100 protein-coding genes, 2 rRNA genes, 2 pseudogenes and 2 riboswitches (1 of these 106 cut by a window edge) are annotated in these 113125 nt (G+C 74.0%); of the genes and pseudogenes, 57 read left to right on the forward strand and 47 right to left on the reverse strand.

All coding sequences use genetic code 11. The features are described from left to right. Window positions 1-32 precede the first annotated feature (32 nt). The 12 genes from Sdia_RS14325 (at window position 33) to Sdia_RS14380 (ending at window position 13472) form a co-directional block, all read left to right on the forward strand. Window positions 33-3154 (forward strand): 23S ribosomal RNA (locus Sdia_RS14325). A gap of 96 nt (window positions 3155-3250) precedes the next feature. Beyond that, window positions 3251-3367, forward strand: a 5S ribosomal RNA gene (rrf, locus tag Sdia_RS14330). Between the two features lie 169 nt (window positions 3368-3536). Then, complete coding sequence (clsA, locus tag Sdia_RS14335; protein WP_100455504.1) at window positions 3537-4145, forward strand: cardiolipin synthase ClsA; 609 nt, start codon at window positions 3537-3539, stop codon at window positions 4143-4145. Window positions 4146-4259: 114 nt separating this feature from the next. Beyond that, a complete protein-coding gene (locus Sdia_RS14340; RefSeq protein WP_100455505.1) occupies window positions 4260-6755 on the forward strand; it encodes a mannose-1-phosphate guanyltransferase in 2496 nt (831 codons plus the stop codon). An 89-nt stretch (window positions 6756-6844) separates the two neighbouring features. Next, on the forward strand, window positions 6845-7744 hold the full coding sequence (locus Sdia_RS14345) for a DUF881 domain-containing protein (protein WP_189500293.1): 900 nt from the start codon (window positions 6845-6847) through the stop codon (window positions 7742-7744). After that, window positions 7741-8073 (forward strand): small basic family protein, encoded by a 333-nt coding sequence (locus Sdia_RS14350; RefSeq protein WP_003946928.1) that lies wholly within the window; start codon window positions 7741-7743, stop codon window positions 8071-8073. Before Sdia_RS14345 ends, Sdia_RS14350 begins: the two co-directional genes overlap by 4 nt. Window positions 8074-8078: 5 nt before the next feature. Further along, window positions 8079-8945, forward strand: a complete 867-nt coding sequence (locus Sdia_RS14355) for a DUF881 domain-containing protein (RefSeq protein ID WP_100455507.1) — start codon at window positions 8079-8081, stop codon at window positions 8943-8945. 82 nt (window positions 8946-9027) lie between these two features. After that, a complete protein-coding gene (locus Sdia_RS30120; protein WP_100455508.1) occupies window positions 9028-9948 on the forward strand; it encodes a double zinc ribbon and FHA domain-containing protein in 921 nt (306 codons plus the stop codon). 15 nt (window positions 9949-9963) lie between these two features. Next, entirely contained in the window at window positions 9964-10695 is a 732-nt protein-coding gene (gene ftsR, locus Sdia_RS14365; RefSeq protein ID WP_100455509.1) for a transcriptional regulator FtsR, read from the forward strand. 63 nt (window positions 10696-10758) lie between these two features. Further along, on the forward strand, window positions 10759-11235 hold the full coding sequence (locus Sdia_RS14370) for a bifunctional nuclease family protein (RefSeq protein WP_026171779.1): 477 nt from the start codon (window positions 10759-10761) through the stop codon (window positions 11233-11235). A 163-nt stretch (window positions 11236-11398) separates the two neighbouring features. Beyond that, window positions 11399-12034 carry a MerR family transcriptional regulator gene (locus tag Sdia_RS14375; protein WP_124288506.1) on the forward strand — a complete coding sequence of 212 codons (636 nt, stop codon included), beginning with the start codon at window positions 11399-11401 and terminating at the stop codon, window positions 12032-12034. 58 nt (window positions 12035-12092) lie between these two features. After that, window positions 12093-13472 carry a DNA polymerase IV gene (locus tag Sdia_RS14380; RefSeq protein WP_189500294.1) on the forward strand — a complete coding sequence of 460 codons (1380 nt, stop codon included), beginning with the start codon at window positions 12093-12095 and terminating at the stop codon, window positions 13470-13472. A gap of 78 nt (window positions 13473-13550) precedes the next feature. On the opposite strand, the gene Sdia_RS14385 is transcribed toward Sdia_RS14380, so the two are convergent. Beyond that, entirely contained in the window at window positions 13551-13922 is a 372-nt protein-coding gene (locus Sdia_RS14385; RefSeq protein WP_164378714.1) for a PRC-barrel domain-containing protein, read from the reverse strand. Window positions 13923-14038: 116 nt separating this feature from the next. Continuing rightward, window positions 14039-14136: riboswitch (glycine riboswitch) on the forward strand. Window positions 14137-14313: 177 nt separating this feature from the next. Between Sdia_RS14385 and gcvP the strand changes: the two genes are divergently transcribed. Beyond that, window positions 14314-17199, forward strand: coding sequence for an aminomethyl-transferring glycine dehydrogenase (gene gcvP / locus Sdia_RS14390; RefSeq protein ID WP_189500295.1), 2886 nt, complete (start codon window positions 14314-14316; stop codon window positions 17197-17199). Window positions 17200-17305: 106 nt separating this feature from the next. On the opposite strand, the gene Sdia_RS14395 is transcribed toward gcvP, so the two are convergent. Together Sdia_RS14395 and Sdia_RS14400 are read right to left on the reverse strand one after the other, a co-directional pair. Further along, window positions 17306-17512 (reverse strand): DUF5999 family protein, encoded by a 207-nt coding sequence (locus Sdia_RS14395; protein ID WP_100455513.1) that lies wholly within the window; start codon window positions 17510-17512, stop codon window positions 17306-17308. A 315-nt stretch (window positions 17513-17827) separates the two neighbouring features. Further along, on the reverse strand, window positions 17828-18418 hold the full coding sequence (locus Sdia_RS14400) for a hypothetical protein (protein WP_100455514.1): 591 nt from the start codon (window positions 18416-18418) through the stop codon (window positions 17828-17830). Between the two features lie 593 nt (window positions 18419-19011). Here Sdia_RS14400 and Sdia_RS14405 point away from each other — a divergent pair. Then, window positions 19012-20532: a glutamate-cysteine ligase family protein gene (locus Sdia_RS14405; RefSeq protein WP_100455515.1), complete on the forward strand. Its 1521-nt coding sequence runs from the start codon at window positions 19012-19014 to the stop codon at window positions 20530-20532. A gap of 42 nt (window positions 20533-20574) precedes the next feature. On the opposite strand, the gene Sdia_RS14410 is transcribed toward Sdia_RS14405, so the two are convergent. Next, window positions 20575-22341: a substrate-binding and VWA domain-containing protein gene (locus tag Sdia_RS14410; protein WP_185392818.1), complete on the reverse strand. Its 1767-nt coding sequence runs from the start codon at window positions 22339-22341 to the stop codon at window positions 20575-20577. Between the two features lie 165 nt (window positions 22342-22506). Between Sdia_RS14410 and Sdia_RS14415 the strand changes: the two genes are divergently transcribed. After that, the gene (locus tag Sdia_RS14415) at window positions 22507-23307 is read left to right on the forward strand and encodes a CPBP family intramembrane glutamic endopeptidase (RefSeq protein WP_115068412.1); all 801 of its coding nucleotides are present in this window, start codon (window positions 22507-22509) and stop codon (window positions 23305-23307) included. 27 nt (window positions 23308-23334) lie between these two features. On the opposite strand, the gene Sdia_RS14420 is transcribed toward Sdia_RS14415, so the two are convergent. Next, window positions 23335-24150 carry a PhzF family phenazine biosynthesis protein gene (locus Sdia_RS14420; RefSeq protein WP_189500296.1) on the reverse strand — a complete coding sequence of 272 codons (816 nt, stop codon included), beginning with the start codon at window positions 24148-24150 and terminating at the stop codon, window positions 23335-23337. 817 nt (window positions 24151-24967) lie between these two features. Between Sdia_RS14420 and Sdia_RS14425 the strand changes: the two genes are divergently transcribed. The 4 genes from Sdia_RS14425 to Sdia_RS14440 all read left to right on the forward strand — a co-directional run bounded on the left by Sdia_RS14425 (window position 24968) and on the right by Sdia_RS14440 (window position 28857). Next, the gene (locus tag Sdia_RS14425; protein WP_100455519.1) at window positions 24968-25627 is read left to right on the forward strand and encodes a PadR family transcriptional regulator; all 660 of its coding nucleotides are present in this window, start codon (window positions 24968-24970) and stop codon (window positions 25625-25627) included. Window positions 25628-25794: 167 nt separating this feature from the next. Then, complete coding sequence (locus Sdia_RS14430; RefSeq protein ID WP_189500297.1) at window positions 25795-26502, forward strand: Clp protease N-terminal domain-containing protein; 708 nt, start codon at window positions 25795-25797, stop codon at window positions 26500-26502. A 195-nt stretch (window positions 26503-26697) separates the two neighbouring features. Then, window positions 26698-27747 carry an EamA family transporter gene (locus Sdia_RS14435; protein WP_189500298.1) on the forward strand — a complete coding sequence of 350 codons (1050 nt, stop codon included), beginning with the start codon at window positions 26698-26700 and terminating at the stop codon, window positions 27745-27747. A gap of 147 nt (window positions 27748-27894) precedes the next feature. After that, window positions 27895-28857, forward strand: coding sequence for a DMT family transporter (locus Sdia_RS14440; RefSeq protein ID WP_100455522.1), 963 nt, complete (start codon window positions 27895-27897; stop codon window positions 28855-28857). A gap of 46 nt (window positions 28858-28903) precedes the next feature. Here Sdia_RS14440 and Sdia_RS14445 read toward each other — a convergent pair whose 3' ends face one another. Continuing rightward, window positions 28904-29641: a pyridoxamine 5'-phosphate oxidase family protein gene (locus Sdia_RS14445; RefSeq protein WP_371874249.1), complete on the reverse strand. Its 738-nt coding sequence runs from the start codon at window positions 29639-29641 to the stop codon at window positions 28904-28906. Window positions 29642-29665: 24 nt separating this feature from the next. Here Sdia_RS14445 and Sdia_RS14450 point away from each other — a divergent pair, with 24 nt between their 5' ends. After that, window positions 29666-30997, forward strand: a complete 1332-nt coding sequence (locus Sdia_RS14450; RefSeq protein WP_115068408.1) for an aminotransferase class I/II-fold pyridoxal phosphate-dependent enzyme — start codon at window positions 29666-29668, stop codon at window positions 30995-30997. Here Sdia_RS14450 and Sdia_RS14455 read toward each other — a convergent pair. Next, window positions 30988-31980, reverse strand: coding sequence for a DMT family transporter (locus Sdia_RS14455; protein WP_124288511.1), 993 nt, complete (start codon window positions 31978-31980; stop codon window positions 30988-30990). The genes Sdia_RS14450 and Sdia_RS14455 overlap by 10 nt on opposite strands. Window positions 31981-32053: 73 nt before the next feature. Between Sdia_RS14455 and Sdia_RS14460 the strand changes: the two genes are divergently transcribed. Then, complete coding sequence (locus tag Sdia_RS14460) at window positions 32054-32956, forward strand: LysR family transcriptional regulator (protein WP_100455526.1); 903 nt, start codon at window positions 32054-32056, stop codon at window positions 32954-32956. A 365-nt stretch (window positions 32957-33321) separates the two neighbouring features. Here Sdia_RS14460 and Sdia_RS14465 read toward each other — a convergent pair whose 3' ends face one another. Continuing rightward, entirely contained in the window at window positions 33322-33978 is a 657-nt protein-coding gene (locus Sdia_RS14465) for a TetR/AcrR family transcriptional regulator (RefSeq protein ID WP_189401388.1), read from the reverse strand. A 136-nt stretch (window positions 33979-34114) separates the two neighbouring features. Here Sdia_RS14465 and Sdia_RS14470 point away from each other — a divergent pair, with 136 nt between their 5' ends. Continuing rightward, the gene (locus tag Sdia_RS14470; protein WP_189500299.1) at window positions 34115-35593 is read left to right on the forward strand and encodes an amidase; all 1479 of its coding nucleotides are present in this window, start codon (window positions 34115-34117) and stop codon (window positions 35591-35593) included. A gap of 19 nt (window positions 35594-35612) precedes the next feature. On the opposite strand, the gene Sdia_RS14475 is transcribed toward Sdia_RS14470, so the two are convergent. Beyond that, window positions 35613-36944, reverse strand: coding sequence for a flavin monoamine oxidase family protein (locus Sdia_RS14475; protein ID WP_100455529.1), 1332 nt, complete (start codon window positions 36942-36944; stop codon window positions 35613-35615). 214 nt (window positions 36945-37158) lie between these two features. Between Sdia_RS14475 and Sdia_RS14480 the strand changes: the two genes are divergently transcribed. The 7 genes from Sdia_RS14480 (at window position 37159) to Sdia_RS14510 (ending at window position 43357) form a co-directional block, all read left to right on the forward strand. Continuing rightward, window positions 37159-37995, forward strand: a complete 837-nt coding sequence (locus Sdia_RS14480) for a HipA family kinase (protein WP_100455530.1) — start codon at window positions 37159-37161, stop codon at window positions 37993-37995. Then, the gene (locus tag Sdia_RS14485) at window positions 37992-38378 is read left to right on the forward strand and encodes a DUF3037 domain-containing protein (protein ID WP_115068404.1); all 387 of its coding nucleotides are present in this window, start codon (window positions 37992-37994) and stop codon (window positions 38376-38378) included. The genes Sdia_RS14480 and Sdia_RS14485 overlap by 4 nt, the downstream gene beginning before the upstream one ends. Before the next feature lie 167 nt (window positions 38379-38545). Beyond that, window positions 38546-39307: a 3-oxoacyl-ACP reductase FabG gene (gene fabG / locus Sdia_RS14490; RefSeq protein ID WP_100455532.1), complete on the forward strand. Its 762-nt coding sequence runs from the start codon at window positions 38546-38548 to the stop codon at window positions 39305-39307. Window positions 39308-39336: 29 nt separating this feature from the next. Continuing rightward, the gene (locus Sdia_RS14495; RefSeq protein WP_100455533.1) at window positions 39337-40092 is read left to right on the forward strand and encodes an SDR family oxidoreductase; all 756 of its coding nucleotides are present in this window, start codon (window positions 39337-39339) and stop codon (window positions 40090-40092) included. A 124-nt stretch (window positions 40093-40216) separates the two neighbouring features. After that, on the forward strand, window positions 40217-41797 hold the full coding sequence (locus Sdia_RS14500; RefSeq protein WP_100455534.1) for an ABC transporter substrate-binding protein: 1581 nt from the start codon (window positions 40217-40219) through the stop codon (window positions 41795-41797). 125 nt (window positions 41798-41922) lie between these two features. Next, on the forward strand, window positions 41923-42609 hold the full coding sequence (gene ung / locus Sdia_RS14505) for a uracil-DNA glycosylase (protein ID WP_185392815.1): 687 nt from the start codon (window positions 41923-41925) through the stop codon (window positions 42607-42609). A 196-nt stretch (window positions 42610-42805) separates the two neighbouring features. Then, complete coding sequence (locus Sdia_RS14510) at window positions 42806-43357, forward strand: tetratricopeptide repeat protein (protein ID WP_115068401.1); 552 nt, start codon at window positions 42806-42808, stop codon at window positions 43355-43357. Between the two features lie 47 nt (window positions 43358-43404). Here Sdia_RS14510 and Sdia_RS14515 read toward each other — a convergent pair whose 3' ends face one another. After that, window positions 43405-43860, reverse strand: a complete 456-nt coding sequence (locus Sdia_RS14515; RefSeq protein WP_307498761.1) for a hypothetical protein — start codon at window positions 43858-43860, stop codon at window positions 43405-43407. Window positions 43861-44003: 143 nt separating this feature from the next. Beyond that, window positions 44004-44648 (reverse strand): TetR/AcrR family transcriptional regulator, encoded by a 645-nt coding sequence (locus Sdia_RS14520; RefSeq protein ID WP_100455538.1) that lies wholly within the window; start codon window positions 44646-44648, stop codon window positions 44004-44006. Between the two features lie 124 nt (window positions 44649-44772). Between Sdia_RS14520 and Sdia_RS14525 the strand changes: the two genes are divergently transcribed. Continuing rightward, window positions 44773-46071: an FAD-dependent monooxygenase gene (locus Sdia_RS14525; RefSeq protein WP_189500300.1), complete on the forward strand. Its 1299-nt coding sequence runs from the start codon at window positions 44773-44775 to the stop codon at window positions 46069-46071. After that, complete coding sequence (locus tag Sdia_RS14530) at window positions 46068-46979, forward strand: Gfo/Idh/MocA family protein (protein ID WP_115068398.1); 912 nt, start codon at window positions 46068-46070, stop codon at window positions 46977-46979. Before Sdia_RS14525 ends, Sdia_RS14530 begins: the two co-directional genes overlap by 4 nt. A 619-nt stretch (window positions 46980-47598) precedes the next feature. Here Sdia_RS14530 and Sdia_RS14535 read toward each other — a convergent pair. Further along, window positions 47599-48054, reverse strand: a complete 456-nt coding sequence (locus Sdia_RS14535) for a nuclear transport factor 2 family protein (RefSeq protein WP_115068397.1) — start codon at window positions 48052-48054, stop codon at window positions 47599-47601. Between the two features lie 202 nt (window positions 48055-48256). Here Sdia_RS14535 and Sdia_RS14540 point away from each other — a divergent pair, with 202 nt between their 5' ends. Beyond that, on the forward strand, window positions 48257-48466 hold the full coding sequence (locus Sdia_RS14540) for a hypothetical protein (RefSeq protein WP_100455541.1): 210 nt from the start codon (window positions 48257-48259) through the stop codon (window positions 48464-48466). A 70-nt stretch (window positions 48467-48536) separates the two neighbouring features. On the opposite strand, the gene Sdia_RS14545 is transcribed toward Sdia_RS14540, so the two are convergent. Further along, on the reverse strand, window positions 48537-49721 hold the full coding sequence (locus Sdia_RS14545; protein ID WP_100455542.1) for an alcohol dehydrogenase catalytic domain-containing protein: 1185 nt from the start codon (window positions 49719-49721) through the stop codon (window positions 48537-48539). A 220-nt stretch (window positions 49722-49941) separates the two neighbouring features. On the opposite strand from Sdia_RS14545, the gene Sdia_RS30550 reads away from it, so the two are divergent. Further along, window positions 49942-51405: an aminotransferase class I/II-fold pyridoxal phosphate-dependent enzyme gene (locus tag Sdia_RS30550; protein WP_115068396.1), complete on the forward strand. Its 1464-nt coding sequence runs from the start codon at window positions 49942-49944 to the stop codon at window positions 51403-51405. Between the two features lie 48 nt (window positions 51406-51453). On the opposite strand, the gene Sdia_RS14555 is transcribed toward Sdia_RS30550, so the two are convergent. The 5 genes from Sdia_RS14555 to Sdia_RS14575 form a co-directional block, all read right to left on the reverse strand. Continuing rightward, window positions 51454-52248 carry a VOC family protein gene (locus Sdia_RS14555; protein ID WP_100455544.1) on the reverse strand — a complete coding sequence of 265 codons (795 nt, stop codon included), beginning with the start codon at window positions 52246-52248 and terminating at the stop codon, window positions 51454-51456. Between the two features lie 258 nt (window positions 52249-52506). Beyond that, a complete protein-coding gene (locus Sdia_RS14560; protein WP_100455545.1) occupies window positions 52507-53394 on the reverse strand; it encodes an undecaprenyl-diphosphate phosphatase in 888 nt (295 codons plus the stop codon). Between the two features lie 349 nt (window positions 53395-53743). Continuing rightward, window positions 53744-54493: a DUF4230 domain-containing protein gene (locus Sdia_RS14565; RefSeq protein ID WP_100455546.1), complete on the reverse strand. Its 750-nt coding sequence runs from the start codon at window positions 54491-54493 to the stop codon at window positions 53744-53746. A gap of 81 nt (window positions 54494-54574) precedes the next feature. Next, window positions 54575-55468 carry a class I SAM-dependent methyltransferase gene (locus Sdia_RS14570; protein ID WP_100455791.1) on the reverse strand — a complete coding sequence of 298 codons (894 nt, stop codon included), beginning with the start codon at window positions 55466-55468 and terminating at the stop codon, window positions 54575-54577. After that, window positions 55461-56264 (reverse strand): TVP38/TMEM64 family protein, encoded by an 804-nt coding sequence (locus tag Sdia_RS14575; protein WP_229831388.1) that lies wholly within the window; start codon window positions 56262-56264, stop codon window positions 55461-55463. Before Sdia_RS14575 ends, Sdia_RS14570 begins: the two co-directional genes overlap by 8 nt. 376 nt (window positions 56265-56640) lie before the next feature. Between Sdia_RS14575 and tuf the strand changes: the two genes are divergently transcribed. Next, window positions 56641-57813 carry an elongation factor Tu gene (gene tuf, locus Sdia_RS14580; RefSeq protein WP_100455547.1) on the forward strand — a complete coding sequence of 391 codons (1173 nt, stop codon included), beginning with the start codon at window positions 56641-56643 and terminating at the stop codon, window positions 57811-57813. 148 nt (window positions 57814-57961) lie between these two features. On the opposite strand, the gene Sdia_RS14585 is transcribed toward tuf, so the two are convergent. After that, window positions 57962-58588, reverse strand: a complete 627-nt coding sequence (locus Sdia_RS14585; RefSeq protein WP_100455548.1) for a LysE/ArgO family amino acid transporter — start codon at window positions 58586-58588, stop codon at window positions 57962-57964. 258 nt (window positions 58589-58846) lie between these two features. Here Sdia_RS14585 and Sdia_RS14590 point away from each other — a divergent pair, with 258 nt between their 5' ends. Both Sdia_RS14590 and Sdia_RS14595 read left to right on the forward strand, forming a co-directional pair. Then, window positions 58847-59758, forward strand: a complete 912-nt coding sequence (locus Sdia_RS14590; protein WP_115068395.1) for a LysR family transcriptional regulator ArgP — start codon at window positions 58847-58849, stop codon at window positions 59756-59758. A gap of 137 nt (window positions 59759-59895) precedes the next feature. After that, entirely contained in the window at window positions 59896-60744 is an 849-nt protein-coding gene (locus Sdia_RS14595) for a spermidine synthase (RefSeq protein WP_115068394.1), read from the forward strand. On the opposite strand, the gene Sdia_RS14600 is transcribed toward Sdia_RS14595, so the two are convergent. Continuing rightward, window positions 60700-62157, reverse strand: coding sequence for an MFS transporter (locus Sdia_RS14600; RefSeq protein ID WP_189401400.1), 1458 nt, complete (start codon window positions 62155-62157; stop codon window positions 60700-60702). The two genes, Sdia_RS14595 and Sdia_RS14600, sit on opposite strands and share 45 nt — an antisense overlap. Window positions 62158-62265: 108 nt before the next feature. After that, entirely contained in the window at window positions 62266-63366 is a 1101-nt protein-coding gene (locus Sdia_RS14605; protein WP_115068392.1) for a DUF8017 domain-containing protein, read from the reverse strand. Window positions 63367-63552: 186 nt separating this feature from the next. Here Sdia_RS14605 and Sdia_RS14610 point away from each other — a divergent pair, with 186 nt between their 5' ends. The 4 genes from Sdia_RS14610 (at window position 63553) to Sdia_RS14625 (ending at window position 66318) form a co-directional block, all read left to right on the forward strand. Next, the gene (locus Sdia_RS14610; protein ID WP_124288556.1) at window positions 63553-63990 is read left to right on the forward strand and encodes a DUF4442 domain-containing protein; all 438 of its coding nucleotides are present in this window, start codon (window positions 63553-63555) and stop codon (window positions 63988-63990) included. Window positions 63991-64159: 169 nt separating this feature from the next. Then, complete coding sequence (locus Sdia_RS14615; protein ID WP_124288519.1) at window positions 64160-64801, forward strand: DedA family protein; 642 nt, start codon at window positions 64160-64162, stop codon at window positions 64799-64801. A gap of 143 nt (window positions 64802-64944) precedes the next feature. After that, window positions 64945-65478 (forward strand): gamma carbonic anhydrase family protein, encoded by a 534-nt coding sequence (locus Sdia_RS14620; RefSeq protein ID WP_124288520.1) that lies wholly within the window; start codon window positions 64945-64947, stop codon window positions 65476-65478. 87 nt (window positions 65479-65565) lie between these two features. Continuing rightward, a complete protein-coding gene (locus tag Sdia_RS14625) occupies window positions 65566-66318 on the forward strand; it encodes an acyltransferase (RefSeq protein ID WP_189500301.1) in 753 nt (250 codons plus the stop codon). A gap of 122 nt (window positions 66319-66440) precedes the next feature. Here Sdia_RS14625 and Sdia_RS14630 read toward each other — a convergent pair whose 3' ends face one another. Beyond that, complete coding sequence (locus Sdia_RS14630; RefSeq protein WP_189500302.1) at window positions 66441-66857, reverse strand: CoA-binding protein; 417 nt, start codon at window positions 66855-66857, stop codon at window positions 66441-66443. Window positions 66858-66978: 121 nt separating this feature from the next. On the opposite strand from Sdia_RS14630, the gene Sdia_RS14635 reads away from it, so the two are divergent. After that, window positions 66979-67605: a YigZ family protein gene (locus Sdia_RS14635; RefSeq protein WP_100455558.1), complete on the forward strand. Its 627-nt coding sequence runs from the start codon at window positions 66979-66981 to the stop codon at window positions 67603-67605. Between the two features lie 14 nt (window positions 67606-67619). Here the strand turns inward: Sdia_RS14635 and Sdia_RS14640 are convergent, their stop codons facing one another. Together Sdia_RS14640 and Sdia_RS14645 are read right to left on the reverse strand one after the other, a co-directional pair. Continuing rightward, a complete protein-coding gene (locus Sdia_RS14640) occupies window positions 67620-68219 on the reverse strand; it encodes a DsbA family protein (protein WP_189500303.1) in 600 nt (199 codons plus the stop codon). Window positions 68220-68728: 509 nt separating this feature from the next. Further along, window positions 68729-69481 (reverse strand): annotated as a pseudogene (locus Sdia_RS14645) (AraC family transcriptional regulator); the annotation flags it as partial. 94 nt (window positions 69482-69575) lie between these two features. Here Sdia_RS14645 and Sdia_RS14650 point away from each other — a divergent pair. The 3 genes from Sdia_RS14650 to Sdia_RS14660 all read left to right on the forward strand — a co-directional run bounded on the left by Sdia_RS14650 (window position 69576) and on the right by Sdia_RS14660 (window position 74826). Further along, window positions 69576-70382: a TSUP family transporter gene (locus Sdia_RS14650; RefSeq protein ID WP_223121925.1), complete on the forward strand. Its 807-nt coding sequence runs from the start codon at window positions 69576-69578 to the stop codon at window positions 70380-70382. A gap of 281 nt (window positions 70383-70663) precedes the next feature. Next, entirely contained in the window at window positions 70664-71830 is a 1167-nt protein-coding gene (locus tag Sdia_RS14655) for an exonuclease SbcCD subunit D (RefSeq protein WP_100455560.1), read from the forward strand. After that, window positions 71827-74826, forward strand: a complete 3000-nt coding sequence (locus Sdia_RS14660; RefSeq protein ID WP_189500304.1) for an AAA family ATPase — start codon at window positions 71827-71829, stop codon at window positions 74824-74826. Before Sdia_RS14655 ends, Sdia_RS14660 begins: the two co-directional genes overlap by 4 nt. A 572-nt stretch (window positions 74827-75398) precedes the next feature. Here the strand turns inward: Sdia_RS14660 and Sdia_RS14665 are convergent. Further along, complete coding sequence (locus Sdia_RS14665; RefSeq protein WP_100455562.1) at window positions 75399-75848, reverse strand: Lrp/AsnC family transcriptional regulator; 450 nt, start codon at window positions 75846-75848, stop codon at window positions 75399-75401. Window positions 75849-76515: 667 nt separating this feature from the next. Here Sdia_RS14665 and Sdia_RS14670 point away from each other — a divergent pair. Continuing rightward, the gene (locus tag Sdia_RS14670) at window positions 76516-77361 is read left to right on the forward strand and encodes an SDR family oxidoreductase (RefSeq protein ID WP_100455792.1); all 846 of its coding nucleotides are present in this window, start codon (window positions 76516-76518) and stop codon (window positions 77359-77361) included. 52 nt (window positions 77362-77413) lie between these two features. Here Sdia_RS14670 and Sdia_RS14675 read toward each other — a convergent pair whose 3' ends face one another. Both Sdia_RS14675 and Sdia_RS14680 read right to left on the reverse strand, forming a co-directional pair. Further along, a complete protein-coding gene (locus tag Sdia_RS14675; protein ID WP_189500305.1) occupies window positions 77414-79102 on the reverse strand; it encodes a DUF885 domain-containing protein in 1689 nt (562 codons plus the stop codon). Window positions 79103-79134: 32 nt separating this feature from the next. After that, on the reverse strand, window positions 79135-79638 hold the full coding sequence (locus tag Sdia_RS14680; RefSeq protein ID WP_100455565.1) for an Lrp/AsnC family transcriptional regulator: 504 nt from the start codon (window positions 79636-79638) through the stop codon (window positions 79135-79137). A 59-nt stretch (window positions 79639-79697) separates the two neighbouring features. Between Sdia_RS14680 and Sdia_RS14685 the strand changes: the two genes are divergently transcribed. Then, window positions 79698-80954, forward strand: a complete 1257-nt coding sequence (locus Sdia_RS14685) for a trans-sulfuration enzyme family protein (protein WP_229831390.1) — start codon at window positions 79698-79700, stop codon at window positions 80952-80954. Here the strand turns inward: Sdia_RS14685 and Sdia_RS14690 are convergent. From Sdia_RS14690 to Sdia_RS14700, 3 genes are all read right to left on the reverse strand, one after another. Continuing rightward, window positions 80890-82371, reverse strand: coding sequence for a GNAT family N-acetyltransferase (locus tag Sdia_RS14690; protein WP_189500306.1), 1482 nt, complete (start codon window positions 82369-82371; stop codon window positions 80890-80892). The two genes, Sdia_RS14685 and Sdia_RS14690, sit on opposite strands and share 65 nt — an antisense overlap. 109 nt (window positions 82372-82480) lie before the next feature. After that, window positions 82481-84100 (reverse strand): alkaline phosphatase D family protein, encoded by a 1620-nt coding sequence (locus tag Sdia_RS14695; RefSeq protein WP_115068389.1) that lies wholly within the window; start codon window positions 84098-84100, stop codon window positions 82481-82483. A gap of 205 nt (window positions 84101-84305) precedes the next feature. Further along, window positions 84306-85136, reverse strand: coding sequence for an alpha/beta fold hydrolase (locus tag Sdia_RS14700; protein ID WP_115068388.1), 831 nt, complete (start codon window positions 85134-85136; stop codon window positions 84306-84308). A 339-nt stretch (window positions 85137-85475) separates the two neighbouring features. On the opposite strand from Sdia_RS14700, the gene Sdia_RS14705 reads away from it, so the two are divergent. Further along, entirely contained in the window at window positions 85476-86234 is a 759-nt protein-coding gene (locus Sdia_RS14705; protein ID WP_100455568.1) for a GntR family transcriptional regulator, read from the forward strand. Window positions 86235-86309: 75 nt separating this feature from the next. Here the strand turns inward: Sdia_RS14705 and Sdia_RS14710 are convergent, their stop codons facing one another. After that, window positions 86310-87467, reverse strand: coding sequence for an ROK family protein (locus Sdia_RS14710; RefSeq protein WP_124288525.1), 1158 nt, complete (start codon window positions 87465-87467; stop codon window positions 86310-86312). Window positions 87468-87689: 222 nt separating this feature from the next. Here Sdia_RS14710 and Sdia_RS14715 point away from each other — a divergent pair, with 222 nt between their 5' ends. Next, window positions 87690-88139 carry a hypothetical protein gene (locus tag Sdia_RS14715; protein ID WP_185392804.1) on the forward strand — a complete coding sequence of 150 codons (450 nt, stop codon included), beginning with the start codon at window positions 87690-87692 and terminating at the stop codon, window positions 88137-88139. A gap of 348 nt (window positions 88140-88487) precedes the next feature. Here the strand turns inward: Sdia_RS14715 and mug are convergent, their stop codons facing one another. The 7 genes from mug to Sdia_RS14750 form a co-directional block, all read right to left on the reverse strand. Then, window positions 88488-89081 (reverse strand): G/U mismatch-specific DNA glycosylase, encoded by a 594-nt coding sequence (gene mug / locus Sdia_RS14720; RefSeq protein ID WP_100455571.1) that lies wholly within the window; start codon window positions 89079-89081, stop codon window positions 88488-88490. Further along, window positions 89078-90520, reverse strand: a complete 1443-nt coding sequence (gene purB / locus Sdia_RS14725) for an adenylosuccinate lyase (RefSeq protein WP_100455572.1) — start codon at window positions 90518-90520, stop codon at window positions 89078-89080. The genes mug and purB overlap by 4 nt, the downstream gene beginning before the upstream one ends. Window positions 90521-90628: 108 nt before the next feature. Further along, window positions 90629-91483 (reverse strand): SGNH/GDSL hydrolase family protein, encoded by an 855-nt coding sequence (locus Sdia_RS14730; protein ID WP_100455573.1) that lies wholly within the window; start codon window positions 91481-91483, stop codon window positions 90629-90631. A gap of 122 nt (window positions 91484-91605) precedes the next feature. After that, window positions 91606-92622 carry a hemolysin family protein gene (locus tag Sdia_RS14735; protein ID WP_100455574.1) on the reverse strand — a complete coding sequence of 339 codons (1017 nt, stop codon included), beginning with the start codon at window positions 92620-92622 and terminating at the stop codon, window positions 91606-91608. Then, entirely contained in the window at window positions 92619-93953 is a 1335-nt protein-coding gene (locus Sdia_RS14740) for a hemolysin family protein (protein WP_100455575.1), read from the reverse strand. The genes Sdia_RS14735 and Sdia_RS14740 overlap by 4 nt, the downstream gene beginning before the upstream one ends. A 261-nt stretch (window positions 93954-94214) precedes the next feature. Continuing rightward, window positions 94215-96272 (reverse strand): M48 family metalloprotease, encoded by a 2058-nt coding sequence (locus Sdia_RS14745; protein WP_189500307.1) that lies wholly within the window; start codon window positions 96270-96272, stop codon window positions 94215-94217. 4 nt (window positions 96273-96276) lie between these two features. After that, a complete protein-coding gene (locus Sdia_RS14750) occupies window positions 96277-96825 on the reverse strand; it encodes a hypothetical protein (protein WP_189500308.1) in 549 nt (182 codons plus the stop codon). A gap of 213 nt (window positions 96826-97038) precedes the next feature. Here Sdia_RS14750 and Sdia_RS14755 point away from each other — a divergent pair, with 213 nt between their 5' ends. The 4 genes and pseudogenes from Sdia_RS14755 (at window position 97039) to Sdia_RS14770 (ending at window position 100626) form a co-directional block, all read left to right on the forward strand. Next, window positions 97039-97455 (forward strand): GNAT family N-acetyltransferase, encoded by a 417-nt coding sequence (locus Sdia_RS14755; RefSeq protein ID WP_100455578.1) that lies wholly within the window; start codon window positions 97039-97041, stop codon window positions 97453-97455. Between the two features lie 297 nt (window positions 97456-97752). Next, window positions 97753-99387, forward strand: coding sequence for an ABC-F family ATP-binding cassette domain-containing protein (locus Sdia_RS14760; protein WP_189500309.1), 1635 nt, complete (start codon window positions 97753-97755; stop codon window positions 99385-99387). 110 nt (window positions 99388-99497) lie between these two features. Next, a pseudogene (locus tag Sdia_RS30735) lies at window positions 99498-99803 on the forward strand (ATP-binding cassette domain-containing protein); the annotation flags it as partial. A gap of 211 nt (window positions 99804-100014) precedes the next feature. Continuing rightward, window positions 100015-100626, forward strand: a complete 612-nt coding sequence (locus Sdia_RS14770; protein WP_185392800.1) for a nucleotidyltransferase domain-containing protein — start codon at window positions 100015-100017, stop codon at window positions 100624-100626. 27 nt (window positions 100627-100653) lie between these two features. On the opposite strand, the gene bioD is transcribed toward Sdia_RS14770, so the two are convergent. The 3 genes from bioD to bioB all read right to left on the reverse strand — a co-directional run bounded on the left by bioD (window position 100654) and on the right by bioB (window position 104011). Beyond that, window positions 100654-101373, reverse strand: coding sequence for a dethiobiotin synthase (bioD, locus tag Sdia_RS14775; protein ID WP_100455581.1), 720 nt, complete (start codon window positions 101371-101373; stop codon window positions 100654-100656). Between the two features lie 81 nt (window positions 101374-101454). Next, a complete protein-coding gene (locus Sdia_RS14780; protein WP_100455582.1) occupies window positions 101455-102795 on the reverse strand; it encodes an adenosylmethionine--8-amino-7-oxononanoate transaminase in 1341 nt (446 codons plus the stop codon). After that, on the reverse strand, window positions 102788-104011 hold the full coding sequence (gene bioB / locus Sdia_RS14785) for a biotin synthase BioB (protein ID WP_189500310.1): 1224 nt from the start codon (window positions 104009-104011) through the stop codon (window positions 102788-102790). The genes Sdia_RS14780 and bioB overlap by 8 nt, the downstream gene beginning before the upstream one ends. A 174-nt stretch (window positions 104012-104185) precedes the next feature. Here bioB and Sdia_RS14790 point away from each other — a divergent pair, with 174 nt between their 5' ends. Next, window positions 104186-105418: an 8-amino-7-oxononanoate synthase gene (locus Sdia_RS14790; RefSeq protein WP_189500311.1), complete on the forward strand. Its 1233-nt coding sequence runs from the start codon at window positions 104186-104188 to the stop codon at window positions 105416-105418. Here the strand turns inward: Sdia_RS14790 and Sdia_RS14795 are convergent. Continuing rightward, complete coding sequence (locus Sdia_RS14795; protein ID WP_100455585.1) at window positions 105387-105626, reverse strand: DUF397 domain-containing protein; 240 nt, start codon at window positions 105624-105626, stop codon at window positions 105387-105389. The genes Sdia_RS14790 and Sdia_RS14795 overlap by 32 nt on opposite strands. Window positions 105627-105635: 9 nt before the next feature. After that, the gene (locus Sdia_RS14800) at window positions 105636-106499 is read right to left on the reverse strand and encodes a helix-turn-helix domain-containing protein (protein WP_100455586.1); all 864 of its coding nucleotides are present in this window, start codon (window positions 106497-106499) and stop codon (window positions 105636-105638) included. A 251-nt stretch (window positions 106500-106750) separates the two neighbouring features. On the opposite strand from Sdia_RS14800, the gene Sdia_RS14805 reads away from it, so the two are divergent. Then, window positions 106751-107179 (forward strand): ATP-binding protein, encoded by a 429-nt coding sequence (locus Sdia_RS14805; protein WP_100455587.1) that lies wholly within the window; start codon window positions 106751-106753, stop codon window positions 107177-107179. A gap of 47 nt (window positions 107180-107226) precedes the next feature. On the opposite strand, the gene Sdia_RS14810 is transcribed toward Sdia_RS14805, so the two are convergent. The 4 genes from Sdia_RS14810 to Sdia_RS14825 form a co-directional block, all read right to left on the reverse strand. After that, on the reverse strand, window positions 107227-107700 hold the full coding sequence (locus tag Sdia_RS14810) for a C40 family peptidase (protein WP_100455588.1): 474 nt from the start codon (window positions 107698-107700) through the stop codon (window positions 107227-107229). A gap of 3 nt (window positions 107701-107703) precedes the next feature. Further along, a riboswitch (cyclic di-AMP (ydaO/yuaA leader) is annotated at window positions 107704-107874 on the reverse strand. 760 nt (window positions 107875-108634) lie between these two features. Then, entirely contained in the window at window positions 108635-109849 is a 1215-nt protein-coding gene (locus tag Sdia_RS14815; RefSeq protein WP_100455589.1) for a GNAT family N-acetyltransferase, read from the reverse strand. 104 nt (window positions 109850-109953) lie between these two features. Further along, on the reverse strand, window positions 109954-110685 hold the full coding sequence (locus Sdia_RS14820) for a lysophospholipid acyltransferase family protein (RefSeq protein WP_100455590.1): 732 nt from the start codon (window positions 110683-110685) through the stop codon (window positions 109954-109956). Window positions 110686-110806: 121 nt separating this feature from the next. Further along, window positions 110807-111775, reverse strand: coding sequence for a Rieske (2Fe-2S) protein (locus Sdia_RS14825; protein ID WP_100455591.1), 969 nt, complete (start codon window positions 111773-111775; stop codon window positions 110807-110809). A 233-nt stretch (window positions 111776-112008) separates the two neighbouring features. Here Sdia_RS14825 and Sdia_RS14830 point away from each other — a divergent pair, with 233 nt between their 5' ends. The 3 genes from Sdia_RS14830 to Sdia_RS14840 form a co-directional block, all read left to right on the forward strand. After that, entirely contained in the window at window positions 112009-112239 is a 231-nt protein-coding gene (locus Sdia_RS14830) for a DUF6480 family protein (protein WP_100455592.1), read from the forward strand. Window positions 112240-112377: 138 nt separating this feature from the next. After that, window positions 112378-112962, forward strand: coding sequence for a cysteine hydrolase family protein (locus tag Sdia_RS14835; RefSeq protein ID WP_100455593.1), 585 nt, complete (start codon window positions 112378-112380; stop codon window positions 112960-112962). Next, window positions 112959-113125, forward strand: partial view of a GlxA family transcriptional regulator gene (locus Sdia_RS14840; RefSeq protein ID WP_100455594.1) — the beginning only. It continues 757 nt past the right edge of the window; 167 of the gene's 924 nt are visible here — the first part of the coding sequence; the start codon lies at window positions 112959-112961; its stop codon lies beyond the right edge, outside the window. The genes Sdia_RS14835 and Sdia_RS14840 overlap by 4 nt, the downstream gene beginning before the upstream one ends.

The following is a 113125-nucleotide window of genomic DNA, read 5'->3' on the forward strand; positions in this document are numbered from 1 at the left end:
TTGAGAACTGCACAGTGGACGCGAGCATCTGTGGCCAAGTTTTTAAGGGCGCACGGTGGATGCCTTGGCACCAGGAACCGATGAAGGACGTGGGAGGCCACGATAGTCCCCGGGGAGTCGTCAACCAGGCTTTGATCCGGGGGTTTCCGAATGGGGAAACCCGGCAGTCGTCATGGGCTGTCACCCGCTGCTGAACTCATAGGCAGTGTGGAGGGAACGCGGGGAAGTGAAACATCTCAGTACCCGCAGGAAGAGAAAACAACCGTGATTCCGGGAGTAGTGGCGAGCGAAACTGGATGAGGCTAAACCGTATGTGTGTGAGACCCGGCAGGGGTTGCGCATGCGGGGTTGTGGGATCTCTCTTCCACGGTCTGCCGGCCGTGGGACGAGTCATAAACCGTTGATGTAGGCGAAGGACATGCGAAAGGTCCGGCGTAGAGGGTAAGACCCCCGTAGTCGAAACGTCAGCGGCTCGTTTGAGAGACACCCAAGTAGCACGGGGCCCGAGAAATCCCGTGTGAATCTGGCGGGACCACCCGCTAAGCCTAAATATTCCCTGGTGACCGATAGCGGATAGTACCGTGAGGGAATGGTGAAAAGTACCGCGGGAGCGGAGTGAAATAGTACCTGAAACCGTGTGCCTACAAGCCGTGGGAGCGTCGCGCATCGAGTTTGCTCGGTGCGTCGTGACTGCGTGCCTTTTGAAGAATGAGCCTGCGAGTTAGCGGTGTGTAGCGAGGTTAACCCGTGTGGGGAAGCCGTAGCGAAAGCGAGTCCTAAGAGGGCGTTTGAGTTGCACGCTCTAGACCCGAAGCGGAGTGATCTAGCCATGGGCAGGTTGAAGCGGCTGTAAGAGGTCGTGGAGGACCGAACCCACCAGGGTTGAAAACCTGGGGGATGACCTGTGGTTAGGGGTGAAAGGCCAATCAAACTCCGTGATAGCTGGTTCTCCCCGAAATGCATTTAGGTGCAGCGTCGTGTGTTTCTTGCCGGAGGTAGAGCACTGGATAGGCGATGGGCCCTACCGGGTTACTGACCTTAGCCAAACTCCGAATGCCGGTAAGTGAGAGCGCGGCAGTGAGACTGTGGGGGATAAGCTCCATGGTCGAGAGGGAAACAGCCCAGAGCATCGACTAAGGCCCCTAAGCGTACGCTAAGTGGGAAAGGATGTGGAGTCGCAGAGACAACCAGGAGGTTGGCTTAGAAGCAGCCACCCTTGAAAGAGTGCGTAATAGCTCACTGGTCTAGTGATTCCGCGCCGACAATGTAGCGGGGCTCAAGCGTACCGCCGAAGTCGTGTCATTGCAGCAATACTCCCAACGGAGGCTGTGATGGGTAGGGGAGCGTCGTGTGCCGGGTGAAGCAGCCGTGGAAACGAGTTGTGGACGGTTCACGAGTGAGAATGCAGGCATGAGTAGCGATTCACACGTGAGAAACGTGTGCGCCGATTGACTAAGGGTTCCTGGGTCAAGCTGATCTGCCCAGGGTAAGTCGGGACCTAAGGCGAGGCCGACAGGCGTAGTCGATGGATAACCGGTTGATATTCCGGTACCCGCTGTGAAGCGTCAAACATTGAATCCAGTGATGCTAAGCCCGTGAAGCCGTTCCGGACCCTTCGGGGAATGGAAAGTGGTGGAGCCGGTGACCCGAGCTGGTAGTAGGTGAGTGATGGGGTGACGCAGGAAGGTAGTCCATCCCGGGCGGTGGTTGTCCCGGGGTAAGGGTGTAGGACGTCAGGTAGGTAAATCCGCCTGGCAATAGTCTGAGACCTGATGCCGAGCCGATTGTGGTGAAGTGGATGATCCTATGCTGTCGAGAAAAGCCTCTAGCGAGTTTCATGGCGGCCCGTACCCTAAACCGACTCAGGTGGTCAGGTAGAGAATACCGAGGCGTTCGGGTGAACTATGGTTAAGGAACTCGGCAAAATGCCCCCGTAACTTCGGGAGAAGGGGGGCCATGTCTGGTGATGAGTCTTGCACTCTGAGCTGGGTGTGGCCGCAGAGACCAGCGAGAAGCGACTGTTTACTAAAAACACAGGTCCGTGCGAAGCCGTAAGGCGATGTATACGGACTGACGCCTGCCCGGTGCTGGAACGTTAAGGGGACCGGTTAGTCACATTTCGGTGTGGCGAAGCTGAGAACTTAAGCGCCAGTAAACGGCGGTGGTAACTATAACCATCCTAAGGTAGCGAAATTCCTTGTCGGGTAAGTTCCGACCTGCACGAATGGCGTAACGACTTCTCGACTGTCTCAACCATAGGCCCGGTGAAATTGCATTACGAGTAAAGATGCTCGTTTCGCGCAGCAGGACGGAAAGACCCCGGGACCTTTACTACAGTTTGATATTGGTGTTCGGTTCGGCTTGTGTAGGATAGGTGGGAGACTGTGAAGCATGCACGCCAGTGTGTGTGGAGTCGTCGTTGAAATACCACTCTGGTCGTGCTGGATGTCTAACCTGGGTCCGTGATCCGGATCAGGGACAGTGTCTGATGGGTAGTTTAACTGGGGCGGTTGCCTCCTAAAGTGTAACGGAGGCGCCCAAAGGTTCCCTCAGCCTGGTTGGTAATCAGGTGTTGAGTGTAAGTGCACAAGGGAGCTTGACTGTGAGACCGACGGGTCGAGCAGGGACGAAAGTCGGGACTAGTGATCCGGCGGTGGCTTGTGGAAGCGCCGTCGCTCAACGGATAAAAGGTACCCCGGGGATAACAGGCTGATCTTCCCCAAGAGTCCATATCGACGGGATGGTTTGGCACCTCGATGTCGGCTCGTCGCATCCTGGGGCTGGAGTCGGTCCCAAGGGTTGGGCTGTTCGCCCATTAAAGCGGTACGCGAGCTGGGTTTAGAACGTCGTGAGACAGTTCGGTCCCTATCCGCTGTGCGCGTAGGAATATTGAGAAGGGCTGTCCCTAGTACGAGAGGACCGGGACGGACGAACCTCTGGTGTGCCAGTTGTTCTGCCAAGGGCATGGCTGGTTGGCTACGTTCGGGAGGGATAACCGCTGAAAGCATCTAAGCGGGAAGCCTGCTTCGAGATGAGTGTTCCCACCTCCTTGAGAGGGTAAGGCTCCCAGTAGACGACTGGGTTGATAGGCCGGATATGGAAGCCCTGTAAGGGGTGGAGTTGACCGGTACTAATAGGCCGAGGGCTTGTCCTCAGTTGCTCGCGTCCACTGTGTTGGTTCTGAAACCACGAACACCAACCGCACACTCATCTTCTGGTGGGTTGTGGTTGCTGGTGTGTTTCGTAGTGTTTCGGTGGTCATAGCGTGAGGGAAACGCCCGGTTACATTCCGAACCCGGAAGCTAAGCCTTACAGCGCCGATGGTACTGCAGGGGGGACCCTGTGGGAGAGTAGGTCGCCGCCGAACTCTTTGTGGCCTCGGGCCCGGAAAACCTGATCAAAGGTTTTCCGGGCCCGAGGCATTTCTGCGTCCAGGAGCGCTCAAGGCGACTTGTGCCCCCTCTGTGAAGGGGCGGTGGTGCGAGGGGTAAGGTCAGGGGGCAACATTGGCGCGTTACACCACAGGAGGCCCCCGGGTGGAGGTCCAGGAGACTCGGGTCCAGACGGACCGGGTCCTCACCATCCCCAACGTCCTCAGCATGGCCCGGCTGGTCGGCGTACCGCTGTTCCTGTGGCTCATCCTCCGGCCTGTCTTCGGCGGCCCGAACAGCGACGGCTGGGCGCTGCTGGTGCTCGCGCTGAGCGGGGTCAGTGACTACCTGGACGGCAAGCTGGCCAGACGGTGGAACCAGGTCAGCCGCCTCGGCCGGCTGCTGGACCCGGCCGCGGACCGGCTGTACATCCTCTCGACGCTCGTCGGACTCACCTGGCGCGAGATCCTCCCATGGTGGCTCACCGGGCTCCTCCTCGCCCGGGAACTGATGCTGCTGGTCATGGTCGGCATCCTCCGGCGCCACGGTTATCCGCCTCCCCAGGTGAACTTTCTGGGGAAGGCGGCTACCTTCAACTTGATGTACGCGTTTCCGTTGCTGCTCCTCAGTGAGGGCGGCAGCTGGCTCGCGTCGCTCGCAGCAGTTTTCGGATGGGCGTTCGCAGGATGGGGTACAACCCTCTACTGGTGGGCAGGGATTCTTTACGTGGTCCAGGTCCGCCGGCTTGTCAGAGCGGACGCCACGGCCGATTGAGCCCCGCCGTTGGGCGGCCGTAAGGCTGATGGTCCGCGCCACACCCAGTCGCGGACCGGACCGGCCGGGCGCAGTCGGCAAGACCGTCGTCTCTTCAAGGAGGACGCTTCCGACATGAAGGCCGTCGTTATGGCCGGAGGCGAAGGCACGCGCCTTCGCCCCATGACCTCAAGCATGCCCAAGCCGCTCCTGCCGGTGGTCAACCGGCCGATCATGGAGCATGTGCTGAGGCTGCTCAAACGGCATGGGCTCTCCGAGACCGTGGTCACCGTGCAGTTCCTGGCGTCGCTCGTCAGGAACTACTTCGGTGACGGCGAGGAACTCGGGATGGAACTCACCTATGCCAACGAGGAGAAGCCACTCGGGACAGCCGGCAGCGTCAAGAACGCGGAGGAAGCCCTCAAGGACGACGCCTTCCTCGTCATTTCCGGCGACGCGCTCACCGATTTCGACCTCACCGACCTCATCGCCTTCCACAAGGAGAAGGGCGCCCTGGTCACGGTCTGCCTGACCCGTGTCCCCAATCCCCTGGAATTCGGCATCACCATCGTCGACGACGACGGCAAGGTGGAACGTTTCCTGGAGAAGCCGACCTGGGGCCAGGTCTTCTCCGACACCGTGAACACGGGTATCTACGTCATGGAGCCCGAGGTCTTCGACTACGTCGAGGCCGACACCTCCGTCGACTGGTCCGGCGACGTCTTCCCGCAGCTGATGAAGGAGGGCAAGCCCGTCTACGGCTACATCGCCGAGGGCTACTGGGAGGACGTGGGAACCCACGAGAGCTATGTCAAGGCGCAGGCCGACGTCCTGGAGGGCAAGGTCGACGTCGAACTCGACGGATTCGAGATCTCGCCCGGTGTCTGGGTCGCCGAGGGCGCCGACGTCCACCCCGAAGCGGTACTGCGCGGCCCGGTCTACATCGGCGACTACGCCAAGGTCGAGGCGGGCGCCGAGATCCGCGAGGACACCGTCATCGGCTCCAACGTCGTCGTCAAGAGCGGATCGTTTCTGCACAAGACGGTCGTCCACGACAACGTCTACATCGGGCAGCAGAGCAACCTGCGTGGCTGCGTGATCGGCAAGAACACCGACGTGATGCGGGCCGCCCGGATCGAGGACGGCGCCGTCATCGGCGACGAGTGCTTCATCGGGGAAGAGTCGATCATCCAGGGCAACGTCCGGGTGTACCCCTTCAAGACCATCGAGGCCGGCGCCTTCGTCAACACCTCGGTGATCTGGGAGTCCCGCGGCCAGGCGCACCTCTTCGGGGCGCGCGGTGTCTCCGGCATCCTCAACGTGGAGATCACGCCCGAACTGGCCGTCCGCCTCGCGGGCGCCTACGCCACCACGCTCAAGAAGGGCTCGACGGTCACCACCGCGCGCGACCATTCGCGCGGTGCCCGCGCGCTGAAACGCGCGGTGATCTCGGCCCTCCAGGCCAGCGCCATCGACGTACGGGACCTGGAGAACGTCCCCTTGCCCGTCGCCCGTCAGCAGACGGCGCGCGGCAGTGCCGGCGGCATCATGATCCGCACCACCCAGGGTGTCCCCGACTCCGTCGACATCATGTTCTTCGACGGGCGCGGTGGTGACCTCTCCCAGGCGAGCCAGCGCAAGCTGGACAGGGTCTACGCCCGCCAGGAGTACCGGCGGGCGTTCCCCGGGGAGATCGGCGACCTGCACTTCCCGTCCAGCGTCTTCGACTCGTACACCGGGTCGCTGCTGCGCAACGTCGACACGACCGGCATCGCCGACTCCGGTCTCAAGGTCGTCGTCGACGCCTCCAACGGCAGTGCCGGGCTGGTCCTGCCCAGCCTGCTGGGGCGGCTCGGTGTCGACGCCCTCACCATCAACCCGGGACTCGACGAGTCGCGGCCGACCGAGACCGCGGAGAGCCGCCGGGCCGGACTGGTGCGGCTCGGTGAGATGGTGGCCTCCTCGCGGGCCGCGTTCGGCGTCCGGTTCGACCCGGTCGGCGAGCGGCTCTCGCTCGTGGACGAGAAGGGCCGGATCGTGGAGGACGACCGGGCGCTGCTGGTCATGCTCGACCTGGTCGCGGCCGACCGGCGCAGCGGACGGGTGGCGCTGCCCGTCACCACCACGCGGATCGCCGAACAGGTCGCCGCCTACCACGGGACGCAGGTCGAGTGGACGACGACCTCACCGGACGACCTCACCCGGGTCGGGCGGGACGAGGCGACGATCTTCGGCGGTGACGGACGGGGCGGCTTCATCGTCCCCGAGTTCAGCAGCGTCTTCGACGGGACCGCCGCGTTCGTCCGGCTCATCGGGCTGGTGGCGAGGACGCAGCTCACCCTCAGCCAGATCGACGCCCGCATCCCGCGTGCCCACGTCCTCAAGCGTGACCTGGCCACCCCGTGGGCGGTCAAGGGCCTGGTGATGCGGCGGGTGGTCGAGGAGGCCGGCGACCGGTTCGTCGACACCACGGACGGGGTCCGCGTGGTCGAGGCCGACGGCCGCTGGGTGATGGTCCTGCCCGACCGGGCCGAGGCCGTCACCCACCTGTGGGCCGAAGGACCGGACGACGAGTCGGCCGAGGCGCTGCTGGACGAGTGGGCGGCCGTGGTGGACAGCGCCGGGCGCTGACCGCCGGACACCCCGCCACCGGGCGGCCGCGGGCACCGCGCCCGCGGCCGCCCAAGCGCATTCGGAGGTGGGGCCCCGGCCGTGCGACGATGTGCGGCATGTCGCAGCAGCCCCCCGGACGGAGCAACGTCCCGCGCCGCCCGCGCCCCGACGCCTCCATGTCGCTGCTCACCAACGTGATGGACCACAGCCTTGACGACGGCTACGCCGAGGCCGCCGCACGCCGGGCCGCCGACGGGACCGCCGGAGTCCCACGCACCCTCAAGGCGAAACTGGGGCTGGCGGCCGGACTGGTCCTCGCCGCGCTCGTCGTCACCGTGGGCGCGGCCCAGGCCCGTGAGGACGCGCCGGTCGTCGCCAAGGAGCGCGAGGAACTCATCGACCGCATCGAGAGCGGTTCGGCCGCCGCCGACGGCCTGGAGGAGGACGTCGAGACGCTCCGGTCCGAGGTGGGCAGACGCCAGCGCGAGGCGCTCCAGAAGCACGGCGGGGACCAGGGCGCGCTCGTCGGCCTGCTCTCCGGGGCCACCGCCGTCCACGGACCGGGCCTCACGCTGGTGGTGGACGACGCCAAGGGGTCCGACACCGGGGGCGGTGGGCCGCGGGAGAGCGCCGGATTCTCCGACACCGGGCGGCTGCGCGACCGCGACATGCAGCGCATCGTCAACGGGCTCTGGCAGTCGGGCGCCGAGGCCGTGTCGATCAACGGGCAGCGCCTGACCGCCCTCTCGGCGATCAGGGCCGCCGGGGACGCCATACTGGTCGACAACAAGCCGCTGGGCCCGCCGTACACGGTGCTCGCGGTGGGCGACGGGCAGCGCCTCGCCGACCGCTTCCAAGGCAGCTCGGACGGGCAGTACCTCGCAGCCCTGCGGGAGAACTTCGGCATCCGCACGAAGATCACCGCGGAGGACGAGGTCAGCCTGCCCGCCGCACCGAGCGTGAGCGTACGAATCGCGGAGCCGACCGCGGGAAAGGGCACATCTTGATCGCCGTACTGGGGCTCCTCGTGGGAGTCGTGGCCGGACTGCTGGTCCGGCCCGAGGTACCCGCCGTCGTCGAGCCTTATCTGCCGATCGCCGTGGTGGCGGCGCTCGACGCCGTCTTCGGCGGGCTGCGTGCCATGCTCGACGGCATCTTCGACGACAAGGTGTTCGTCGTGTCGTTCCTGTCGAACGTCGTGGTCGCCGCTCTCATCGTCTTCCTCGGCGACCAGCTCGGGGTGGGCGCCCAGCTCTCCACCGGGGTCGTCGTGGTTCTCGGCATCCGCATCTTCTCCAACGCCGCCGCCATCCGCCGGCACGTGTTCAGGGCGTGAGGCCGATGCGTGACGACGAGCCCGGCGCCCGGGGTCCTGAGGCGGGGGAGGAACCCCGCCCGACGGGCCCGCCCCGGCGCCAGCCCCTGCCCGAAGCGGCTCCCGCACCCGCCCCCGAGCCCCGCCCGGAGGCCGAGCCGGCGCCGGCGGAGCTGACCGGGCGCCAGCGCCTGGTGAAGGGCCTGTGGCCGCCGCGCGTGACCCGCGCGCAGCTCACCGTGGCCCTGCTGCTCTTCGTGCTCGGCCTCGGTCTGGCCATCCAGGTGCGTTCCACCAACGACACCGGGGCGCTGCGCGGCGCCCGCCAGGACGATCTCGTCCGCATCCTCGATGAACTCGACGACCGCACCGAGCGTCTGGAAGACGAGAAGCAGCGTCTGGAGGACCAGCGGACCGAGCTGGAGAACAGCTCGGACCAGGCCGAGGAGGCGCGCCGCCAGACCGTCGAGAAGGAGCGTCAGTTGGGCATCCTCGCGGGGAACGTCGCGGCGACGGGCCCGGGCATCACCCTCACCGTCCAGGACCCCGCCGGCACCGTCCGCGCCGACATGCTCCTGGACGCCGTCCAGGAGCTGCGGGCGGCGGGCGCGGAGGCGATCCAGGTGAACGACGTGCGGGTGGTCGCGGGCACGTATCTGAGTGACGGCTCGGGCGGCGTCAACGTCGACGGGAACAAGATCACCCGTCCTTACCGTTTCAAGGTCATCGGTAATCCGCAGGATCTCGAACCGGCCCTCAACATCCCTGGTGGGGTGGTCCAGACGCTGGAGAAGGAGCAGGCCACGGTGGTGGTGACACGTGAGGAGAAGATCGTGGTGGACGCCTTGCGACCGGCGGAGCAGCCTGACTACGCTCGGTCGTCGAACGAGTGAGGCGCGAGTGTATGCGCCGTGTCCCGGCGGGGCATGAGGTTGCGGGGGGTCGGCGCACAGTGGAGGCGGCGCGTGGTGGAAACTGTGCGGTGGAGACGGACGCGGTGAAGGCGTCCGGATCGGCCGTCGTGTGCAATCAGGGTTCGTCCTGCCCCACGGGCGGGTCTGTTTCGGTCAAGGGGAATCGCCCGTGAAGTTGTTTGCGAAGTTGTTCGGCAAGAGTGGGCGCGAGGACGGCGGCAAGGCCGCCCGGCACCGCGCACCGAACCAGGGAGTGGAGGAGCAGGGAGAGCGTCCCCTGTTCCGTGACGAGGTGGCCGGCGGTGACAATTCGGGCGCGTCGTCCGTTGACCGCTCCGGTGCCGGCGGCATAGGTTTCGGTGAACCATCAACCTCAAGTACGGGTGGAGACTTCGGTCCCGGCCCGTACGGAACCGATGCCCCCGCAGGGCAGCCGCGGCAGGAGGGCCCGTCCATGGTGTGCAGCAGGTGCGGGCACCGCAACGCCGAGGCCGGCCGCTTCTGTTCCAACTGCGGAGCGCCCCTGACCGCCCAGGCGGCCCAGGAGCGTCCGTCGGAGACCACCTCGACGATCTCGATCTCGGGGCTGGAGGCGTACGAGGCGGAGGTGACCGGGCAGAACCCGGCGCCCACGCTCTCCCAGGAGGCCCAGGCCGCCGTGGACGCCCTCCCGGCCGGATCGGCGCTGCTGGTGGTGCGCCGCGGGCCCAACGCCGGCAGCCGGTTCCTGCTCGACGGGGACCTCACGACGGCGGGGCGCCACCCGCAGGGTGACATCTTCCTGGACGACGTGACGGTCTCCCGCCGCCACGTCGAGTTCCGCCGCCAGGAGGACGGGGCCTTCACCGTCGCCGACGTGGGCAGCCTCAACGGCACCTACGTCAACCGCGAGCGCATCGACGCCGTCGCGCTCGCCAACGGCGACGAGGTGCAGATCGGCAAGTACCGGCTGGTCTTCTACGCCAGCCAGCGGGGCATCTGACCGTCAGGAAGGTCTATGCGTCAATCAGCGAGGGGCGGTGCCGGCAACGGCACCGCCGCCGCCGACAGTCGGCCGGTGAGTATCGGCACGGTGCTCAGCACGCTCCGTGACGAGTTCCCCGAAGTGACCATCTCCAAGATCCGTTTCCTGGAGTCCGAGGGGCTCATCGAGCCGCAACGGACCCCCTCGGGCTACCGCAAGTTCAGCCCGCAGGACATCGAGCGGCTCGCGCAGGTGCTCCGCATGCAGCGCGACCACTACCTCCCGCTCAAGGTCATCAAGGAGCACCTGGACGCCGTCGAGCGCGGTGAGGAACACCCGCTCCCCGCCGTCGGCCGGCAGCGCGAGGCCGGGGACCCGGAGCCCGGCACCCCCACCGTCCGCCGGATCGGCCGGGCGGAGCTCCTGACCGCCGCCGGGGTCGGCGAGGAGGAACTCGCCGAGTGGGAGTCGTACGGGCTGATCGGTCCGCTGCCCGAGGGGGACTACGACGCCCAGGCGGTGCGTGTCGCCGCTCTGGTGGCCGAACTGGGCCGCTCGGGAATCGAGCCCCGGCATCTGCGGGCCATGAAGGCCGCCGCGGACCGGGAGGCATCCCTGGTCGAGCAGATCGTCGCACCCCTGCGCCTGCACCGGAATCCGCAGACCAGAGCCCATGCCCAGGAGCGCACCAGGGAACTGGCCGAGCTCACCACGAGCCTCCATTCGGTGTTCTTCCAGGCCGCCCTCGGCGTGCGTCCGTCCTGATCCGGCGTGATCCGGGGGGAGCCCGACTACCCAAACCCGCCGGGCACGTCCTAGGGTTGCTGTGTGAACGAGCTCGACGTCGTAGGTGTCCGGGTCGAAATGCCCTCCAACCAGCCGATCGTGCTCCTGCGCGAAGTGGGAGGCGACCGCTACCTCCCCATCTGGATCGGACCGGGTGAGGCGACCGCCATCGCGTTTGCCCAGCAGGGCATGGCCCCTGCCAGGCCGCTGACGCACGACCTCTTCAAGGACGTCCTGGAGGCCGTGGGGCAGGAGCTGACCGAAGTGCGCATCACCGACCTGCGGGAAGGCGTCTTCTACGCGGAACTGGTCTTCGCCGGCGGGGTCGAGGTGAGTGCCCGCCCGTCCGACGCCATAGCGCTCGCGCTGCGCACCGGCACGCCGATCTACGGCAGTGACGGGGTCCTCGACGACGCGGGTATCGCCATCCCGGACGAGCAGGAGGACGAGGTCGAGAAGTTCCGCGAGTTCCTCGACCAGATCTCGCCCGAGGACTTCGGCACCAACAACAGCCAGTAGCGAGAGTCACCCCCGCCGGCCATTCGGCGCCCCTTTCCCGGAAGCGGGACACGGTAAACCACTCTTGGGGGGAATATCACCCGGCGTGGCGAGTGTGGCGATCGTTGACGCACCCCGGGTGACTGCCTACCGTCGACAAGCAGGTCAAGGACGGAGGGTCGGCGTGAGCATCAGCGGCGACGGTACGACGGGGGGTGCTCCGGGGCTCAGCCCCCGCGAGCGCGGTCCGTACCCGCTTCACGGCAGGTCGGCGGCACGGCAGGGGCGGCCGGTCGAGGCCGTCGCGGACGGCATGGAGAGGGCCGGGGACGACATCGGATACCGGGGGCCCACCGCCTGCGCCGCGGCCGGGATCACCTACCGCCAACTGGACTACTGGGCTCGTACGGGACTGGTCGAGCCGAGCGTGAGGCCGCCGCACGGAGGCGGTGCGCAACGGCTCTACGGCTTCTGTGACGTGGTCGTCCTCAAGATCGTCAAGCGGCTCCTGGACACCGGCGTGTCCTTGCAGAACATCCGCACCACCGTCCAGCACCTGCGTGACGGAGGTTTCCGCGACCTGGAACGGATGACGCTGATGAGTGACGGCGCCACCGTCTACGAGTGCACCTCGCCCGACGAGGTGGTCGGCCTCCTCCAGGGCGGTCAGGGCGTCTTCGGCATCGCCGTGGGCGTGGTCTGCCAGGACGTGGAGAGTGCCCTCGCGCAGCTTCACGGCGAGCGGGTGGAGACCGGCGAGACGGTGATCCGCCACCACCCCGCCGACGAACTCGCCCGGCGGCGCAACCGCGCGGTCTGAACCGCGCCCCCGAGCCGCACGGCCACCGTTGTCGGTGGCATGGGGCAGCATCGAAGACGTGAGATCCACGCCGACCATCCTCCACCTGGACATGGACGCCTTCTACGCCTCGGCGGAGCAGGCCGCCAAGCCGAGCCTGCGTGGCAAGGCGGTGGTGGTCGGCGGGCTGGGGCCGCGCGGTGTGGTCGCGACCGCCTCGTACGAGGCACGGCGGTTCGGGGTGCACTCGGCGATGCCCACCGCGCAGGCGCGCCGGCTGGCGCCGCACGCCGCCTATCTCACGCCTCGCTTCACCCTCTACCGCGACATCAGCAACCAGGTCATGGGGCTGCTGCGGGCGCTCTCCCCGCTGGTGGAGCCGCTCAGCCTCGACGAGGCCTTCGTCGACCTGGAAGCGGGTGGGGCCGCCTGGGACAGCGCCTCGGCCCAGGAGACGGCCCGCCGGCTGCGGGCGGACATCCGGCGGGTCACCGGGCTGAGCGGATCGGTCGGGCTCGCCGTGTCGAAGATGCTCGCCAAGATCGGCTCCGAGCGGGCCAAACCCGACGGCCTGCTCCTGATCGAGCCGGGTACCGAGCGGGATCTGTTGGCACCGCTTCCGGTCCGGGTGCTGCCGGGCGTCGGCCCGGCCACCGGAGACCACCTGCGCCGCGCGGGCATCACCACCGTCGAGGAGATCGCCGAGGCGGGCCAGGACGAACTGGTCCGGCTGCTCGGCAAGGCGCACGGCGCGGGGCTGTACGCCATGGCCCTCGCCCTCGACGAGCGGCCCGTCGTCTCGGAGCGCGAGGGCAAGTCCGTCTCCGTGGAGGACACCTACGACCTCGACATCCACGACCGGGTCCGGGTGCGCGGCGAGGTCGCGCGGCTGGCGGAGCGGTGCACCGGGCGGCTGCGCGAGGCGGGCCGTTCAGGGCGCACGGTGGTCCTCAAGGTCCGCCGGTACGACTTCTCGACCCTGACGCGTTCGGAGACGCTGCGCGGCCCCACCGACGACCCCGCCGTCGTCCGGGAGTCGGCCGCCCGGCTCCTGGAGGGCGTGGACACCACTGGTGGTGTCCGGCTCCTGGGCGTGGGCGTGAGCGGCCTCGCCGACTACACACAGGAGGACCTGTTCGCCCAGGCCGCGGGGGAGCGGGCGGTCGCCGGGAAGACCGGGCGGGAGCCGGAGGCCCCCGAGGGGATTGAGGCCGAGGCCGTGGACACCGTGGCGCCGGCGGCGCCGGAGGAACGGCGCTGGCCCGCCGGCCATGACGTCGTCCACGAAGTCCACGGCCACGGCTGGATCCAGGGGAGCGGCGTGGGGCGGGTGACGGTCCGCTTCGAGACACCGACCTCGGCGCCGGGCCGGGTGCGCACCTTCCGCACGGAGGACCCGGAGCTCAGCCTGACCGCGCCGCTGCCGCTGGTGGTGGAGAGCGGACACGGGGAGGGGTGACCGGCGGGCGGGGCCCGCGCGGCCTCCGGGGTCCGGCCGTGTTCCCGGCGCTCCCGCCCGCTCTCCCCCGGCCCTGGGTCAGGTCTCCTCGGTGCCCGCGACGTGGCCGAAGTCGCGGTCCGCGGGCGGCTCCGGGGCGGCGAGGTCCAGGCCGTAGTGATGGTAGAGCTGGAGTTCCTGCTCCGGGGAGAGGTGGCGGCCCACACCGAAGTCCGGGGCGTCGCGGATGAGGGCGCGCGCGAACGGTATACGCAGTCCTCCGTCGGTCAGCTCGCTCGGTTCGAGGGGGACGAAGGCGTCGCGGCTGAAGAGGCCGGTGCGGACGGCGGCCCACTCGGGGACGCCGGTCGCGTCGTCCAGATAGACCTCGTCGACCGTGCCCACCTTGGTGCCGTCGCGGTCGAACGCCTTGCGTCCGATCAGGCTGCGGGGATCGATATCGCTCTGCACGGAACCCTCCCAGGGCATCGCAGCACATCCGTCCCTCCTACGAAAGAGCACTTCCTGCCGCTCGGCCACTCGAACGGACCCTGCGTGGTCCCCGCTGATAGGCTGGCTGTGGCTGTCGACCCCGTGCGGGAGAGTCCTCCGGCGATCACCGCGGAGGCGCCGAAGGAGCAACTCCTCCCCGGAATCTCTCAGGCCCCCGTACCGCACGGACGAGGTCACTCTGGAAAGCAGGGCGGGTGGCGGACGGTCCGTGCGCACCTCGGCCTCACCGACGGTGAAAACCGGTGCCCGCGCCGGTGAAGCTCTCAGGTCCGGATGACAGAGGGGGAGGCCGTACGGGCACCCGCGGCGGGTGCCCCTCGCAGGTCGCGTCGACCAGGAGGCCTCCGCAATGACCGCCAACCGCATCCCGCTCTCCCGCCTGGAACAGGGCGTCCCGTTCGAACAGCGGCACATCGGGCCCGACGCCGGTGACCGCGCCAAGATGCTGGCCCAGGTGGGCTACGGCTCGCTGGACGAACTCACCGCCGCCGCCGTCCCCGACGTGATCAAGAGCGCCGACGCCCTGGACCTGCCCGAGGGCCGCTCGGAGGCCGAGGTCCTCGCCGAACTGCGCGGTCTCGCCGACCGCAACCAGGTCGTCGACTCCATGATCGGCCTCGGCTACTACGGCACCTTCACCCCGCCGGTCATCCTGCGCAACGTCATGGAGAACCCGGCCTGGTACACGGCGTACACGCCCTACCAGCCGGAGATCTCGCAGGGCCGGCTGGAGGCGCTGCTGAACTTCCAGACCGCCGTGGCCGACCTCACCGGCCTGCCCACCTCCGGCGCCTCGCTGCTGGACGAAGGCACCGCCGCGGCCGAGGCGATGGCGCTGTCGCGCCGGGTCGGCAAGGTCAAGGAGGGCGTCTTCCTCATCGACGCCGACGCCTTCCCGCAGACCGTCGCGGTGATCGAGACGCGCGCCGAGCCGACCGGTGTCGAGGTGGTCGTCGCCGACCTCGGCGAGGGCATCCCCGCCGAGGTGGCCGAGCGGGGCGTCTTCGGCGTCCTCCTCCAGTACCCCGGCGCCTCCGGCGCCGTCCGCGACCTCAAGCCGGTGATCGACGCGGCGCACGAGCTGGGCGCCGTCGTCACCGTCGCCGCCGACCTGCTCGCCCTGACCCTGCTGACCCCGCCCGGACAGCTCGGCGCGGACATCGCCGTCGGCACCACCCAGCGCTTCGGTGTCCCGATGGGCTTCGGCGGCCCCCACGCCGGATACATGGCGGTCCGCGAGAAGTTCGCCCGCAGCCTGCCCGGCCGCCTGGTCGGCGTCTCGGTGGACGCCGACGGCGACCGCGCGTACCGGCTCGCCCTCCAGACGCGCGAGCAGCACATCCGCCGTGAGAAGGCCACCAGCAACATCTGCACCGCGCAGGTACTGCTCGCCGTGATGGCCGGCATGTACGCCGTCTACCACGGGCCCGAGGGACTGCGCGCCATCGCCGGACGCACCCACCGTTTCGCGGCGCTCCTCGCCGCCGGTCTCCGCCAGGGCGGTGTCGAGGTCACCGAGGAGTCCTTCTTCGACACCGTGACGGCGCGGGTTCCCGGCCGGGCCGCCGAGGTCGCCTCCGCCGCCCGCGAGCGGGGAGTCAACCTGCGGCTGGTCGACACCGACCACGTCTCCGTCGCCTGCGACGAGACCACCACCCGCGCCCACCTCACCGCCGTCTGGGAGTCCTTCGGTGTCGGCGCCGACGTGGACCAGCTGGACGGGGCCGCGCCGGACGCGCTGCCCGGGACGCTGCTCCGCGAGGACGCGTACCTGACCCACCCGGTCTTCCACCAGTACCGCTCCGAGACGGCCATGCTCCGCTACCTGCGCCGGCTGGCCGACCGGGACTACGCGCTGGACCGGGGCATGATCCCGCTCGGCTCGTGCACGATGAAGCTGAACGCCACCACCGAGATGGAGCCGGTCACCTGGCCGGAGTTCGGCGCCCTGCACCCCTTCGCCCCCGCCGGCCAGGCGCAGGGCTACCTCACGCTCATCCGCGAGCTGGAGGAGCGCCTCGCCGAGGTCACCGGCTACGACAAGGTCTCCCTCCAGCCCAACGCCGGTTCGCAGGGCGAACTGGCCGGGCTGCTCGCCGTACGCGGTTACCACCGGGCCAACGGCGACCTGGACCGTACCGTCTGCCTGATCCCCTCCTCGGCCCACGGCACCAACGCCGCCAGCGCCGTCATGGCCGGTATGAAGGTCGTCGTCGTGAAGACCTCCGACGACGGCGAGATCGAGATCGGGGACCTGCGGGCCAAGATCGAGCAGTACCGCGACCAGCTCGCCGTGCTCATGATCACCTACCCGTCGACCCACGGTGTCTTCGAGGCGCACGTCGCCGACATCTGCGCCGCCGTCCACGACGCGGGCGGCCAGGTGTACGTCGACGGCGCCAACCTCAACGCGCTGGTCGGCCTCGCCAAGCCCGGCCGGTTCGGCGGTGACGTCTCCCACCTCAACCTGCACAAGACCTTCTGCATCCCGCACGGCGGCGGCGGCCCCGGCGTCGGTCCGGTCGGCGTCCGCGCGCACCTGGCGCCCTACCTGCCCAACCACCCGCTCCAGCCCGCCGCCGGACCCGCCACCGGTGTCGGCCCCGTCTCGGCCGCCCCGTGGGGTTCGGCGGGCATACTCCCGATCTCCTGGTCGTACGTCCGGCTGATGGGCGGCGAGGGGCTCAAGCGCGCCACCCAGGTCGCGGTCCTCGGCGCCAACTACATCGCCAAGCGGCTGGAGCCGCACTTCCCGGTGCTCTACACCGGTCCCGGCGGTCTCGTCGCCCACGAGTGCATCATCGACCTGCGTCCGCTCACCAAGGCCACCGGTGTCAGCGTCGACGACGTCGCCAAGAGGCTGGTCGACTACGGCTTCCACGCGCCGACCATGTCCTTCCCGGTCGCCGGCACGCTGATGATCGAGCCGACCGAGAGCGAGAACCTCGCCGAGCTGGACCGCTTCTGCGAGGCGATGATCGCCATCCGCGCCGAGATCGAGCAGGTGGCCACCGGCGCCTGGCCGGCCGAGGACAACCCGCTGCGCAACGCCCCGCACACCGCCCGCACCCTCACCGGCGAGTGGGACCACCCGTACACCCGCGAGCAGGCCGTCTTCCCGTCGGGTGTGCACGCGGCCGACAAGTACTGGCCGCCGGTCCGCCGGATCGACCAGGCCTACGGCGACCGCAACCTGGTCTGTTCCTGCCCGCCGCTGGACGCCTACGAGGACTGAGTCGCGGCTCCGGGAGGGGCACACACGTGAGGGCCGGTTCGGACATGTCTCCGAGCCGGCCCCGCCGTTTCTCCTCGCACGGTGCGTGGCGACCGCGCTTCCTCGCTCACGCCGCCCTGGTCACCCGTCCCGGGGTCAGCGGCCGGTGCGGGGGGACGATCTGCCCGTCGGGCAGCAGCTCCCCGGTGTCCTCGAAGATGACGACTCCGTTGCACAGCAGGCTCCACCCTTGTTCCGGGCGGTGCGCCCGGAGGCGGGCGGCCTCCCGGTCGGCGGAGTCGGCGGTGGGGCAGAGAGGCTGGTGCTGGCACATGGGTGGGTTCTCTCCCTGCGATGTGGTTGCTGTCCTGCGGCTCGACGTCGTGGTCATGACCGTCCCCCGGTCTGCTCGGTCCGTCCCAGTGTTGCCTCGTGGCGCTGAATCCGCAGCCGTTTCGCGGCAGCGCTCCTCGTGCGGGGAGGACGCGTCACCCGTGCGGGCGGTTCGTGCCAACTGCCCTGTCAGTTCGGGTGGTTGGAAGTGGCCACATCGGGCTAGCCCAGAAGGGTGGGTGCCCCGGGGCGCGAGGAGGGCGTGGTGTTTCCCCGCGCCCCGGGGCGGACGGCGGACCGTCGCCGGCCCGGACGGTCAGGCCGGCAGCAGCGGCCCCGGCAACTGGCCGGGCGAGAGGCGGCGGGTCAGCACCGGCAGCAGCTCGGCCGCCGGATAGGGCCGGTGGGCGGCGATGCCGGGCGGGGCCGGGGCGATCGGGACGAGAAGGTCGGTGGGGAGGGGGCCGCCCCGGCCGGCGTCGGCCGCCGGGTCGCCGTGCAGCCAGAGCGTCAGCATGTACAGCCCCGGGACCGACAGCAGGCGCGGCTGGTGCGGCTCGGCGAGGCCGTCGGCCTTGCGCAGGGCCGCCTCGGTGGCGGTGGCGTACGGACCTTCGAAGAAGTGGGAGAAGGCCCAGCCGTCCGGGGTGAGGCGGGTGTCGGCGGCGGCCACGGCCCGGTCGCCGCTGCGGATGAGGAACCGCCAGCCGGCCAGCCGGGTCGGCGATTCGCTCTCCAGGGTGGCGCGGTCCATGACGTGGACGGGCAGCGGGAGTTCCGGGCGGGTGGGACCGGTCGCCGCGCGGAGCGCGGAGGTGCGGGCCTCGCGGACGGCCGTCGGGGAGCCGAGGGCGGCGAGGACGCTGCGCTCGGCGGGCGCGGGAGCCGGGAAGAAGTGCAGCGGCATGGTGGGTCGCCTCTCGTCGGGCAGGCAGGGGACATCAGGGCAGGGCGCGGACGACACTGTCAGCTCGGAGCGAAGGGGCGGGGCAGGGACCGGGGCCCCCTCCGGTAGAACGGTGCGCGAGGCCGCGATGATCCGCCGGACAGGTCCTGGCGGTCGCCAATTCACTGCCTCGTTCGCGGAGTTTATACGACATGTGTTCCATCGGCGCTTCGCCTACCGGTGCTCGGAAATGCGGGCAAGGCGGTATTCGGTCGCCATAATGAGGGGTTCATCCGCGTTTTCCCGGTGCGGCACGCCTGTGACCTGGATATTCATCCCGCAGGCGGTCGGCCTGTTCCTGTCGGCGATTTCGCCACCCACTCGTCAGCCTCCGCGGGACGAGTGAGCGACGGACGAGGGCCGAACAGGTGCCGGGGTGCGGGAGGCCATTCGCCCGCGGCTTGCCGCGTGAATGTGCCCAGTGCCTCGGTCGCGATCGAGCCTAGCGCGCGGCGGGCTGTCGCGGGGCGTTATGGATCGCATTGCCTGGGCATCATGTTCCGTGGACCAGCCCTGGGCGGCAGCCGGGGACCAGTACCCCGGGGAGGGCATCGATGGGTGAGAAGGTCGAGGCGGGATCCTTCGATCTGGCGGATCGGCATGCGTTCCGCCGCAAACTTCAGCAGTGCCGGCGGGCGCTGGAGCGGATGCTGGACGAGAAGCGCTTCGACCGCCCGAAGAACCTCCTGGGCCTGGAGATCGAACTCAATCTCGCGGGCTCCGACGGCCTGCCGCGAATGATGAACCAGCAAGTGCTGGAGCGGATCGCCAGCCGCGATTTCCAGACCGAGCTCGGAATGTTCAATCTGGAAGTGAATATCGCCCCCCATCGATTGGGCGACCGCGTCCTGGACCGGCTGGCCGAGGAGTTGCGGATCGGCCTCGGGTATGCCGACCGCAAAGCGGGCGAGCTGGACGCCGGGATCGTCATGATCGGAATTCTTCCGACGCTCACCCGCGACGACCTCGTCTCCGCCAATCTCACCGACGTCGACCGCTACCGCCTTCTCAACGACGAGATCGTCGCGGCCCGGGGCGAGGAATTCCCGCTCGACATCGAGGGCGTCGAGCGGCTGCGCTACACCGCCTCCTCGATCGCCCCCGAGGCCGCCTGCACCTCCGTGCAGCTCCACCTCCAGGTGACCCCCGACCGCTTCGCCGACGTGTGGAACGCCGCGCAGGCCGTCGCCGCCGTGCAGATCGCCGTCGGCGCCAACTCGCCCTTCCTCTTCGGCAAGGAGCTGTGGCGCGAGTCCCGGGTGCCGCTCTTCCTCCAGTCGATCGACACCCGTCCGGTGGAACTCCAGGCCCAGGGGGTGCGCCCGCGCACCTGGTTCGGCGAGCGGTGGATCTCCAGCGCCCTGGAACTCTTCGAGGAGAACCTGCGCTACTTCCCCGGCCTGCTGCCGATCTGCGACGACGAGGACCCCGAGGCGGTGGTGGCGGCGGGCGAGGCCCCCGGACTCGCCGAGATGGTGCTGCACAACGGCACCGTCTACCGCTGGAACCGTCCGGTCTACGGCGTCGCCGACGGCGTGCCCCACCTCCGCGTGGAGAACCGCGTCCTGCCCGCCGGCCCCACCGTCGTCGACGTGGTCGCCAACGCCGCCTTCTACTACGGTCTGGTCCGCGCCCTCGCCGAGAGCCGCACCCCGGTCTGGACGAAGCTTCCCTTCGAGGCGGCCGAGGCCAACTTCGACGCCGCCTGCCGGTACGGGATCGACGCCCGGCTGAGCTGGCCGCGGCGCGGCAGGTACGCCGGCACCACGGAGACCGACGCGGCCACCCTCGTCCTGGAGGAACTGCTGCCGCTGGCCTCCGCCGGGCTGGACGCCTGGGGCGTCGACCCGGCAGACCGGGACCGCTACCTCGGCGTCATCGAGGCCCGCTGCCGCCGCCGGACCAACGGTGCGGCCTGGCAGGCGGCCACCTACCACCGGGCCCGGGAGAGCGGGATGGAGCGGCGCCCGGCACTCGCCGCCATGGTGCGCCGCTACAGCGACCTCATGCACGCCGGGGAACCGGTGCACACCTGGCCGGTCGGGGTCACCGACGCGACCGCCCGGCCGGTCTGAGCCCGGCCGGGCGGAGGGCGCGTACGGCTTCGCGGGTGCTCGTCAGACGGTGCTGCCCGCCTCCATGATCGCTTTGAGGATCACCGCGTGGATCTGCGCCGGGTCGCTGACCTGGTGGCCGGAGCCGCCGGTGGCCTCGGCGATCTCCTTGACCTCCTCCTTGTCGGCGGCCGGACCGACCGCGATGGCGATCACCGGGACCGGCCGGTCCGTGTCGCGCAGCCCCTCCAACTCGGCGACGAGGGAGCTGCGGGAGATCGATCCGGGGTCCTCGTTGACCCCGTCGGTGAGGATCACCAGGGCGTTGAACTTCCCGCTGACGTAGCTCTCCTGCGCCGCCCGGTAGGCGGCGAGCGTGGTGTCGTACAAGCCCGTCGCGCCGTCCGGGACCGGGGTGAGGTCGCCGAAGGCGGCGGTGAGCCGGTCGCGGTGGGCCTTGCCCTTCCCGTCCCGGTCGCCGAGGCGGCGGGTCTCGACCAGCTTGCGGTAGTCCTTGTCGCCGTCGAGGTGGGTGGCGAACTCCCACAGGCCGATCTCGTCGTCCGGGGTGAACTGGGAGAGCGCCTGGATCAGCGAGGCCTTGGTGACGTCCATCCGCGACTGGCCGCGGCCCGGCACCGGCTGTCCCATCGAGCCCGAGGCGTCGACCACCGTGGTCAGCCGGGCGCTCTGCACCGTGATGGTCCACATGCCGAGCGTCTCCTGCACGGCCTCGGGTGCCGGCGGTTCGAACCCGTCCTGGTCGTAGGGCTGCGGCGTACGGCCGCCCGCCGCGGTGACCACTGATTCGTCGGGGTCGCCGGATTCCGGGCGGAAGCCGTGCCGGGCCAGGAGACGGCGGCCCTCCGGCTCGCCGAAGAAGGTCATGAGGCGCACCGCCGCCCGGCTCTCGTCGGTGCTCTGGCCGCGCTCGTCGACGAGGGCGAAGGGATAGTCGAGCAGCGGTGCGCCGTCCTTCGGATAGAAGAGCCCGAGGTCCTCCTCCCCGGCGCCGGCGTTGTGCCGGTGCGCCGCCTGCTCGGTGAGGATCACCGCCTGGTTGCGGCGCGGGTTGCCCTGCTCGGTGCCGGAGGCGTCGCGCGCCAGGGTGTCCAGGACCTGGCCGTCGCTGTCCGACATGCGGGAGGCGAGGATCTTGGCGGCCGCGGCCACCTGGGTGTCGTCGTCGTCCCCCGCGGCGGAGGCGGAGGCCCCGATCATGGTGAGGGCGAGCAGGCCGGGGGCGCTGCGGGCCGGGTCGGCGGTGCCCAGGCGCAGCTTGTCGCCCTCGGTGGCGGTCGCGGCCAACTCGGCCCAGCTGTACGTCTTCGACGGCCACCCCAGTGAACGGGCGGCGCTCGGCAGCATGGCGACGCCCACCGGCGTGGCGGCGAGATTGCCGGTGGGCGTGACGGAGGTGCTGTCGGTGTCGGAGACCGCTCTGTCCAGCCAGAGGGCGGAGTCGGGGACCCACACCTCGTAGTCGCCGCCCTTGCCCGCCCGCAGTGCGTCGGCGACCCGGTAGGCGTCCCGTGCGGTGACCCGGACGTCCATGCAGTGGCCGTCCGAGGTCACCTCCTGCTCGCGTATGTGGGTCGCCGCCTGTCTGAGCGCCGGGGCGATGTCCGGGGCGGCCACCACGTCGACGCGGACGGCCTCGTCCGCGCAGGAGCCGCCGAGCGGCAGCAGACCGGTGCGTCCGGCCACCGCGGTGCCCGCGGCGGCCGTGAGGACGAGCACGGTGGCGATGGCGACGGTGCGGCCCCGGGCCCGGGGGCGACGGTCGGGCGCAGCGGCCCCGTACTCATCGGGCAAGCTGTGACGTCCCATTGCGGTGGTGCCCCTCCTTGAGCGATGAAGCAAGGAGAGGGGGACCGGTGCGCCCTCGACGGCGCCCGTCCCCCTCGGCCTGTCGCGCACGATCTTCGGATCTGTTTTCGAGACCCTAGCGGGGTGCGCGGGCGGATGGGACGGGATTGCACAACTGGAGGCAGAGTGCGGACGGAGGCAGGGCGCGTGGCTGGTTCTCTACGGCTGGAAGACCCCTCACGACGGGTGTTCCGGGACGAAACGCTGATCGTGCTGGCGCTGTCGCTGGGGGCGAGCGCCGTCTCCTCCCTGATCAGTTTCGTCGGCTCGGTGACCCGGCCGGGCGGGCTCAAGGACCAGGCGGCCAATCTCAACTCCTCGGCGGCGCCCGGACGTCCGTGGCTGGATCTGGCCTGGCAGCTCTTCGGCGTCGCGACCTCCCTGGTGCCGGTGCTGCTCGTGCTCCACCTGCTGACGCGGGAGGGCGCGGGGCCGCGGGCGATCGGCTTCGACCTCACGCGGCCCCGCTTCGACCTGACCCGGGGCACCCTCCTGGCCGCCTGCATCGGCAGCGCCGGGCTCGCCTTCTACCTGGTCTCCCGCGCCGCCGGGATGAACCTCACCGTCGTCCCGGAGTCGCTGCCGGGGGAGTGGTGGAAGTTCCCCGTGCTGATCCTCTCGGCGGCCGAGAACTCGGTCCTGGAGGAGGTGATCGTGGTCGGTTACCTGCTGCGGCGGCTGGAGCAACTGGGCTGGACGCCGGTCGCCGCCCTGCTGGCCAGTTCGGTGCTGCGCGGCTCGTACCACCTCTACCAGGGCGTCGGCGGCTTCATCGGCAACCTGGTGATGGGCGTCGTCTTCGCCTTCCTCTACCAGCGGTGGCGCCGGGTCGGGCCCCTGGTCGTCGCCCACACCCTCCTGGACATCGGCGCCTTCGTCGGGTACGCGCTGCTGGCCGGGAAGGTCGGGTGGCTGCCGACCGCCTGACCGGCCGGACGCTCCGAGCCGCGCCGCTCACGCCAGGATCGCGCCGTCGAACACGGTGACCGCGTCCCCCGTCAGGAGCGTGCGGTCGCCGCGCAGTTCGGTCCGGACGATCCCGGTGCGCGCTCCGCCCTGGAGCCCGGTCAACCGGTCGCGTCCGAGGCGGGCCGACCAGAACGGGGCGAGGGCGGTGTGGGCGCTGCCCGTGACGGGGTCCTCGTCGATGCCGACCCGCGGGAAGAAGCCGCGGGAGACGAAGTCGTAGCCCGCGGCGGGATCGTCGGCCCGGGCGGTGACGACGACGCCGCGCCGGCTGTGGCGGACGAGGCCCCGGTGGTCGGGCGCCAGCTCGCGGACGGCCTTCTCGCCGGGCAGCTCCAGCAGCAGGTCGCCGCAGTGCGGGCCGGTGTCGTGGACGCTCAGCGGCACGGTGCCCAGGGCCTCGGCGAGCCCCGCCGGGAGCTCCTCCTCGGCCAGCGGCGCCGTCGGGAGGTCCAGGGTGTGCCCGCCGCCGTTCGGTGCCGCCGTCAGGACACCGCTGCGGGTGGCGAAACGCAGCGGGGCGCCGTCGGCCCGCGCCCTCCCGTCGGCGGTGAGGGCGTGAGCGGTGGCGAGGGTGGCGTGGCCGCACAGGTCCACCTCGCACCGCGGGGTGAACCAGCGCAGTGCCCAGTCGGCCTCGCCACCCGGCGGCAGCGGGTGGGCGAAGGCGGTCTCGGAGAGGTTCACCTCGGCGGCGATCAGCTGGAGTCGCGCGTCCTCCGGAAAGGCGTCGAGGAGGACGACCCCGGCCGGATTCCCGGCGAAGGGCCGGTCGGTGAAGGCATCGATGATTCGCAGGCGCATGGGGCGAGCGTGCCGCCTTGCGGTGAGGGGCGGCAAAGGCCAATCGCGGACGGGTGGACCCGGTTCAGGCGGCCGGGGGACACCGCTCCCCGGGGGCCTTCGCACTCCAGGGCCGCCGCTTCCTGGGGGCGTCGCTCCCAGGCTCACCCTTGTCCGCGGGCACCGTCCGGCGGGCCGGCCGGCCGTACCTCCGCGGAGGCCGGCGCACAGCTTCGTGGTCGCGCCACTGTCCGTCGACCGCCTGGAAGCCGGGCGAGTGCCCCTCGCGCCGGTAGCCCGGACGCCTGACCGAGCGCGCGTGAGCGGGCGTGGCCGGAGTGGACGGCCGCCTCCAGCCGGTGCGGTCCCGGCGTGCCGGACCACCAGGTCCAGCCCTTCCGCCAGGCGGCCCCGGACGGTCGTTGGCGCATACGCGGCGAAGCCGGGCGTGCCGCACTGCCCGACTGCCGCGGAGACCGTCGTCGCCGTCGGGCCCGTCGACGATCGCGCCGGACCCGCGCAGGCGGATCACGCGCCCCTCGTGGGGCGGCGGCCCGAACCGCTCCAGACGCCTCTCGGACGCCTCGGCTGTCGGCTCGTGACCGCCCAGCCGGCGCCGGCGCGGGCTCGAAGCTCTCGCGGGTGGGTGCGGTGTTCTCTCCGTGGTCCGGCGGGGACGGCGGAGGTCTGCTCGCGCGCCGTGTCCTCGGGTGCGAGGTGATCGTCATCGACTGGGCCCACGTGCCGGCGCGACTTTCGGGGAGGAGGCTTGCCGTCAGAACAGTCCCGATATATCGTTGAGGCATCGCGACCGATTACAAAAGGAAGGAGTGCTGCGATGCGCGTCCACGGACACGAGCACGAGCATGAGCACGGACGGGGGCACGGGCGGCAGTTCGGTCCCGACCGGCGAGGACCCGGTTCCGAGTGGGCCGAGTGGTGGGGAGGGGGCAGGCGAGGGCCCGACGGCGACGACCGGCGCCGCGCGGCCTTCGGGCCGTTCGGTCCCGGCTTCGGGCCCGGTGGCCCCTGGGGCGGGCGCGGCGGCGGGCGGGGGAGGGCGCGGCGCGGTGACGTGCGCGCCTCGATCCTCGCGCTGCTGGCCGACCGGCCGATGCACGGCTACGAGATGATCCAGGAGATCGCCGAGCGCAGCGGCGGCGCCTGGAAGCCCAGCCCCGGATCGGTGTACCCGACGCTCCAGCTCCTGGAGGACGAGGGTCTCATCGCCAGTGAGAGCGGTGGCGGCAAGAAGCTGTTCGCGCTCACCGAGGAGGGCCGGTCCGCCGCCGAGGCGGGGCCGGAAGCCCCCTGGGAGGAGGTCGGCCGCGGCGTCGACTGGGAGAGCGTCAACGAGATCCGCCAGGCCGGTGCCGGGCTGATGGAGGCGTTCGGCCAGGTCTGGAAGACCGGCACCAAGGAGCAGCGGGAGAAGGCGCTGGCCGTCGTCAACGACGCCCGCAAGCGGCTCTACCTGATCCTCGCCGACCAGGACTGACCGCGCCGCAGGGGCGCGCGGGATGATCCGTGCGCCTCTCGCCCGCGCCCATCCGCCCCTCCTCCGCAGGGAGGAGGGACGGCTCCGCCGTGCCCACCCTGTGTCGGATGCCCGAATGCGTCCCCTCGGGGATGTGGACGAAGCGCCCGAATGGTGAGGTGGTGGGTGTGCACCGCCCTATCTCCCCGTCGGACCCCGAACCCGCGCCGGCCGACGGTTCCCCGCGGCCCGAGCTGGCCAACGCCCTGGCGGGCGCCCGCCGCCGCGCCCAGCGGGACGGCGACGGGCAGACCGACACCGCGCACCTGCTGCACGCCCTGCTCGAACACGATCCCGCCAGCCGCGAGGCCGTCGACGCCGGTGAGCAGGGCGGCGAACAACTCGTCAAGCTCCTCGGCCTGCTCGTCCAGCGCAACATCGGCTACGGGCTCAAGTGGCACGGCTCCGTCGAGGATTCCGGCGCGCTGCCGGTGGCCCGCTCCGACGGCTGGTCGCCCGCGGCGGCCGAGGCACTCGACATCGCCCGGCGGCGGGCCGGGCGCCGAGGTGGCGGCCCGGCCGGCCCGGACCTGCTGGCCGGCCTCGTCGCCGACCCCGAGTGCCGTGCCGTGCAGGTCATGGAGCGGGCCGGGGTCGACCGGGAACTCCTGCGCCGCCGCCTCGGCGCGCTCGCTCCCGGACGGCCTGGGACACCCGCCGGACACTCCGGCGCCGAGGAGCGGGCCACCGGGACCGAGGGGCCGCCCCGGTACGTGGGCGAACAGGCCGGCCCCATAGACGTGTCGGCTCTGCGCCGTGAGTTCACGCCCCCGCGCGGCCGCCACCCGGAGCGGGACGGCCGAGGCCCGGGCGAGGGACCTGCCGCGGGCCGATGAGCCCCGGGAACAGCCGCCTTCCTCGGCGAGCCTCGCCCGCTCCGAGGCAGTCCGGTCGCCGACAGGTGCTCCGGCGAAGGGGAAGCGGGCCGCCCGGCGCCACGGCAAGGAGCGTCGGCAAGGACCGCCGGCAAGGAATGCCGGTAAGGACCGCCGCGGGGTGACGCCCCTGAACGCGGCTGTCATGATGTGCCCGTGTCACGCTCCTCCGCTTCCCACGCGCCCGCCGTCCCGGCCGCACCGCCCTCCCGCCGGTTCGGCGGCCGGGGTGCGGGACTCGGCCTCGCGCTCGTCTCCGCGCTCGCCTTCGGCGGTTCCGGGGTCGCCGCCAAACCGCTCATCGAGGCCGGACTCGACCCGCTCCACGTCGTGTGGCTGCGGGTGGCCGGGGCCGCCCTGGTCATGCTGCCGCTCGCGTGGGTCCACCGCGATCTGCCGAAGAGGCGCCCGGCGCTGCTGCTCGGCTTCGGCCTGCTGGCGGTGGCGGGCGTACAGGCCTGCTACTTCGCCGCGATCTCCCGCATCCCGGTCGGCGTCGCGCTGCTCGTCGAGTACCTGGCGCCCGCGCTCGTCCTCGGCTGGGTGCGCTTCGTGCAGCGGCGTCCGGTGACCCGGGCGGCGGCCTTCGGCGTGGTCCTCGCCGTCGGCGGACTCGCCTGCGTGGTGGAGGTCTGGGCCGGACTCCGCTTCGACCTGGTCGGGCTCCTGCTGGCGCTCGGCGCCGCCTGCTGCCAGGTCGGCTACTTCGTCCTCTCCGACCAGGGCGGCGACGCCGGTGACCAGGCGCCGCACCCGCTCGGCGTCATCGCGTACGGCCTGATCGTCGGCACCGTGGTGCTCACCGCGATCGCCCGGCCCTGGTCGATGGAGTGGGGGGTGCTGGCCGGGACGGCCCTGATGGACGGGACGCCGGTCGCGGCCCTGCTGCTGCTCTGCTGGATCGTGCTGCTCGCCACCGTCCTCGCCTATGTGACCGGGGTGCTGTCGGTGCGCAGGCTGTCGCCGGCGGTAGCCGGGGTGGTGGCGTGCCTGGAGGCCGTGGTCGCCACCGTCCTCGCCTGGGTGCTGCTCGGCGAACACCTCTCGCTGCCGCAGATCGCGGGGGGCGTCGTGGTGCTGCTCGGCGCGTTCATCGCCCAGTCCTCGACCCCGGCCGCTCCGCCGTCCGGGCCGGTCGCGGCGTCCCCGCGGACCGGAGAACAGGAGGCGGGTGAACAGTTGTCGGCCGCCCGCGACCGTGCCTAGAGTGCGGTCCATGCCCCATGCACTCGTCCTTCCGCCGCCTGCGGCCTGAGGCGGGCCCCCGCACGCCGTAGCCCGGCCGGTCGCCGGGGCGGCGAGTGCTGCCCGCAGACGTGAACCGATCGCTTCACACCACCTGCGGAGAACACCATGTCCCTCCCCTCCGCCGTCGGCCTGCCCGTGGGCCGCGGCCTCTTCTACCTGATCGTCGCCGGGGCGGCCTGGGGCACGGCGGGCGCCGCCGCCTCCCTGCTCTACCGCGTCAGCGACATCGGCCCCGTCACCCTCTCCTTCTGGCGCTACGTCGGCGGCCTCGCGCTGCTCGTCGGCGTGCACGCCCTGCGGCGCGGCCGACGGACGCCGCGGCCGGCCGAACCGGTCGGGCGCAAGGTCCGCCGGGTCCTCGCCACGGGGGTCGGCCTGACGGTCTTCCAGACGGCGTACTTCGCCGCGGTGCAGGAGACCGGGCTCGCCGTCGGCACCGTGGTGAGCCTCGGCTCGGGCCCCGTACTCATCGCGCTCGGCGCGCGGCTGCTGCTGGGGGAGCGGCTCGGTCGCGGCGGCCTCCTGGCGGTCGGCGGCGCCCTGCTCGGTCTGGCGGTACTCGTCCTCGGCGGTGAGGGCGTGGCCGTCCGCCCGTCGGGGATCGCGCTCGGCGTGCTCGCGGCCGCCGGGTACGCCTCCGTCACGCTCATGACCCGCTTCTGGGGCCGGGACGGCGACGGCGACCCGCTCTCCACCACCACCTGGGCGTTCGCCGTCGGCGCCCTGCTCCTGCTGCCGTTCGGCCTGCTGGAGGGAGTCGTGCCGCAGAGCACCGACCCGGTGCGCGTGATCGGGCTCCTGGTGTACGTCGCCGCCGTGCCGAGCGCCCTCGCCTACGCCCTGTACTTCGCCGGGGCCGCCGTGGTCCGGTCGGCGACCGTCTCGGTGATCATGCTGCTGGAACCGGTCAGCGCCGCCGCCATCGCGGTGCTGCTGCTCGGCGAGGAGCTGACCGCGCCGACGGTGCTGGGGACGCTTCTGATGCTGGTGGCGGTCGTCGGCCTGGCGGTGGCCGAGACGCGCGGCGCGTCCGCCGCCCGGCGGGTGGCCGCCGGGGCCGCCCGCTGACACCGCCGGGGGCGGCGCCGGACCGCGCGCCGCCCCCGGCGCGCGGTCAGCCTGCGGGCGTGAGGTAGCCGGGTACCGGCACGTCGGCGCCGAGGCCGGCGGCCGGCGCCGCGGCGCCGTACCGCGTCTCGACCGGGACCAGTCCGGCCCAGTACGGCAGCGACAGGTCCTCCGGGTCGTCGTCGGGCTCGCCCGTGCGCGACTTGGCGGAGACCTCGGCCAGTTCGAGGCGGAGGACGGCGGTGGCGGCCAGCTCCTTGGCGTCGGCGGGGCGGCAGTCGGCCGACCGGCCCGGCACGACCTGGTCGACCAGCGCGTCGAGGACGGCGGCCTTCTCGGCGGGGTCGGTCACCTGGTGGGCGGTGCCGTGGGCCACCACCGAGCGGTAGTTGAGGGAGTGGTGGAAGGCGGACCTGGCCAGGACCAGCGCGTCGACGTGGGTGACGGTCACGCAGACCGGCAGCCCGGTGCCGTCCCCCGCGGAACGCAGCGGGCGGGATCCGGTGGAGCCGTGGACGTAGAGGTGATCGCCGATCCGGGTGTACAGGGTCGGCAGGACGACCGGGGCGCCGTCGCGGACGAACCCCAGGTGGCAGACGCTCCCCTCGTCGAGGATCGCGTGCACCGCCGCCCGGTCGTAGGAGGCGCGGTCGCGGGAGCGGGTCGGGACGGTGCGCGGGGTCGGGACGTAGGCGCCCTCGGCCGGGGCGGCGGCGTCCGCGGTGCTCCCGCTGCCCTCGTCGCGGGTGTGCGGGGATTCCGGCGTGACCATGGCGAACTCCATTTGCACTAGTGCATAATGTGGTTTGTGCTAGGAGAGTATCGGATCACCGGGCGGCGTGCCGCAGAGATTTCCGCCAGCGTGGAGCGGGGCGTGGCCACCGGCGCGCTCCCACCGGGCCACGCCCTGCCGCCCCTGCGGGAGTTGGCCGACCACCTCGGGGTCAACCCGAACACCGTGGCGGCCGCCTACCGCCTGCTGCGGGAGCGCGGGGTCATCGAGACGGCCGGCAGGCGCGGCAGCCGCGTCCGGGCCCGGCCGGTCTCCACCCCGCGCGACCAGATCCGCGTCGAGGTGCCGCCGGGCGCCCGCGATCTGTCGACCGGCGACCCCGATCCGCGGCTGCTGCCCGCTCTCGCGCCCGCTTTCGCCGAGGCCGCCCGCACCGCCGACGAACAGCCGGTCCTCTACGGGCAGGAGCCGCTGGACGACGGGTTCGCCCGGCTCGCGCGGGCCGCGTTCGAGGCCGACGGGGTGCCCTCGGGCCCGCTCGCCGTCACCTCCGGCTCGCTCGACGCCGTCGAGCGGGTCCTCGCCGCGCACCTGCGCCCCGGGGACGCCCTCGCGGTGGAGGACCCCGGCTGGGGCAGCCTCCTCGACCTCGTGCCGGCCCTCGGGCTGCGGCCGATCCCGGTCGCCGTCGACGACGAGGGGCCGCTGCCGCGAGAGGTCCGGCGGGCGCTGGCGGAGGGCGCGCGGGCCGTGGTGCTCACCTGCCGGGCCCAGAATCCGACCGGCGCGGCCGTCTCCGCCGCGCGGGCCCGGCAGCTGCGTGACGTGCTCGCCGCCCACCCCGAGGTGCTGCTGGTCGAGGACGACCACGGCCACGGCATCGTCGCCCCGCCCCCGCACCCGCTGGCGGGCACCACCACCCACTGGGCGTTCGTCCGCTCGGTCGCCAAGGCGTACGGCCCGGATCTGCGGGTCGCCGCGGTGACCGGGGACCCCGTCACCCTCGACCGGCTCCGGGGCCGCCAGCGGCTCGGGCCCGGCTGGGTGAGTCTGCTGCTCCAGCGCGCCGTGGCGCAGTTGTGGCGGTCCGGCGCCCCCGACCTCGCCGAGGTCGCCCGCTCCTACGACGAGCGCCGCGAGGCGCTGATCCGGGCGCTGGCGGCGCGCGGGGTCGAGGCGCGCGGCACCGGCGGCCTCAACGTCTGGGTACCCGTCCCCGACGAGACCCGCGCGGTGGTCTCCCTGCTCCACGCGGGCTGGGGCGCGGCTCCGGGTGCCCGCTTCCGCCTCGGGGCCCCGCCCGGCGTCCGGATCACCGTGTCCCCCCTGTCCCCGGACGACCTCGGTCCGCTGGCGGACGCCGTGGCCGAGGCCGTGCGGCCGCCCCGGGGAGTGCGTTACGGCTGAGGCGCGGGGGTGCGGGCCGGCTCGGTGCGGCTCTGGGCCAGGGCCGCACCGGCCAGCACCACCAGGGCGCCGGCCGGTGTCGGCCAGGCCAGGGGCTCGCCCAGCAGGGCGACACCCGCGGCGGTGGCGATGACCGGGACCAGGTAGGTGACCATCTGGCCGATCGTGGGGCCGACCTCGGCCACCAGCCCGTACTGGAGGAGCAGGGCGAGGCCGGTGCCGAGGGCGCCGAGGGCGACCACGGCCAGCAGCGGGCCGACCGGGAAGGTGGCCGGTACGGAGGTGAAGAGGGGGGTGACTGCGGCCAGTTGCACGGTGGCCAGCAGCAACTGGCCGGTCATCACGGAGAGGTGGGAGGCGTCCGCGCCCGCCAGTGTCCGGCGCACGTAGATCCAGCCGACCGGGTAGCAGAGCGAGGCGAGCAGGGCCAGCGCCGTGCCCCGGACGTCCAGTCCGCTGAACCCCTCCCAGACACCCAGCACCGTCAGCACGCCGAGGAAGCCGAGGCCGAGCCCGGCGACCCGGCGGCGGGTCGGCCGGTCCTCCGAGAGGGCGACCAGCGACAGCGCCATGCCCCACAGCGGCGAGGTCGCGTTGCAGATCCCGGCCAGGGTGGAGGGGATGGTCAGCTCGGCGTAGGCGAAGAGCGAGAACGGCACCGCGTTGAGCAGGAACGCCGCCACCGTCAGATGTCCCCAGACCCGGGCGCCGCGCGGCAGCCGGTCGCGGCGGACGGCGAGGGCGGTGGCCAGCAGCAGCGTGCCGAAGACCAGGCGGCCGAGGGTCACCTGGAGCGGTGCGTACGCCTCCGTGCCGACCTTGATCAGCAGGAAGCTGAACCCCCAGATCAGTGACAGCACGGCGAACCGGACGCGCCAGCCGACCCGGTGGGCGCGGGGCGGTGTCGCCGGAACAGGCGGGGCGGGCGCGGAGGCCGGGGCGGAGGCGGCGGGAGCCCCGGGCTCCGGGGGAGCGGTGGTCATGACGCCACTCTGCGGCGGTCCCCGCTTAAGGACAAGCGACTATTCGTGCGAGGAACCGCGTAGCATCGCTTACATGTTGAACCTGGAGCGCCTCCGCACCCTCGACGCCCTCGCCCGCCACGGCTCGGTCGTGGCGGCCTCCGCGGCCCTGCACGTCACCACCTCCGCCGTCTCCCAGCAACTCGGCAAGCTGGAACGCGAGACCGGCAGGCAGCTCATCGCCCGGCAGGGGCGAGGGGTCCGGCTCACCGACGCGGGGCGGCTGCTGGCCGACCACGCGGCGCGCATCCTGTCCCAGGTGGAGCAGGCCGAGGTGGACCTGGAGGCTCAGCGCGGCGCCGTCGTCGGCGAGTTGCGGCTCAGCGCCTTCCCGACCGCCGCCCGGGGTCTGCTGCCCGCCACCCTCGCGGCGCTGCGCGCCGCCCATCCCGCGCTGCGTGTCGGCTCCCGCGAACTGGAGGCGGGCGAGGGGGTGCGCGCGGTGGTGCGCGGCGACCTCGACCTCGCGGTGGTCCTCGACTGGTACAACAAGCCGCTCCCGCTGCCCGCCGGGCTGGTCAAGGCCTCACTGCTGGACGACCCGGCGGACGTGGCCGTCCCCGTCGGCCATCCGCTCGCCGGACGGGATTCGGTCGAGCTGGCGGAGCTGGCCGAGGACGACTGGATCACCTGGGCGGACGGTGAGTTCTGCCACGAGTGGCTGATGTTCACACTGCGCGCCCAGGGCATCGAACCGCGTACCACCCACCGCGCGGAGGAAGGTCACACCCAACTCGCGCTGGTCGCCGCCGGCCTGGGAGTCTGCGTCGCCCCCCGGCTCGGCCGGGACCCGCTGCCCGAGGGCATCCGCACACTGCCGGTGCGCAACGGCATCCGCCGTCACGTCTACGCCCTCTGGCGCGCCGACGCCGACCGCCGGCCCTCGATCAGGGCCGCCGTCGCCGCCCTGGAGCGGGCGGCGACGGCCCTGGCGTGAGCCGCCGCGCCCTCGCCTTCTAGAGAGGCCCACGTGGAACGGGGGGCTCGCTTCGGGACTGTCGGTCCCCGGCGGTGACCGCTCGCCCGAGGCCGCCTCCGGACCCGCTGGAGACGCCCGAGCCGAGGGTGGCGAGGGGCTCGGAAGGCGGGCCTGGTCCGCCGGCGCGAGCAGACCCGCCAGGACGGTCCACGCGGTCGGGGCCGGCGGTGGCGGTGGCGGGCCAAGTCGTGTCCGGCCTGTGGTGGCGGGGCGAGGAGCCCGCCGGCCGAGGAGGGCCGGAGCCCGCTGCCGTTGCCGGTGCGGGGCGGCCGAGCCCGGCCGCCGTGTGCCGCACCCGGGCGGGGGCGTGCGTCCCCCGTCGCTCACTTCGCGTCAGGCGGCGCCGCCCGGCCCGTACCGCCGCCGGGTTCCCGGCGCAGCGCGGCGAGCGTCGCCCGCAAGCCCTCGATCAGCGCGGCGAGTCCGGTTTCGAAGGCCAGTTCGCGATGGTGGGGCGGGGCGCAGCGGAGCGGGCCGAGGCCCGCCGGGAGGTGCTCACCGTGCAGCCCGTCCTCGGGGTGGGCGTCGAGGTCCAGGGCGGAACCGATCAGGAAGTACTCGACGGAGCGGACCACGGGCAGCAGCCGCTCCTCGGGCCAGCCCGCCGCGCGCAGCGCGTCGAACGCCCTGGCGTACGCCTCCAGGGCGGCGGGGACGCGGACCGGGCGGGAGGCGATCAGGGGGACCGCGCGGGGGTGGGCGGCGAAGGCGGCACGGTAGGAGCGGGCCCAGAGGTCGATCACCCCGGTCCACGGGCCGGTGGCGTCGGCCAGTTCCATCTCGGCGACGATCAGCGCGTGGAGGCCGTCCACGATCTCGTCCCGCCCCGACACGTAGGCGTAGAGCGAGGGCCCCTTGACGCCCAGCCGCTTCGCCACCCGGGAGGCCGACAGGGCGTCCGGCCCCTCCTCGTCGACCAGTGCGAGGGCGGCCCGCATGATGCCCTCGCGGGTCACCAGCCGTCGTGGCGGTCTGCCCATCCCGGTACTCCTCGTGCCCACGACGCCCCTCGGAGGCCGCTCCCGCGGTACCGGACGTCCTCTTGTCGGTGACCGGGCAGCAGTGTACGTTCCGGGCGTATAAAACTACGGTCCATAGTTTTACGGAGGTCGGGGCATGGAGTACGCGGAGTACCGGGCGCGGGACGCGGTGGGGCTCGCCGCCCTGGTGGCGGACGGCGAGGTCTCGGCGGCCGAACTGCTGGAGGTGGCCCTGGCGCGGGCGGAGGCCGTCGACGGCAAGCTCAACGCCATCGTCCGGCCCATGCACGACCTCGCCCGCGAGCGCGCCAGGACCCCGCTGACCGGGCCCTTCGCCGGAGTCCCCTTCCTCATCAAGGACCTCTCGCAGGACTACGCCGGACTGCCCACCGGGAGCGGGACCCGCTCGCTCGCCCACCTGCCCGCCGAACGGCACAGCGCGGTGGTCGAACGCTGGCTGGAGGCGGGGCTGGTGATCTTCGGCAAGACCAACACCCCCGAGTTCGGGGCGAAGGGCATCACCGAACCGGAGGTGAACGGGCCCACCCGCAACCCCTGGGACCTCACCCGCACCCCGGGCGGCTCCTCCGGCGGGTCGGCGGCCGCCGTGGCCGCCGGGGTCGTGCCGATGGCCGGGGCCAACGACGGCGGCGGCTCCATCCGCATCCCCGCCGCCTGCTGCGGCCTCTTCGGCCTGAAGCCGGGACGCGGCCTGGTCCCGGCCGGTCCCGCCGCCGCCGAGGACCTGCACGGCGCCGCGACCAACGGCGCCGTCTCGCGCACCGTCCGCGACAGCGCCGCCATCCTCGACGTCCTCACCGCCCGCCCCGACCCCGGCGGCCCCTACCTCGCCGCCCGCCCGGAGTTGCCGTACGCCGAACTCGCCCGCCGTCCACGCAAGCTGCGGATCGGGTTCACCACCCGCTCGCCGATCGGCACCGAGGTCGACCCGCACGCGGTCGCCGCCGTCGACGAGACGGCGAAGCTCCTCGCCCACCTGGGACACGAGGTCGAACCGGCCGAACCGGAGATCGACCACCGGCAGCTCGCGCTCGACTTCCTCGCCATGTGGACCACCCAACTCGCCCAGACCGTCGACGAGATACGCCGCACCACCGGCGCCGGACCGGGCGACTTCGAACTCGACACCCACCTGCTGGCCGCCGCCGGCCGCTCCCTCCCCGCACCCCGCTACTTCGCCGCCCACCAGCGCTGGAACACCTACAGCCGGCAGCTCGCCGCCTTCCACGACCGCTACGACCTGCTGCTCACCCCCACCCTCGCCCGCCCGCCCGTGCGCCTCGGCGAGCTGGACACCCCCGCACCGGTCCGCACCCTCGCCCGCGGGCTGATGAAGGTCGGGCTGCTCGGCACGCTGGCCGGGACCAAGGCGTGGGAACGCGCGGTCATCGCCAACCTGGCGGCGACGCCGTACACCCAGCTCGCCAACATCACCGGGCGGCCCGCGATGAGCGTGCCCACCTACCGCACCCCCGAGGGGCTGCCGCTGGGCACCCAGTTCGTGGGGCCGCTGGGCGGGGAGGGGACGCTGCTCGCCCTCGCCGCGCAGATCGAGGCCGAGCGGCCCTGGGCCCATCTGGAGCCGGCGTTGTGACCGTGTGTCCGGCCGGGGCTCACAGCGAGCGGCGTACCTCCTCGGCGGCCCGGTAGCCGGACTCCACGGCCCCTTCGAAGTAGCCGTTCCAGCGGACGGCCGTCTCGGTCCCGGCCCAGTGCAGGGGGCCGACCGGCTCGCGCAGCGACGGGCCGAAGGTGGTCCACGCACCGGGCACCAGGTGGCCCGAGAAGCAGCCCCGCGTCCACTCCTCGGCCAGCCAGTCGAACTCGACGAAGTCGTCCGGGGCGCCGGCCTCCTCCCCGAAGAGGGCGGTGAGATGGTCCAGGACGGCACGGCGGCGGGTCGCGGGCGCCTGGCGGCGCAACAGGACGGCCTCGGCGCCGTAGGCGAAGCCCGTCAGCACCGCCCGGGGCGCGTCGGGCGGCGTGTTGTCCACGGTCTCCGTCAGCACGCCCTCGGCCGACTGGGAGACGCCCGAGAGGCCGGCGGCCCGCCAGAACGGCGCGGTGTACACCGCGTGTGTCTTCAGCGCCGTGCCCGCGGGCATCCGCTGGAGCAGGCCGGCCCGCAGCGGGGGCAGCGCGGGGGAGTAGCGGACGCGGCCCGCCAGCACCGGCGGGACCGCGAGCACCACCCGTGCCGCGTCCCACGCCCCGCCCGGGGTGTGCACGCGGGCGGAGCGCGGGGTGTACTCGACCGCCTCGACCGGCTGTCCCAGTCGCAGGGTCCCTTCGGGAAGCCCCGCGGCCATGCGCTCGGCGAGGTGCTGGGCGCCGCCGGCGAAGCGGGTCTCCTGCGCGCCGCCCTCGTAGCCGAGCAACGGCTCGGTGCCGCCCCCGCTCGCCACGTAGAAGAGCGTCTCCAGGAGCGAGGTCTCGGTCGGCCCGGCCGACAGGAGGCCGCCGGAGACCAGCCTGCCGACCAGGTCGCGGGCGGCGGGCGGGGCGCCGGTCGCCGCCAGCCAGGAGGCGAAGGTGCGGCCGTCCTGGCCGGCCGCCCCGGGAGCCGACCACGGCCGGTCGGGCGGCACCGCGCGGGCCAGCCTGTCGAGGGCGGCCAGCACCTCGGCGGCCTCGGCGGGCAACTCCTCCACGCGCCGCCCGCCGTACTCGATCAGAGCCGCCCCCCGGGACGGCGTGGGGTACGTCCGTACGGCGTGCCGGTGCACCAGGTCCGCCATGTGCCGCTGGGCCGGCCCGATCCACTGGCCGCCGAGGTCGAGCTGGGTGCCGTCGGGGAGGAAGCGGGTCAGGGCCCGGCCGCCGACGCGGGGCCGGGCCTCCACCACCCGTACCGTCAGGCCCTCCCGGACCAGCGCGTCGGCGGCGCTCAGTCCCGCGAACCCGGCTCCCGCCACCACCACGTCGCACTCGCCGAACCGCGCCATCACGCCGCCTTCCGTGCCGCAGACCGTGCCTGACGCAAGCCTCGCCCCGGACACGACGGGCCGCATCCCGGCCGCCCGTGACCCGCGACGCGCTCAGGCCGGCCGGGCCGAGCGCCAGGGGCCCCGGACCACCCTCGGGCACCGGGCCTCGCGGCGGTGGGCCGCCGCCCCACGGCCCGCCGGGACCGCCCCGGCCCGCACGTAGTGTGGGCGCATGCTCACCGAAGTCACCACGACCCGCTACATCACGCCGCTGCGGGAGGGCGGGTCCCTCCCCGGTCTGGTCGAGGCGGAACGGGACGGCGTCCGCGCCCCCTACGTCCTGAAGTTCAGCGGCGCCGGACAGGGCCGCAAGACCCTGGTCGCCGAGGTCGTCTGCGGGCAGCTCGCCCGCGCCCTCGGCCTGCGCGTCCCCGAACTGGTGGCGCTCCGGCTCGATCCGGTGCTCGGCCTCGGCGAGCCGGACGAGGAGGTGCAGGCGCTGCTCAAGTCCAGTGGCGGCCTCAACCTCGGCATGGCCTACCTCAGCGGCGCCCTCGGCCACGACCCGCTCGCCTACACCGTGCGGCCCGACGAGGCGGCCCGCGTCCTGTGGTTCGACGCGCTGGTGGGCAACGTCGACCGCTCCTGGCGCAACCCCAACCTGCTGGTCCGCCACGGCGACCTCTGGCTCATCGACCACGGCGCCACGATGATCTGGCACCACAACTGGCCCACCGCCCAGAAGTCCGCGCTGCGTCCCTACGACGGGGGCGGCCACGTCCTCGCCCCCTGCACCTCCGCGCCCGAGGTCGCCGCCGCCGACGCCGAGCTGCGCCCGCTCCTCACCCCGGAGCTGCTCGCCGCGGTCACCGCCGACGTCCCGGACGTCTGGCTGGCCGACGAGCCCGGCTTCGATACGCCGGACGCCGTCCGCCACGCCTACGCCGAGATCCTGCTGACCCGCGCCGAGGGCCTGCTCGGCCGTCTCACCCTTCCCTCCGGCCTCGCCCCGGCCGGCCCGCCCTACGGCTGGCGTGTCCCCGCCGCCGGTGAGGAGTTCCGCCCGTGACCACCGGCCCGCACGTCTACGAGTACGCGACCCTGCGCGTCGTCCCCCGCGTCGAGCGCGGTGAGCTGATCAACGCCGGAGTGGTCGTCTACTGCCGCGCCCGGGGCGTGGTCGCCGCCCGCACCCACCTCGACGAGGCCCGCCTCGCCGCCCTGGACCCGGCCGCCGACACCATCGGTGTCCGGGCCGCCCTCGCCGCCGTCGTGCGCATCTGCGCGGGCGGCGAGGCGGCGGGCCAGGCCGCGGGCGACGACGCCGGGCGGCGCTTCCGCTGGGTCATCGCGCCGCGCTCCACCGTCGTACAGCCCGGGCCCGTCCACACCGGCCTCACCGACGACCCGGAGGCGGAGGCCGACCGCCTGCTCGAACAGCTCGTGCTGTGATCCTCGTCCGGCCCTCCGTGTGCCGTTGACACCGGGTGCCGGTGCTTCTAGCGTCACGACGGGAGAAGGTACTAAGCGGTCGCTCACCCGTGAGGCCAGGCCGCCGCCCGGGGCCGCACCCACGGCTTCCCAGAGGTTCCAGGATTTCCAGGACGAGGAGAACCAGCATGTCCACCACCGAGCAGCGTGTCGCCGTCGTGACCGGGGCCGCCCGCGGCATCGGCGCCGCCACCGCCGTGCGGCTGGCCGCCGAGGGCCGCGCCGTCGCCGTCATCGACCTCGACGAGGCAGCCTGCAAGGACACCGTCGAGCAGATCACCGCCGCCGGGGGCCGCGCCCTCGCCGTCGGCTGCGACGTCTCCGACGAGGCCCAGGTCCAGGCGGCGGTCGACCGCGTCGCCGCCGAGCTCGGCGCGCCCACCATCCTGGTCAACAACGCCGGTGTCCTCCGCGACAACCTCCTCTTCAAGATGAGCGCCGCCGACTGGGACACCGTCATGAACGTGCACCTGCGGGGTGCCTTCCTGATGAGCCGCGCCGTGCAGAAGCACATGGTCGACGCCGCGTTCGGCCGGATCGTCAACCTCTCCAGCTCCTCCGCCCTCGGCAACCGCGGCCAGGTCAACTACTCCGCCGCCAAGGCCGGGCTCCAGGGCCTGACGAAGACCCTCGCCAAGGAACTGGGCAAGTTCGGCGTCACCGCCAACTCCGTGGCCCCCGGCTTCATCGCCACCGACATGACCGCGGCCACCGCCGAGCGCGTCGGCATGGGCTTCGAGGACTTCCAGGCGGCCGCCGCCACCCAGATCCCCGTCCAGCGCGTCGGCACCCCCGACGACATCGCCAACGCCATCGCCTTCTTCACGGGCGACGCGGCCGGCTTCGTCTCCGGCCAGGTCTTGTACGTGGCCGGCGGCCCGCTCAACTGACCCCCCGCCGCGAAGAACGGACGACGAACATGACTGCCAACGACAGCGGCAAGGTCGCGCTCATCACCGGCGCCAGCCGGGGCATCGGCTACGGCGTGGCCGAAGCCCTGGTGGCCCGCGGGGACCGGGTCTGCATCACCGGCCGCAACGAGGACGCCCTCAAGGAAGCCGTGGAGCGCCTCGGCGCGGACCGGGTCATCGGGGTGGCGGGCAAGGCCCACGACACCGACCACCAGGCCGTCGCCGTGGCCCGGACGATGGAGGCCTTCGGACGGGTCGACTTCCTGGTCAACAACGCCGGCACCAACCCGGTCTTCGGCCCCATCGCCGACCTCGACCTGAACGTGGCGCGCAAGGTCTTCGAGACCAACGTGATCTCCGCGCTCGGATTCGCCCAGCAGACCTTCAAGGCCTGGCAGGCCGAGAACGGCGGCGCCATCGTCAACATCGCCTCGGTCGCCGGGGTGTCGGCCTCGCCCTTCATCGGCGCGTACGGCATGAGCAAGGCCGCCATGGTCAACCTCAGCCTCCAGCTCGCGCACGAGTTCGCGCCCAAGGTGCGGGTCAACTCCATCGCCCCGGCCGTGGTCAAGACCAAGTTCGCCCAGGCCCTCTACGAAGGGCGCGAGGAGGAGGCCGCGGCCGCCTACCCGCTGGGCCGGCTCGGGGTGCCCTCCGACATCGGCGGGGCCGCCGCCTTCCTCACCTCCGAGCAGTCCGCGTGGGTCACCGGCCAGACACTCGTGGTCGACGGAGGCATCTTCCTGAATGCGGGCGTCGGCTGACGAAGCCCCGCGCAGGGGACGTTTGACGCATCAAGTTCCCCGTCGGTCCAGGCACTTGGACCGGCGGGGAGCTGCGGTAAGGTGCGCCAACCCCCCTTGGCATGGCCGATCGAGGAGCGAGCGCGTGTTCAACCGGAAGCGACGTCTGCGTGTGGTGGCGGCCCTTGCGTCCACATCCCTGCTGGCGGGTTGCGGCCTGATGTCGTCCGACAGCACGGATGAGGAGCAGGAGATCGTGGTCGGCACCATGAGTGCCCCCACCACCCTTGATCCGGCCGCCGCGTGGGACGGCTCCTGGGAGCTGTACCGGAACATCTTCCAGACCCTCGTGAACTTGCCGCCGGGGGCCACCGAGCCCGAGCCCGACGCCGCCGAGAGCTGCCGCTTCGTCGACACGCAGAACAAGGCGTACGAGTGCACGCTCCGCGAGGGCCTCGCCTTCTCCGACGGTGCGAAGCTGGACGCCGACGCGGTCAAGCACTCCGTGGAGCGCATCCTCACCATCGACGACAAGCGCGGCCCGGCCGGCCTGCTCGGCAGCCTCGACCGGGTCGAGACGAAGGACGAGCGCACCGTCACGTTCTACCTGAACAAGCCGGACGCCACCTTCCCGTTCGTGCTCTCCGCCCCCGCCTTCTCGATCGTCTCCCCGGACGCCTACCCGGCCGGCAAGCTGCGCGAGAGTGCCGACGCGGTCGGCTCGGGGCCGTACACGCTGGAGGACTACAAGGCCGAGGACCACGCCGACCTGGTCAGGAACGCCACGTACAAGGGCCCGGCGAAGCTCGGCAACGACGCGGTCTCCATCCGGTACTTCAAGGAGTCCGGAGCCATGGTGGAGGCGCTGAAGAAGGAGGAGATCGACGTCACCTTCCGCGGCCTCGCCGCCGAGGACGTCGTCGCCCTCAACGGGGAGAACCGCAAGGCGGGCATCCAGCTGGTCGAGGTGGCCGGCACCGAGATCCGCTACCTCGTCTTCAACCCGAAGGACCAGTGGGCCAAGAACCCGGCCGTCCGCAAGGCCGTCGCGCAGGTCGTCGACCGCGGCGCGATAGCCCACAAGGTCTACCGGGACACCGTGGAGCCGCTCTACTCGATGGTGCCCCGCGGCCTCACCGGCCACGCCACCAGCTACTTCGACCGGTTCGGCAAGCCCGACAAGGCCAAGGCCGCGCAGATCCTCTCGGACGCCGGGATCAACGAGACCGTCCCGCTGACGCTCTGGTACACCACCGACCGGTACGGCTCGGCCACCGAGAAGGAGTTCCAGGAGCTGAAACGGCAGCTCGACGGCTCCGGGCTGTTCGACGTGACCATCAAGGGCCGGCCGTGGAATACCTTCGAGCCGGGCTACCGCAAGGGGGAGTACCCCGTCTTCGGCCGCGGCTGGTTCCCCGACTTCCCCGACGCGGACAACTTCATCGCCCCGTTCGTCGGCGAGAACAACGCGCTGAGCACGCCGTACGTCGCCAAGGAGATCACCGACGACCTGCTGCCGCAGTCGCGCCGGGAGAGTGACCGGGGTGCGGTCGCCGCCCAGTTCGAGAAGGCCCAGTCGATCATGCTGGAGGACGCCCGGCTGCTGCCGCTGTGGCAGGGCAAGCAGTACATCGCCGCCAGTGAGGAGATCGCCGGGGCCGAACGCGCCCTCGACCCCTCGGCGATCATGATGATGTGGGAACTGAGCCGCAAGCAGAGCTGGTAGCAGCCCACGGCCCCTCGCCGCGCGGTGCGCGGACGAGGGGCCGCCGGGGGCGGCCGGCCGCCCTGTCGGTGGGCGCCGGTAGGTTCTCCTGCGATACGTGACCGCACCACCGGAGGGTTGTCCACGTGACCGACACCGCCCAGCTGCCCGAGTCCTGGCGCGAGGTCCTCGGCGAGGAGCCGCGGCAGCCGTACTTCCAGCAGCTGATGGAGTTCGTGGCCGAGGAGCGCGCCGGCGGGCCCGTCTACCCGCCGAGCGACCAGGTCTTCGCCGCCCTGGAGGCCACGCCCTTCGACCGGGTCAAGGTCCTCGTCCTCGGCCAGGACCCGTACCACGGCGAGGGCCAGGGCCACGGCCTGTGCTTCTCGGTGCGTCCGGGCGTGAGGACCCCGCCCTCCCTGCGCAACATCTACAAGGAACTGCACGCCGAGCTGGGCCACCCCGTCCCGGACAACGGCTACCTGATGCCCTGGGCCCGTCAGGGCGTCCTGCTGCTCAACGCGGTGCTCACCGTCCGCGCGGGCGAGGCCAACTCCCACAAGGGCAAGGGCTGGGAGAAGTTCACCGACGCGGTGATCCGCGCCGTCTCGGACCGCCCCGACCCGGCCGTCTTCGTCCTCTGGGGGAACTACGCCCAGAAGAAACTGCCGCTGATCGACACCGAGCGGCACGCCGTGGTCAAGGGTGCCCATCCCTCCCCGCTGTCGGCGAAGAAGTTCTTCGGCTCGCAGCCCTTCACCCAGATCGACAAGGCCGTCGCCGAGCAGGGCCACGAGCCGATCGACTGGCGCATCCCGGACCTCGGGCTCTGACCCGGGGGCACAGCCGGCGGCGGTGGGGGGCGCCACCCGCTCCGCCCCGCCGCCCGTCCACCCGGGCGGTGCGCCCGACACCGCTGTGCGGCCGAGCGCGCCCGGTGGCACACCGGGAATGTCGGTGTCGGCCGCTAGCGTCGCAGGCGGCCCCCGCGGTGTTCCGGTGGCCGCCCGACGACACGACGGAGGACCGGTGGCGGAACAGCAGGGGCAGGCGGCCGAGGACGCGGTGATGACCCGGATCGGGCAGATCGCCATGTTGCAGCACGCGGGGGACCAGGAAGAGGCCCGGGAGCGGTTCGCCGCCCTCTGGGAGGAGATCGGCCCCGACGGCGACCCCCTCCACCGCTGCACCCTCGCCCACTACATGGCCGACACCCAGCGGGACCCGGCCGAGGAACTGCGCTGGGACCTGCTGGCGCTGGAGGCCGCCGACAGCCTCACCGACGACCGGGTCGCCGCCCACCACGCCTCGCTGGCGGTGCGCGGCTTCTACCCCTCCCTCCATCTCAACCTCGCCGCCGACTACGCCAGACTGGGCCGCCCCGACACCGCCCGCGACCACCTTCGCCAGGCCCGCGCCCGGGTCGGCGCCCTCGCGGACGACGGGTACGGGCGGCTGGTGCTCCGCGGTATCGAGCGGCTGGAGCGGGAACTGGCGGTGGAGGCGGACGACGGGGCGGCCGACAGTGCCCAGGGGACCGTGGGGCGGCCCCGGGCCGAAGGCGAAGCGGGGGGAGCCTGACGGTCCGGCGGGCGCCGGTCGCCTCGGCGCACCGACGGCCGGCCGGTTCAGCCGCCGTAGGTGTCGTCGCAGATCCGCTCCGGAGTGCTGCCCGGTGCCCACTCGCCGTACTGCCGTCCCAGGGCGCAGACATCCGCGTGCGACGGGGGGTCCGCCGCCCCGGGCCCGGCCCGGGGAAGGGGCGGCGCGGCGGGTGCCGGGTCCGGCCGCCTCGGTGCGGGGGGCGGAGCCGCGGGCCGGGCGCGGGGCGCCGCCTGCGAGGCACGGGGGCGCGGCGGCGGGGTCGTCCCGGCGGAGGGCTCCTCGCCCGTCCGGCGCAGGGCCTCGCGGGGCGGGGGCTGCACGATCTGCGGCTCGGCGCGCTCCTCGGGGGCGGCGGGCGTGGCCGCGGGGGAGCGGTCGGAGGACGGGCCGGGCGCGGGGTGGTCCACGGTGACGCAGCCGGCGAGGGCCGTGACCGCCGCGGTGGCGAGGAGCGCGGCGGCGGTTCTGGGTCGATGCACGTGCGCCACTCTGGCCCATCGCGGCGGCCCTCGGCGGCTGCCGGCCGCAGGATGGCCCGCACGGGTGATCACCGGGGCGCCGTGGTGCCGTGCGGAGGGAGTCCGCCGTACCGGGCGGCGGACGGCACCCGCCTCTGTCCGCGTCACGTCCCCGTGAACCCCTCCAGCCCCATCCCGGCGAACAACTCCGCTACGCCCCGACGGAGTTCGTCCGTCGACGGGACCGAGGCGTGGTACGAACCGGCGATGCAGGAGAACATCAGCCCGTCACACCAGGCGACCAGGGAGAGGGCGTGGCGCTCCGGTTCGGGAGATCCGAGCCTCCGCATCAGCGCGACCAGGGGGTCGCGGAAGCCCCGCCCGGCCTCGTCGTAGATCTCCCGCAGCTCCGGGCGGCGGGTGGCTTCCAGGGCCAGTTCGTACCGGGCCACCAGAAGGGGCCGATGCCCGGTCAGGTACTGGTGGAGGGCGTGGGCCAGGGCCTCGACCAGGTCCTCGGGCCGGAGCGCGGCCGTGTCCGGCCCGGCCGGCGGGGCGAGCAGCGGGGACTCGCGCTCGGCCTGGCGGCGGACCACGGTCCGCAGCAGGGCGAGGCGGGTCCTGGCGTGGTTGGAGGTCGACCCCTGGGGGAGCCCGGCCGCCTCGTCCACCGCCCGGTGGGTCAGTCCGCGCAGACCGCGTTCGGCGAGGAGGGACAGGGCGGCGTCGGCGATCCGGTCGGCCCGTGTGCCGTCGGGGGCCTTCCTGGGGGCCGGGGCGGTGCCGCCGCCGGGGGAGCGAGTGGGCATGGCCGCATCCTACCGACATCACTACGGATGTAGTACGGTCGCGGAGTGGGTACTACAGACGTAGTGGCGGGGTCCCGGACACCCGCTCCGCGCCCGCACCGCCCCATCGCGAAAGGCGAGCGTCATGGAGAACGGCAACGGAACCGCACCCGTCCACGACCCGGCGTCCGCTCCCGGCGAGCCGGGGCGACGCGCCCTCGTCGTCGGCGCCGGGATCGGCGGCCTCACCGTGGCGGCGGGCCTCGCCGACCGGGGCTGGCACGTCACCGTCCTGGAGCGGTCGGCCTCCCTCGAACCGGTCGGTGCCGCCATCTCCCTGGCCCCCAACGGCCAGCGCGCCCTCGACCGGGTCGGCGTGGGCAACGCCGTCCGCGCCCTGGCCGCCTGGCAGGGCTCGGGGGGCCTGCGCGCCCCCGACGGCCGCTGGCTGGCCCGCACCACCAGCGAGGAGGCGGGGGAGCGGTACGGAGACAGCCTCGTCCTGCTCCACCGCGCCACCCTGATCGACCTGCTCCGCGCCCGGCTCCCCGAGGACGCGGTGCGGACCGGATCGGCCGCCGAGGTGGTCGACCCCGGCGCCGCCGACGATCCCCGCCGCCCGGCCCGCGTGCGCACCGCCACGGGCGAACTCGCCGCCGACCTGGTCGTCGCCGCCGACGGCATCGGCTCCGCCACCCGCCGCCGGCTCTTCCCCGGACACCCGGGCCCCGTCTACGCCGGGTTCACCACCTGGCGGCTCATGGTCCCCGCCCCCGCCGAACCGTTCCCGCCGCACGAGACCTGGGGGCGCGGCACCCTCTGGGGCAGCCAACCGCTCCACGACGGCACCGTCTACGCGTACGCGGCCGCCGCCGTCCCCGAAGGCGGGCGCGCGGCGGACGACGAGCGCGCCGAACTGCTGCGCCGCTTCGGCGACTGGCACCACCCGGTGCCCGCCCTGCTCGCGGCCGCCGACCCGCACGCCATCCTCCGGCACGACGTCCGGCACATGCGCCGGCCGCTGCCCGCCCACCACCGCGGCCGGGTCGCCCTCCTCGGGGACGCCGCCCACGCCATGGCGCCCAGCCGCGGACAGGGCGGCAACCAGGCGATCGAGGACGGCGTCGTCCTCGCCCACCATCTGGCCCCCGGCACCCCGCCCGGCCCCGGCCTCGCCGCCTACAGCGCCGACCGGCTGCCCCGTACCAGCGCCGTCGTCGCCCGGGCCGCGAAGGCCGGGGCGCTCACCACTCTGCGGTCCCCCCTCGCGGTACGGGCGCGCGACGCCCTGGTCGCCACCGCCAGCCGGCTCGGACCCGACCTCGTGCTGCGCTCCTTCGCCGGGATCACCGACTGGCGGCCGCCACAGCGCGCGTATGCTGCCTCCGCGCGCGGCGTCCGTCCGGAGGGCGACCGCGGCCGGGACGCGGGGAGCGGTACATGAGGGTCGGCTGCATCGGACTCGGGGACATCGCGCAGAAGGCGTACCTGCCGGTGCTGACCGCCCGGCCCGGGGTCGAACTCCACCTCCAGACCCGCACCCCCGCCACACTGGCCCGCACCGCGGCCGCCTACCACCTGCCTGAGGAGCGGTGCCACCGGGACCTCGACTCGCTGCTGGCGGCCCGCCCGGACGCCGCCTTCGTGCACGCCCCCACGGAGGCACACGAGTCACTGGTCAGCCGCTTGATCGAAGCAGGCGTACCCACCTATGTCGACAAGCCGCTCGCCTACGACTACGCCGCCTGCGAGCGGCTCGTCGACCGGGCCGGGCGACGCGGCGTCCCGCTCGCCGTCGGCTTCAACCGCCGGTTCGCCCCCGCCTACGTCCGATGCCTGGAGCATCCCCGCGACCTGATCCTCCTCCAGAAGAACCGGGTCGGCCTGCCCGAGCGGCCGCGCGGCTTCGTCTTCGACGACTTCATCCACGTGATCGACACCCTGCGCTTCCTGGTGCCCGGCCCCGTCGACCACGTGGGCGTCCGGGTGCGGGTGGACGGCGGCCTCCTGCACCACGCGGTGCTCCAGCTCGGCGGCGAGGGCTTCACCGCGCTCGGCGTGATGAACCGGCTCAGCGGCTCCACCGAGGAGGTGCTGGAGGTCTCCGGTCGGGACGCCAAGCGGCAGGTCCTCAACATCTCCGACGTCGTCGACCACCACGGCCGGCCCACCCTGAGCCGCCGGGGCGACTGGGTCCCCGTCCCGCGCCAGCGCGGCATCGAGCAGGCCGCCCTCGCCTTCCTCGACTCGGTCCGCGCCGGAGAGACGCTCGACGCCCAGGACGCGCTGGAGACCCACGAACTGTGCGAGCGCGTCGTACGCGAGGCGGAGGCGGCGGCCGGAGCCGGGTGACCCACCGCCGCACCACGTGTCCGCCCGCTGCCCGCCCCGGCGGACCGCGGCCACGCCACCGGCCCCGCGCGTACGCCGCCCGGTCACCGAACCGCGCGTGGGCGGCGGCACCGTCGGCCGGGTCGAGTCCCCTACAGCCCGATGGTGCTCCGGTCGCCGCCGCGGCCGTTCCGGCCGCCCGCGGCGTCGAAGAGGTGCTCACCCCGGCGAGTACGGCGAGTACGGTGAGTACGGCGTGGACGACGGGGCGACCGGACTCCGCGGGCGGGGACCGCGGCCGGCGAGGCGTGCCGTGCCGGGGTCCGGCTCCGCCGGAACACCGGGGTCGAGGACGGGGCCATGACCATCCCGGCCCGCCCGCGCCGGACGCCGGCCGGCCCTCCTGCGCCGCCCGCCGCGTGGTCGGCGTACCGGGCAGCAGGAGCCGGCGGGCGAGGCGGAACGACGCCCACCAGCAGCCGGGAGTGGGGGAGACCGGCGCGGGCAGCGCTCCGGCGGCGGCGCCAGAGCGGACGACGGCCGTCGGACGCCGCCCTCTCCGCCGCCTGGGCTCGCCTCTCACGGCCGCAGCACGGAGCGGGGAGTTCCGGTCCGCCGCCCGGGCGCGGGGAACGCCAGGTCAGTTCCGGCCCGCGGCGGGTGCCCCGCCCTGCCACACCTCCTCGGCGACCACCTCGCTCAGCCGCCAGCCCTCGGCGGTACGCACACCTCGGATGCGGTACCGGCCGCCGCGTACCGTGTCGGCCGTCCGGCCGGGCCCGCTGCTCCGCATGGGGGTCACGAAGTCGGCGTCCACCACGGCGAGGTCCCCCACCTCACCCTCGCGGCGCTCGAAGGCCACCCGCCGGTTCACGATCAGGTGCTGGTAGGGCCGGGCCCCGTCGCCGTGCCCGCCCTGCCGGGGCACGGCCCGCCCCCGCGCCTCCTCCCGCACGTCGAGCACCGGGTCGTCGAGCACCGCCCCCGGCACACAGAGCGGACGGCACGCCTCCGGGTCCCCGCCCGCGACGGCACGGGCGTACTCGGTCACCAGGGTGTCCACGGCGAGGCGGTCCAGAACGGTCGCGAGCTCCACACGCTGCGTCATCACCCCAGTGTTGGGCACCGGCGCGGGGGCGCCAAGACGTGTGCACGGTGCACCACGGCGCCCGGAGCGGCCGTTACACCCGGGAGAGGGAACCGGCGCGCGCCGCACCCCGTGGTCCCTCACGCCGCGTGGCGGGCGGATTAGCGTACGTGACGCTCGGTACTCCCCTCACGCAGAAATGGAGCGTCCCATGATCCGTCGTATCGCGATCACCCTGGCCGGCGTCGGCGCCGCCGCCTTTCTCGCCGCCGCCCCCGCCGCCGCCCACGGTGGCAGCGGCGCCGAGTTCGAGGTCGAGGGCTGGAAGGCCGCCGGCACCGTGGTCAAGGTCGGCGACATCTTCGTCGGTGACTTCAAGGCCGCCGGCTTCGAGGCCGAGGCCGAGTTCACCCGCCGCTGACCCACGCGTCGCGTCACACGGACCGGTGCCCCGGTGGGGGCACCGGTCCGTGTGCGCGTCCGCCCGCGGCTCAGGGCTTGAACAGGGTCTTCACCATGCCGTCGGCCTTCTCCTGGAACATGGCGTACGCCTTCGGTGCCTCGTCGAGCGGCATCGAGTGGGTGGCGAAGTGGTCGACGCCCAGCACGTCCTCCTCGTTGAGGAGCGGCAGGATCTCCGGCACCCACCGCAGGACGTTGGCCTGGCCCATGCGCAACTGGATCTGCCGGTCGAACATGGACAGCAGCGGCATCGGGTCGAGCGCTCCGCCGTACACCCCGGAGACCGACACCGTGCCACCCCGGCGCACCAGCCGCATCGCCATGTGCAGGGCGGCGAGCCGGTCCAGGCCGGCGCGCTCCATCAGCGGCTGCGCCAGCGCGTCGGGCAGCAGCCCCACCGCCCACTGGGCCCCCTTGGCCACCGGCGAGCCGTGCGCCTCCATCCCGACCGCGTCGATCACCGCGTCCGCGCCCCGGCCGTCGGTGTACTCGGCCACCGCCTCCGGCAGGTCCTTGCCGTACTTGCGCCAGTCCAGCGGGATCACGCCGTGCGCGGCGGCCCGGTTGAGCCGGTCCGGCACCAGGTCCACGCCGAGGACCCGGCCCGCGCCCCGGTGCAGTGCGATCCGCGACGCCATGTCGCCGATCGGCCCCAGCCCGAGGACGACCACCGTGCCGTCCGCGGGCACCGAGGCGTACTCCACCGCCTGCCAGGCGGTGGGCAGGACGTCGGAGAGGTAGACGAAGCGGTCGTCGGGCGGTCCGTGCTCGACCTTCACCGGCAGCGTGTCGCCGAACGGGACACGGAGGTACTCGGCCTGCCCGCCGGGTACCTGGCCGTACAGCTTCGTGTAGCCGAACAGCGCGGCGCCCGTGCCGTACTCGGTGACCTGGGTCGTCTCGCACTGGGAGTGGAGGCCCTGGTCGCACATGAAGCAGGTGCCGCAGGAGACGTTGAACGGGACGACGACCCGGTCCCCGGGCTTCAGCGCGGTCACCTCGCCGCCCACCTCCTCCACGACGCCCATCGGCTCGTGGCCGAGGATGTCGCCGGGATCGAGGAAGGGCCCCAGGGGCTCGTAGAGGTGGAGGTCGGAGCCGCAGAGCCCCGAGGAGGTGATGCGGACGACGACGTCGGTCGGCTCCTCGATCCGTGGATCGGGCACCGTCTCCACCCGGACGTCCCGCCTGCCCTGCCATGTCACCGCACGCATCGCCGCTCCTTCCGTTCGCCGGGGCACCTTTCGGCACGGTGCCGCTACCGGGCGGGGTGCCCCGGGTGGGGGAGGAGAAACGGATGGGGCGATAGGTTCTGGCTCTCATCCACGCTCAGCCACCCGCCCGGGCCGGACGGCGGCACGCCCGTTGACCCGTCCGGCCCTCACAGCGCCGCGGGCCGTTTTCCCGGGGGCCGGAACCGGGAATCCGCGCTCCATGGACCACGAGCAGGTACCCGTACTCGACGCCCTCGCCGCCTACCACCGACAGCGGCAGCTCCCCTTCTCCCCGCCCGGCCACAAGCAGGGCAGAGGAGCCGACCCGCGGGTGCGCGAGCTGCTCGGTGACGCGGTCTTCCGCGGCGACCTGCTCGCCATGAACGGCCTGGACGACCGCACCTCCTCCCAGCACGTCCTCCAGCGCGCCCAGGACCTCATGGCCGACGCGGTGGGGGCCGAGCACACCTTCTTCTCCACCTGCGGCAGCTCCCTCTCGGTGAAGGCCGCCATGCTCTCCGTCGCCGGCCCCCACGAGGAACTGCTGATCGGCCGCGACGCCCACAAGTCGGTCGTCTCCGGGCTGGTCCTCGCCGGTATCCGTCCGGTCTGGGTCGACCCGCAGTGGGACCCCGGCCTGCACCTGGCGCACCCGCCCGCCGCCGAGACGTACGCGGAGGCGTTCGCGCGCCACCCGGACGCGCGCGGCGCCCTGGTGACCACCCCGACGCCCTACGGCACCTGCTCCGACCTCGCCGGGATCGCCGAGGTCTGCCATCGCCGCGGCGTGCCCCTCGTGGTCGACGAGGCGTGGGGCGCGCACCTGCCCTTCCACCCCGACCTGCCGGCCTGGGCGATGGACGCCGGTGCCGACGTCTGCGTCACCTCGGTCCACAAGATGGGTTCCGGACTGGAGCAGGGCTCCGTCTTCCACCTCCAGGGCGACCTGGTCGACCCGGCCGCTCTGCGCAGCCGCGAGGACCTCCTCGGCACCACCAGCTCCTCGGTGCTGCTCTACGCCGCCCTCGACGGCTGGCGCCGGCAGATGGTCCAGCACGGCCGGGCCCTCTACGACGAGGCGCTCGCGCTGGCCGCCTCGGTGCGGGAACGGGTGGGGGCCATCGAGGGTCTCCACGTGCACGGCCGGGAGGACTTCTGCGGGCCGGGCCGGGCCACCGACCTCGACCCGCTCCAGTTGATCATCGACGTGAGCGGGCTCGGGATCAGCGGCTACCGGGCTGTGGACGCGCTGCGCGAGCAGGGTCTCTCCCTGCACTTCGGGGACCACCGCAGGATCAACGCGCAGCTCACCCACGCCGACGACGAGTCGACCGCCGACGCCCTGCTGGCGGGGCTGCGCCGGCTCGCCGCCGACGCCGGCCGGCTGCCGCGCGACCGTCCGGTGGAGGTGCCCGGTCCCGACGGACTGAGGCTGGAGCAGGTCATGCTTCCGAGGGACGCCTTCTTCGGAGCCGTGGAGGACGTCGGGTGGCGCGAGGCCGAGGGCCGGATCGCCGCGGAGATGATCACGCCCTACCCGCCCGGCATCCCCGCTGCCCTGCCGGGGGAGCGGCTGGGCCGCGAGGTGCTGCGCTACCTGCGGACGGGCGTCGAGGCGGGCATGGTCCTGCCGGACGCCACCGACCCGGGGCTGGACACCGTCCGGGTGGTCGCGGCGGAGTGACCGTGACCGCCCCGGTGGGCACGGGGACGGTGGCGGTCCGAGCCGGCGTCAGAGCCCCGCCGACTCGGGGGCCAGCGAGAAGACCGCGCCGTCCGGGTCGCGCAGGACGGCGCCCACGTCGGCCACCGGAGTGGTCTCCGCCAGCCGCTCCGCGCCCAGGGCCACCGCGCGGCCGGCCGCCTCGGCCACGTCGGGGACGGGGAAGATCAGGTTCCAGCGAGGATGCAGCGCGGGATTGCGCGGATCGCGGGGGCGGAGCCGGGCCGCGACGTGGCCGTGGTCGCGCAGCACGATCTCGTCGTCCTCGTACCCCACGGCGTCCTCGCCCTCGCGGTGCTCCCAGTCCAGGACCGCGCCGTAGAACAGGGCGGCGGCGAAGGGGTCGGCGCTCTCCAGGACCAGCCACCACGGGCGGTGCAGGCGCCAGTGCTGCCAGTCGGCGACGAGCCGGCCCTCCCAGAGGCCGAAGGTCGGGCCCGTCGGGTCGGCGGCCAGGGTGGCGCGACCGGTGGGGGTGTCGACCGGCCCGATGGCCACCGTGCCGCCGCGCTCGCGCACCCGCCCGGCGGCCTCGTTCGAGTCGCTCACCGCGAAGTACGCCGTCCAGTCCACGGCCACGGGCAGGGCGGGGTCGACCGCGCCGATGCTGGCCACCGGAATGCCCCCGGCGGTCGCGGTGGCCCAGTCCTCGCCCATCGGGGAGGACCGGAACTCCCAGCCCAGTACCTGCCCGTAGAAGTCGCGGGCGGTGGTGATGTCGTGGGTCAGCAGGGTGGCCCAGCAGGGCGCGCCCGTCACGGCGTTGCCGGTGATCTCCATGCGTGAGGTGCCGGCAGTGGTCATCGGGCACCCCCGTGCGGTGTCTGGATCATGTCGTACTCGCTGCCTCACCGTGTGGGGACGGGGGCCCCGCCGCCGCGCGGGGCGGGCGCTCCAGGGAGAGGGCGGGCCCGGCCGGGCCGGGCGTGCGCACTCCCGTCTGCGAGTGTGCCAGCACCGCGCGGTATATGCGAACGAAGCGGATCGAAAGGGGTCAATGCGGGCATGCGGTCCGGAGGGGTGTCTGCCGTGCCGTCCGTCGCCCGTCCCGTCGCCCGTGGTTCACGCCGCCGACTCACCCGCGTGCGGACTCAGCACTCCGGCGGCCACCAGGGCGAAGATCAGCAGGCCCAGCAGTACCCGGTAGTAGACGAACGGCATGAAGCTGCGCGTCGTGATGAACTTCATGAACCACGCGATCACCGCGTACCCCACGGCGAAGGCGATCAGGGTGGCGAAGATCGTCTGGCCCCACGCGACGTGCCCCTCGCCCGCCTCCCGCAGCTCGTAGAAGCCGGAGGCGAGGACGGCGGGCACCGCCAGCAGGAACGAGTAGCGGGCGGCCGCCTCGCGGGTGTAGCCCATCAGCAGACCGCCGCTGATGGTGGCGCCGGAGCGGGAGACGCCCGGGACCAGGGCCAGCGCCTGGCAGCAGCCGTAGACCAGGCCGTCGCGGACGCCCAGGTCGCGCAGGGTCTTGCCGCCGTTCGCCCGGTGCCGGCCGCCGCCGGTCTCGGCCCGGGCCGCCAGCCGGTCGGCGAAGCCCAGCACGAGGCCCATCACGATGAGGGTGGTCGCGATCAGCCTGAGGTCCCGGAACGGCCCCTCGATCTGGTCCTTGAGCGTCACACCCAGCACGCCGATCGGGATGGACCCGATGATGACCAGCCAGCCGAGCTGGGCGTCGTGGTTGCCGCGCATCGAGTCGTCCCGGCGGGCCAGCGCCACCAGCGAGCGGAACCACGCACTGACGATGGTGGCGATGTCCTTGCGGAAGTAGATCAGGACGGCCGTCTCGGTGCCGATCTGGGTGATCGCGGTGAACGCCGCGCCCGGGTCGTGCCAGCCCGCGAAGGCCGCGGTCAGGCGCAGGTGGGCGCTGGAGGAGATCGGCAGGAACTCGGTGAGCCCCTGGACCAGCCCGAGGATGAGGGATTCGAACCAGGACATGGAAGGCAGGCCGTCCGGGAGCGTCGTGCGCGGCGGCCGGTGCTCCCGGGGCGCCGTCGCGGTGCGGGCAGGACCGCCCGGGCCGCTCGGACTCCGGGCGGGCCGGTGCTCCGGAGCCGCTCGCGGTGCCCGACGCGGCGTCAGGCGTTGCCGGCTGGTGCGAAAGGTGCGGTATGCCCCGGATCGCGCCCCCCGGCCCGGGCAGCGTAACGCCGCCAGGTGGCCGGGGAGCGACGCCCGCACAGGCGGGTCGTGGACCGGAAGGTGTACGCGAGGTGACGGGCCGCCAGGCGCGGGGCGCGTCCCCTGCCCGGTGCCACGCCGTTCCGGCGCGCCTGCCCGGCGTGGCTCACCCGTCGCCGTAGACGACGTCGACCTCCTCGAAGCCCAGAGAGGTGAGCAGTCCCTCCAGCATGCCGGTGGTGTTGCGCTCGGCCCGCGCGACCAGACCGCTCTCCTTCGCGGCGTCGCCGATGTGCTGGACGGCGAGTTTGTTGACGGCCTGTTCGCTGCCCGGGTTGTCCGAGAGGAAGTCGCCCAGCCGGTCGAGCAGGCCGCGCTGCTTGGAGACGGTGTAGCTGCGGTCCGCGTCGAGCGCGGGCCTGCCGAGCCGGGCGTGCGGCAGCCGGATCTCTGCCCGGGTCCGTTCCTCGTCGACCCGGACCGCGTCCTCGCCGATCCGGCCGAGGTCGACCGAGGCGCCGACGGTGCCCGCGCCGACGAAGAGGGTCCGGGTGCCCTTGACGGCGTCCGGCACGTACTTGGTGTCCTTCTCCAGGTCGACCACCACCTGGAAGGAGCCCGAGGCGGCCTGGTAGCTGCTCATGTCGCGGATCGACCTGAGGACCGCCGGGCCGGTGCGGTCCTTCGTCCCGCCGCCGAACACGTCGTCCAGGCCGGGCACCAGGTCCAGCCGGGTGATCGCGAGCAGCAGGAGGAGGAGTCCGGCGAAGAACGCCGTCATCTTCACCCACCACGGGGCCCGCCGACGTTCCGGAGCGCCGGTCTCCGTGCGCGGCGGGCCGTGGTGGTCCGCGTCGTACTCCGGCGCCGCCGGGTCGGCGGCGCCCTTCCGGGGTCGTGCGTCCTTGGACGGCATAGCTGCCTTGTGACCCCGAACAGCCTTGTTGAACCCGGAAGTTCGCCCTCCCGCGCCCGGCCGGGGGAGGGCGTACCCGGACTACGCCACCGGGCGGCGGGCCCGCAGCGCGAAGAGCAGCGGAATCCGCGGCGCCGAGTCCGGCAGCCGGAACCGCCCCGACTCCGTCCGCACCATCTCGGGCCAGCGCGGGAACGGCAGCTCCTCGTCCTCCCGCAGCAGCTCGATCGCCAGCCCCGCCCCGACGAGCGCGTTCACCACCTCGCCGAGCCCGTGCATCCACTCGACGCTCTCGGTCGCCCCCTCCACCGGCGGCCCGTCCGTGTAGGTGTACGTGGCGTCCCGGCGGATCGCCCCGCGCCCGGCCAGGTAGTCGTGGCGCAGTTCCAGCGCGGCGCCCGCCTCGGCGGTCGGCGTCGGGCCGAAGGAGTTGAGCAGCGGGTGGAACTCGGCGAGATAGAGCATCCCGCCCGGGCGCAGCAGCGCGGCCACCACCGCCGCCCAGCGGTCCAGGTCGGGCAGATAGCACAAGGCGCCCTTGCCCGTGTAGACCACGTCGTAGCAGGCCTCGCCCAGCGCCTCGACCGCGTCGTAGACATTGGCCTGAACGTAACGGGTCCGGGCCGTCGGCCCGTCCGGCTGCCGCGCCGCCAGCTCCCGCGCGGCCGCCACCGAGGCGCCGGAGAGATCCAGCCCGGTCGCCCGGGCGCCCTTGCCGGCCAGTACCAGCGTCTCGGTGCCCAGGTGGCACTGGAGGTGGACCAGATCACGCCCGGCCAGCTCCCCCAGGTCCTCGAACTCGTACGGGGCGAACCAGCGCGCCGGGGCCAGCGCCTGTGCCTCGTCGGCCAGGCCGTAGAAGTCGCTCGCCGTGTGGACGGGGGTCCGGGCGTCCCAGTTCGCCTCGTTGACCGCCATCAACCGCCGGTCGGCGGAGTCGGGCCGCCGCTTGTCGTCCGTCACCAGGTCATCCATGCGGCCCATCCAACCCGGCCGCCGCGCTCCCGTCCCGCCCTGCCGGGAAGATCGAGCCAGCGGCCTGTCCGGCGCGGTCCGCGCCCAGCCGGTGCCGTCGGCGCCAGGCGAAGACCGAGGCGGCCAGGGCGGAGAGGCCGATGAACCCGGCCGAGGCGAGGAAGACCGGTGAGGTCGGCGAGGCGGCCGTCGATCCGGCCAGTACGTACGCCGCGGTGTTCGGCACCGAGCCCACCGCCGTGGCCAGCAAGAACGGTGCCCAGCCGATCCGGGAGACGGCGGCGCAGTAGTTGGCGGCGGCGAACGGGACGCCGGGGAAGAGCCGCACCGCCAGCATCGAGCGGAAACCGTGGCGGCTCAGCTGCCCGTCGGCCGCCCTCAGCACCCGGCCGCGCAGCAGCGGGCGCAGCGCCTCCTGCCCCAGCAGCCGCCCGAGACCGAAGGCGATGCCCGCCCCGACGACGGTCCCCGCGACCGCCGCGGCCAGGCCGGTGGCGGAGCCGAACAGGGCGCCGGCCGCCAGGTTCAGCAACGGCCGGGGCACGAACGCCGCCGTGCACACCCCGTAGCCGACGGCGAAGAGCAGGGCCGCCAGACCGGTGCCGAACGCCGCCGGGAGCCCCGTGGTGAGGAGCTGCTGCGGTTCGAGGACCAGCACCGCGACCCCGGCCGAGAGGAGCACCAGGGCCAGCAGGGAGAGCCGGGCCCACGGCGAGACCAGCAGCCGCGCACACCGCACCGCGGCGGACCGCGCGGGACGGACGGGGGCCACCGGTGCGGTGGTGGGGGGCGACATCCGGGGAGCGTAACCGACGGAACGCGGTGATCGCCCTGCGGGCCGCGTCACTTCCCGGCGGGGGGCTGCCCGGATGGCGGGGAGGGACGTGATGTGTACGTGCCCCCTCCGCTCCGCCCGCCGGCCGGTGCGGGCGACGGTAATTCGGTCGACGCGCCCACCGCCCCCGGACAGGATGGGGGCATGTCCCGGTACGCCATTCCCGCAGCCACGTCCGCAGTCGCGGACGCTGCGAAGGGTGCCGGTCTCCCCTTCGACGGCTTCGACGGCGCACGAATCTGACCCTCCCCGGAACGTCCGGCGGACCCCGCAGGGGGAGGGTCGGCCGGAGTCAGGGGTCCCGGATCGTCTCGCGCTTCCGCAGAAGGACACCACCATGCCCAAGAAGGCATACGTGCGCACCAAGCCCCACCTGAACATCGGCACCATGGGCCACGTCGACCACGGCAAGACCACCCTGACCGCCGCCATCACCAAGGTCCTCAGCGAGCGGGGCACCGGCACCTTCGTGCCGTTCGACCGCATCGACCGGGCCCCGGAGGAGGCCCAGCGCGGCATCACCATCAACATCGCCCACGTCGAGTACGAGACCGACACCCGCCACTACGCCCACGTCGACATGCCCGGACACGCCGACTTCATCAAGAACATGGTGACCGGCGCGGCCCAGCTCGACGGCGCGATCCTGGTCGTCTCCGCCCTCGACGGGGTCATGCCGCAGACCGCCGAGCACGTGCTGCTCGCCCGCCAGGTCGGTGTCGACCACATCGTCGTCGCCCTCAACAAGGCCGACGCCGGAGACGCGGAGCTGACCGACCTGGTCGAACTGGAGGTCCGCGAGCTGCTGGAGCGGCACGGCTACCCGGGCTCCGACGTGCCGGTGGTCCGGGTCTCCGGACTGCGCGCGCTGGAGGGGGACCCACGCTGGGCCGGGGCGGTCCAAGGGCTGCTCGACGCCGTCGACACGTATGTGCCGACGCCCGAGAGGTACGTCGACGCGCCCTTCCTGCTGCCGGTGGAGAACGTCCTGACCATCACCGGCCGCGGCACCGTCGTCACCGGCGCGGTCGAGCGCGGCACGGTCCGGGTCGGCGACCGCGTCGAGGTGCTCGGCGCCGGGGCCGGGACCGTCGTCACCGGAGTCGAGACCTTCGGCAAGCCGATGGAGTCGGCGCAGGCCGGCGACAACGTGGCGCTGCTGCTGCGTGGCGTCGCCCGTGACGCGGTGCGCCGCGGCCATGTGGTGGCGGCGCCCGGCAGCGTCATCCCGCGCCGCCGCTTCACCGCCCGGGTCCACCTGCCGGCCGCCCGCGAGGGCGGCCGCGGCACCCCGGTCGCCGACGGCTACCGGCCGCAGTTCCACCTGCGTACGGCCGACGTCGTCGGGACCATCGGCCTCGGCGGGGCGAGCGTCGCCCGGCCGGGGGAGACCGTCACCATGACGGTCGAGCTGGGCCGCGAGGTGCCGCTGGAGCCCGGCCTCGGCTTCGCCGTCCGCGAGGGCGGACGGACCGTCGGGGCCGGCACCGTCCTGGAGGTCCTCGACTGAGACCGGGTCCCGGCCGGCAGCGGTGCGGCGGGGCCGGGACCGCGGCTGCGGCCCTCCCGGTCCCCGCCGCGCCCCAGGAGGGCCCCTGACAGCGAAGCGCCGGTCGGGGGCCCTCCCGCGTACGCCACGCCCCTCGCCGAACGCCGGGTCAGAGCGTGCGCAGCAGCAGCATCGCGCCCATCGTGAGCATCGTGGCGGCCACCAGGGAGTCGACCACCCGCCAGGCCACCGGGCGGGCCAGCACTCCGCTGAGCAGGCGGGCGCCGTAGCCGAGGGCGGCGAACCACACCAGGCTGGCCAGCATCGCCCCGGCGCCGAAGACCCAGCGCAGCGAGCCGCGGTCGGCGGCGATCGAGCCGAGCATCAGCACGGTGTCCAGGTAGACGTGCGGGTTGAGCCAGGTCAGGGCCAGGCAGGTGAGGACCGCCGCCCGCACGGACCCCGCGGTGGTGCCCCGGCTGGACAGGCCCTGCCCCTCGGCGGGACGCAGGGCGCGGACGCCGGCCAGGGCGCCGTAGCAGAGCAGGAAGCAGCCCCCGGCCAGGCCGACGACGGTCAGCGCCGCAGGCCAGGCGGTGACCACGGCTCCCAGGCCCGCCACCCCGAGGGAGATCAGGACCGCGTCGGAGACGGCGCAGATGACGACCACCGCGAGCACGGCCTGTCGTCGGACGCCCTGCCGCAGGACGAAGGCGTTCTGGGCGCCGATCGCGACGATCAGGGACAGGCCGGTGCCGAATCCGGCGGCGGCCGCGGGAGCGAAGCTGCTGGTCATGCCGACGACGCTAGGGAACAACCGGACATCAGTCGAGCTAAAGTTTCTTACGTAGCATGAGCGATCCTTATGGGTGCCTGGGTGCCTGGGTGCCTGGGTGCCTGGGTGCCTGGGTGCCTGGGTGCCTGGGTGCCTGGGTGCCTGGGTGCCTGGGTGCCTGGGTGCCTGGGTGCCTGGGTGCCTGGGTGCCTGGGTGCCTGAGGGGCGCAGGCGGTCGGCGACCGGAGGCCGGCCGGTGTACGGAGCGAGGGGAGCCCGATGGCCATGACCGACCTGCCGCTGGAGCAGGTACGCACGCTGCTCGCCGTCGTGGACGAGGGCACGTTCGACGCCGCCGCGAAGACCCTGCACGTGACGCCCTCCGCGGTCAGCCAGCGGATCAAGGCGCTGGAGCAGCGCACCGGGCGGGTGCTCCTGACGCGGACGAAACCTGCCCGGCCCACCGAGTCCGGGCAGGCGGTCGTCCGGTTCGCGCGGCAGTTGGCGACGCTGGAGCGGGAGGTGCGGGCCGGCCTCGGCACGGCCGACGACGGGTCGCCGGCCCGGCTGCCCATCGCGGTGAACGCCGACTCGCTGGCCACCTGGTTCCTGCCCGCGCTGACCGAGGTGCCGCAGCGGCTGCCCGTCTGCTTCGAACTGCACAGCGAGGACGAGGCGCACACCGCGGCTCTGCTGCGGGAGGGGCGGGTCATGGCGGCGGTGACCTCCTCCGCCGAGCCGGTGGCGGGGTGCACGGTGCGCCCGCTCGGTCTGGCCAGGTACCTGCCCTCCGCCCGGCCGGGGTTCGTGGACCGCTGGCTCTCCGGGGGCCCGATCGAGGAGCGCCTTCCCGAGGCCCCGGTGATCGTCTTCGACCGCCGCGACGAGTTGCAGGACAGGTTCGTACGGGAACTGACCGGCGGGGCGCGGGGCGCGAGCGGCGTGCGGCACCACGTCCCGACGCCGGAGGGCTTCTGTGACGCGGTGGCCGCCGGGCTCGGCTGGGGGCTGGTACCGGAGCAGCAGGCGCTGCCCCGGTACCGGTCGGGCGCCCTGGTCGGATTCGCGCCCCGGCGAGTGCTGGACGTCCCGCTCCACTGGCAGCAGTGGAAGCTGGACGTGCCGGCCCTGTCCATGGTCGCCGAGGCGGTCGCCGCGGCCGCGGCGGAGGCCCTGCACAGGCCGCGATGAGACCCCTGGCGGGTGTGGTGGGCGCGGCCTTCGGCGTGCCGGGAGGCCCGCCCGTCCCGCGACTCCGCGCCGCTCCCGGGGTGTTGCGGACAGCGCCGGGGTGACGCGGGGCCCGCTCCGGAGGGCACAATGCCGCAGTGAACGACTCCCTCCCCGTGATCCGCGCCGTCGATGGCGGCACCGCCCGGCTGCTCCCCGACGTCGACCGGCCCCGCGCCTGGCTGCTGACGGTGGACGACGCGCCGCAGTCCTACGTGGACCTCGACGACCCGGCGTACCTGGAGTTCGAGTACCAGTGCCGGATCGCCCATGTGCTGGACACGCTGGCGGCCGGCGCCCGCGACCTCGTCCACCTCGGCGGCGGTGCCCTCACCCTGCCCCGCAGGACGGCGGCCCTGCGCCCCGGCGTCCGCCAGCAGGTGGTCGAGTACGACCGGGCCCTGAGCCAGCTGGTGCGCGAACACCTGCCCTACGGAGGCGAGTCCTCCGGCATCACCGTGCACGAGGCCGACGCCCGCCGCTGGCTCGCCGAGGCGCCCGCGGGCAGCGCGGACGCCGTCGTCGGGGACGTCTACGGCGGCTCCCGGGTCCCCGCCGAGCTGACCACCCTCGGGTGCGCCAGGGACGTGGCCCGGCTGCTGCGGCCGGGCGGGGTGTTCGCCGCCAACCTGGCCGACGGGGCGCCGTTCGCCTTCCTGCGTTCCCAACTGGCCACGTTCGGCGCGGCCTTCGCCCATCTGGCGCTGGTCGCCGAGCCGGGAGTGCTGCGCGGGCGGCGGTTCGGCAACGCCGTCCTGATCGCCTCCGGCCGGCCCCTCGACACCGGGGAACTGGCTCGCAGGACCGCCGCCGATCCCTTCCCCGCCCGCGTGGTGGACGGCGAGGAGCTGCGCCGGTTCACCGGTGAGGCCCGGCCGGTCGGCGAGGACGAGGCGGTGGGCTCACCCGTCCCGCCGGGCGGCGCCTTCCGAGTCGGCGGCGTCTGAGCCGGGCTCCGGCGCCGGGGCCGGTACGGAGGTGGCCGCGGTCACGACCGCACCGGCCCCGGCGCCCGTGACGGTGTCCACGGCCGGCACCGGGCCGGGCTCGGCAGCCGGACCGCTCTCCTCGGGCGTCCCGGCGTCCTCCGCCGCCTCGGCCTCCGGCGGCCTGCGCGTCATGGTCCGCACCTCCGGTACGAAGAGCACGGCGGCGGTGACCAGCACGATGAGGACGGCCCCGCCCCACAGTGCGTTGCTCCGGCCGAAAGCCGACTCGGCGGGGCCCGCGAGAGCGGTCGCCAGCGGCACCATGCCGATCGAGCCGAGCCAGTCGTAGGCGGACATCCGGGAGAACTTCTCCTCCGGGATCTCCTGGTGCATCGTGGTGATCCAGGCGACGCCGAACACCTCGATGGCAAGACCGCTGACGAACATCACGCCGGCGAGGCCGAGGGCCGGCAGGGGCACGGCGAGCGCCGCCGAGGGCAGGGCCAGCGTGAAGACGCTCAGCGTGCCGGCCAGCAGCAGTCGTCTCGGCTGCCAGCGCATCATCACCACCGCGCCCACCACGGTGCCCACCCCGAAGGCCGCGAGGGCGAACCCCCAGGGTGCGGGCCCGCCGAGATGGTCCCGGGCGACCAGGGGCCCGTAGACCGACTCGGCCGCGCCGACCACGGCGACCACCACGGAGAACTGGGCGACGATGCTCCAGAACCACGGGCGGGCCAGCGCCTCGCGCCAGCCGTCCCGCAGGTCGGCGAGGAGGTCGCCGCCCGGCGCCCGGCGCGGCATGCCGCTGAGGTCGAGCAGGGTCCGCAGCCCGGCCGAGACGGCGAAGGCGGCCGCGTCCACCGCGAGGACCCAGCCGGGCCCGATCACGGCGACCATCGCACCGCCGAGGGCGGCCCCGCCGATGGTCGCGCCGTTCATCGTCACCCGGAACACGGCGAACGCCTTCGAGGCGTTCCTCCGGTCGACGGTGGCCATCAGCATGCCCTCGGCGGCCGGGGAGAAGAACGCCTGTCCGGTGCCGCCGAGCGCGGCGAGCAGCATCATCTGCCACAGGAGTGGCGAGCCGGCCAGCACCAGGACGGCGAAGGCCGCCTGGGAGAGGCAGTTGAGGAGGTTGGCGGCGACCATCACCCGGTGGCGGGGCAGCCGGTCCGCCACCGCGCCGCCCACCAGCAGGAAGAGGATCAGCGGGATGGTCCGGGCGGCGGCGACCAGGCCCACGTCCCCCGCGTCGCCGCCGTGTTCCAGGACGGCGAAGGCGGCGGCGATCAGCGCGCCGTGGCTGCCGAGCGAGGTGATGAAGGCGGCCGAGGTCAGCAGCGTGAAGTTGCGGCTCGCCCAGTCGGGCATCCGGGGCAGCAGGCGCGCCGCCGGGGGGCGCGAGGGGGTCGGGGGTGCGGTGCTCACCGCTCGACTCTGCCTGTCGGGCCCCGTTGTGGCCAAACGGTTATCCGGGGCGCCCGGGCGAGGCGGCCGGGCCGGTCACCCCGAGCGCCCCCCCGGCGGCGGGGGCCGTCAGCCCACCGGATCCTCCTTGGTGAGCCGGACGGTGCTGAGGATCTTCTGGATCGTGTCCTCGGCGAGTTCGTCCTTGACGCCCTTGGCGCCGTAGATGTTCCAGGTCACGAAGTCACCCGCGCCGTTCTTGAAGGCGAAGGTGGTGGCCTTGCCGTCGCTCGCGCACTTGCCCTTCTGCGGGGTGTCCTCCGAGTGTGCGGTGATCAGGCTGCCCTCGAGCCCGGACTCGGTGGTGTAGGGCTTGGGCTTCGACTGCTTGACGCTCTTCTTGTCGGGCTCGGTGTAGCCGCCGTAGATCCACCAGGGCACGCGGGTCTCGGCCGCCTCGTCGGTGTTCTTGGCGCCGTTCTCGCCGCGGGTGCCGGCGGTCGCCAGCGAGGTGTCGCTGGTGCTGCCGTCCTTGTCCGGGTCGTCCGTGCACCACTTGGGCTTCAGCACGGCGGGGGCGGTGACCGTGGTGCGGTCCAGCTCGCCCTCCTCGTTCTCCCACTCGAAGCCGATGCTGGTGTCGGTGGAGCGCAGCTCCCAGCCCTCGGGCACGTCGAAGACGGTGCCGAAGCGCGGATTGACCACAGCCGTCCACCCGGCGATGGTGGGCTTCTCGCCGTTGCTGCCGTCGCGCGGGTTCTCCGGCTTCTCGCTCGGTTCCTGCTCGGCCGGGCCGTCCGACTTCTCGGTGGAGGCGGCCGGGGCGGGCTTGCCGTCGGCCGTGTCCTTCTTGCCGTCGTCCCCGCCGAACACGAGGAATCCGGTGGTGGCGGCCGCCACCACGACCGCCGCCGCCGCGACCACGGCGACGATGGTGGTCTTACGACGGTCGTCCCCGGGGGGCTTGGAGGCGCCGATCGACACGACGGTCGGCGCGGCCCACTGGCCGGGCTGGCCCGGCTGCTGCGGGTACGGCGTCTGCTGGTACCCCGGCTGCTGATAGGGGTTCGGCTGCTGGTACCCCGGCTGCTGGTACGGGTTCGGCCCCGGCTGGGGAGTGCCCGACGTGGGCGGGTTCTGACCCTGCTGCGGAGTTCCTCCCGCGTTCGGATTCTGGTTCTGGTCCTGCGGGTTCTGCTCGCCCCCGGGCGGCTGCTGTCCTGGCCACATGGCCAGTAACCATAGAGGCCGCCGGGCCGCCGCTGCCACGTCCGGGCTGTCCCGACTCCGTCACGACTGCCGCCGGCCCCTCCGCCCCTCCCCGCGCGGCCCCTCCGCCCGTCCGGTCCGCTGCCGGGGAGGGATGGCCAACCGCGGCTACTCGCGGGTAACATCCGGGTCATGAGCGCAGAACAGATGTCCGTCGGAGAGATGCTCGCCGCCACGGTCCCCATGGTGCGGACCCTCGACCTCGCCTTCGGCGAGATCACCCCGGAGCGGGCCGTGGCCCATCTCCCCGACCAGGCCGCGTACCACAACCACGTCGGCGGCCCTCATGCCGGAGCCATGTTCACGCTCGCCGAGTCGGCCAGCGGCGCCATCGTCCTCGCCGCCTTCGGCGAGCAGTTGACGCGCGCGGTCCCGCTCGCCGCGGGCGCGGAGATCCGCTACCGCAAGCTCGCCCTCGGCCCGGTCACCGCCACCGCCGTCCTCGGCCGCCCGGCCGCCGAGGTCGTCGCCGAGCTCGACGCGGGAACGCGCCCGGAGTTCCCCGTCCACGTCGAGATCACCCGCGAGGACGGTGCCGTCACCGGAGAGATGACCGTGGTCTGGACCCTTCGCCCCAACAGCTGACCGGCCCGGCCCCGCCGACTCCCCGGCAGCGGCGCCGGGGAGCCGCCCCACCTCTCCCATCGGCCACGACGAGCGGACCGACAGGGCGTTCCGCCCTGCCGCGGGCCGGTAGGCTGCGCGCGTCCGTACCCGGAATCCGCGGGTCCGGCGGATGCGGGAGGGACCGACTGTGCACGTGCAGGAGTGGCTGGAGACCGTCCCGGCCGTCAGCGTCTACGCCCTCGTCGGCGTGGTCATCGGCCTGGAGTCGCTCGGTATCCCGCTGCCCGGCGAGATCGTCCTGGTCTCGTCCGCCCTGCTCGCTTCCCAGCACGGCGACATCAACCCCTACGTCCTGGGCGCCTGCGCCATCGCGGGAGCCGTCATCGGCGACTCGGCCGGCTACGCCATCGGCCGCAAGGGAGGCCGGCCGCTGCTGGCCCGCCTCGCCCGCAGGTTCCCCCACCACTTCGGCGCGGCCAACATCGCCCTCGCCGAGCGCTCCTTCCAGAAGTGGGGCATGTGGGCGGTCTTCCTCGGCCGATTCATCGCCCTGCTGAGGATCTTCGCGGGCCCGCTCGCCGGTGTCCTGCACATGCCGTACTGGAAGTTCCTGATCGCCAACGTCACCGGCGGCATCGTCTGGGCGGGCGGCACCACCGCCGTCGTCTACTCGCTGGGGATCGTCGCCGAGGAATGGCTCAAGCGGTTCTCCTGGCTCGGCCTGCTCCTCGCGGTCCTCGTCGGTGTCACCACCACGCTGTTCCTCAGGCGCCGGGCGCGCAGGGCCTCCGCGGCCCTGTCCGACGCCCCGGTGCCCACCGCCGGCTGACGCCGCACCACCGCCGTCCGGCCGCTGTGATCTTCGCCGCAGCCGGGCCACCCCCACCCGGCCCGTCGCGTACGGTGCCAGGGATTCGTGGGACACCCGCGGCGGCGCGGGACGCGCCGAGGCGTACGGCGGCAGGAGGCGGCATGGCGGACGGGACCACGGTCCTCGCGATCGGCGGCAAGGAACCCGAACTCGACCCGGGAGCCTTCACGGCACCGGGCTCCGCCGTCATCGGCGACGTCGTCATGGCGGAGGGCTCCAGCCTCTGGTACAACGCCGTGCTGCGCGCCGACTGCGGCCCCGTCCGGCTGGGTGCGGGCAGCAACGTCCAGGACAACGCCACCGTCCACGTCGACCCCGGTTTCACCGTCACCATCGGCACCGGGGTCTCCGTCGGGCACAACGCCGTACTGCACGGCTGCGTCGTCGAGGACGACGTACTCATCGGCATGGGAGCCACCGTGCTCAACGGCGCCCACATCGGCGCGGGCTCGCTCGTCGCCGCGCAGGCCCTCGTGCCGCAGGGGATGCGGGTGCCGCCGGGCTCGCTCGTCGCGGGGGTGCCCGCCAAGGTCCGCCGGGAGCTGACCGAGGAGGAGCGCGAGGGCATCCGCTTCAACGCCGAGGGCTACCGCGCCCTCGCCGAGGCCCACGCGAAGGCCCTCGCCGAGGAGTGACGGACCGCCCCCGGGCGGGCGCGCCTGGGGCGAAGATCACAGGTCCGGGCGGGTCCCGACGGCCCTACCGGTGAGTACCGTGGCCGCGTGCCGAAGAACCCGCTCACCCCGCTCACCCGCGGCCTCGCCCGCGGCGGCGCCCGCCTCGCGCACGCCGCCGTGCAGACCGGCCGCCGCTGGGTGCGGCAGGCCGGCACCGTCACCGCCGAACACCCCGGTCGGCTGCGGTTCGGCGCGCTCGGGGACGGCACCCGCATCGCCTACCCGCAGGGCACCATCTTCGGCGAGCCCTGGATACGCGTCGGCGCCTACTGCATCATCGCCGAGCAGGTCACCCTCACCGCCGGCCTCATGCCCGACCTCGACCTCGGCCCCGACCCGATCCTGCACATCGGCGACGGCGTCGTCCTCGGCCGGGGCAGCCACGTCATCGCCGACACCACCGTCACCATCGGCGACAACTGCTACTTCGGTCCGTACGTCTACGTGACCTCCACCAACCACAGCTACGACGACCCGCACGAGCCCATCGGACGGCAGTGGCCGCGCACCAAACCGGTGTCGATAGGCACCGGCTGCTGGATAGGGACCGGCGCGGTGATCCTCCCCGGCGCCCGGATCGGACGGAACGTCGTCGTCGGAGCGGGCTCCGTGGTGCGCGGTACCGTTCCCGACCACTCGGTGGTCGCGGGCGCCCCGGCCCGGGTCGTCCGCCGCTGGACGGAGGAGGAGGGCTGGCAGCCGCCGCTGCGCACCCCGGCCCCCGTCCCGCTGCCCGACGACGTCACCCCGGCTCAACTGCGCGCGCTGGCTGCCTGGGAGGCCGAGAGCGGCGGCTGAAGGCCCGCGGCGGGCGGCCCCGGAGCGCCCGGGCCGGGAAGACCCGGTGCGGTGGCTCCGCCGGCCTCGGCGCTGTGGGACGGGCTGAGGCACGACGGCCCCGGCCCGGCCCGCCCTCCCGCTCACCCCGACGCGGGAAGCTCGATCGCCGGGCAGCGGTCCATGACCATGTCCAGTCCCGCCGCCCTGGTGCGCTCCCAGGCGGCCTCGTCCACGACTCCGAGCTGGAACCAGACCGCGTTCGCGCCGATCGCGACCGCCTGGTCGGCGACCTCTCCGGCGAGGGCGGAGTTGACGAAGACGTCCACCACGTCGACCGGGAACGGCACGGCCTCCAGCGACGGGTAGCCCTGCTCCCCGTGGACCGTCTCGGCCTTCGGGTGCACCGGCACGACCCGCTTGCCGTACCGCTGGAGCACCCTGGCCACCCCGTACGCGGCCCGTTCCCGGTTGGCGGAGAGGCCGACCACGGCCCAGGTGTCGCCGCTCTCCCGCAGGACGCGGCGGACCGTCTCGCTGTCTCCGTACTGTTCCGGCATGGGGATCTCCTCGTCGGTGTGCCGGCCGGGGCGGCTCCCGCGGCCCGTCCGGGCAACCCCGCGGGCGACGGTGCCATTCCCCGCCCTGCGCCCCTTCCCCCCCGGCGCATAGGCTGGCCGGATGCAGGACGAGTACCGCACCGTGGCCCGTGAGGGCGTGCACGAGACCGAGATCAGCCGTTCGCGTTTCCTGTGCACCCTGGCCCCGGCGGCCACCGAGAAGGAGGCCCAGGCGGTGATCGCCCGCGTCCGGCGCGCCCACGCCGACGCCACCCACAACTGCTACGCCTACGTCATCGGCGCCGACGCCGGTGTGCAGAAGGCCTCCGACGACGGAGAACCGGGCGGCACGGCGGGCGTCCCCATGCTGCAGATGCTGCTCCGCCGCGACGTCCGCTACGCCGTCGCCGTCGTCACCCGGTACTACGGCGGGACCAAGCTCGGTGCCGGCGGACTCATCCGCGCCTACGGCGGCAGTGTCGGCGAGGCCCTCGACGCGCTCGGCACCCGTACCCGGCGGCGCTTCCGTCTCGCCTCGGTCACCGTCGGCCACGAGCGTGCCGGGCGCCTCCAGAACGACCTGCGGGCCGCCGGACGCGCCATCCGCGACGTCCACTACGGCGAGCGGGTCACCCTCGACATCGGGCTGCCCGACGCCGACGTCGAGTCCTTCCGGAGCTGGCTCGCCGACGCCACCGCGGGCGAGGCGGAGTTCTGCCCCGGCGGCGAGGCGTACGGCGACGCCTGACCGGGTGCGGCGCCTCAGACGCGGGGCAGCTCGGCGAGAAAGGCCTCAGGGCTGACGGCGTACCCCATCGGGTTGATCACCGGCAACGGGGTGCCGTCGAGCAGCACCGTCGGGGTGCCCTGAACGCCGGAGGCCGCGAACGCCGCGGAGACCTCGCGTGCCCACGGCAGGTACGTGTCCTCGCGGACCTCGCGGTCGAACTCCTCGCCGCGCAGCCCGTCGACCTCACCCGCCAGCGTGAGCAGGGTGCCGGTGTCGGCGAACGCGTCCACCTCCTCCGAGGGCTGCTCGGCGTAGAGCACGTGCAGGTACTGGGCGAACCGCTGCTGCCCCGCGTCGGCGGCCGCGCCGAGCGCGCTCAGCGCGGTGAGCGAGCCGCTGCCGCCCACGCCCTCGTCGATGATGGTCGCGAACCGGTAGTGCAGCGTGAGCCGGCCCTGGTCGGCGGCGTCGGTCATGACCGTGCCGAGCCCGTTCTCCATCCGCTTGCAGAACGGGCAGCGCAGGTCGAGGTGGACCGTGAGCGTGTGCCGGTGGCCCGGTTCCCCGTAGAGGACGACGGTGTCGCCGGGGCCGGTGGTGTGCGCGGGGACCGGGGCTTCAGAAGGGACCATGGCTTCAGGCTGGGCAGGCGGAGCGGCGCGCGCAACGCGGGGGAGGGCCGGGGCCGTGTTCCCGCCGCCGGGTGGGGCCGTTCGGGTGACGGCCCGGCCGCTCCCCCTCACCGCCCGACAGGAAGACGACCGCGAAGACCGCGGTCGGCGGGCCGACGCTCCGCGGACGCGGCGCCGCCACCCGGGGCCCGCGCAGGCTCCCGGCCGCCGGCCCGACGTGGGGGTGGTGGTCTCCGTCCCACCGCGCGAACGCGGTGCGGGGCCAAGCCGGTTCGCGGGTGCCGGGCCGCCCGGGGAAAAGCCACCGGGTGCGGGAGGTCGCTCTCCTCATGGGGGGCCGGGCCGGCGGGCAGAACCACGGCACCCCGCTGTCGCCGGGGCCCGGCAGGCGGGCGGCGCGTCCGCCTCACCGCGCCGCCTCCCCCTCCCGGACGAGCCGGAGGCGGCGCGGTCGTTCCTCGCGCGACGAGCCGGTCAGAGGCCCGATACGCGCCAGCCCCCGGGCGGGTGGCGAAGCGGGACGGCGGAGTGCCGAAGGTGCGGGTGAAGGCCGCGGTGAACGCGGCGGGCGAGGCGTAGCCGAGGCGCCCGGAGACCTCGGTGACCGACCGGGTGCGCAGCAGCGGCACGGCCGCCAGCAGGCGGGCCCGGCCGCGCCAGACGGCGGGGCTGTCCCCCGTCTCGATACGGAAGCGCCGGGTGAGGGCACGCTCGCTCAACGCCGCCCGCGCGGCCCAGGCGGCGTTGGTGACACCGGCGTCGGGAGCGGCCAGGTAGGCGCGGCAGAGCCGGGCGAGGTCGGCGGAGTCAGGGAGCCGCAGGTGGAAGGGGAGCGGCGCGCCGGCGCCGATCTCGTGCAGGAGAAGGGTGGCGACGGCGCCCTCGCGCCCCGACCGGCTGTAGTCGGCCTCGAAGCCGACGGCCACCGCGAGGAGTTCGCGCAGCAGCGGCGAGACCTCGACCACCGTGCAGGTGGCGGGCCACCAGGGGACGGCGTCCGGCTCGACGTACAGGCTGCGGGTGCTCACCCCCAGCATCCCCACCCGGTGCCGGGTGCCCGCCGGAACCAGGACGGCCCGCTCGGGCGGGACGGTCCAGGTGCCGTGGGCGGTGTCGACGACCATGACGCCGGTGGCGCCGTAGAGGAACTGCGCCCGCCGGTGCTCGTGCCAGTCCAGCAGGTGTCCGGGCGGGTAGTCGGTGCCGATCGGCAGGACGGCCCGCTCGACGCGGTCCACCTCCGCCAGGGGAACGTTCCTCACCCGGCCACCGTACCCGCGGCCCTGGCCGGGTCGCGAAGGAATCGTGCCGGGTGTCGCATGCGGGCAGCCGTGCGCGGTTGATGGGGTGAGGGCCATGGACGTGGTGGCTCTGCTCGGTGTCGGGCTTCTGGCGGGGACGACGACGGTGCTCTTCGGCTTCGGCGGGGGATTCGTCACGGTCCCCGTCGTGGTGTGGGCGAACGCGGCCCTCGGGGCGGACGCCGCGCGGGTGGCGGTGGCCACCTCGGTGGTGGTGATGGTCGTGAACGCCGCCTTCGCCACCGCGGTCACCCCGCGGCGCACGCTCGCCGCCCTCCGGGGCGGCCGCCCGCTGCTCCTGCTGCTGGCGGTGGGCGGCGTGGCCGGCGCGTTCGCGACCCGCCTCGCCCCGGGGGCGCTGACCCACTGGGCGTTCGTCGGCTACACCGCCGTCACCCTCGCCGACGTGCTGCTGCGGCCGGGCTTCCTGCGCCCGCGCGCCGCGTCCGCCGGCTCCCCGGGACCCCGGCCGCTCCCGGCCGTCGTCGGCGCGCCCGTGGGAGCGGTCGCCGCCTTCCTCGGCGTGGGCGGCAGCGTCATGACGGTCCCGGCGATGCGGCGGGCCGGCCACCCGATGCGAGTGGCCGCCGCGCTGGCCAACCCGCTCACCCTGGCCATCGCCCTGCCCGCCGCGGCGATCCACCTGGCCTTCGTGCCGGGGCCCGGAGGCGGGCACGCGGCCCACGGCGCCCCGGCCGGCCTCGTCGACGTCCGCGCCGCACTGGCGCTGCTGGCCGGTGCCCTGCCCGTGATCGCCCTGCTCCGCAGGCGCCCGCCCCGCATCCCGGACCGCCTCCACGCCTGGGCGTACGCGGGCCTGCTGGCGATGGTGGCGGCCGCCATGTCCCTCTTCGGCCCGTGACATGCGCCCCCGGGGGCCGGCCGGACCGGTCGATCCGGCCGGCACGGCGTCACCGGGCACCGCCGCTCGCCGGCGCGACTCGGCCGGCGACGTGTACGACGCCCCGAACGTGGCGGACATGGGCGGCCATGACGCCGCACACCGGGGCAGAGTGTCCGGGGCGGGTGACGGAGCAGCCGGCGGCCGGCGTTAGCGTGGTCGGTGCCGGCGGACGGGCCGGTGATGGTCGACGCCGGTTCGGGAGGCACGGTGCGGGTGGAGACGCGGGTCGGAGCGGCCCGGTGAGGATTCTGCACACCTCGGACTGGCACCTGGGGCGCTCGTTCCACCGGGTGAGCATGCTCGGCGCGCAGGCCGACTTCATCACCCACCTCGTCGACACCGCGCGCGCCCGCGAGGCGGACGTGGTCGTGGTCGCCGGGGACGTCTACGACCGGGCGGTGCCGCCGCTCGCCGCCGTCGAGCTCTTCGACACCGCGCTGCACCGGCTCGCCGAGGCCGGCGTCCCCACCGTGATGATCTCCGGCAACCACGACTCCGCCCGCCGCCTGGGTGTCGGCGCCGGGCTCATCGACCGGGCCGGTATCCACCTGCGTACCTCGCCCGCCGCGTGCGGTGACCCGGTCGTCCTCCGCGACCACCACGGCGACGTCGCCTTCTACGGTCTGCCCTATCTCGAACCGGCCCTGGTGAAGGACACGCTGGGGGTCGAGCGGGCCGGTCACGAGGCCGTGCTGCGCGCGGCCATGGACCGGGTCCGCGCCGATCTCGCCGACCGCGGGCCCGGTACCCGCTCGGTCGTCCTCGCCCACGCCTTCGTGACCGGCGCCGTCGCCAGCGACAGCGAACGCGACATCACCGTCGGCGGCGTCGCCGCCGTCCCGCTGGACGTCTTCGACGGGGTCGACTACGCCGCCCTCGGCCACCTGCACGGCTGTCAGACCCTCACCCCGCGCGTCCGCTACGCCGGGTCCCCGCTCCCGTACTCCTTCTCCGAGGCCGGTCACCGCAAGTCCATGTGGTTGATCGACCTCGACGCGCGCGGTGAAGTGGCGGCCGAGCGCCTCGACTGCCCGGTGCCGCGTCCGCTCGCCCGGCTGCGCGGCACGCTGGAGGAACTCCTCGCGGACGAGCGTCTCGCCGCTCACGAGGACGCCTGGGTCGAGGTGACGCTCACCGACCCGGTGCGGCCCGCCGACCCGATGGCCCGCCTCCAGGAGCGGTTCCCCCACACGCTGAGTCTCGTCCTCGCCCCCGACCGGAGCGAGGAGGAGGCGCTCGACTCGTACGCGCGGCGGCTCAGCGGCCGCGACGACCGGCAGATCACCGAGGACTTCGTCGGCCACGTACGCGGCGGCGCGGGCCCCGACGCCGCCGAACGCGCCCTGCTGCACGAGGCGCTGGACGCCGTCCGCACCGCCGACCACCTGGGCGAGGTCCACCGATGAGGCTGCACCGTCTCGGCATCACCGCCTTCGGCCCCTTCGGCGGCGCCCACGAGATCGACTTCGACGCGCTGAGCACCGCCGGACTCTTCCTCCTGCACGGCCCGACCGGCGCCGGCAAGACGTCCGTCCTGGACGCCGTCTGCTACGCCCTCTACGGCTCCCTGCCCGGCGAGCGCACCGCCGCCCAGGGCCCCGGACTGCGCAGCGACCACGCCGCGCCGCAGACCCGAGCCGGGGTCGTCCTCGACCTCACCGTCGCCGGGCGCCGCCTGGAGGTGACCCGTCAGCCCGCGTGGGAGCGACCCAAGAGACGCGGCACCGGCACCACACTCGACAAGGCGCAGACCTGGCTGCGCGAGTACGACCCGGCCACCGGGACCTGGCGCGACCTCAGCCGCTCCCACCAGGAGACCGGTGAGGAGATCACCCAGCTGCTCGGCATGAGCAAGGAGCAGTTCTGCCAGGTCGTCCTGTTGCCGCAGGGCGACTTCGCCCGGTTCCTGCGCGCCGACGCCGAGGCCCGGGGGCGGCTGCTGGGCCGCCTCTTCGACACCCGCCGGTTCGCCGCCGTCGAGCAGCACCTCGCCGAGCTGCGCCGGGCCGCCGCCGACCGCGTCCAGGAGGGGGACGGCGTGCTGCTCGCCGCCCTCCAGCGGATGCGGCAGGTCGCGGGCGAGGACATCGGCGTGCCCGCCCCCGAGGGGGAGCCCGGCGAACCGGGGCTCGCCGTTGCCGTGCTCGGCTGGGCCGCCACCGCCCGCACCACCCTGCGCGAACGCCGCACCGTCGCCCGGCTCGCCCTCACCGCCGCCGAGCGGGAGCAGACCGCCGCCCGCCGGGCGCTGGAGGAGACCCGCGAACTCCACCGCCTCCAGCGGCGCGCCGAGGAGGCCCGGCAGCACAGGGTCCGCCTGGACGCCACCGCCGACGCCCACCAGGAGCACCTGGCCCGGCTCGCCCGGGCCCGCAAGGCCGCCGCCGTCGAAGGGGCGCTCGACCTCCGCGCCGCCGCCGAACAGGCACACACCCGCGCCCGCCGGGCCGAGGAGGCGGCCCGCGCCGCCCTCCCCGCGGACCAGGCCGCCCCGGCCGCCCGGCTGGCGGCGCTCGCCCGCACCGCCGTCGGGGAACTGGGCGCGCTCGCCTCCGCCCGCCGGGCCGAGCGGCGCCACGCCGAGCTGTCCGGGGAACTGGCCCGCGCCGACCGGGACGAGCACGCCGACGAGACCCTGCTCGCCGAGACCGCCGACTGGGCCGACCGCTGGGAGACCACCCGCGCCGCGCTCCAGCGCGAGGAGGCCGGGGCCCGCGACGCCGCCGCCCGCGCCGACCGGCTCGCCGCCCTCCTCGGCCCCGCCCGCGAACGGCTCGCCGCCGCCCGCCGCCGCGACACGCTGACCGCCGACGCCGACCGGGCCCGTGCCGCCGTGCTCACCGCCGCCGAGGCGTCGGCCGAGGCCCAGCGGCACTGGCTGGCGCTGAAGGAGAAGCGCCTCGCCCACATCGCCGCCGAACTCGCCGGCCGCCTCACCGACGGCGAGCCCTGCGAGGTCTGCGGCGCGACCACCCACCCGCGTCCGGCGGCCCGCGCCGAGGGCCACGTCGACCAGCGGGCCGAGGACGAGGCGCACGCCGCCTACCGCCGGTGCGACGCCGGGCGGGCCGAGGCCGAACGCGCCCTCGGCGTCGTACGGGAGGAGTTGGCCGCCGCGACGGCCGCAGCCACCACCGCCGAGACCCCGGGGCTGGAGGCGGAGGCGGGACGGCTCGCCGCCGAGCACGCCGAGGCCCGGTCGGCCGCCGAGGCGCTGCACGCCGTCCGCCACCGGCTCGACGCCGCCGAGCGCGAACACGACCGCCGCCTCGCCGACCGCCACGCCGCCGAACGCCGGGCCGCCGCCCGCGCCACCCTCCGCGACAGCCTGGTACGCGAACAGGCAGCACTCGCCGAGGAGTTGAAGCAGGCCAGAGGTGACGCCCCGGACGTCGCCGGACGCGCCCGGCAACTGGAGCGTCGGGCCGCGCTGCTCACCGAGGCCGCCGACGCCGCCCGCGCGGCCGAGGAGAGCGCCACCCGGCTCAAGGAGGCCGACGCGCGACTCGCCGACGCCGCCTACCGGGCCGGGTTCGACACGCCCGAGCAGGCGGCCGCCGCCGTCCTGGACGACGCGGGCCACCGCCGGCTCCAGCACCTCGTCGACGCCCGCCGGCTCGAGGAGGCCGAGGCCCGTGCCGCCCTCGCCGACCCGGCCACCGCCGAGGCCGCCGGCCGGCCGCCCGCCGACCCGGACGCCGCTGCCGACCGCGCGCGCCGGGCCGACCTGCGCCTGCGCGCCGCCGCGGCCACCGCCGAGGCGGCCGCCCGCGACGCCGCCGCGCTGGACACCCTCTCCCGGCAGGCCACCACGGAGGCCCGCCGCATGGGCCCGCTGCGCGCGGAGTACGAACGGGTGGCGCGGCTGGCCCAGCTCGCCGCCGGGACCTCGGCGGAGAACGAACGCCGGATGCGGCTGGAGTCGTACGTACTGGCCGCGCGGCTGGAGCAGGTCGCGGCGGCCGCCACTGTACGCCTGCACCGCATGTCGGGTGGCCGCTACACCCTCGTGCACACGGCCGACCGCTCCGGACGCGGCCGTTCCGGGCTGGGACTGCGCGTGGTGGACGCCTGGACCGGCCGGGAGCGCGACACCGCCACCCTCTCCGGCGGCGAGACCTTCTTCGCCTCCCTCGCCCTCGCCCTCGGCCTCGCGGACGTGGTCACCGACGAGGCGGGAGGGGTCCGCCTCGACACCCTCTTCATCGACGAGGGCTTCGGCAGTCTGGACGACCAGACCCTCGACGACGTCCTCGACGTCCTGGACGCCCTGCGCGAGCGGGACCGCAGCGTGGGCATCGTCAGCCACGTCGCCGACCTGCGCCGCCGCGTCCACACCCAACTGGAGGTCGTCAAGGGGCGCGACGGCTCACGGCTGCGGGTCCACGGCACCGGCGGCTGAGCACGCGGGCGCGCGGTGACCGAGCGCAGGGAGTCGCCCTGGCCGCCTTCCACGACGAGGTACCACGTCCGCAAGCCCCGGACGGAGGTCGTCCCGTGGGCGCGTACGGGTGCGAGGCGGGGTGCCGTGGCCGAGGCTACGGTCCTCGCGCCCGTCCGGAAGCGCTCACCCCCCCGGGAACGGCCGCGAGCCCGTGGCCGCCGTGTCCTCGCTCAGCGTCTTCAGGGTGACGGGGCGCAGGGCCGCTCGGTCCCACGCCTTGACGTACGTCTCCCGGCCGCTCCTCAGATCCCGCACGGGCCCCGACTTCCCGGAGCGTTCCGGCCCCAGGATCACCCTTCGGCGCGGACCACGTCCATGGACCCTCGGAGAGGGGGCCCGCTCATGAGGCGCTTCGCGACGTCTCCGCTCTGGACGGCCACCCGCAGCGCGCTCATTCCTCGTCCCCCGCGAGGCGTGAGCCCGGCCGGGGGCCCCGCCGTGCCGGCGCCGGCCTCGCGGGCGAACGGCGCGGGCGAAGCCGCGCGGGCCGAGGCCCGGACCACTCCCGGGCACCCCGGTCCGGGCCTCGCTCATCCGCCCCCGATCGCCCGCCGCACCAGCGGCGAGGAGTACACGATGCTGGTCGTCACCGCCCCGAGTCCGGCGATGCGGCCCGTCAGCTCCTCCAGGTGGCGCATCGAGCGGGCGGCGACCTTGAGCAGGAAGCAGTCGTCGCCGGTCACGTGATGGGCCTCCAGGATCTGCGGGGTGGCGGCCACCAGGTCGTGGAAGGGCTTGTAGTTGCCGTGCGGGTGGCGCAGGCGGACGAAGGCGAGAATGGCGTAGCCGAGCCGCTCCGGGTCGACCACGGCGGTGTAGCCGCGTACGATCCCCGCCTCCTCCAGCCGCCGCACCCGCTCGGTCACCGCGCTCGCCGACATCGACACGGCCCGCGCCAGTTCGGCGAAACTGGCCCGCCCGTCCCGCTGAAGCGCCTCCAGGATGCGCCAGTCGGTGGCGTCCGGGGAAGACTCGGTCATGGTGCATCTGTAGCAGGGCTATCCCCGGTGGATCAATCTGTTCGCCGGGGACCACTCCTTCAGGGCGGGGCCGTCCGAATCGAGATTCGACCCCGTGAAGCACCAGCTCAGCACCGCCACCGACCGGACCGCACCCCGGCCGACGGCCACCGGGGATTCCCCGTCCGCCGCCCCCGTCGTGCCGCCCGCCGGGACGGCGGCCCCGCCGCGGGCCGCCCTCGTCCGCCGCAGCCCCGTCTCCGGCGTCGCGGCAGACCTCGCCGTCGGCGCCCCGGCCTCACCTCGGTCGACGCCCGGTCCACGGCCGCCTGGGCACAGGACCACGTGCCCGGCGCCGTCCGCCGGCCGACCGCCCCGCTCGCCGCCCGCCCCCTCGACCCACCCGCCCCGTCGTCACCCACTGCCGGGGCCCGGCTGTGGCCGCCCGGTCCGCGCCGCCCCCGGCCGAACGCGGTCACCCGGTCGAGGAGGAGACACCCGGCGGCCACGAGCCGGGTGCGGGAGGGACTCGCCACGACACCGCCGCCGGCCCCCGCGCCGCCCCCCGACCCGCTGACCGCACCCGCCCGGCACGGCCGCCCCGCGGCTGCCGAGCCGGGCCGCACGCCGCCCCCGGGACCGGGAAACCTCGTGGACGCCGGGGAGCCCGCCCGCGATCATGGGCGACATGCCTCAACTCCCCGCGCCCACCGCCGCCGGCCTCGCCCGCGATCCGTTGCCGCTGCGTGGCCGCACCGCCCTGGTCACCGGTGCCAGCAGACGCGACGGGATCGGCCACGCCGTGGCCCGCAGACTCGCCGCGTACGGCGCGAGCGTCCACCTCCACCACCACGTGCCGCACGACGCGGCCCAGCCCTGGGGCGCCGACGACCCCGAACGCGTCGCCGACTCGGTACGCGAGGTGCTGGCGGCGCCCGGCGCCCTGGTCACCCACGGATCCGCCGACCTGGCCGACCCCGACGCTCCCGCCGGGCTTCTCGCGGACGCGGTGGCGGCACTCGGCGGGCGGCTCGACATCCTGGTCGCCAACCACGCCCGCAGCGGCGACGACGGGCCGCTCGAGGCGATCGACGCCCGCGCCCTCGACGTCCACTGGGCCGTCGACACCCGTTCGGTGATCCTGCTGGTCCAGGCGTACGCCAGGCACCGCGCCGCCCTCGGCGACGACGCCCCGCCCGGCCGCGTCCTGATGATGACCTCCGGCCAGGACCACGGCGGTGGTATGCCGGACGAGATCGCCTACAGCCTCCAGAAGGGCGCCCTGGCCTCCGCCACCCGCTCCCTCGCCACCGCGCTCGCCCCGCTCGGTGCCACCGTCAACACGGTCAACCCCGGTCCGGTGGACACCGGTTACCTCACCGGCTCGGCCTACGACCACATCGCCGGGCTCTTCCCGGCGGGCCGCTGGGGGATGCCCGACGACCCGGCGCGGCTGCTCTCCTGGCTCGCCACCGACGAGGCCGGATGGATCACCGGCCAGGTCATCGACTCCGAGGGCGGCTTCCGGCGCTGACGAGGGGCGGGCCGGCCACGGGGCCGGGCGGCGGCGCCCGGCCCCGTACGCGTCAGAGCCTCGACAACTCGTCCACCAGGTCGTCCAGGCCCAGCGAGCCCAGCGACAGCGCGGCCATGTGCCACGCCTTGGCGTCGAAGGAGTCGCCGTGCGCCGCGCGGGCGTTGGCGCGGCCCAGCAGCCAGGCGCGCTCGCCCAGCTTGTAGCCGATGGCCTGGCCGGGCATCGACAGATAGCGGGTCAGCTCGCTCTCCACGAACTCCGCCGGCCGGCCGCTGTGCTGCCCGAAGAACTCCTGCGCCAGCTCCGGCGTCCACCGCTCGCCCGGATGGAACGGCGAGTCGTCCGGGATGGCCAGCTCCAGGTGCATGCCGATGTCGACGATGACCCGTGCCGCCCGCATCATCTGCGCGTCCAGGTACCCCAGCCGCCGCTCCGCGTCGGTGAGGAAACCCAGCTCCTCCATGAGCCGCTCCGCGTACAGCGCCCAGCCCTCGCAGTTGGCACTGACCATGCCGACCGTCGCCTGGTAGCGCGAGAGGCTCTCCGCCACATGCGTCCACTGGGCCAGCTGGAGGTGATGGCCGGGCACGCCCTCGTGGTACCAGGTCGACACCAGGTCGTAGACCGGGAAGCGGGTCTCGCCCATCGTCGGCAGCCAGGTCCGCCCCGGCCGTGAGAAGTCCTCCGAAGGACCGGTGTAGTACGGGGCTGCGGCCCCGCCGGGCGGCGCGATCCGCGACTCGACCCGGCGCACCCGCTCCGCCAGCTCGAAGTGGGTCCCGTCCAGCGCCTCGATGGCCTCGTCCATGACGCCCTGGAGCCAGTCGCGGACCTCGTCCACGCCCTCGATGTGCGCGCCGTGCTCGTCCAGGTGCTTCAGCGCCTCCCACGGCGTGGCCGCGCCCGGCAGCACCTTCTCCGCCTCGGCGCGCATCTCACCGAGCAGCCGGTGGTACTCCGACCAGCCGTAGGCGTACGCCTCGTCCAGGTCCAGGTCGGTGCCGTTGAAGTAGCGGGACCAGCGCTGGTACCGCTCCCTGCCCACCGTGTCCGGCTGTCCCTCGACGGCCGGCGCGTAGACGTCGCGCATCCAGTCCCGCAGCGCCGCCACCGCGGCGCTCGCCCCGGCGGCGGCCTCGTCCAGCTCGGCGCGGAGCGCCTCGGGGCCGTCCGCCGCGAAGGTGTCGAACCAGCCCGGCTCCCCCTCGCCGCCCGCCCACTCGGTGAGCTGCCCGACGAACGTCGCCGTCGGCCGGGGGCCGCCGTACAGCTCGCGCTCCAGGCCCAGCTCCAGTGACTGCCGGTAGCCCTCCAGCGCCGCGGGTACGGCGCGCAGCCGCTCCACGACGGCCGCCCACTCCTCCTCGGTGCCGGTCGGGGTCACCGTGAAGACCTCGCGCACCGCGTGCGCGGGGGAGTGGATGTTGCTGACCGCGCGCAGGTCCTCGTCGGCCTCGTGGACCGCCAGCTCGGCGGTCAGCCGCTCCCGCAGCAGCCGCGCGCAGCGCCGCTCCTCCTCGCTCTGCCCGCCGGGGCGCCGCTCCGCCTCGTCCAGCGCGGCCAGAGTCGCGGTCGCCAGGGCGGCCACGGCCTGCCGTCCGGCCGGGGAGAAGTCGGGCAGCTTCCCGGAGCTCTCGGCCAATCCGAGATACGTACCGGTGATCGGGTCGAGGGCGATGAGGTCGTCGACGTAGGCGTCGGCGACCTGACGGGGCAACGGGTTCTTCAACTCTGACATGGGCCCATCCTCGTACGGCCCGCCCCCCGGCGTCACCATCTTCCGTCCGGCGCCCCCTCGGCCTCCCCCGGAGGCAGCATCGGCCCGCACTCCCACTGCTGGAAGATCAGCCGGGTCTCGACCCGCGCCACCTCCCGCCGGGAGGTGAACTCGTCCAGCACCAGCCGCTGGAGATCGGTCATGTCCGCCACGGCGACATGGACCAGGTAGTCGTCCGGGCCGGTCAGATGGAAGACCGCCCGCGACTCCGGCAGTGCCCGGATGCGGTCCACGAACGGTCCCACCAGCTCGCGCCGGTGCGGCCGTACCTGCACCGACAGCAGCGCCTGGAGCCCGCGCCCCAGCTTCGCCGGGTCCAGCTCCAGCCGGTGCCCGAGGATCACGCCGGACCGGCGCAGCCGCGCCACCCGGTCCAGGCAGGTGGACGCGGCCACCCCGGTCGCCTCGGCCAGCTCGCGGTAGGTCGCCCGGGCGTCGTTCTGCAACAGCCGCAGAATCCGCAGGTCCACCGTGTCCAGTACGACAGAACCAGTCATCCGCCGAACGTAGCACGGGACTTGGCCGTCACCGCCGGACGGCCCGGGACCCTCGGCCCATGACCACCGACGCCGCGCACACCCCCGCCACCCCGCCGCCCGCCCCCCGGGCCCTGGCCACGGAAGCGGTCCACGCCGGCCGCGACGACCTCGCCGGGCTCGGCCTGCACGCGCCGCCGCTCGACCTCTCCACCACCTACCCCTCGTACGACAGCCGTGCCGAGGCCGCCCGGCTCGACGCGTTCGCCGCCACCGGCGCCGAACTCGACGGCCCGCCCGTCTACGCGCGCCTCGGCAATCCCACGGTCGCCCGCTTCGAGACCGCCCTCGCGAAGCTGGAGGGCACCGAGTCCGCCGTCGCCTTCGCCAGCGGTATGGCCGCCCTCACCGCCGTCCTGCTGGCCCGCGCCTCGCTCGGCCTGCGCCACGTCGTCGCGGTCCGCCCGCTGTACGGGTGCAGTGACCACCTGCTCAACACCGGGCTGCTCGGCACCGAGGTCACCTGGGTCGACCCGGCGGGCATCGCCGACGCCATCCGCCCCGACACCGGCCTGGTCCTCGTCGAGACCCCCGCCAACCCCACCCTCGCCGAGCTCGACCTGCGCGCCGTCGCCCACGCCTGCGGCACCGTGCCGCTGCTCGCCGACAACACCTTCGCCACCCCCGTCCTCCAGCGGCCCGCCGAATCCGGTGCCCGCATCGTGCTGCACAGCGCCACCAAGTACCTCGGCGGCCACGGCGACGTGCTCGGCGGCGTCGTCGCCTGCGACGAGGAGTTCGCCCGCACGCTGCGCCAGGTCCGCTTCACGACCGGCGGCGTGCTGCACCCGCTCGCCGGCTACCTGCTGCTGCGCGGCCTGTCCACGCTGCCCGTCCGGATGCGCGCCGCCTCCGCCACCGCCGCCACTCTGGTCGAGCGGCTCCGCGCCGACGCCCGGGTCACCCGCGTCCACTACCCGGCCGTCGGCGGCGCCATGGTCGCCTTCGAGACCGCGGGCGACCCGCACCAGGTGATCGCCGGGGTGCGGCTGATCACCCCGGCCGTCAGCCTCGGCAGCGTCGACACCCTCATCCAGCACCCCGCCTCCATCAGCCACCGGGTGGTCGACGCCCACGACCGGCACGCCCACGGCGTCAGCGACCGGTTGCTGCGTCTCTCCGTCGGCCTGGAGGACGCCGACGACCTCTGGAACGACCTCGACTCCGCCCTCGGCACGGGAACCGAGGACGGCGCCGGAGCGGGTACGCGGGTCAGCGCGCCGGGCGCGCCTTCCCGGACCGAGGGTCGTACGCCGGCCGTGAGCACACCGGAGTGACGTCCAGGCGGGCGGTGATCACCAGGGTGCCCTCCTCGATCTGGTAGTCGAGGGGGAGCCCCAGGCCGCGCATGGCGGCGACCATCGCGGTGTTCGACGCCTGCGTCACCGCGTAGACACTCCCACCGCCCGCCTCCGCGGCCATCGCGACCAGCCGGCCGAGGAGTTCGCCGCCGATGCCCCGGTGCTGCCAGGCGTCCTCCACCAGCAGCGCGACCTCCGTCTCCTCGCCGTCCCACAGCAGGTGCCCGAGGGCGACCACGCGGCCCCCGGCGTCGCGCGCCGCCAGGGTCCGGCCGAACCGCGGGCTCAGCAGGTGGTCCAGGTAGCGGTCGGCGTCGCGGACCGGCCCGTGGTAGCGCCTGGCCAGGGTCTCGGGCGAGCAGCGCTCGTGCAGGGCGCGGGCCTCGGGCAGGTCGGCGGCGTCGGCGCGCTGCACCGTCACGGCCTCCCCCCGGTCCAGCGCGAGCACGTGCCGGCTCCGCGGCAGCCGGGCCCCCAGCCTGCCGTCCAGCTCCACCAGCGCGCGTGCCCGCGCGAACTCGGTCGGTGTGAACGGCAGACGGGGCCGTTCGACGGTGAGCACGCCGTCCCCCGGGGCCCGCAGCCGCAGCACCGCCCCGTCGAGCACGCCCTCCACCGGCACGGCCTGCCCGTCCGCCGCCACCCGCGCCGCGGGCACCGAGCGGATCGTGCAGCGGCCCAGCAACTGGCGCAGGGCCAGCGGCAGCTCGGCCGGGTCCAGCGCGACGCGGGTGGCGAGGCCCAGGACCCGCGTCGGGGCGTCGACCAGGTCGTGGGCGTCGGCCCGCTCGATCCAGGTGGCGGCGCCGCCCGCCCCGGCGACCGTACGGGTGAGCGTCGCGGCCGCCAGCCCCTCCGGGGCCCGCAGCAGGAACTCGTCGACCGTGCCCTGCGCCAGCGGATGCGCCTGGAGGCTCAGGATGTCGACCTTCCGCCGGGCCAGCGCTCCGCACAGCCGCGCCAGCGAGCCCGGCTCGTCGCGCACGGTGGTCCGCATCCGCCACAGCGCCGTCGTGCCCGGTGCCCCCTCGGCGGCGGGACCCTCGGCGGTGCCCGTACCGGGCCCGGTGCCCGCCGGGGGCGGGGCGTGCGGATGCCGCCGCGCCCACCACCGGCGCACCGCCGCCGTCCCCAGCAGTGCGACGGCCGCGGCGGGCAGCGTCACCGGCCCCCACGGCCCGTCGGCCACGGACCCGGCGACGGCGGCCGCCACCGCCACGGCCGTGAGCAGGGCGGCCGTCCCGACCAGGTCGCGCCGCCGGGGGCGGGTGCCCGGGGCGGGGGCGCGGCGCCGGGACCGGCGGGAGCGGACCCGCGTGGCACTCCTCGCCGGGGTCGCCGCGTCCGGCCCGGGGCCGGACGCGGGCGCGGTGTCAGTCGTCTCCCTCGTCATGCCTCCACTGTGGAGGAGCGGTGTTGCCTGTCCACGAACGTGCTGTGACCGGCTGGTTAAGTGCCCTCAGGTCCCTTTCGCCGGGACCGCGACGGCGGTCCCGGCTCCCTCACTGGCCGACCAGCCCCGGCTGGAGCGTCCTGCGGAACAGCGTGCGGCCGCCCTCCGCCCGCAGCCGAACCGTCAGCTCCCCGCTCGCGCCGTCGATGTCGACGGCGCCGAAGTACTGCGGCGACTCGGCGGGGGAGACGTTGGCCCGGCCCGGGGCCTGGACGAAGACCTGGTCGGGGCCGAAGGTCGCGTCGAGCGCGGTCGCCGGGAAGCCGCCGGCCGCCAGCGGCCCCGTCACGAACTCCCAGAACGGCGCGAAGTCCTGGAAGGCCGCCCGCTCGGGCCGGTAGTGCTGCGCGGAGGTGTGGTGCACGTCGGCGGTGAGCCAGAGCGTGCCGGTGATCCGCCGGTGCTTGATGTGCCGCAGCAGCTCCGCGATCTGCAGTTCCCGGCCCAGCGGCGCCCCCGGGTCGCCCTGCGCCACGGCCTCCACGTGCTGGTCGGCGTCGAGGACGACCAGGCCCAGCGGCATGTCGGAGGCGATCACCTTCCACACCGCGCGCGAGCGGGACAGCTCGCGCTTGAGCCAGGCGAGCTGCTCGGCACCGAGGATGCCCACCGTGTCGTCGGTCTCCCGGCCCGGCGAGTTGGGCCGCCGGTGGCTGCGCATGTCGAGCACGAACACGTCGAGCAGCGGACCGTGCCGCAGCACCCGGTACACCCGGCCGGCCCGGTCGGCGGCGCGCGCGGGCAGCGTGGACACGGGGAAGTACTCGCCGAACGCCCTGAGCGCCCGGGCGGCCAGCACGTCGGCCCGCTTCTCGGTGTAGCGGTCGTCGTCCAGGAGCTGGCCCGGGTACCAGTTGTTGTGCACCTCGTGGTCGTCCCACTGCACGATCCACGGCACGCGGGCGTTGAACCGCCGCATCGGCGCGTCCAGCAGGTTGTAGCGGAAGTTGCCCCGGAACTCCGCCAGGGTCTCGGCGACCTTCGCCTTCTCCTCGGTGGTGGTGTTCCGCCAGATCCGGCCGTCCGGGAGGGTCACCTCCGGCTCGACGGGGCTGTCGGCGTAGATGGTGTCGCCGCTGCACAGGAAGAAGTCCGGGTCCAGCGCGCCCATCTCGTCGAACACCCGGTAGCCGCCCCGGTCCGGGTTGATGCCCCAGCCCTGGCCCGCGATGTCCCCGGACCAGGTGAACCGCACGTCTCGGCGGCGCGGTGAGGTGGTGCGGAAGGTCCCGGTGACCGGCTCGCCGCCGCGCCTCGGGTCGTCGGGGTCGGCGAGCAGGACGCGGTAGTGGATCTGCTGCCCGGAGGGCAGGCCGTGCAGCCGGGTGGTGCCGGTGAAGTCGGTCCCCGGGCCGAGCAACGGACCCCGGAAGCGCCGGGGGCCGCGGAACGACTCGGTGGCCGAGGCCTCGACCACCATCCGGGCGGGCCGGTCCGACCGCACCCAGACCAGGCCGCCGTCCGCGCCCACGTCACCGGCCTGCACGCCCCAGCGCGCGGCAGGACGCCCCGAGCGGGCGAAGGCGGGCGCCACCCCGGCGGCGGGCAGGGCCAGGGCGGCGGTGGCCGCCAGCGAGCCGGTGAGCAGCCGACGCCGGGCGACGCCGGGAGCGTCCGTGCCGGGGGCGCCGGGGGAATCGGGAGAGCGGTGGTCGGGTGCGGGCGTCATGGGGCCTCCTGCTCAGCGGTGCCGGGGCTGGTGTCCGGGCGCCACTCCGGTGCGGAGCGGGGTGGGTCGAGCGGCGCCGGTGCGAACCCTCAGTGAACATCCGCCGTTCGGCCGGGTCTGCCCCGCGCGCCGGAGGGGCCGGATCCGGTCCCTCACCGCCGAGGGGCCCGGGGCACGCGCGCCCCGGGCCCTTTGACGCGCGGCCTCAGCGGGTGGCGTCCAGGATGACCCGGGCGACCAGCGCCGGGTCGTCGTTCATCGGGACGTGTCCGCAGCCGGGCAGGCGGATCAGCCGGGCCCCGGGGATGACGCGCTTGGCCCGTACGCCCTGGCGGCGCAGGAGCAGCCGGTCCCGGCTGCCCCAGGCCACGGTCACCGGGACGTCCGGCACGTCATGGACGAAGAGCGCGTCCCGTCCGGCGGCCAGGGTCGGTTCGAAACCGGTGCAGTCGCGCAGCGCGAGCGTCTCGGCGACCACCGCCGCGGCCGGGCGCCGCGTCGGGCGGGCGTAGATGGTGCTGGTCAGGGCGGCGCGCCCGACGGCCGTGCGGGCGGCCCGCTGCACCACCGGCAGCGGCATGGCCAGCGCCGCCTGCCGCATCGCGCGCAGCGTGCCGAAGGCGAACCGGCGCTCGCCCTCGGTCCAGAATCCGGCCGGGGAGAGCGCCGTGACCGTACGCGCGAGCCCCTGGCGGCCGAGTTCCAGCGCGAGCAGCCCGCCCAGCGAGTTGCCGACCACGTGCGGGCGGTGGAGCCCCAGCGTCTCGCAGAGCCTGCCGAGGGCCTGGGCGACGGTCGGCAGGTCGTACGGGACGCCGTCCGGCAGGGCGGGAGAGGCACCGAACCCCGGCAGGTCGACGGCGATCACGTCACGCTCGGCCGCGAGGATGCCGGTGACCGGTTCCCATGCCTGGAGGTGGTGCCCTATGCCGTGCAGCAGCACCACCGGCTCACCGGAGCCGTGGCGTTGGTGGACGGCGCTCACCTCGCGGCTGCCGGCGGGGGTGTCGATGCGGAAGGAGACGGTCGCGGTCATGCAGCTCCTCGGCGTGAACGCGCGGGGTGCGCGCGGGACATGGCTGTGCTGCTGGACAGCTTGTCAGTAGGCGCTACCGATCGGTAGCCCCTGACCGTCCTCCCGCACGCGAAAGGACGGCGCCCGAGCGGTGCGTGCGCCGTGCGTCCCTCTGTGTGCCGCACGCGAACGATGCGTGAACGCTGTACGGCACTGTGCCGGGGCGCCCCGGGCCCGGCGCAGGATTGGTCTTGACCAAGTCCCCGGCGCCCCCTATCGTCGCTAGGGTTAGTGAAGGAACCTTTAATAAACAAGGGCACGGAAAACACCGCCGGGACAAGGCGATTGCGGAGGATCAGGGTGGGGACCACGCAGCTGGAATCGGTGCCGGAGCCGAAGTACTGGCACCTCAGGACCGTGCTCAGTGAGGCACTCGACTCCGAGTTCGCCGTCGGCCAGGTGCTGCCGAACGAACGCGACCTCGCCGCACGCTTCGGCGTCGCACGGGCCACGCTCCGCCAGGCACTGGAGCAGCTCGAGCTCGAAGGCCGCCTCCAGCGCCGCCGGGGGGTCGGCACCACCGTCGCCCCGCCGCGCGTCGGCGTGGCCGTCGGCTCCGCCCAGCTCGGCTGGCCGGGTGCCCCCGGTGACGCCTGGCAGGCCGAGGAGTGCGAGCGCGCCCTGGCGCCCGCCGCCGTCGCCGGGATGCTCGGCGTGGCCAAGGACGAGCCGGTCCACGTCGTCCGCCGGACCCGGGTGACCGGGGGCCAGCCGGTGGCCGCCGACCTGGTCCACATCCCCGCCTCCTCGGTGCCGGACCTCACCGCCATAGACGCCCCCTCCGGTCCGGCCCGGGCCCGCGCGGTCCTGCGCGAACTGTGCCGGACGGAGTTCGAGGGCCAGGACCGCTCCGTCGAACTGGGTTCCGCCCGGGCCGACGACGCGCGTGCCCTGGACCGGCTGCCCGGAGCGCCCGTACTCGTGGTCACCACGCGGTACTTCGGCGCCGGCGGCACCGCCGCCGTCTCGCTCGCCACCTACCGGGCCGACACCTGCCGCCTCACCTTCGGCGCGGACGGCGTGGAGATCCACCACACACCGGAGCGGCAGGCGTCCTGACCCGCCACAGCCCGCTCCCCGCCACGGCCGCCCGGCTCCGTCCCGGCGGCCGTGCGCGTTTCCCGGGCGGGGCGGTCAGCGCCGGGCGGTGACCGTGGTCTCCACCGCGAACAACTGCTCCTCGACGTGGTCCAGGGCCAGCCGCAGCGCGCCGGTGGCCACCGCCGCCTCGCCGAGCACGGAGAGCGCCACCCGGGGTGTCCGCAGGCAGTACCGCGCCAACTCCTCGCGCAGCGGCTCCAGTACGCCGTCGAGCCCGGCCGCCCAGCCGCCGATCACCACCACCTCAGGGTCGAGCGCCAGCACCAGGGCGGCCACGTCGTGCACCAGCCGTCGCACGAACCGGTCGAGGGCCGCCTGCGCCTGCGCGTCGCCGTCGCGGGCGTCGGCGAAGACGGCGGCCACCGCCTGCTCGTCCAGTGGGTGCAGCGGCTCGCCGTTGGTCGACAGCAGGATCTCCGGGGTCTCCTCCTGCCCCAGCAGGTGCAGGGCACCGATCTCCCCGGCCGCCCCGCCGAACCCCCGGTGCAGCCGGCCGCCGATCAGCGAGCCCGCGCCGGGGCTCAGCCCGGCCATCACGTAGACGACGTCGTCCGAGCCGACCGCCGCGCCCTTCCAGTGCTCGGCCACGGCAGCCGTGTTGGCGTCGTTCTCGACCAGCACCGGGCAGCGGAACGACCGGCGCAGCCGCTCCCCGAGCTCCAGCCCCGTCCACTCGGGCAGCGCCGTGCCCAGCCGCACCGTCCCGTCGGCCTCGACGATGCCCGGGCTGCCCACCCCGACGGCCCGTACCGCCTGCCGGGACACTCCCGCCCGGCGCAGCAGGTCCGCGACGGTGGCGCGCAGCCGCTCCAGGCGCTCGTCGGCCGGTGCCGAGGCGAGGACGGGCTTCTGGGCGGTGCCCAGAAGCCGGCCGTCGAGGTCGGAGAGGACGGCCGAGACGCGGTGCGAACCGATCTCCAGCCCCAGCAGGTAGCCGGCCTCCGCGCGGAAACGGAACCTCCGGGCGGGCCTGCCCTGACGCCGGGCGGCGCCCTCCTCGGCGGCCACCTCCACGACCAGACCCGCCTCGATCTGGCCCTCCACGACCCCCTCGACGGTCGGCCGGGACAGCCCGGTGACCCGGGTGATCTCGGTGAGTGTGGCGCATTCCGTCCCGCGCAGAGCGTGCAGCACCACGGCCGAGTTGATGCGGCGCAGCAGTGAGGGGTCGCCGCCGGTCATGCGTCCCAACGTGGGTCCTCCCTGCTCGTGCGCGTGTTGGCCGGATCGTACTGTGCCCGGCTCCCGGCGGCGAGGTCCGGTGCACGGTGTCCGCGCGGCGCCACCCGCCCCGGCCGACCGGAAGCGGAGCCTGACACTGTGCCACCTTCCCGCCCGGGCCCCGCCCTCGGGCCCCGGCCGCCGCGGGAGCCGGTGGCGCGACTGTCGGCGGTGACCGGTTTACTGGACCGTATGAGTACCGCTCGGCACCTGGCCACCCTGGAGCAGCTGTGCGTGCGGCCCTTCCTGGACGAGGGTCCCGTCCGCAGCGCCTCGGACGGGACCGCGGGACCCGGCTTCCACCTGGCCCTGCTGGCGGCCTCGCAAGCTCCGGCAGGTGAACGGGACACGGCCGCCGAGGAGTTCGGCGCACTGCGGGAATCCCTCGCCGTGGTGCTGGAGCAGCGCTGGGGGCCCGCCGGGCACGTCAGTCTCTGGAGCGCCCTCGTCCGGGCCGAGGAGGCACGGATCGCCGGCACCGGGCAGGTGGTGGAGGAGCCCTGGCGGACGCTGAGCGCCTCCGTGCCGGACGTCCTGCTGTGGCGCCGCGCGGACCGCTGGATAGCCCTCGGCACCGCCGAGCGGGAGACCGAGCAGCCCGTACGGCTGTTGGCGCTCGCCACCGCCGTCGACCCGCCCTGACGGCCCATGCCACCGCACCCGCGCCGGCCGGGCGGGACCGGCACGAGCGGAGACCGCGGGCGGCGCCGCGTCCCGCCCGGCCTCACCTGCGGCGGCCCGGCCGCCGCAGGTGAGGCCGGTCAGCCTGCTCTGCGTCGCCCTCGGCCTCGCCTGGGCCCCTTCACCAAGATCCTCGGCCTGGGCGGCGGCGCCCTCGCGGCGGCCACGGCGCCGTCGCTCTGGCCCGGTGGGAGCGGCACGTCCGGGTGCGCAGCCTGGTGGGCCTGACGACCGGCGCCGTCGCCTTCCTGGTGCCCGCGGTCGCCCTGTTCGCCCTGACGGCCTCGGTCCGAGCCCGGGTGGCGGGGTTCAGCGGGGCGCGGCCTCGTCCACGGCCGCCCGCAGCCGCCCGTACTCCTCGGCCATCGCCTCCACCGACCAGTGCGCGTTGAGACCGCTCGGGTTCGGCAGCACCCACACCCGGGCGCCTCCGACGGTCCGCTCCTGCGGGCCCACCACCGCCCGGCGCTCCGCGAACGCCGCCCGGTACGCCGTGATCCCGACGACCGCCAGCCAGCTCGGGGCCAGCCGCGCCACCTTGGCGGTCAGCAGGGCGCCGCCCTCGCGGAACTCCTCGGCGGTCAGCTCGTCGGCCCGCGCGCTGGGTCGTGCCACCACGTTGGTGATGCCGAGCCCCAGCTGAGGCAGGAGGTGCTGCTCGGCCGGGGCGAAGCGGCGCGGGGTGAAGCCCGAGCGGTGCAGCACCGGCCAGAAGCGGTTGCCGGGGCGGGCGAAGTGGTGGCCCGTCTCGGCGGTCAGCAGGCCGGGGTTGATGCCGCAGAACAGCACCCGCAGGCCGGGGCCGGCCACGTCCGGGACGCGGACGCGGGCCAGCTCCTCGGGGGTGGGACGGGCGCCCGCCGGTGCGCGGCTGCCGGCCGGACCGGCGGGCGCGCGGGTCACAGGATCGCGCCGGGCGTGTAACCGGCCGCCTCCGGGTGACGCCGGACGACCTTCTCGACCGCGGTGACCACCGCGGTCACCTGGTCGGCGGCGGCTCCGGTGAAGGAGAGCTTGTCCGCCATCAGCGCCGCGAGCTGCTCGCGGGTGAGTGGCAGGCGCGGGTCGTCGGCGAGCTTGTCCAACAGCTCGTTGCGCTCGGCGCCCTGCTCCCGCATGGCCAGCGCCGAGGCCACCGCGTTCTCCTTGATGGCCTCGTGGGCGATCTCCCGGCCGACGCCCGCGCGGACGGCGCCCATGAGGACCTTGGTGGTGGCGAGGAACGGCAGGTAGCGGTCGAGTTCGCGGGCGACCACGGCCGGGAACGCGCCGAACTCGTCCAGCACCGTCAGGAAGGTCTCCAGCAGGCCGTCCAGGGCGAAGAAGGCGTCGGGCAGGGCGACCCGGCGGACCACCGAGCAGGAGACGTCGCCCTCGTTCCACTGGTCGCCGGCCAGCTCGCCGGTCATCGAGGCGTAGCCCCGCAGGATGACCATGAGGCCGTTGACGCGCTCGCAGGAGCGGGTGTTCATCTTGTGCGGCATCGCCGAGGAACCGACCTGGCCCGGCTTGAAGCCCTCGGTGACCAGCTCGTGGCCGGCCATCAGCCGGACGGTTTTCGCCAGCGAGGAGGGGGCCGCGGCGAGCTGCACCAGGGCGGTGACGACCTCGTAGTCCAGCGAGCGCGGGTAGACCTGGCCGACCGAGGTGAACGCCTGGCCGAAGCCGAGGTGACCGGCGATCCGGCCCTCCAGCTCGGCGAGCTTGGCCGCGTCCCCGCCGAGCAGGTCCAGCATGTCCTGGGCGGTGCCGACCGGGCCCTTGACGCCGCGCAGCGGATACCGCTCCAGCAGCTCCTCGACCCGGCCGTACGCGACCAGCAGCTCGTCGGCGGCGGTGGCGAAGCGCTTGCCGAGGGTGGTGGCCTGGGCGGCGACGTTGTGCGAACGGCCGGCCATGACCAGCTCGCCGTACTCGCCCGCCAGCTTGCCGAGCCGCGCCAGCACGGCGACGGTGCGGTCGCGGACCAGTTCGAGGGAGAGGCGGATCTGGAGCTGCTCGACGTTCTCGGTGAGGTCGCGCGAGGTCATGCCCTTGTGGACCTGCTCGTGGCCGGCGAGGGCGTTGAACTCCTCGATGCGGGCCTTCACGTCGTGCCGGGTGATCCTCTCGCGCTCGGCGATCGAGGCGAGATCCACCTGGTCGAGGACCCGCTCGTAGTCCTCGATCGCCCCCTCGGGCACCTCCACACCCAGGTCCCGCTGGGCGCGGAGCACCGCGAGCCAGAGCTGCCGCTCCAGCCTCACCTTCTGCTCGGGGGACCACAGGGAGGCCAGTTCGGTGGAGGCGTAGCGGCCGGCCAGGACGTTCGGGATGCGGGGCTTTGCAGTCACACCGGTCATCCTACTGGCGCAAAGTGTGAGGCCCGCGCGTGCCCGGGGTCGTAGGAACGTACGAGCGGATCGGTGCCCCGCCCGCCTGGCCCGGCGGGGTGGGGCACCGTTCCGTGACTACGTCCGGCGGGGGTCGGCCGGGTCGAGGCGGCGCCAGTTCCGCACCGGGCCCAGGGCCTGGCCCTCGGCGGGGGTGGCCCAGAAGGCGGTGGCCGTGGCCGGGTCCATGTGGGCGCCGTGGCGGCCGTCGCCGGAGGAGCGGCCGGTGAGGCGGCGGCCGATCCAGGGGGCCAGGTGGCGGCGGGTGAACATCACGTCGGCGCCCCGGCGGCGCAGCCAGCCCGGGGGAGTGGCGGCGGGCAAGGCGGCGGCCCAGTCGCTCGCCGGCTCCAGTCCGAGGCCCTGCCAGACCGCCTCGGCCACCCGGCGGTGACCCTCCGCGGTCAGGTGCAGCCGGTCCACGTCCCACAGGCGGGGGTCGCTCAGCGACGGCGCGCCGTACAGGTCGACCAGGCAGGCCCCGTGTTTCTCCGCCAGGCCGTCCAGATGGGCGAAGAGCGCCTCCATGCGCGGGCGGAACCGCTCCAGTACGGGGCCGTTGCGGGCCGGGCTGCGCATCAGCACCAGGGTGCCGCAGGTCGGGGCGAGCCGTTCGACGGCCTCGGTCAGCAGTCCGCAGACCCGGCCCATGTCGCAGGAGGGCCGCAGGGTGTCGTTGAGCCCGCCGACCAGCGTCACCACGTCGGCGCCGAGCGCGGCCGCGGCGCCCACCTGGTCCTCGACGATCTGGCCGATGAGCTTCCCGCGTACGGCGAGGTTGGCGTAGCGGAAGCCGGGGGCGCGTTCGGCGAGACGGGCGGCCAGGAGGTCCGCCCAGCCCCGGTAGGAGCCGTCCGGCAGCCGGTCGGACATGCCCTCGGTGAAGGAGTCGCCGATCGCGACCAGGCTGGTGTAAGTGGCATTCGTCTGCATGGCGCCAGCGATCGTACTGTGCGGCTCCGGGCGGCGCGCCACCGGCATACCCGTCGGTATGCGCGGGGTGCGGGAACGCCGGTGCCGGGGGCCCGAGCAGGCCCTGGGCACCGGCGGCCGGGTCAGGCCGGGGCGCGGCCGAACAGCTCCTGGAGGACGTCCTCCATGGTGACGAGTCCGGCCAGCCGCCCGTCCGCGCCGAGGACCGCGGCGAGGTGGGTGCGGCTGCCGCGCATCGCGGTCAGCACGTCGTCCATCGGGGTGGCCTCGCGCACCCGCGGGATGGGGCGCATGTCCTGCACCCGGAACGGCAGGTCGCGCGGCGTGGCGTCCAGCGCGTCCTTGACGTGCAGGTAGCCGACGATGCGGCGGCCGTCGTCCACCACCGGGAACCGCGAGAACCCCGACTCGGCCGAGAGCCGCTCCAGCCGCTCGGGGGTGATCCCGATGTGCGCGTAGACGATCCGCTCCAGCGGCAGCACCACGTCCTTGACCGGGCGGCGGCCCAGCTCCAGCGCGTCGTGCAGCCGTTCGGTGGCCCGGTCGTCGAGCAGCCCCGCGTCCCCGGAGTCCTTCACCATGCGGGCCAGGTCGTCGTCGGAGAAGGACGCGGAGACCTCGTCCTTGGTCTCCACCCGCAGCAGCCTCAGCAGCAGGTTGGCGAAGGCGTTGACGGCGAAGATCACCGGACGCAGCGCCCGGGAGAGCGCCACCAGCGGCGGACCGAGCAGCAGCGCGGAGCGCACCGGCTCCGCCAGCGAGACGTTCTTCGGGATCATCTCGCCGAGCAGCATGTGCAGGTAGGTCGCGGCTGTCAGCGCGATGGCGAACGACAGGGTGTGGCCCAGCGCGACCGGCACGCCGACCACCTCGAAGAGCGGTTCCAGCAGGTGGGCGATGGCGGGCTCCGCCACCACTCCCAGCACCAGGGTGCACAGGGTGATGCCCAGCTGGGCCGCGGCCAGGAGCTGGGAGACGTGCTCCAGGCCCCACAGCACGCTGCGGGCCCGCTTGTTCCCCGCCTCGGCGTGCGGCTCGATCTGGCTGCGGCGGACCGAGATCAGCGCGAACTCGGCACCGACGAAGAAGGCGTTCACGACGAGGGTCGCGAGGCCGATCAGCAACTGTACGGCGATCATCGCTCGTCCTCCTCGTCGGACGGGGCGTCGGCGGGGACGTGCAGCAGCACCCGCGCGGCGCGGCGCCCGGAGGCGTCCACCACGTCCAGGTTCCAGCCCTCGACGGTGAGGTGGTCGCCGACGGCCGGGATGCGCCCCAGCTCGGCGGCGACCAGCCCGGCCAGCGTCTCGTACGGCCCTTCGGGGACCTTCATGCCGATCCGGGCCAGGTGGTCGGTGCGGGCGGCGCCGTCGGCCGAGTAGAGCGTGCGGCCCTCCTCGTCCTCACCGGCGGGGGCCAGCCCCGGGGTCTCGTGCGGGTCGTGCTCGTCGCGGACCTCGCCGACGACCTCCTCGACGATGTCCTCCAGCGTGGCGACGCCGGCGGTCCCGCCGTACTCGTCGATGACCACGGCCATCGTGCGGCGGCCCGAGAGCCGGTCCAGCAGCCGGTCGACGGTGAGCGACTCGGGGACGAGCAGCGGTTCGCGCATCAGCTCCGTCACCGGACGCCGGGCGCGCAGCTCGGCGGGGACGGCCAGCACGTCCTTGATGTGCGCCACGCCGACCACGGTGTCCAGGCTCCCCCGGTAGACGGGGAAGCGGGACAGGCCGGTAGCGCGGGTGGCGTTGGCGACGTCCTCGCAGGTGGCCTGGGCGTCCAGCGCCATCACCTGGACGCGTGGCGTCATGACGTTCTCCGCGCTCAGGTCGGCGAGGTTCAGGGTCCGTACGAACAGCTCGGCGGTGTCCGCCTCCAGCGACCCGGCCTTCGCCGAGTGGCGGGCCAGGGCCACCAGCTCCTGCGGGCCGCGCGCCGAGGCCAGCTCCTCGGCCGGCTCGATGCCCATCCGGCGGACCGCGCGGTTGGCCGTGTTGTTCAGGTGGGTGATGAACGGCCGGAAGAGCGTGCTGAAGATCCGCTGCGGCGTGGCGACCCTCTTGGCCACCGCCAGCGGCTCGGAGATCGCCCAGTTCTTGGGGACCAGCTCGCCCACGACCATCAGCACCACGGTCGACAGGGCGGTGCCGACGACCAGGGCGATCGAGGAGGCGGTCCCCGGAGAGACACCCATGTCGCGCAGCGGCTCCGCGAGCAGCGCCGCGACGGACGGCTCGGCGAGCATGCCGACGACCAGGTTGGTCACGGTGATGCCGAGCTGGGCCCCGGAGAGCTGGAAGGTGAGGTGCCGTACGGCCTTGAGGGCGCCCGCCGCGCCGCGCTCGCCGCGGTCCGCGGCCTCTTCCAGGGTGCTGCGCTCGACGGTCGTCAAGGAGAACTCGGCGGCGACGAAGGCGCCGCAGGCGAGAGCCAGCGCGATGGCGAGCAGCAGGAGAAGGACTTCGGTCATCGGGTCACCACCGTCCCATGATCGGACAGGGCGGCGGTGCGCGCGCGACGGGGAATGCGGAGGTACGTGGTGCGAAGGTACGTGGTACTGGGAGGCTCGCCCATGGGCGGACGCTCACACACCTTTCTTGAGGAATGTCCCATGATGCCCCGCGGCGGCGCTCGGAACGGCTTGACCGGGGGGGATCGAACAGCGTCCCCCATAGTAAAGCCCCAGCAAAAGCGGGAGAAAGGCCGCGGACGGGGGCGGGCCGGGGCTCCGTCACCCGGCCGCGGGCGTCCCCCGGCGGGCCGTCGGGACGCAGGCGGCGACGCCCACGGCCAGGAGGGCGCTGAGGCTGCCCACGAGCAGGAAGCCGCCCGGAGCCGGGGCGGCCCGGGGTGTCACCAGGGTGAGCAGCAGCGCGGCGCCGCCGTGGGCGGTGGCGGTCGCGAGGACGGTGGCCAGCGTCGCGTGGGCGATCGGCAGCCCGCCGGGGCGCGGACGGCGGCCGGTCCTGACGGCGAGGACGGCGAGCAGTGCCGCCACCGCCGCGTACGCCGGGAGGACGCGCGGGCCGCTCCCCAGCAGGACCAGCGCCGCCGCCAGCCACAGGCCCGCGCGCAGGGCGCCGGCCACGGTGCGTCCGAGCGCTTGGCGGGCGGCCCGGGCGCCGGGCGGTGCCGCCTGGCCGAGCAACGGGATCAGGGCCGCCAGCAGGGCCGCGCAGAGGAGGAAGGGGGACCGGACGACGGCGTCCGAGGCGGTGCCGAGGAGGAAGGAGACCAGTTCCGGGGCCCGCCCGCCGAGGAGCGTGGCCATGAGCGCCTGGGTGGACATCAGTTCCATCAGCCACACCAGGACGCACCCGAACAGGGCGCCCGCCGCCACCGACAGGACACACCACCCCGCCCGGGCGCGCGGGCCGCGCAGCACGGGCCGCCACCACGGCAGCACGGCCGCCGTCCAGCGGACCGCCGCGTACCCGCCCAGGGCGAGCAGCGCCGTCCACGGCAGGAGACCGGCGCCGACCTGACCGACACTGGCCAGCGCGAAGGTCACTCCCGGGTTGACCACGCCGCCGCCCAGCGCGAGTCCGCAGGCGAGCCCCCACACGGGCGCCCCGAGCAGCCCCGGGCGGCCGCCGGGGAACCCCTCCTGGAGGCGCAGGGTGAAGAAGGCGACCACCGCCGCGAGCAGCAGGCCGAGGGTGCCCACCGCGAGCACCGCCCGGGCGGTCTCCGCGCCCGGTCCCAGGGCCGAGTTGAGGACGAAGGTGGTGGCGAGGTCGGTGTACAGGGCGCCCAGGACGCAGCCGGCCGCGAGCAGTTCCCAGAAGCCGCTGCGGAACAGGGGCTCCGGATCGTCGAGCATGTCGCGCCGCTGCCGCGCCGTCGGGTGTACGCGCAGCAGCCGGCCCGGCAGCCGGCGGCGGTCCTCCTCGACCTCGAAGAGGGCGCGCAGGGCGGACGGCGATCCGGCCCACTGCCGGGCGCGGGCGTCCGCGTAGAACTCGCGGCTGCGCAGCACCGCCCGGCGGGTGAGCGGCATCGCGACGACGAGGCAGAGCCCCTTCAGGGAGTTGGAGAGGCCCGCCGCGAGGGAGCCGGTGCCGCCCAGGCCGTGGAGCAGCTCCCAGAGCACCCCCGAGGCCACGGTCAGCACGAGGACGGGCAGGCTGACGCGCGCACTGATGATGGTCAGGAAGCTGAGGTCGATGTCGCGGTTGCGGACATGGGCCAGTTCGTGCAGGACCACGGCCTCGAAGGTCTCGGGCCGCCTGTTCCGCAGCGCGAGCAGCCCGCCGCTGAGGACGACGCAGCGGCGGCCCCGGCGGCCGAACGCGAGCGCGGACACCCGCACGTCGAGCGGCTGGGCGTACCAGTGGACCGGTTCGCAGCCGGTCCGCTCCCGCAGCGCCTCCAACGCCCGCGTGACGGCGGCCGACTCCTCGCCCAGGAGCGCGTAGCGCCGCCGGCGGACCCGCCAGGCCGGCAGGAGCCAGTAGACGGCCAGGACGACGAGCCAGAAGACGAGGAGCCCGGTCAGGGGTACCCACAGGTCGACCTGGCGGGGGTCGGTGCCGCAGAGTTCCACCGCCGACGGCCCGTCGGGCGACGGCAGGCCGGTGCTGTCCCGGTTCTGCTCCTCCCAGCAGGCCGCGTAGCGGGCGTAGCGCTGTTTGACGTCGCCGGGCACCGGGCCGAACCGGGAGCCCACGAAGTGCATGATCACCGTGCTGGTGGTGACCACCAGCAGGGCGAACCGCATGCTCGTGCCGGACGGCACGGCGAACGGGTCCCGCAACCGTCCGGCGGTGGCGTCGGCGGTACTGGTCACGCCCTCACTCCCCGGACTCACCGCCGGTGCCCGGCCCGTCCGGAGCGGCCTGCGCCATCGCCAGCTCCGCCACGACCCCGTCGGCGACGTTCTCCGCCACCTCCTCGGGGATGCGCAACCGGCGGGCCCGCCCGACCGCCGAGCCGTGGACGAGGCGCAGCTGCTCCGGGGTGAGCGCGGCCGGAGAGGTCTCCGGGGCGGCGCCCCCGGGAAGCTCCGGCCGGCGCAGCACCGCGCGGCGGAACCAGCCACGGAAGCGGCTGATTCCGCCCTGCGCCTTTTCGTGGGCGAGTTGGGTCAGCGCGTCGGTGACCACCACCAGGACCAGCGTGGTGACGGCCACGCCGACCTCCCCCGCCCCGAAACCCAGGGCCTCGTCCCGCCGCCCGGCTCCCCTGCCCCCGCGCGGAGCCGCGTGGAAGGCGGCGGCGACCAGCGGGAAGTGCTCCAGCTCCGCGCGCCCGTCGACCCGCAGCCCGTCGTTGAGCTCCGGCCTCGCCAGCACGGCACGTGCCAGCCGGTCCACGGCCTCCCTGTCCCGCGCCTGACGCATCGAGCCCTCCCCGAAGTAGCCGCACCGGTACGACGCCGGGAGCGTCGGGCCCCGTTCGCCTGGACTGAGTTACCTCCGGACCGCCCCCGGCCGTCGGCCTCTTCACCAAACCCTTACCGCGCGGGCCGCTCCGGCCGCCGAACACAGAGGGCCAGGCTCCCCACCCCACGAACTCGGTGGCCGATGCCCCGGCCCCCGTGATCCACTCCGGTGATGGAACTGATCACCCGTCCAGCGGCCGAACGCGACATCGACGCCGTCCTCGCCTTCTGGGGCGAGGCCGCCGAGGGGAAGAGCATCACCGACGACCCCGCCGGCGTGGCCCGGCTCATCGCGCGGGACCCGAAGGCGCTGATCCTCGCGGAGCGGGACGGGGAACTCGTCGGCACGGTCATCGCGGGTTTCGACGGCTGGCGGTGTTCCGCGTACCGGCTGGCCGTCCACCCCGACCACCGGCGGCAGGGGATCGCGGGCCTGCTGCTGGAGGCGGCCGAGCGGCGTTTCCGGGAGCTGGGCGGGCGGCGGGTCGACGCCATGGTGCTGGAGGTCAACGAGCGGGCGCAGAGGGCTTGGGAGGCGTCCGGGTACCACCGCGAGGACCACTGGCGGCGCTGGGTGAAGACGCTCTGACCCCGAGCCGGGCGCCGGCGGCGCGCGGGCCGCGGTCCTGTGCCGGCCGCGGGCCCGGCTGTTACGGTGGGCGGGACTTTTCCGGAGGAGCCGCGCCCCACAGGCGGCGGCCCTCGCACCTCAGGGAGACCAGACATGGCGGGTGACGACGACATCTCCGGGTGATACCCGGAGCTGACGGCCACCGGCGGGCGCCCAGCGCCGTACCGCCGCGGTGGCCATGCCGTCGTTCCCTCTTCTCCGTTCTCCGCGGGCAGCGCCTTCGCGTACCCGCGTCACATCCCTGAGGTCCGCCGCATGTCCGACGCCTTCATCACCGTTTCCCACCTCTCGTTCGCCTGGCCGGACGACACCCCCGTCCTCGACGGCCTGTCCTTCACCGTCGGCACGGGCCGTACCGGTCTCGTCGCCCCGAACGGCGCCGGCAAGAGCACCCTGCTCAGACTGATCGCCGGAGAGCTGAGCCCCCGTTCCGGCAGCGTCCAGGTGAGCGGCACGCTCGGGTACCTCCCGCAGAACCTCCCCTTCGCCGAGGAGCTGACCGTCGCCGAGGTGCTCGGCGTCGCCCCCGTGATCGCCGCCCTCGACGCCGTCGAGTCGGGCGACGTGAGCGAGGAGCACTTCACCACCATCGGCGACGACTGGGACATCGAGGAGCGCACCAGCGCCCAGCTCGACCGGCTCGGGCTCGGCCACCTTTCCCTGGACCGGAGCCTCGCCACCCTCAGCGGCGGCCAGATCGTCTCCCTCGGCCTCGCCGCCCAGCTCCTGCGCCGCCCCGACGTGCTGCTCCTGGACGAACCCACCAACAACCTCGACCTCGACGCCCGCCGCCACCTGTACGGCGTGCTGGAGGAGTGGAACGGCTGCCTGCTGCTGGTCAGCCACGACCGCGCGCTCCTGGACCGGACGGACCGGATCGCCGAACTGGACGGCGGCCGGGTGCGCTTCCTCGGCGGCAACTTCACCGTGTACGAGGAGGCCGTGCGCGGGGAGCAGGAGGTCGCCGAGAAGAACGTCCGCAGCGCCGAGCAGGAGCTCAAGCGGGAGAAGCGCGAACTCCAGCAGGCCCGGGAGCGCGCCGAGCGGCGCCAGAGCAACGCCGCCCGCAACCTCAAGAGCGCCGGACTGCCGAAGATCTTCGCCGGGAACATGAAGCGCGGCGCGCAGGAGTCCGCCGGACGCGCCGGGCAGACCCACGCCGCCCGGCTCGGCGAGGCGAAGGCCAGGCTCGACGAGGCGGGGCGCGCCGTCCGCGACGAGCAGCGGATCGTCCTGGAGCTGCCGGACACCCAAGTGCCCGCAGGACGGACCGTCTTCCAGGGCGAGCGGCTGCGCGTCGGCCACGGGGGCCGGCAGCTCTTCGACGGCGACGGCCTCGACCTGACGATCCGCGGACCCGAGCGCATCGCGCTGACCGGCCCCAACGGCGCCGGGAAATCGACCCTGCTGCGCCTGCTCGACGGCACCCTGGAACCGGAGAGCGGCGAGGCGCGCCACGCCCGGGGCCGCGTCGCCCACCTCACGCAGCGGCTCGACCTGCTGGACCCCGACCGCACCGTCGCCGAGAACTTCGCCGCGTACGCCCCCGGCATCACCGAGGCCGAGCGGATGAACCTGCTGGCCCGTTTCCTCTTCCGCGGCGACCGCGCCCACCTCCCGGTCGGCGTGCTCTCCGGCGGCGAGCGGCTGCGCGCCACCCTCGCCTGCGTCCTGCACACCGACCCCGCCCCGCAGCTCCTGCTGCTGGACGAGCCGACCAACAACCTGGACCTCGTCAGCACCGGCCAGCTGGAGACCGCCCTCACCGCCTACCGGGGCGCGTTCGTGGTGGTCAGCCACGACGAACGGTTCCTCGCCGAGATCGGCGTGGACCGGTGGCTGTACCTGGCCGACGGCCGCCTCACGGAGACGGGCGCCCCCGAGGTGTGAGCCGCCGCCTGCGGACCGGCCGCCACCGCGCCACCGGACCCGGCGGACGGCCGCTGGTGGCCGTGCGCGACCTGCGGGTGCCCGGACGGCTCTCCCTTCCCCGGCTCGACGTGGCCGCCGGTGACCGGCTCCTGGTCTCGGGCGGCGACGGCACCGGCAGGTCCACGCTCCTTGCCGTCCTCGCGGGGCGCCTCGACCACGGTGGCGAGCTGCGGCACCGCCCCGGCCTGCGGGTAGGGCTGCTGGCCCAGGACACCCGGTTCCGGCGCCCGGAGCGCACCGCGCGGACCGTCTACGCCGAAGCTCTCGGCGCCGAACGGGCCGAAGCCGTACCGTTGTCGCAGCTCGGCCTGCTGGCCGCAGCCGACCTCGACAGGCCGGTCGCGGAGCTGTCCGTCGGCCAGCGGCGACGGCTCGCCCTGGCCCTGCTGGTCGCCCGTCCCCCGGAACTGCTCCTGCTGGACGAGCCGGCCAACCACCTCTCGCCGAGCCTGAGCGACGAACTGGAAGCCGCCCTCGGCCCGGGCCCGGGGGTCATGGCCGGCCACAACCGTTGGCTGCGCGCGTGGTGGCGGGGGGCGCGAACTCGGGCTGGGGAACCCCGACTGACCTGGAGGGAACGAGGAGATGCAACGCATCGAAGCGCCGTACGGCGCGTGGGAACCGGCCTCCGTCACGGAGGTGGCGGCGCTCTTCTCACCCCTGTGCGAACTGTGGTGGGTCGCGGGAGGGTACGCCGTCGAGCCGGCGGTCGGGCGCGCCTTCCGCGCCCACGCCGACATCGACGTGCTGCTGCTGCGCGAGGACCAGTTGGCGGCGCAGCGCGCCCTGGCGGGCTGGGAGTGGTGGGCCGCCGACCCGCCCGGCACCCTCCGGCCGTGGGCGGCGGGCGAGATCCTGCCGCCCGGCGTCCACGACATCTGGTGCGGGCCCGGGCCCTACGCCCCGTGGCGCGTCCAGCTGATGCTGGACGAGGCCGAGGACGGCCACTGGGTCTCCCGCCGGGACCCGAGCGTCCGCAGGCCCCTCGGCACCCTGGGCGCGACCACCCCCGAGGGCGTGCCCTTCCTCGCCCCCGAGGTGCAGCTCCACCACAAGGCCAAGGCGCGCCGCCCCAAGGACGAGGAGGACTTCACGGCGGCGCTCCCCGTTCTCACGGTCGGGCAGCGCCGCTGGCTGGCCGAGACGATCGAGCAGACGTACGGGCCGCATCCGTGGGCGGAGCGGCTGCGCGGTTGACCCGTGGACGGCGGCCCGCGGGCCCGTTCAGCCCGCCGCCCAGCTCTCCCGGAACCTCGCCGCGTCCCATCGCCCGCCCAGCTCGGGCGCCAGCCATTTCGGCGCCGCCGCCCTGAACGCCTCCGGGCTGAGGCTCCCGGCCCCCCACGGCACCGCCCCCAGCAGCGGGGCGCCCGCCGCCTCGGCCAGGTCCTCGGTGTTGCAGCGTTCGGCGAGCCCCGGCTGCTCGGGCCAGCCGCCGATGAGGGTGCCGGTCAGTTCCAGGCCCCGGGCGCGGGCGGCCTCGGCGGTCAGGGCCGTCGCGTTGAGCGCGCCGAGCGCCGCCGGGACCACGACGAGGAGCCGCGCGTCGAGCAGCCGGGCCGCCTCCGCGAGGGTGTTGCCCCGGTCGTCGAAGCGGACCAGCAGCCCGCCCGCACCCTCGACCAGCACCAGGTCGTGCTCGGTGGCCAGTTTGGCGGCCGCCTCGGCGACGTCCTCGGGGCCCACCGGCGGCGCCCCCGCCCGGCGGGCGGCCGTCGCCGGCGCCAACGGGTCCGGGAAGCGGGCCAGTTCGGCGGCGGTGACGGGACCGGCGAGGCGGGCCACCTCGTCGGCGTCGCCGCGCTCGCCGGGCAGCAGGCCCGTCTGGGCCGGTTTGAGGACGGCCACGCTCCGCCCGGCCGCCAGGGCGGCCGCGGCGAGCGCCGCCGTCACCACCGTCTTGCCGATCTCCGTGCCGGTCCCCGTGACCACCAGTACCGTCATCGCTCCGCTCCCCGGCGGCGTCGCGCGCCGCCTCCGCCTGGCCCCGTCCCCATCACGTACTCCGCACGCCGTCGGCGTGGCTCACCCGGCCCCCGCCGCAGCGCACACCGCCCGGCCGATCCGGGCCACGTCGGCGTCCCCGGTCACGTACGGCGGCATCGTGTACACCAGGTCGCGAAACGGCCGCAGCCACACTCCCTCGCGCACCGCCGCGCGGCTCGCCGCCGCGACGTCCACCGGATGGTCGAGCTGGACGACGCCGATCGCGCCCAGCACCCGTACGTCCGCCACGCCCGGCAGGCCGGCCGCCGGGGCCAGCGAGGCGCGCAGTCCGGCCGAGATCCGGGCGACCTCCCCCTGCCAGTCCTGGCCGGTGAGCAGGTCGAGGGAGGCGTTGGCCGCGGCGCAGGCCAGCGGGTTGCCCATGAAGGTCGGGCCGTGCGCGAGCACCGGCACCTCGCCCCGGGCGATGCCCGCCGCGACCCGGCCGGTGCAGAGCGTCGCCGCCAGCGTGAGATAGCCCCCGGTCAGCGCCTTGCCCACGCACATCACGTCGGGCGAGACCCCGGCGTGCCCGGCCGCGAAGAACGCGCCGGTGCGGCCGAAGCCGGTGGCGATCTCGTCGAAGACCAGCAGCACGCCGTGGGCGTCGCACGCCTCCCGCAGCACCCGCAGCAGTGCGGGCGAGTGGAAGCGCATCCCCCCCGCCCCCTGCACCACCGGCTCCACGACCACCGCCGCCAGCTCGTGGGCGTGCCGCTCCACCGTCTCCCACAGGTGCGCCGTGTACGCCTCCGAGGGCGGAGTGCCGAAGCCGTCCGGGGGCGCGTCGGCGAACACCTGGCGGGGAAGCACCCCGGACCACAGGTCGTGCATGCCTCCCTCGGGGTCACAGACCGACATCGGCTGCCAGGTGTCCCCGTGGTAGCCGCCACGCCAGGTCATCAGCCGGTGCTTCTCCGGCCGCCCCAGCGAACGCCAGTACTGGAGGCACATCTTGGCCGCCACCTCGACCGACACCGACCCGGAGTCGGCGAGGAAGACGTGTTCCAGGCCCTCCGGCGCCAGCTCCACCAGCCGCGTGGCCAGCCGCACGGCCGGCTCGTGGGTGAGCCCGCCGAACATCACATGGCTCATCCGCCCCAACTGGTCGCGGACCGCCTCGTCGAGCACCGGGTGGCGGTAGCCGTGCACCGCCGCCCACCAGGAGGACATGCCGTCGACCAGCTCCGCCACCCCCTCGACGGGCTCGGCCAGCCGCAGCCGCACGCCGGACGCCGACTCCACGACCAGCGGGTCGGTGGTCCCCGGCATCGGGCCGTACGGGTGCCAGACGTGCCGCCGGTCCAGTTCGAGCAGCCCCGCCGGGTCCGCCGGGAAGGCCCCGGCGGACGGCAGGAGCGCCTGCGCGGGCTCAGGCATTGGGGGCGACATCCGTTCCCGCGCCCCGGCGCCGCACCGTCACCAGATCGGTCCGGGCCTCGCCCGTCTCCCGCGCGGCCGGCACCCCGCGCTCCTCGGCCGCACCGCCGCACGGGCCGCAGCCGTCGGCACCGGCGCCGCCGCAGGCGTGCGTCGCCGTACCGGCGTCCTCCGCGGGGCCGTGGCCGCCGCAGCCGCCGCCCAGCACGTCGGCGCGGTGCGCGGGCAGCGTCGTGGTGCCCGCGCCCTCCACCTCGAACCCGGCGTCGGCGATCATCTCCAGGTCCGCCTGTCCCGCCTGGCCCTCACTGGTCAGGTAGTCGCCCAGGAAGATGGAGTTGACCAGGTGCAGGGCGAGCGGCTGGAGGGTGCGCAGGTGCACCTCGCGGCCGCCGGCCAGCCGCACCTCCACGTCCGGGCAGACGAACCGCACCATCGCGAGGATGCGCAGCGCCCGCTGCGGGGTGAGGTTCCACTCGCGGGCCAGCGGCGTCCCCTCGAAGGGGATCAGGAAGTTCACCGGCACCGAGTCCGGGTCCAGCTCGCGCAGTGAGAAGACCACGTCGACCAGGTCCTCGTCGCGCTCGCCCATCCCCGCGATCAGCCCCGAGCAGGCCGACAGCCCCGCGCCCTGCGCCCGCTGGACGGTCTCCACCCGGTCCTCGTAGGTGTGGGTGGTGGTGATCTCCCCGTAGGTCGCCTCGGAGGTGTTCAGGTTGTGGTTGTACGCGTCGGCGCCCGCGGCGCGCAGCCGCTCCGCCTGACCCTCCGACAGCAGCCCGAGACAGGCGCAGACCTCCACGTCCTCATGGGCCGACTTGATCGCCTCGATGGTCTTCGAGACCCGGTCGACGTCCCGGTCGGTCGGGCCGCGGCCGCTCGCCACCAGGCAGACCCTTTTGGCGCCGCCCGCCAGGCCCGCGGCGGCCGCCTGGGAGGCCTCGTCGGCGCCCAGCCAGGTGTACTTGAGGATGCCCGCCTGCGAACCGAGCCGCTGCGAGCAGTAGGAGCAGTCCTCGGGGCAGAGCCCGGACTTGAGGTTGACCAGGTAGTTCAGCTTCACCCGGCGGCCGAACCACTGGCGCCGTACCCGCCCCGCCGCGGCCACCACGTCGAGCAGGTCGTCGTCGGAGGTGGCCAGCACCGCCAGCGCCTCGTCCCGGGTCGGCAGCTCGCGCCGAAGCCCCTTGTCCACCAGCGTCTTCAGGAGATCCATGCGGCTGATCCTGACGCACCGGACCGGCCCGGGCCAAGGAGACTTCCTACAACGCACCCTGAAAGTGCTGTGGGTATTACCACACCCTGCCCCTGCTTCCGACCGGCTAGCCTCTGTGCACTGCTCACAAACGGCGGCCCGGCCGCCCTGCCCCGGCGACGCTGAGGACGACTCATGCCCCACCCCACCCCCGGCCTCGTCGGCCCGTTCGCCTGGACCACCGAGGCGGCCGCCCGCCGCGCCGAGGCCGGGCTGACGCGGGCCCTGCGCCCGAGGCCCGCCGCCTGGGGCACGCTGGACCTCGCGGGCAACGACTACCTGGGCCTCGCCCGCCACCCGGAGGTCACCGGAGCGGCCGCCGAGGCCGCCGGCCGCTGGGGCGCCGGCGCCACCGGCTCCCGGCTGGTCAGCGGCAGCACCGCGCTCCACGCCGAACTGGAGCGGGAACTCGCCGACTTCTGCGGTGCCGAGGCCGCCCTCGTCCTCTCCTCGGGCTACGCGGCCAACCTCGCGGCCGTCACCGCGCTCGCCCCCGTCGGGACCCTGCTGGTCTCCGACACCTCCAACCACGCCTCGCTCATCGACGGCTGCCGACTGGCCCGGGGCACCACCGAGGTGGTCGCCCACGCCGACCCCGACGCGGTCCGCAAGGCACTCGCCGCCCACCGGGGCCCGGCCCTCGGCGTCTTCGACGCCGTCTTCTCCGTCGACGGCGACGCCGCCCCGCTCCCGGCGCTCGCCGCCGCCTGCCGGGAACACGGCGCGGGCATCCTCGTCGACGACGCCCACGGCCTCGGGGTCCTCGGTGAGGGCGGCCGGGGCAGCGCGCACGCCGCCGAGCTGGCCGGGGCGCCCGACACCGTCGTCACCGTGACCCTCTCCAAGTCGCTGGGCAGCCAGGGCGGCGCCGTCCTCGGCCCGGCCGCCGTCATCGACCACCTCGTCAACACCGCCCGCACCCTCATCTTCGACACCGGCCTCGCCCCCGCCGCCGCAGGCGCCGCGCTGGCCGCCCTGCGCCTGCTGCGTGCCGAACCGGACCGCGCCGCCCGGGTCCGCCGCACCGCCCGCGCCCTGTACGAGGGGATCGCCGGCGCCGGCCTCCAGGCCGCCCGGCCGGACGCGGCGGTCGTCTCGGTGCGCGCCCCGTCGGCCCAGGAGGCGGCCGACTGGGCCGCCCGCTGCCGGGAACAGGGCGTGGCGGTGGGCTGCTTCCGGCCGCCGTCCGTACCCGACGGCATCTCGCGGTTGCGGCTGACGGCCCGCGCCGACCTCACCTCCGCCGACCTGGACCGGGCCCTGACCGTCCTCACGCGGACGGCCCCGCCGTCCGCCCGCCGAGCGGGAGGGGGCGGGGCCGCCGGAGCGCCGGGTGTCAGGCCGTCGGTCCAGGGTCCTGGGCGGTGACGAAGCCCCGCCAGGCGGCAGGGGAGAAGAGCAGCGCGGGGCCGGGGGCGTTCTTGGAGTCCCGTACCGCGAGCAGACCGGCATGGGGACCGGAGGTGAGCTCGGCGGTCTCCACGCAGTTGTTCATCCCGGTGCTGCGGCTGCTGCGCCGCCACCGGACGCCTTGCAGTGAGCTGCTGACCGGGACGTACCGAGGCTGTGCGGTCACGGCGCCTCCTTACGGGCCGTCGTCGTGCTTCTCGGCGAGGAGAAGCAGCGAGTCCTCTGCTGAAAGCGCCCGCGCCTGAAGGGAGGCGAAGGCGTCGGCGTATGCCGAGAGGTCTTCTTTCCGTTCCAGATAGAGGCTACTCGTGAGGTGGTCAAGAACGACCAAATCCAGGTCGTTCATGTTCGGAAAGGAGAAGATGACGAAAGGGCCCGTGAGGCCGATGTGTTCACCCGAGGTGAACGGCAGCACCTGGATCACGACGTGGGGGAGGGCCGCCGCCTCCCGTAAGGCGGCCAACTGGCCACGCATCACCTCCGGACCGCCGATCCCGCGGTGCAGCACCGACTCGTCGATCACCGCGCGCAGCTCCAGCGGCGGATCGGCCCGCAACACCTCCTGCCGGGCCAGTCGCACCTCCACCAGCGCGTCCACCTGCGCCGGGGGAACACCGGCCAGCGAGGCCCGGGTCACCGCCCGCGCGTACCGCGGGGTCTGGAGCAGCCCCGGCACCACCGAGGTCTCCAGCGTCCGCATCCATGCCGCCTGCGACTCCAGGCTGATGAAGTCCCGGTACTCCGGCGGCAGCACGCCCCGGTAGCGGTGCCACCAGTGCCGGTGCTCACCGTCCTGTTCGGTGCCGGCCAGGGCCACCAGCAGCTCGCGCAGTCTCGGATCGCGTACGTCGTAGGCGTCGAGCAGGCGGCGCACGTCCCCGGGCTTCACCCCGCTGCGGGCCGTCTCGATGCGGCTCACCTTGGACTGGTGCCAGCCGAGCAGGCCGGCCGCCTCGCCGCTGGTGAGCCCCGCGCGGCCGCGAAGGGCCTTCAGCTCGGCTCCGAGCTTGCGCCGGCGTACGGCGGGACCGTTACGCATGCACGTCTCCTTCCGGTGGCCGGTTCGGTGCGGGCGAAGCCGCCCATGGCACACCCGGAGGACGGGCCCAATACGGTCGCCCGTCGCAGAGTTCACCGCATCGGGCGACAGATATATGCATATCTTGGGGGATCGGCCTACGTGACGGACGACACAGTGGCAGTCTGACAAGAAGGCAACCGGTCCCGCCACACCCCGAGTTCATCCGTCCACGGGTCCGCGACCGGCTCCGAGGAAAGGGCGACGCAGCCATGGCAGACCACCACGAAGCAACCGTCACTCTGCCGAGCGATCCGGCCTCGGTCTCCGCCGCCCGCACCCATGTCCTGACCGTCCTCACCGAGTGGGGACTCCCGGTGGACTCCGAGGTGGCGGACGCCGTCCGCCTGATCATCTCGGAACTGGTCACCAACGCCGTCCAGCACACCCAGGGCCGTTCGCCCACCTTCACCGTCGGCATGGCGCTCGACCAGGACGAGCGGCTGCGGCTCGGTGTCACCGACAGCCACCCGCGCTTGCCCAGACGGCTTCCGGCTGCGGTCCGGGAGGACAACGGCCGGGGCCTGGCCATCGTCCGCTGGCTCACCGCCGAGCAGGGCGGCCGGCTCACGGTCGTCCCGACCCCGGAGGGCGGCAAGACCGTCCGGGTCGACCTGCCCTGGCCCACCGCCGTCGGCTGACCCGTACGCGCACGCCGTGCGTACGGGCCGGCCGACGGCGGCAACGGTCAGTTCACGCGGCCGTACCGCACGTTGCCGGTCCAGATCTTCTCCAGCCGCACCACCGCTCCGCTCTTGGGGGAGTGCCAGATCCTCCCGCCTCCGGCGTAGATGCCGACGTGGTAGACGTTGCCGCCGGAGTGGAAGAAGACGAGGTCGCCCTTGCGCCGGTTGGCGGGGGAGATGCGTTTGGTCCGGTTGTGCTGCTGCGCCGCCGTCCGTGGCAGCGTCTTCCCGGCCTTCTTGTACGAGTAGAGCGTCAGCCCCGAACAGTCGAAGCGGCGTGGGCCCGTCGCCCCGTACTGGTAGGGCGAGCCCTTCTTGGACGAGGCGATCCTGAGCGCCTTGGCGGCGTGGGTGGCCGCCGCCGCCTCGGGCGCGGCGCCGGGGGCCACCAGGGAGGTGCTCATCGCGGCGAGGGAGAGGGCCGAGACCGCGCCGGCCCGGGAGAGCAAGGAGGGGACTCGATTCCGCTCAGTCATGCGTAACCCTTCGTCAGCCGCCTGTGAAGGATGACCTGTCGGGTTCGGACCTGCGAAGTCGCCCGGCCGCCGCGGCGGCTTCACCCCAAGGGCCGTGGGAGACCGTCACCGGTCTGCCGGGCCCGTCGTGCCTGGGTCCTCCACTCCCGCCGATCCACTCGGTGTCGACCTGTCGTCCGGACGGCGGCAGGACTCGGCGTCCGCCCGGACCGCCCCGCCGCTGCGGCGGGGGCTTGTCGTCCTGACGGATCTTCACGTACGGCGGCGCTGTTTCGCGGTAGGGGCGGGCGGTTTGTGCGTTCGGTCGCCCCTGCCCTGTTCGAGTGGGCATGGTGGGCGGCCCGGGCGTGTCCCGGGGATGGCGGAGGGCCGGACCAGCGGCGGAGCGGCCGACGCGCGGACGGGGGCGGACGGCGGGCGCAACCCGGAGGGGCCCGGAGGAGGGGCCCGGAATACACCGTCCGGGGGTAGTCCGTACGGGCCGTTCCGGGCGTGGCGCGCCGGGCGCGTGGCGCGTGGTGCGCTCCGCCGCGAGGCGTACGGCGCTCGGCGGGGCCGGGGGAGCGTGACCGCCCCGCTCTCCGGCGCCCCCGTCGGGTCGAGGAGCGTGCCCGCCGCGCGGCGGCAGCGGTCCGCGCCCTCCGGCTCCGCCCCTGCTCTGAGCCGGCCCCCGGTGACGGGTGCGCGCCGGTACGGGGATCTGGCTCGCCCGTGGCAGGGGCCGGCCCGGCCCGCCGTCGCCGACGTCGTCCCGGCCGGCTGACGCAGGCGTCCGCCCGCCCTCCGGAGCAACGCGTCGGTGAGCGGGCGGGCGCCGGATGGGCCCGGAGCGGCTGAGGCGCGCAGCTCGGCCTCCGCGGCCGGCCGCTCGCCGCCTGCGAAGCCCGCCGGCCGGGGGCAAACGTGCCGGGGCCGGTGGCTGGCGGGCCGCCGGTCAGAACCAGTGCAGGCAGTGCGGGGGGCGTTCGGGGCGGAAGAAGGCGTCGGCGAGGGCGGCCGCGTCAGGGTGGTGGGCCCGTACGTGCCCGGCGCGGACGAGCGTGCTCGGGGCGGTGCCGCCGAGGTAGAGGGAGCCGAGGTCGCTGACGTCCAGGGACAGATCGGGTTCCCGGTCCGTCGGGACGCAGTCGGCCTCGCCGTCCCGGACGGTCAGCAGGTGGCGGCCGTGCTCGCCGAGGAACGGGTCCTCGACGTCCAGGACCAGTTCGCCGTCCACCGGCCAGTCCCGGGCCGTCAGCGCGCGCGGCACGTCCAGGAGCCGCACCCAGAGCCAGTCGGTGTCGCCGCCGGCCTCTCCGGCGCGGAGGTCGGCGAACTGACGGCGCAGCGGGTGACCGGGCGGGAGGTGTTTGAAGACGACGGTGGAGACCAGGTCGTGGCCGAGGACGAACCGGGCCAGGGCGGTGAAGACCGCGTCGTCGGTGGTGATGGTCTCGTCCACCGTCAGGGTTCCGGACTCGACCGCGTAGCTGGCGTACCCGTCGGGGACACCGCCGGTGTCCCGGTGGACGGCGATGTAGCGCGGTGCAGCGGAGACCGGGGCCTGGCCCGCGCGCAGGCGCCACCAGCGGTGCGGCCGGGAGAGCGCACCGGGCTGGGCGCGGCGGTACCGGTCGTAGACCTCCTCCAGGATCTCGCCGCACTCGGACCGGCGCAGCACCTCGACCGTGCCGGCCGGTGCGGGGAGCGCGGGGCGGGCCCGGGGAACCGCGAACGCGGCCTTGTGGCGGGCGACGGTGAGCCTGGTGGTGTACGTCGCGGGGCCGTAGCCGTACCTGCCGTAGATCGGGGCCTCGGAGGCCAGCAGCACGGAGAGGAACTCGCCCTGCTCCCGCAGGCCGGCGAGCTGGTGCCGCATCATCGCCCGCAGCACGCCCTGGCGCCGGTGGGTGGGCAGGACACCGACGGCGGTCACCCCGGCGGCCGGGACGAGGGCCCCACCGGGCAGGGTGAGTTCGAAGGCGTGGGTCGCGGCGGTGCCGACGGGCCGTCCGTCCGCGGCACGGGCGAGCAGGCAGCGGTCCGCGTCGAGCGCCGACCACCAGAGCCCGCCGCCGTCGACCGGGGCCTCCGGGAAGAGCCCGAAGGCGGCGTGGACGGTGTCGACGAAGACGTCGAGATCCTCGTCGGTCGCGGAACGGATCTCCATGGCGGGGTTGCCTCCTCGGGTGCCGGACACCACATCGCGCGGTGGCGGCCACAGTGCGCGGCCGGCCCGCGGGCAGGCGGAACTGTTCCACGGCCGGGCCGACGCTACCCCGCTCGGTTCGGGTGCCGGACCCCGGCCCGCCTCTTCTCCTTGCGCCGCTCGTCCTCCTCGGCCTTGGCCTCGGCCGCGTAGCGGTCCACGTACTCCTGGCCGGAGAGGGCGAGGACGGCCGTCATGATCTCGTCGGTGACCGCCCGCAGCACGGCCTTCTCGTCGGCGAGCCCGGCGTGCCGCGAGAAGTCCAGCGGCTCACCGAAGCGGATGCGGACACGGCGCGGGCTCGGGAACCTCTGCCCCGGCGGCTGCGCCTCGAAGGTGCCGATCATCGCGCACGGGACCACCGGCACCCCGGCCCGCAGCGCCATCGCGGCCACCCCGACCTTCCCCTTGTAGAGCCGCCCGTCGTGCGAACGGGTGCCCTCCGGGTAGATGCCGAGCAGCTCGCCCCGGCCGAGGACGCCGAGCCCCTCGCGAATCGCGGCCTGGCCCGCCTCGCGGCCCGAGCGGTCGACCGGGATCTGACCGGCGCTGCGGAAGAACACGGCGGTCAGCCGCCCGCGCAGGCCCGGCCCCGTGAAGTACTCCGCCTTGGCCAGGAAGGTGATGCGGCGCCGCAGGATCGCCGGCATCAGGAAGTGGTCGGCGAAGGAGAGATGGTTGCCCGCGACGATCGCCGCGCCCTCCTCCGGTACGTGTCCGAGCCCCTCGACGCGGGGCCGGAACAGCAGCCGCAGCAGCGGCCCCAGCAGGACGTGTTTGAGTAGCTGGTAGAACACGGACGTTCGCTCCCGCACCGTCGGATCGGCTCTGGACGGCGGGGCGTTCGATGACCGCACCGCGTCTCGAAGAAGCGAATTCTAGGCCGGGCGGGGGCGTCGGGGGAGGGGGCGACGAGGTTCAGCGGTTGCGGACCGGCGCCGGCCGGCTGCGGCGCCGTGTACCGCGGCGGAGTCTCACCTCGACCTCGCCGTCGGTGACCCGCGCGTCGAAGACGGGCTGCGGGGCGGTGGCGGGGCCCTCGACGTTCCAGCCGTCGGAGAGGCGGAAGACGCTGCCGTGCCAGGGACAGGTGACGCAGCCCTCCTTGACCGTCCCCTCGGAGAGCGGGCCGCCCAGGTGGCTGCAGTGGTCGGCGATGACCGAGAGCGTGTCGTCGGCGTCCCGTACCACCAGGACCGCGAGGTCCTCGATCATCCGGCGCACCGGCCGCCCCAGCGGGATGGTGGTCAGCTCGCCCAGGCTGTGCCAGCCGGGCGAGACCAGGTGCGGGAAGCTCTCGGTGTGGTTGGCGCCGGACGCCTGGCGGAAGGCGAGGTGCCCGCCGATGGCGCCGCCCGCCCCGATCACGGTGAGCCCGGCCAGTGCCAGCATCCGCCCGGCCCCCTCGCGGCCGACGAGCCGCGCGCCGAGCGAACCGGCGTAGCAGAAGACCCCGGCCGAGTTCAGCACGGCGTGGACGAGGCCGACGCGCACCTGTTCCTTGTGGAGGTCCGCCCAGTCCGCCCAGCCGGTGACCGCGGCCGGTCCCGCTCCGGCCAGTCCGACGGCGATCAGCACGCGCGAGGGCACCTTGGCCCCCGGTACCAGGTCGAGGACGGCTGAGGAGAGCCAGGCGCCGACCGGGACCTGCACCATGACCGGGTGCACGGGGTGGCCGAGCCACTTGCCGTGCAGGACGTCGCGGGCGGCGCGGGAGAGCGGCAGCGACCGCACTCCGCGCCGCAGCGGTTCGGCGACGGCGTCCAGCACCGAGGCGCGCTCCAGCCGGTCCATGGTGCGCAGCACCAGGCCGGGGCGTTCGTTCTTCGGCAGGGCGCGGCGCAGCGCCGAGCGGACCTGCGCCGTCGTCGTCTCCGCGGTGATCATGGTGGGGCTCCCTCACGGTCGGCTGCGGCGCCGGCCGGCCCCCGGCGGGCGCCGGGCCGGTCCCTGGCCGTCGCGCCCCATCCTGGGACGGCGGGCGGAGGCGCGCACCCCGGGCCGGTCGCCTCCGGCCCGGCCCCGGACCGTTTCCGGAGGCGCGAACGCGGCGGGAGAGGCGGCTGAGAATTCTGGTGCCGGATGCGATGAGGATGGGGCCGAATGGGTACAAACACTCCATGAGCGCACACTCGATCCATGCGAAGTCGCGCGTCACCCCCGGAATGAGGGGCGGTGGCGGGCCCCGACCGCAGGAGACACCCCCGGCCGAGGACGGCGTCGGCGGCACCGGCCCCCGGGAGACCCACAACCCGACCAAGGGCTGGGCCGCCGGGCCACTCGCGGCCATCGTCATCGTCAGCGTGCTGGTGGCCCTGTTCTTCCTGGCCTACGCGATCATCATCCTCTGAGCCCGACCGCCACGCGCCGGTCCGCCCTCGGCCCCCCCAGGGCCGGGCGGGGGGCCGAGCCCGTCCTGACCGGATCGTTCCGCGGCGGGCCCCGATCGTGCCTGCCGCCGGGAGGCTTCGGGAGGCCACCCTGGTCCCATGAACCGCGCCCTGATCGTCATCGATGTCCAGGAATCCTTCCGAGCCCGCCCCGAGTGGAGCCGGATGGCCGATCCGGACATCGCCCGCCCGGTCGACCGCCTGGTGGCCCTCGCCCGGGACCGGGGTGACCTCGTCGTCCGCGTCCTGCACACCGAGCCCGGCACCGGCAACGCCTTCGACCCCGAGCAGGGCCACGTCCGGCCCCTCGCCGAACTGGCACCCGCTCTGCCCGGCGAACCCCTGCTCACCAAGACCGCGCACAACTGCTTCACCACCACCCCGCTCCAGCGCCTGCTGACCGAGGCCGGCGTCACCGCGCTGTGGCTCTGCGGAATCCGCGCCGAGCAGTGCGTCGAGACCACCGCCCGGCTCGGCAGCGACCTCGGCTACGCCGTCACCTTCGTCACCGACGCCACCACCACCGACGGTGTCGGCGGGCTCGGCCCCGCCCAGATCGTCCAGCGCACCGAGGCGGTGCTGCGCGACCGGTTCGCCAGGATCGCCACCGTCGCCGAGCTGGAGGCGGAAAGAGCGGCAGAGCGCACCGGCGGACCCGCCGGACTGGCAGTATCGCCCGGGTGACCCATGTCGTCCTCCTGCTGCTGCCCGGCGTCCACCTGCTCGACCTGGCCGGACCGGCGCAGGTCTTCAGCACCGCCGCCGATTTCGGCCACCCCTACCGCCTGAGATACCTCGCCGAGCGGGAGCAGGTCGTGAGCGCCCAGGGGCTGCCGCTCTCGGCCGT

Origin of the sequence: Streptomyces diastaticus subsp. diastaticus (assembly GCF_011170125.1) — a bacterium.
GTDB lineage: Bacteria > Actinomycetota > Actinomycetes > Streptomycetales > Streptomycetaceae > Streptomyces > Streptomyces diastaticus.

Coding starts and splice junctions, on each gene's coding strand:
- Sdia_RS14650 (WP_223121925.1), top strand. CDS start 69,576: ATGGACGTGGTGGCTCTGCTCGGTGTCGGGCTTCTGGCGGGGACGACG.
- Sdia_RS14665 (WP_100455562.1), bottom strand. CDS start 75,848: ATGACCGAGTCTTCCCCGGACGCCACCGACTGGCGCATCCTGGAGGCG.
- purB (WP_100455572.1), bottom strand. CDS start 90,520: ATGACCGGTGTGACTGCAAAGCCCCGCATCCCGAACGTCCTGGCCGGC.
- Sdia_RS14830 (WP_100455592.1), top strand. CDS start 112,009: ATGAGCGCACACTCGATCCATGCGAAGTCGCGCGTCACCCCCGGAATG.
- Sdia_RS14800 (WP_100455586.1), bottom strand. CDS start 106,499: ATGCGTAACGGTCCCGCCGTACGCCGGCGCAAGCTCGGAGCCGAGCTG.
- bioD (WP_100455581.1), bottom strand. CDS start 101,373: ATGACGGTACTGGTGGTCACGGGGACCGGCACGGAGATCGGCAAGACG.
- Sdia_RS14735 (WP_100455574.1), bottom strand. CDS start 92,622: ATGATCGCCGTACAGTTGCTGATCGGCCTCGCGACCCTCGTCGTGAAC.
- Sdia_RS14340 (WP_100455505.1), top strand. CDS start 4,260: ATGAAGGCCGTCGTTATGGCCGGAGGCGAAGGCACGCGCCTTCGCCCC.
- Sdia_RS14675 (WP_189500305.1), bottom strand. CDS start 79,102: ATGTCAGAGTTGAAGAACCCGTTGCCCCGTCAGGTCGCCGACGCCTAC.
- Sdia_RS14530 (WP_115068398.1), top strand. CDS start 46,068: ATGAGGGTCGGCTGCATCGGACTCGGGGACATCGCGCAGAAGGCGTAC.
- fabG (WP_100455532.1), top strand. CDS start 38,546: ATGTCCACCACCGAGCAGCGTGTCGCCGTCGTGACCGGGGCCGCCCGC.
- Sdia_RS14810 (WP_100455588.1), bottom strand. CDS start 107,700: ATGACTGAGCGGAATCGAGTCCCCTCCTTGCTCTCCCGGGCCGGCGCG.
- Sdia_RS14425 (WP_100455519.1), top strand. CDS start 24,968: ATGCGCGTCCACGGACACGAGCACGAGCATGAGCACGGACGGGGGCAC.
- Sdia_RS14620 (WP_124288520.1), top strand. CDS start 64,945: ATGGCGGACGGGACCACGGTCCTCGCGATCGGCGGCAAGGAACCCGAA.
- Sdia_RS14660 (WP_189500304.1), top strand. CDS start 71,827: ATGAGGCTGCACCGTCTCGGCATCACCGCCTTCGGCCCCTTCGGCGGC.
- Sdia_RS14805 (WP_100455587.1), top strand. CDS start 106,751: ATGGCAGACCACCACGAAGCAACCGTCACTCTGCCGAGCGATCCGGCC.
- Sdia_RS14470 (WP_189500299.1), top strand. CDS start 34,115: ATGGAGTACGCGGAGTACCGGGCGCGGGACGCGGTGGGGCTCGCCGCC.
- Sdia_RS14570 (WP_100455791.1), bottom strand. CDS start 55,468: ATGGATGACCTGGTGACGGACGACAAGCGGCGGCCCGACTCCGCCGAC.
- Sdia_RS14400 (WP_100455514.1), bottom strand. CDS start 18,418: ATGCCGCTGCACTTCTTCCCGGCTCCCGCGCCCGCCGAGCGCAGCGTC.
- Sdia_RS14755 (WP_100455578.1), top strand. CDS start 97,039: ATGGAACTGATCACCCGTCCAGCGGCCGAACGCGACATCGACGCCGTC.
- Sdia_RS14610 (WP_124288556.1), top strand. CDS start 63,553: ATGTCCGTCGGAGAGATGCTCGCCGCCACGGTCCCCATGGTGCGGACC.
- Sdia_RS14355 (WP_100455507.1), top strand. CDS start 8,079: ATGCGTGACGACGAGCCCGGCGCCCGGGGTCCTGAGGCGGGGGAGGAA.
- bioB (WP_189500310.1), bottom strand. CDS start 104,011: ATGGATCTCCTGAAGACGCTGGTGGACAAGGGGCTTCGGCGCGAGCTG.
- Sdia_RS14750 (WP_189500308.1), bottom strand. CDS start 96,825: ATGCGTCAGGCGCGGGACAGGGAGGCCGTGGACCGGCTGGCACGTGCC.
- Sdia_RS14420 (WP_189500296.1), bottom strand. CDS start 24,150: ATGCGCCTGCGAATCATCGATGCCTTCACCGACCGGCCCTTCGCCGGG.
- Sdia_RS14585 (WP_100455548.1), bottom strand. CDS start 58,588: ATGACCAGCAGCTTCGCTCCCGCGGCCGCCGCCGGATTCGGCACCGGC.
- Sdia_RS14590 (WP_115068395.1), top strand. CDS start 58,847: ATGGCCATGACCGACCTGCCGCTGGAGCAGGTACGCACGCTGCTCGCC.
- Sdia_RS14475 (WP_100455529.1), bottom strand. CDS start 36,944: ATGGCGCGGTTCGGCGAGTGCGACGTGGTGGTGGCGGGAGCCGGGTTC.
- Sdia_RS30550 (WP_115068396.1), top strand. CDS start 49,942: ATGGACCACGAGCAGGTACCCGTACTCGACGCCCTCGCCGCCTACCAC.
- Sdia_RS14455 (WP_124288511.1), bottom strand. CDS start 31,980: ATGACCACCGCTCCCCCGGAGCCCGGGGCTCCCGCCGCCTCCGCCCCG.
- Sdia_RS14695 (WP_115068389.1), bottom strand. CDS start 84,100: ATGACGCCCGCACCCGACCACCGCTCTCCCGATTCCCCCGGCGCCCCC.
- Sdia_RS14395 (WP_100455513.1), bottom strand. CDS start 17,512: ATGTGCCAGCACCAGCCTCTCTGCCCCACCGCCGACTCCGCCGACCGG.
- Sdia_RS14740 (WP_100455575.1), bottom strand. CDS start 93,953: ATGACCGAAGTCCTTCTCCTGCTGCTCGCCATCGCGCTGGCTCTCGCC.
- Sdia_RS14605 (WP_115068392.1), bottom strand. CDS start 63,366: ATGTGGCCAGGACAGCAGCCGCCCGGGGGCGAGCAGAACCCGCAGGAC.
- Sdia_RS14835 (WP_100455593.1), top strand. CDS start 112,378: ATGAACCGCGCCCTGATCGTCATCGATGTCCAGGAATCCTTCCGAGCC.
- ftsR (WP_100455509.1), top strand. CDS start 9,964: ATGCGTCAATCAGCGAGGGGCGGTGCCGGCAACGGCACCGCCGCCGCC.
- tuf (WP_100455547.1), top strand. CDS start 56,641: ATGCCCAAGAAGGCATACGTGCGCACCAAGCCCCACCTGAACATCGGC.
- Sdia_RS14730 (WP_100455573.1), bottom strand. CDS start 91,483: ATGCAGACGAATGCCACTTACACCAGCCTGGTCGCGATCGGCGACTCC.
- Sdia_RS14565 (WP_100455546.1), bottom strand. CDS start 54,493: ATGCCGTCCAAGGACGCACGACCCCGGAAGGGCGCCGCCGACCCGGCG.
- Sdia_RS14635 (WP_100455558.1), top strand. CDS start 66,979: ATGCAGGACGAGTACCGCACCGTGGCCCGTGAGGGCGTGCACGAGACC.
- Sdia_RS14345 (WP_189500293.1), top strand. CDS start 6,845: ATGTGCGGCATGTCGCAGCAGCCCCCCGGACGGAGCAACGTCCCGCGC.
- Sdia_RS14700 (WP_115068388.1), bottom strand. CDS start 85,136: ATGACCGCGACCGTCTCCTTCCGCATCGACACCCCCGCCGGCAGCCGC.
- Sdia_RS14825 (WP_100455591.1), bottom strand. CDS start 111,775: ATGATCACCGCGGAGACGACGACGGCGCAGGTCCGCTCGGCGCTGCGC.
- Sdia_RS14680 (WP_100455565.1), bottom strand. CDS start 79,638: ATGACTGGTTCTGTCGTACTGGACACGGTGGACCTGCGGATTCTGCGG.
- Sdia_RS14405 (WP_100455515.1), top strand. CDS start 19,012: ATGGGTGAGAAGGTCGAGGCGGGATCCTTCGATCTGGCGGATCGGCAT.
- Sdia_RS14575 (WP_229831388.1), bottom strand. CDS start 56,264: ATGTCGCCCCCCACCACCGCACCGGTGGCCCCCGTCCGTCCCGCGCGG.
- Sdia_RS14555 (WP_100455544.1), bottom strand. CDS start 52,248: ATGACCACTGCCGGCACCTCACGCATGGAGATCACCGGCAACGCCGTG.
- Sdia_RS14465 (WP_189401388.1), bottom strand. CDS start 33,978: ATGGGCAGACCGCCACGACGGCTGGTGACCCGCGAGGGCATCATGCGG.
- Sdia_RS14760 (WP_189500309.1), top strand. CDS start 97,753: ATGTCCGACGCCTTCATCACCGTTTCCCACCTCTCGTTCGCCTGGCCG.
- Sdia_RS14630 (WP_189500302.1), bottom strand. CDS start 66,857: ATGCCGGAACAGTACGGAGACAGCGAGACGGTCCGCCGCGTCCTGCGG.
- Sdia_RS14495 (WP_100455533.1), top strand. CDS start 39,337: ATGACTGCCAACGACAGCGGCAAGGTCGCGCTCATCACCGGCGCCAGC.
- Sdia_RS14790 (WP_189500311.1), top strand. CDS start 104,186: ATGCCCCACCCCACCCCCGGCCTCGTCGGCCCGTTCGCCTGGACCACC.
- Sdia_RS14640 (WP_189500303.1), bottom strand. CDS start 68,219: ATGGTCCCTTCTGAAGCCCCGGTCCCCGCGCACACCACCGGCCCCGGC.
- Sdia_RS14440 (WP_100455522.1), top strand. CDS start 27,895: ATGTCCCTCCCCTCCGCCGTCGGCCTGCCCGTGGGCCGCGGCCTCTTC.
- Sdia_RS14770 (WP_185392800.1), top strand. CDS start 100,015: ATGCAACGCATCGAAGCGCCGTACGGCGCGTGGGAACCGGCCTCCGTC.
- Sdia_RS14460 (WP_100455526.1), top strand. CDS start 32,054: ATGTTGAACCTGGAGCGCCTCCGCACCCTCGACGCCCTCGCCCGCCAC.
- Sdia_RS14520 (WP_100455538.1), bottom strand. CDS start 44,648: ATGCCCACTCGCTCCCCCGGCGGCGGCACCGCCCCGGCCCCCAGGAAG.
- Sdia_RS14815 (WP_100455589.1), bottom strand. CDS start 109,849: ATGGAGATCCGTTCCGCGACCGACGAGGATCTCGACGTCTTCGTCGAC.
- Sdia_RS14560 (WP_100455545.1), bottom strand. CDS start 53,394: ATGTCCTGGTTCGAATCCCTCATCCTCGGGCTGGTCCAGGGGCTCACC.
- Sdia_RS14780 (WP_100455582.1), bottom strand. CDS start 102,795: ATGCCTGAGCCCGCGCAGGCGCTCCTGCCGTCCGCCGGGGCCTTCCCG.
- gcvP (WP_189500295.1), top strand. CDS start 14,314: ATGACCGCCAACCGCATCCCGCTCTCCCGCCTGGAACAGGGCGTCCCG.
- Sdia_RS14445 (WP_371874249.1), bottom strand. CDS start 29,641: ATGGAGTTCGCCATGGTCACGCCGGAATCCCCGCACACCCGCGACGAG.
- Sdia_RS14545 (WP_100455542.1), bottom strand. CDS start 49,721: ATGCGTGCGGTGACATGGCAGGGCAGGCGGGACGTCCGGGTGGAGACG.
- Sdia_RS14670 (WP_100455792.1), top strand. CDS start 76,516: ATGCCTCAACTCCCCGCGCCCACCGCCGCCGGCCTCGCCCGCGATCCG.
- Sdia_RS14715 (WP_185392804.1), top strand. CDS start 87,690: ATGAGTACCGCTCGGCACCTGGCCACCCTGGAGCAGCTGTGCGTGCGG.
- Sdia_RS14540 (WP_100455541.1), top strand. CDS start 48,257: ATGATCCGTCGTATCGCGATCACCCTGGCCGGCGTCGGCGCCGCCGCC.
- Sdia_RS14525 (WP_189500300.1), top strand. CDS start 44,773: ATGGAGAACGGCAACGGAACCGCACCCGTCCACGACCCGGCGTCCGCT.
- Sdia_RS14685 (WP_229831390.1), top strand. CDS start 79,698: ATGACCACCGACGCCGCGCACACCCCCGCCACCCCGCCGCCCGCCCCC.
- Sdia_RS14690 (WP_189500306.1), bottom strand. CDS start 82,371: ATGACGAGGGAGACGACTGACACCGCGCCCGCGTCCGGCCCCGGGCCG.
- Sdia_RS14480 (WP_100455530.1), top strand. CDS start 37,159: ATGCTCACCGAAGTCACCACGACCCGCTACATCACGCCGCTGCGGGAG.
- Sdia_RS14410 (WP_185392818.1), bottom strand. CDS start 22,341: ATGGGACGTCACAGCTTGCCCGATGAGTACGGGGCCGCTGCGCCCGAC.